General features: G+C 70.8%; 75 protein-coding genes and 4 pseudogenes (1 of these 79 only partly in view). 34 read left to right on the forward strand and 45 right to left on the reverse strand.

From position 1 onward, the window contains the following. The 5 genes and pseudogenes from M2271_RS27675 to M2271_RS27695 all read right to left on the reverse strand — a co-directional run. A protein-coding gene (locus M2271_RS27675; RefSeq protein ID WP_280890063.1) for a hydrogenase expression protein HypE crosses the window boundary here: on the reverse strand, positions 1-631 show its 5' portion. Its footprint begins 458 nt before the window's first position; the window shows 631 of its 1089 coding nt (coding positions 1-631); the start codon lies at positions 629-631; its stop codon lies beyond the left edge, outside the window. Between the two features lie 138 nt (positions 632-769). Continuing rightward, positions 770-2476, reverse strand: coding sequence for a hydrogenase maturation protein (locus M2271_RS27680; RefSeq protein ID WP_280890064.1), 1707 nt, complete (start codon positions 2474-2476; stop codon positions 770-772). Between the two features lie 194 nt (positions 2477-2670). Continuing rightward, positions 2671-2928, reverse strand: a complete 258-nt coding sequence (locus M2271_RS27685) for a hypothetical protein (RefSeq protein ID WP_280890065.1) — start codon at positions 2926-2928, stop codon at positions 2671-2673. Next, positions 2915-3229, reverse strand: coding sequence for a DUF6400 family protein (locus M2271_RS27690; protein WP_280890135.1), 315 nt, complete (start codon positions 3227-3229; stop codon positions 2915-2917). The genes M2271_RS27685 and M2271_RS27690 overlap by 14 nt, the downstream gene beginning before the upstream one ends. Before the next feature lie 57 nt (positions 3230-3286). Next, positions 3287-3436: pseudogene (locus tag M2271_RS27695) on the reverse strand (AbfB domain-containing protein); the annotation flags it as partial. Between the two features lie 113 nt (positions 3437-3549). Here M2271_RS27695 and M2271_RS27700 point away from each other — a divergent pair. The 11 genes from M2271_RS27700 to M2271_RS27750 all read left to right on the forward strand — a co-directional run bounded on the left by M2271_RS27700 (position 3550) and on the right by M2271_RS27750 (position 13447). Next, a complete protein-coding gene (locus M2271_RS27700; RefSeq protein WP_280890066.1) occupies positions 3550-4974 on the forward strand; it encodes an amidase in 1425 nt (474 codons plus the stop codon). Positions 4975-5000: 26 nt separating this feature from the next. Continuing rightward, positions 5001-5219 carry a hypothetical protein gene (locus M2271_RS27705; RefSeq protein ID WP_280890067.1) on the forward strand — a complete coding sequence of 73 codons (219 nt, stop codon included), beginning with the start codon at positions 5001-5003 and terminating at the stop codon, positions 5217-5219. A 161-nt stretch (positions 5220-5380) separates the two neighbouring features. Next, positions 5381-6865, forward strand: a complete 1485-nt coding sequence (locus M2271_RS27710) for a flotillin family protein (protein ID WP_280890068.1) — start codon at positions 5381-5383, stop codon at positions 6863-6865. A 140-nt stretch (positions 6866-7005) separates the two neighbouring features. Further along, on the forward strand, positions 7006-7452 hold the full coding sequence (locus tag M2271_RS27715; protein ID WP_280890069.1) for a type II toxin-antitoxin system PemK/MazF family toxin: 447 nt from the start codon (positions 7006-7008) through the stop codon (positions 7450-7452). A 242-nt stretch (positions 7453-7694) separates the two neighbouring features. Continuing rightward, on the forward strand, positions 7695-7946 hold the full coding sequence (locus M2271_RS27720; RefSeq protein ID WP_280890070.1) for a hypothetical protein: 252 nt from the start codon (positions 7695-7697) through the stop codon (positions 7944-7946). Positions 7947-8061: 115 nt separating this feature from the next. Next, the gene (gene egtA / locus M2271_RS27725; RefSeq protein WP_280890071.1) at positions 8062-9363 is read left to right on the forward strand and encodes an ergothioneine biosynthesis glutamate--cysteine ligase EgtA; all 1302 of its coding nucleotides are present in this window, start codon (positions 8062-8064) and stop codon (positions 9361-9363) included. Next, the gene (egtB, locus tag M2271_RS27730) at positions 9360-10775 is read left to right on the forward strand and encodes an ergothioneine biosynthesis protein EgtB (protein ID WP_280890072.1); all 1416 of its coding nucleotides are present in this window, start codon (positions 9360-9362) and stop codon (positions 10773-10775) included. The genes egtA and egtB overlap by 4 nt, the downstream gene beginning before the upstream one ends. Further along, complete coding sequence (gene egtC, locus M2271_RS27735; RefSeq protein ID WP_280890073.1) at positions 10775-11602, forward strand: ergothioneine biosynthesis protein EgtC; 828 nt, start codon at positions 10775-10777, stop codon at positions 11600-11602. Before egtB ends, egtC begins: the two co-directional genes overlap by 1 nt. Then, complete coding sequence (gene egtD / locus M2271_RS27740) at positions 11599-12561, forward strand: L-histidine N(alpha)-methyltransferase (protein WP_280890074.1); 963 nt, start codon at positions 11599-11601, stop codon at positions 12559-12561. The genes egtC and egtD overlap by 4 nt, the downstream gene beginning before the upstream one ends. A 123-nt stretch (positions 12562-12684) precedes the next feature. Next, positions 12685-12900 (forward strand): dodecin, encoded by a 216-nt coding sequence (locus M2271_RS27745; RefSeq protein ID WP_280890075.1) that lies wholly within the window; start codon positions 12685-12687, stop codon positions 12898-12900. Between the two features lie 139 nt (positions 12901-13039). Further along, complete coding sequence (locus tag M2271_RS27750) at positions 13040-13447, forward strand: (2Fe-2S) ferredoxin domain-containing protein (RefSeq protein ID WP_280890076.1); 408 nt, start codon at positions 13040-13042, stop codon at positions 13445-13447. A gap of 15 nt (positions 13448-13462) precedes the next feature. On the opposite strand, the gene M2271_RS27755 is transcribed toward M2271_RS27750, so the two are convergent. Next, entirely contained in the window at positions 13463-14161 is a 699-nt protein-coding gene (locus tag M2271_RS27755) for a nucleotidyltransferase domain-containing protein (protein ID WP_280890077.1), read from the reverse strand. A gap of 194 nt (positions 14162-14355) precedes the next feature. Here M2271_RS27755 and M2271_RS27760 point away from each other — a divergent pair, with 194 nt between their 5' ends. Further along, on the forward strand, positions 14356-15354 hold the full coding sequence (locus M2271_RS27760; RefSeq protein WP_280890078.1) for an LLM class flavin-dependent oxidoreductase: 999 nt from the start codon (positions 14356-14358) through the stop codon (positions 15352-15354). On the opposite strand, the pseudogene M2271_RS27765 reads toward M2271_RS27760, so the two are convergent. The 6 genes and pseudogenes from M2271_RS27765 to M2271_RS27790 form a co-directional block, all read right to left on the reverse strand. Then, positions 15341-15580 (reverse strand): annotated as a pseudogene (locus M2271_RS27765) (hypothetical protein); the annotation flags it as partial. The gene M2271_RS27760 and the pseudogene M2271_RS27765 sit on opposite strands and share 14 nt — an antisense overlap. A gap of 68 nt (positions 15581-15648) precedes the next feature. Beyond that, positions 15649-16458 carry a lysophospholipid acyltransferase family protein gene (locus M2271_RS27770; RefSeq protein ID WP_280890079.1) on the reverse strand — a complete coding sequence of 270 codons (810 nt, stop codon included), beginning with the start codon at positions 16456-16458 and terminating at the stop codon, positions 15649-15651. Beyond that, positions 16458-17228 (reverse strand): GNAT family N-acyltransferase, encoded by a 771-nt coding sequence (locus tag M2271_RS27775; protein ID WP_280890080.1) that lies wholly within the window; start codon positions 17226-17228, stop codon positions 16458-16460. Before M2271_RS27775 ends, M2271_RS27770 begins: the two co-directional genes overlap by 1 nt. 218 nt (positions 17229-17446) lie before the next feature. Next, the gene (locus tag M2271_RS27780) at positions 17447-18196 is read right to left on the reverse strand and encodes a succinate dehydrogenase/fumarate reductase iron-sulfur subunit (protein WP_280890081.1); all 750 of its coding nucleotides are present in this window, start codon (positions 18194-18196) and stop codon (positions 17447-17449) included. After that, the gene (locus M2271_RS27785; protein WP_280890082.1) at positions 18193-20151 is read right to left on the reverse strand and encodes a fumarate reductase/succinate dehydrogenase flavoprotein subunit; all 1959 of its coding nucleotides are present in this window, start codon (positions 20149-20151) and stop codon (positions 18193-18195) included. The genes M2271_RS27780 and M2271_RS27785 overlap by 4 nt, the downstream gene beginning before the upstream one ends. A 2-nt stretch (positions 20152-20153) precedes the next feature. Next, the gene (locus tag M2271_RS27790) at positions 20154-20861 is read right to left on the reverse strand and encodes a succinate dehydrogenase (protein ID WP_280890083.1); all 708 of its coding nucleotides are present in this window, start codon (positions 20859-20861) and stop codon (positions 20154-20156) included. A gap of 82 nt (positions 20862-20943) precedes the next feature. Here M2271_RS27790 and M2271_RS27795 point away from each other — a divergent pair, with 82 nt between their 5' ends. Continuing rightward, on the forward strand, positions 20944-21828 hold the full coding sequence (locus tag M2271_RS27795) for a LysR family transcriptional regulator (protein ID WP_280890085.1): 885 nt from the start codon (positions 20944-20946) through the stop codon (positions 21826-21828). Between the two features lie 117 nt (positions 21829-21945). Here M2271_RS27795 and M2271_RS27800 read toward each other — a convergent pair whose 3' ends face one another. The 3 genes from M2271_RS27800 to M2271_RS27810 form a co-directional block, all read right to left on the reverse strand. Then, positions 21946-24081, reverse strand: coding sequence for an EAL domain-containing protein (locus tag M2271_RS27800; RefSeq protein ID WP_280890086.1), 2136 nt, complete (start codon positions 24079-24081; stop codon positions 21946-21948). Continuing rightward, positions 24078-24890: an SAM-dependent methyltransferase gene (locus tag M2271_RS27805; RefSeq protein ID WP_280890087.1), complete on the reverse strand. Its 813-nt coding sequence runs from the start codon at positions 24888-24890 to the stop codon at positions 24078-24080. The genes M2271_RS27800 and M2271_RS27805 overlap by 4 nt, the downstream gene beginning before the upstream one ends. Positions 24891-25208: 318 nt before the next feature. After that, positions 25209-26189 carry an SCO0930 family lipoprotein gene (locus M2271_RS27810; RefSeq protein WP_280890088.1) on the reverse strand — a complete coding sequence of 327 codons (981 nt, stop codon included), beginning with the start codon at positions 26187-26189 and terminating at the stop codon, positions 25209-25211. A gap of 798 nt (positions 26190-26987) precedes the next feature. Here M2271_RS27810 and M2271_RS27815 point away from each other — a divergent pair. Both M2271_RS27815 and M2271_RS27820 read left to right on the forward strand, forming a co-directional pair. Continuing rightward, on the forward strand, positions 26988-27116 hold the full coding sequence (locus M2271_RS27815) for a hypothetical protein (protein WP_280890089.1): 129 nt from the start codon (positions 26988-26990) through the stop codon (positions 27114-27116). A 22-nt stretch (positions 27117-27138) separates the two neighbouring features. Next, positions 27139-27903, forward strand: coding sequence for a DUF4239 domain-containing protein (locus M2271_RS27820; RefSeq protein ID WP_280890090.1), 765 nt, complete (start codon positions 27139-27141; stop codon positions 27901-27903). Between the two features lie 125 nt (positions 27904-28028). On the opposite strand, the gene M2271_RS27825 is transcribed toward M2271_RS27820, so the two are convergent. After that, the gene (locus tag M2271_RS27825; protein WP_280890091.1) at positions 28029-28526 is read right to left on the reverse strand and encodes a hypothetical protein; all 498 of its coding nucleotides are present in this window, start codon (positions 28524-28526) and stop codon (positions 28029-28031) included. A 332-nt stretch (positions 28527-28858) separates the two neighbouring features. Here M2271_RS27825 and M2271_RS27830 point away from each other — a divergent pair, with 332 nt between their 5' ends. Further along, positions 28859-29530 carry a class F sortase gene (locus M2271_RS27830; RefSeq protein ID WP_280890092.1) on the forward strand — a complete coding sequence of 224 codons (672 nt, stop codon included), beginning with the start codon at positions 28859-28861 and terminating at the stop codon, positions 29528-29530. Between the two features lie 34 nt (positions 29531-29564). On the opposite strand, the gene M2271_RS27835 is transcribed toward M2271_RS27830, so the two are convergent. From M2271_RS27835 to M2271_RS27845, 3 genes are all read right to left on the reverse strand, one after another. Beyond that, positions 29565-30425: a polysaccharide deacetylase family protein gene (locus M2271_RS27835; protein WP_280890093.1), complete on the reverse strand. Its 861-nt coding sequence runs from the start codon at positions 30423-30425 to the stop codon at positions 29565-29567. Positions 30426-30515: 90 nt separating this feature from the next. Continuing rightward, positions 30516-30644: a hypothetical protein gene (locus tag M2271_RS27840; protein WP_280890094.1), complete on the reverse strand. Its 129-nt coding sequence runs from the start codon at positions 30642-30644 to the stop codon at positions 30516-30518. Further along, positions 30641-31057 carry a hypothetical protein gene (locus M2271_RS27845; RefSeq protein ID WP_280890095.1) on the reverse strand — a complete coding sequence of 139 codons (417 nt, stop codon included), beginning with the start codon at positions 31055-31057 and terminating at the stop codon, positions 30641-30643. Before M2271_RS27845 ends, M2271_RS27840 begins: the two co-directional genes overlap by 4 nt. A 99-nt stretch (positions 31058-31156) precedes the next feature. On the opposite strand from M2271_RS27845, the gene M2271_RS27850 reads away from it, so the two are divergent. After that, positions 31157-31618 carry a universal stress protein gene (locus M2271_RS27850; RefSeq protein ID WP_280890096.1) on the forward strand — a complete coding sequence of 154 codons (462 nt, stop codon included), beginning with the start codon at positions 31157-31159 and terminating at the stop codon, positions 31616-31618. Between the two features lie 82 nt (positions 31619-31700). Here the strand turns inward: M2271_RS27850 and M2271_RS27855 are convergent, their stop codons facing one another. Further along, positions 31701-32897: a CapA family protein gene (locus M2271_RS27855; RefSeq protein WP_280890097.1), complete on the reverse strand. Its 1197-nt coding sequence runs from the start codon at positions 32895-32897 to the stop codon at positions 31701-31703. A 211-nt stretch (positions 32898-33108) separates the two neighbouring features. Between M2271_RS27855 and M2271_RS27860 the strand changes: the two genes are divergently transcribed. The 3 genes from M2271_RS27860 (at position 33109) to M2271_RS27870 (ending at position 35116) form a co-directional block, all read left to right on the forward strand. Beyond that, on the forward strand, positions 33109-33654 hold the full coding sequence (locus tag M2271_RS27860) for a sigma-70 family RNA polymerase sigma factor (RefSeq protein WP_280890098.1): 546 nt from the start codon (positions 33109-33111) through the stop codon (positions 33652-33654). Between the two features lie 137 nt (positions 33655-33791). Beyond that, positions 33792-34304 carry a hypothetical protein gene (locus M2271_RS27865; RefSeq protein ID WP_280890099.1) on the forward strand — a complete coding sequence of 171 codons (513 nt, stop codon included), beginning with the start codon at positions 33792-33794 and terminating at the stop codon, positions 34302-34304. A 152-nt stretch (positions 34305-34456) separates the two neighbouring features. Beyond that, positions 34457-35116, forward strand: a complete 660-nt coding sequence (locus tag M2271_RS27870) for a zf-HC2 domain-containing protein (RefSeq protein WP_280890100.1) — start codon at positions 34457-34459, stop codon at positions 35114-35116. A gap of 20 nt (positions 35117-35136) precedes the next feature. Here M2271_RS27870 and M2271_RS27875 read toward each other — a convergent pair whose 3' ends face one another. Both M2271_RS27875 and M2271_RS27880 read right to left on the reverse strand, forming a co-directional pair. Next, positions 35137-36000 carry a DNA-formamidopyrimidine glycosylase family protein gene (locus tag M2271_RS27875; protein WP_280890101.1) on the reverse strand — a complete coding sequence of 288 codons (864 nt, stop codon included), beginning with the start codon at positions 35998-36000 and terminating at the stop codon, positions 35137-35139. 266 nt (positions 36001-36266) lie between these two features. After that, positions 36267-38339 (reverse strand): SpoIIE family protein phosphatase, encoded by a 2073-nt coding sequence (locus tag M2271_RS27880; protein WP_280890102.1) that lies wholly within the window; start codon positions 38337-38339, stop codon positions 36267-36269. A 212-nt stretch (positions 38340-38551) separates the two neighbouring features. Between M2271_RS27880 and M2271_RS27885 the strand changes: the two genes are divergently transcribed. Beyond that, complete coding sequence (locus M2271_RS27885) at positions 38552-39979, forward strand: lipase maturation factor family protein (protein ID WP_280890103.1); 1428 nt, start codon at positions 38552-38554, stop codon at positions 39977-39979. Here the strand turns inward: M2271_RS27885 and M2271_RS27890 are convergent. The 8 genes from M2271_RS27890 to M2271_RS27925 are packed head-to-tail and all read right to left on the reverse strand — an operon-like array spanning position 39967 to position 47916. Next, positions 39967-40791: an amidohydrolase family protein gene (locus tag M2271_RS27890; protein ID WP_280890104.1), complete on the reverse strand. Its 825-nt coding sequence runs from the start codon at positions 40789-40791 to the stop codon at positions 39967-39969. The two genes, M2271_RS27885 and M2271_RS27890, sit on opposite strands and share 13 nt — an antisense overlap. Beyond that, the gene (locus M2271_RS27895; protein ID WP_280890105.1) at positions 40788-41102 is read right to left on the reverse strand and encodes an L-rhamnose mutarotase; all 315 of its coding nucleotides are present in this window, start codon (positions 41100-41102) and stop codon (positions 40788-40790) included. Before M2271_RS27895 ends, M2271_RS27890 begins: the two co-directional genes overlap by 4 nt. Next, positions 41099-42085: an aldo/keto reductase gene (locus M2271_RS27900; protein WP_280890136.1), complete on the reverse strand. Its 987-nt coding sequence runs from the start codon at positions 42083-42085 to the stop codon at positions 41099-41101. Before M2271_RS27900 ends, M2271_RS27895 begins: the two co-directional genes overlap by 4 nt. Before the next feature lie 32 nt (positions 42086-42117). Further along, on the reverse strand, positions 42118-42873 hold the full coding sequence (locus M2271_RS27905) for an SDR family oxidoreductase (RefSeq protein ID WP_280890106.1): 756 nt from the start codon (positions 42871-42873) through the stop codon (positions 42118-42120). Next, positions 42870-44213 carry an L-fuconate dehydratase gene (locus M2271_RS27910; RefSeq protein WP_280890107.1) on the reverse strand — a complete coding sequence of 448 codons (1344 nt, stop codon included), beginning with the start codon at positions 44211-44213 and terminating at the stop codon, positions 42870-42872. The genes M2271_RS27905 and M2271_RS27910 overlap by 4 nt, the downstream gene beginning before the upstream one ends. Before the next feature lie 37 nt (positions 44214-44250). Beyond that, positions 44251-45276 carry an ABC transporter permease gene (locus M2271_RS27915; protein WP_280890108.1) on the reverse strand — a complete coding sequence of 342 codons (1026 nt, stop codon included), beginning with the start codon at positions 45274-45276 and terminating at the stop codon, positions 44251-44253. Beyond that, complete coding sequence (locus M2271_RS27920; RefSeq protein WP_280890109.1) at positions 45269-46831, reverse strand: sugar ABC transporter ATP-binding protein; 1563 nt, start codon at positions 46829-46831, stop codon at positions 45269-45271. The genes M2271_RS27915 and M2271_RS27920 overlap by 8 nt, the downstream gene beginning before the upstream one ends. An 8-nt stretch (positions 46832-46839) precedes the next feature. Further along, the gene (locus M2271_RS27925; protein WP_280890110.1) at positions 46840-47916 is read right to left on the reverse strand and encodes a sugar ABC transporter substrate-binding protein; all 1077 of its coding nucleotides are present in this window, start codon (positions 47914-47916) and stop codon (positions 46840-46842) included. A gap of 164 nt (positions 47917-48080) precedes the next feature. Between M2271_RS27925 and M2271_RS27930 the strand changes: the two genes are divergently transcribed. Then, positions 48081-48782, forward strand: a complete 702-nt coding sequence (locus tag M2271_RS27930; protein ID WP_280890111.1) for a FadR/GntR family transcriptional regulator — start codon at positions 48081-48083, stop codon at positions 48780-48782. A 169-nt stretch (positions 48783-48951) separates the two neighbouring features. Here the strand turns inward: M2271_RS27930 and M2271_RS27935 are convergent, their stop codons facing one another. After that, a complete protein-coding gene (locus tag M2271_RS27935; protein WP_280890112.1) occupies positions 48952-50487 on the reverse strand; it encodes an alpha-L-fucosidase in 1536 nt (511 codons plus the stop codon). A 12-nt stretch (positions 50488-50499) separates the two neighbouring features. Further along, positions 50500-52368 carry a family 20 glycosylhydrolase gene (locus tag M2271_RS27940; RefSeq protein ID WP_280890113.1) on the reverse strand — a complete coding sequence of 623 codons (1869 nt, stop codon included), beginning with the start codon at positions 52366-52368 and terminating at the stop codon, positions 50500-50502. Between the two features lie 199 nt (positions 52369-52567). On the opposite strand from M2271_RS27940, the pseudogene M2271_RS27945 reads away from it, so the two are divergent. Beyond that, positions 52568-53134 (forward strand): annotated as a pseudogene (locus M2271_RS27945) (amidase family protein); the annotation flags it as partial. A gap of 221 nt (positions 53135-53355) precedes the next feature. Here the strand turns inward: M2271_RS27945 and M2271_RS27950 are convergent. Next, positions 53356-53529 (reverse strand): hypothetical protein, encoded by a 174-nt coding sequence (locus M2271_RS27950; RefSeq protein ID WP_280890114.1) that lies wholly within the window; start codon positions 53527-53529, stop codon positions 53356-53358. A gap of 447 nt (positions 53530-53976) precedes the next feature. Here M2271_RS27950 and M2271_RS27955 point away from each other — a divergent pair, with 447 nt between their 5' ends. After that, a complete protein-coding gene (locus M2271_RS27955) occupies positions 53977-54426 on the forward strand; it encodes a hypothetical protein (protein WP_280890115.1) in 450 nt (149 codons plus the stop codon). A gap of 25 nt (positions 54427-54451) precedes the next feature. Continuing rightward, positions 54452-55255 (forward strand): SDR family oxidoreductase, encoded by an 804-nt coding sequence (locus M2271_RS27960; protein WP_280890116.1) that lies wholly within the window; start codon positions 54452-54454, stop codon positions 55253-55255. A gap of 44 nt (positions 55256-55299) precedes the next feature. Here M2271_RS27960 and M2271_RS27965 read toward each other — a convergent pair whose 3' ends face one another. The 7 genes from M2271_RS27965 to M2271_RS27995 form a co-directional block, all read right to left on the reverse strand. Then, on the reverse strand, positions 55300-55605 hold the full coding sequence (locus M2271_RS27965; RefSeq protein ID WP_280890117.1) for a hypothetical protein: 306 nt from the start codon (positions 55603-55605) through the stop codon (positions 55300-55302). Between the two features lie 88 nt (positions 55606-55693). Further along, entirely contained in the window at positions 55694-57169 is a 1476-nt protein-coding gene (locus tag M2271_RS27970) for an SDR family oxidoreductase (RefSeq protein WP_280890118.1), read from the reverse strand. A gap of 120 nt (positions 57170-57289) precedes the next feature. Continuing rightward, entirely contained in the window at positions 57290-58618 is a 1329-nt protein-coding gene (locus tag M2271_RS27975; RefSeq protein WP_280890119.1) for a wax ester/triacylglycerol synthase family O-acyltransferase, read from the reverse strand. 160 nt (positions 58619-58778) lie between these two features. Next, on the reverse strand, positions 58779-61382 hold the full coding sequence (locus tag M2271_RS27980) for a PA14 domain-containing protein (protein WP_280890120.1): 2604 nt from the start codon (positions 61380-61382) through the stop codon (positions 58779-58781). Positions 61383-61506: 124 nt separating this feature from the next. Beyond that, a complete protein-coding gene (gene glgC / locus M2271_RS27985) occupies positions 61507-62727 on the reverse strand; it encodes a glucose-1-phosphate adenylyltransferase (protein WP_280890121.1) in 1221 nt (406 codons plus the stop codon). A gap of 123 nt (positions 62728-62850) precedes the next feature. After that, the gene (gene glgA / locus M2271_RS27990) at positions 62851-64002 is read right to left on the reverse strand and encodes a glycogen synthase (protein WP_280890137.1); all 1152 of its coding nucleotides are present in this window, start codon (positions 64000-64002) and stop codon (positions 62851-62853) included. 38 nt (positions 64003-64040) lie between these two features. After that, entirely contained in the window at positions 64041-64805 is a 765-nt protein-coding gene (locus M2271_RS27995; protein ID WP_280890122.1) for a (2Fe-2S)-binding protein, read from the reverse strand. A 228-nt stretch (positions 64806-65033) separates the two neighbouring features. On the opposite strand from M2271_RS27995, the gene M2271_RS28000 reads away from it, so the two are divergent. Beyond that, positions 65034-66347, forward strand: coding sequence for a DMT family transporter (locus tag M2271_RS28000; protein WP_280890123.1), 1314 nt, complete (start codon positions 65034-65036; stop codon positions 66345-66347). Here M2271_RS28000 and M2271_RS28005 read toward each other — a convergent pair. Beyond that, positions 66337-67575: a transglycosylase family protein gene (locus tag M2271_RS28005; RefSeq protein ID WP_280890124.1), complete on the reverse strand. Its 1239-nt coding sequence runs from the start codon at positions 67573-67575 to the stop codon at positions 66337-66339. The two genes, M2271_RS28000 and M2271_RS28005, sit on opposite strands and share 11 nt — an antisense overlap. Before the next feature lie 308 nt (positions 67576-67883). Here M2271_RS28005 and gndA point away from each other — a divergent pair, with 308 nt between their 5' ends. After that, positions 67884-69323: an NADP-dependent phosphogluconate dehydrogenase gene (gene gndA / locus M2271_RS28010; RefSeq protein ID WP_280890125.1), complete on the forward strand. Its 1440-nt coding sequence runs from the start codon at positions 67884-67886 to the stop codon at positions 69321-69323. A gap of 634 nt (positions 69324-69957) precedes the next feature. Here gndA and M2271_RS28015 read toward each other — a convergent pair. From M2271_RS28015 to M2271_RS28030, 4 genes are all read right to left on the reverse strand, one after another. Further along, positions 69958-70602 (reverse strand): aspartate/glutamate racemase family protein, encoded by a 645-nt coding sequence (locus tag M2271_RS28015; protein WP_280890126.1) that lies wholly within the window; start codon positions 70600-70602, stop codon positions 69958-69960. Positions 70603-70618: 16 nt separating this feature from the next. Continuing rightward, a complete protein-coding gene (locus tag M2271_RS28020) occupies positions 70619-70963 on the reverse strand; it encodes a GNAT family N-acetyltransferase (RefSeq protein WP_280890127.1) in 345 nt (114 codons plus the stop codon). Positions 70964-70991: 28 nt separating this feature from the next. After that, positions 70992-71411 (reverse strand): aspartate 1-decarboxylase, encoded by a 420-nt coding sequence (gene panD / locus M2271_RS28025; RefSeq protein ID WP_280890128.1) that lies wholly within the window; start codon positions 71409-71411, stop codon positions 70992-70994. Positions 71412-71796: 385 nt separating this feature from the next. After that, positions 71797-76353: a hypothetical protein gene (locus M2271_RS28030; protein WP_280890129.1), complete on the reverse strand. Its 4557-nt coding sequence runs from the start codon at positions 76351-76353 to the stop codon at positions 71797-71799. Positions 76354-76790: 437 nt separating this feature from the next. On the opposite strand from M2271_RS28030, the gene M2271_RS28035 reads away from it, so the two are divergent. From M2271_RS28035 to M2271_RS28065, 7 genes and pseudogenes are all read left to right on the forward strand, one after another. Next, positions 76791-77444 carry a VWA domain-containing protein gene (locus M2271_RS28035; protein WP_280890138.1) on the forward strand — a complete coding sequence of 218 codons (654 nt, stop codon included), beginning with the start codon at positions 76791-76793 and terminating at the stop codon, positions 77442-77444. A gap of 34 nt (positions 77445-77478) precedes the next feature. Next, on the forward strand, positions 77479-78900 hold the full coding sequence (locus M2271_RS28040) for a protein kinase (protein ID WP_280890130.1): 1422 nt from the start codon (positions 77479-77481) through the stop codon (positions 78898-78900). A gap of 35 nt (positions 78901-78935) precedes the next feature. Beyond that, positions 78936-82310 (forward strand): AAA domain-containing protein, encoded by a 3375-nt coding sequence (locus tag M2271_RS28045; RefSeq protein ID WP_280890131.1) that lies wholly within the window; start codon positions 78936-78938, stop codon positions 82308-82310. Next, positions 82294-83742, forward strand: a complete 1449-nt coding sequence (locus M2271_RS28050) for a hypothetical protein (protein WP_280890132.1) — start codon at positions 82294-82296, stop codon at positions 83740-83742. The genes M2271_RS28045 and M2271_RS28050 overlap by 17 nt, the downstream gene beginning before the upstream one ends. Positions 83743-83860: 118 nt before the next feature. Beyond that, complete coding sequence (locus tag M2271_RS28055) at positions 83861-86113, forward strand: hypothetical protein (protein ID WP_280890133.1); 2253 nt, start codon at positions 83861-83863, stop codon at positions 86111-86113. Continuing rightward, positions 86110-88047 carry a DUF2357 domain-containing protein gene (locus M2271_RS28060; protein WP_280890134.1) on the forward strand — a complete coding sequence of 646 codons (1938 nt, stop codon included), beginning with the start codon at positions 86110-86112 and terminating at the stop codon, positions 88045-88047. Before M2271_RS28055 ends, M2271_RS28060 begins: the two co-directional genes overlap by 4 nt. A 178-nt stretch (positions 88048-88225) precedes the next feature. Then, a pseudogene (locus M2271_RS28065) lies at positions 88226-88461 on the forward strand (metallophosphoesterase); the annotation flags it as partial. Positions 88462-88574 lie beyond the last annotated feature (113 nt).

Raw genomic sequence — 88574 nt, forward strand, 5'->3', positions numbered from 1 at the left:
AGAGCAGATAGGTGAGCGTCTCGGAGAAGTTGTCGGGCTGGATCGGGCAGCCGGGGACGCACACGATGGGGATGCCGGCGTGGGACTTCCAGTCCCAGCCGAGGTAGTCCGGCACACCCATCGCGCCGGTCGGGTTGCCCGCCATGGCGTGGATGCCGCCGTAGGTGGCGCAGGTGCCGATGGCGACGACCGCCAGTGCCTTCGGGGCGAGCCGGTCGATCCACTCGCTGGTGGTGATCGGCTGGCCGGTCTCCGGGTTGTCGCCGAAGCCGCACCAGTAGCCCTCGGGTTTGATCGCCTCGTTGGGGATGGAGCCCTCGACGACCAGGACGAACGGGTCGATCTCGCCCCGCTCCCCCTTGAAGAACCACTCGATGAACGTGTCCGAGCCGCCGACCGGACCGCACTCGAAGTCGATGAGCGGCCAGTGGACGGCGATCTTCGGAAGACCCGGCAGCACGCCGAGCACGATCTCCTCGATGCTGGGCTGCATGGCCGCCGTCAACGCGACCGAGTCGCCGTCGCAGCTCAGCCCCGCGTTGATCCAGAGAATGTGGATCGTGGGTGTCTCGTCGGCGGGCGCGCCGCCTGCGTCCGCAGCGCCCACCGTGCCCGGCGTCGCCTCAGTCATGGGACCGCCTCCTGGGGAGGTAAGGGATGAAGGCCCACATTTCGGCCGTCAGCTTTCTTCGTATCAGCCGTCCGACCGTGACGAGACACCATCGGGGGCCGTTCCGGTGACATCCGTGGCGGAGGGGGTCGGGCCGGTTTACGCAAACGCGGCGGGACCGAGGTGTGGCGGGGTGCACGGTGGCCGTTCCTTGTGGACGAAGGAACGACGCAGAGGGTGATACGGGGCGTCCGGGTCGTCGAAGGTCCGGCGCATCCGGGCCAGCTCCTGCTCGCGGAAGCCGGCCAGCGGGGTCGCGCTCTCCAGCCGGTCCAGGGCCGTCTTCTTCGCGGCGATCCGTGACGCCGTCGCCGGAAGTGCCGCCAGCCGCGCCGCCAGGCCGCCGACCTCCGGCGCGTACTCGTCAGGACCGCAGTCGACCACCCGGTCGACGAGACCGAGGCGCAGTGCGCCCGCCGAGCTCACCGGGAGAGCCTCACGCATGAGCCGTTCGGCCGTCGCGGGACCCACCCTGCGCGGCAGGGTGTGCGTCCAGTACTCCGAGCCGTACAGGCCCATCAGACGGTAGTGCGGGTTCAGCACGGCGCCCGAGCGGCACCACACCTCGTCGGCCGCCAGGGCGAGCATCACCCCGCCCGCCGCGGCGTTGCCCGCGATCGCCGAGACCACCAGCCGGTCCGTCGTCGTCAGGACCGCCTCGACCAGGTCGTCGATGGCGTTGATGTTCGCCCAGGACTCGGCGGCGGGGTCGTCGGCTGCCTCGATGACGTTGAGGTGGATCCCGTTGGAGAAGAAGTCCCGTTCGCCGCCCAGCACCAGCACCGACGTGGGCCGCGCGCACGCCGCCCGGTAGGCGTCCAGCAGACGTCGGCACTGCTCCGTGCTCATGGCGCCGCCGGGGAAGGAGAACGAGAGGAAGCCCACGTTCCCGTCCTCCCGGTAGCGGATGTCCGTCCAGGTATGGTGCCCCACCTCGGGCAGCGGGGGCAGGGCGTGCTCGGGCAGCGGCGGCAGCCGGTCACCCAGGGCCCGCACGGCGGGCAGTTTGCACGTGGGCGGGTGCCCGGGCTCCCGCCGGGGCCGCAGCTCGGGGATCCACACGGCGCCGTCCGTGGTGGCCCGACAGACCGCCCCGGCGCGGGTGGCCAGCAGCTCGCCCGGGCGTCCGCGCAGGTCGCTCTCGGGATGACCGCCGTGCAGATACCACTCACCGCCGAGCAGTACGTCCCGCACCCCGGGCTGCGAGTCCGCCGCTCTCAGCTTGCGCAGGACGTCCGGTGTGGAGTCCTCGGCCCAGTCGATCCGCCGGACGCTCTGGTCGAGGTACGGACGAACGCGCAGGCGGGCGTCGGCCGTGGATACCGCGTCCTGCTTGCGCGGTACGTGGGTTCCGCCGGCGAAGCGCTCCACGGCGAGCAGGACGGCTTCGAGCGCGGCGTCGGCGATCTCGCCGCGGTACCACTCGCTCTTGGACAGCGGAGGGACCCGGCACGGTACGGAGGCCCACACGTCTCCGGCGTCCATCTCCTCGTCGGCCTGCAGCACGGTGACGCCCCACTGGTCGACGCCCTCGTGAATCGCCCAGTCCAGGGAGGACGGTCCGCGGTCGCCCACCGGCCCGGGATGAACGATGAGGCAGGTGTGCGCAGTCCACACCTCCGCGGGGATCGCCGTCTTCAGCAGCGGCGCCACGATGAGCTGCGGTGCGTGGCGCCGTACGACGTCCGGCAACGGGCTGCCGGGCAGGGCGAGTTCCACCGCGACGGTGTGGCCACGGTCGCGCAGCTCGGCGTGGACGCGCTGGGTGAGGCTGTTGAACGCGCTGGCCAGGATCAGGATGTGCACGGCTGCCTCCGGGCGGACGAACGGCAGGCAGGGGACGGCCGCCGACCGTGATCCTCCGTCAAGGGGGCGTGCGGCCCCCGACGACGGACGGTGAGGTCATCCGAAAGCGGGTGCCGATCCGCCGTCCGGCCTCACCGGCCATCGCCCGCGCCGGCACCTACGACCCGCTCACCGAGTCGGCGGTTCTGCGTGAATCACTGTCGTCGCAGGCCGCTGGTGACGCGCTCCCACGGGGAGCGGGTGGCACCGAAATGGGTCTCGTGACTCCAGATGTGAGCGCACGACCGGCACTGCAGGTGGAGCAGGCTGCCGATGTTGGAGAGCAGGTAGCACCAGTGCTCGGAGCAGGTGCGCCCCTGCTCGCAGGTGCCGCACCCGCGCCGGTCGTCGCAGTGGGGACAGGCCACCCAGGCGCGACGCCCGATGTCGGCCTGCGGGTCAAGCGGCAACATGGCCGCCCCCTTCCCGGGGCAGCACACCGGCCTCGACCAGTTCGTCGTACACGCGTTGCTGCTCCGCACTGAGGCCGGAATAGAGCAGCTCATACGCCGCTTCCTCGCCGCGCAGTACGGCGACGGGGTCCCAGTCGGAGGCGAGAGCGGCCAGGACGTGAGCGCGCCGGAGCAGTTCGTGCGAGCTCAGATCGACGGTCAGGGCGACCGAGTGGAGGGCGTCAGGGCGGTTCGCCGCAGGTCTGCTCGCTGCGGCCGACTCGTCCGGTTCGTCAGGAAGGGCACCGCTGTGGGGGGACATGCGACCGAACGTAGGGAAGCGTTCCGCGCCCCGGCAAGAGCAGGTGGGAGAAGTCACAAAGGAGACGGCGTTCGCGTCGGCGAGGCCGGCGACCAGGATGAAGGTGGACGCCCGCCTCTCCGCGGTGGTGCTGGAGCCGGTCACCACGGGGAGGTTGAGCAGCGAGGACCGCGCCTGCCAGCAGCGGGTGGGGAAGGTGGCCGAGCGCCTGTGGCGGCGGGCATCCGGGTCATCGAACCGCCGCTGCCGCCCGGGTCGTTCCGCCGCACCCCCGCGGACGTTACCGTTCGGTAGACAACGCGCTCCCGGAGGTGTCCCGCATGACGCTCGACCGTTCCTCAGGCCTGACGGAGTCCGCCCGTGCGCTGGCCGCCGGGGAGGTGACCGCCCGGGCGCTCGTGGAGGGGGCCCTGGCGCGGATCGAGGCCTCGCAGGAGTCCCTGAACGCCTTCCGGATCGTACGGACACAGGCGGCGCTCGCCGAGGCGGAGGCCGCGGACGAGGCGCTGGCCGCGGGGATCCGCAAGCCGCTGCTCGGGGTGCCGGTGGCCGTCAAGGACGACATGGACGTGGCGGGCGAGCCGACCGCGTTCGGCTGCCGGGGTGAGTTCCCGCCGGTCGCGGAGGACGGCGAGGCGGTGCGGCGCCTGCGGGCCGCCGGGGCCGTGATCGTCGGCAAGACCAACACCTGCGAGTTCGGGCAGTGGCCGTTCACCGAGGGGCCGGCGTTCGGCGCGACTCGCAATCCGTGGAGTTTCGAGCACACTCCCGGCGGTTCCTCGGGCGGTTCGGCCGCGGCCGTCGCCGCAGGGCTGGTGCCGGCCGCGCTGGGCTCGGACGGGGCCGGTTCGGTGCGGATCCCCGCCTCCTGGACCCACCTGATCGGCATCAAGCCGCAGCGCGGCCGCGTCTCCACCTGGCCGCGCGGCGAGTCCTTCCAGGGCATCACGGTCAACGGCACCCTCGCGCGTACGGTCGCCGACGCGGCCCTGCTGCTGGACGCGGCGAGCGGCAACCACGAGCGCGACCCGCACCAACCGCCGCCCGTCGACGCGTGCGAGGCCGTCGGCCGCGACCCCGGGCGACTGCGCATCGCCCTCTCCCTGAAGCCGCCGTTCACCGCCGTGCCGGCCCGACTCCAGCCGGAGGTACGGGCCCGGGTCGTCGAACTCGCGGAGAAACTCGGCGCGTTGGGGCACACGGTCGAGGAGGCCGATCCACCGTACGGTCAGATCGGATTGACGTTCGTCCCCCGCGCCACCGCCGGCATCGCCGAGCGCGTGCGCGAGGCACCCTTCCCCGCACTCCTCGACCGGCGCACCCGGGAGACCGCCCGGCTGGGCGGACTGCTCGGCGGGGCGCCGCTGCGGGCGGCCCGGCGCGCCGAGGCGGTGCTGCACCGTCGTATCGGACGGTTCTTCACGTCGTACGACGTGATCCTCGCGCCGACCACGGCCGCGCCCCCGCCGCACATCGGCGCCCTGCTGAACCTGCGCGGCCTGGCCACGGAGCGCGCGATCATCGCGGCCTGTCCCTACGCCTGGCCGTGGAACGTGCTGGGCTGGCCCGGCGTCAACGTGCCCGCCGGTTTCGTCTCGGGCGGTCTGCCGGTGGGCGCCCAGCTGCTCGGACCGGCGAACAGCGAGCCGCTGCTGCTCTCGCTCGCCGCGCAGTTGGAGGCGGAACTGCGCTGGCACGAGGCCTGGCCGCCGCAGCCGGTGGTCTCGGATTCCCCCGTCGCATGAGGGCCTTCGGCCCGTACCCTGTCGCCATGGACGACGCGTCGATGGTCGGGCTCATGGGACGGGTCACCGGGACGATCGGGCCCGGGCTGGTCGGTGAGGTGATCGTCCGGGTGCGCGGCGGCGCCGAGCACTTCCTCGCCTACCCGGCCTCCGCCACGGACCGCATCGAGCGGGGCACGGTGGTCATGGTGGTGGAGTATCTGCCGCCCCGGACGGTCTACGTCACGCCGGCGTACGACAGTTGAGCACCGCGGCGGACGACAGGTGAGCTTGCCGCGACGCAGGTGAGAGCCGTTCACGTCAAGGTTTCGACAAGGATCCGCCGACGTCTTCACCCCGGCCCCGCGCAGGCGCAGACTCCCTTCGTTCGGTGCCGAAAGGGCACCATCAAAAGGGGGCGTAGCCGATGATTGTCGGCGTCGTTGCGGGAGCGGCTGTTGTCGCCGTTCTCGTCGTGATCGGTCTGTTCAAGATGATGTGGCGGGTCGCCGAACCCAACGAGGCTCTGGTCATCTCCGGTTCCAAGCATCGGACGGAGGGTCTTGAGGAGGGCATGGGGTTCCGTATCGTCACCGGGCGCGGCACGCTGGTGCTGCCCGGGGTGCAGGCGGTGCGCAAGATGTCACTCGACCTGAACGAGACCGAACTGCACGTGGACTGCGTGACCCACCAGGGCATTCCGCTCAAGGTGCGGGGCGTGGTCATCTTCAAGGTGGGCGACGACTTCGTGTCGATCGCCAACGCGGCCCGTCGTTTCCTCGACCAGCAGAAGCTGATGTCGGAACGAGTGCACAACGTCTTCGCCGGTCATCTGCGGTCCATCGTGGGCGGGTTGACGGTCGAGGACATGATCCGCGACCGGGAGAAGCTCACCGGACAGACCCGGGCGGCCTGTGGCACGGAGATGGAGAAGCTGGGTCTGATCGTGGACTCGCTGCAGATCCACGAGATCGAGGACCCGACCGGGTACATCCAGAACCTGGCGATGCCACACGCGGCGGCCGTGCAGCGGGACGCGCGGATAGCTCAGGCGGAGGCGAACCGGCTCGCGACGGAGGCCGAGCAGCAGTCGTACGCCCGGATGGCCGAGGCGACCCGGGACAGCGAGATCCTCCAGGCCGGCTACCAGGCCGAGCGGGACAAGGCGGGCGCCAAGTCCCGCCAGGCGGGTCCGCTGGCGGACGCCGCCGCGCGCCAGGAGGTCGTCGTGCAGGAGACGCGGGTGGCGGAGCTGGAAGCCCACCGGCGTGAGCAGCAGCTTCAGGCCGATGTCCGAAAGCCCGCGGACGCGAAGGCGTACGAGAAGCGGACCCTGGCCGAGGGCGAGCGGGACGCACGGATCTCGGCGGCCCAGGCCAAGGCGAAGGAGACGGAGCTGGCGTCCGCCGCCGAGGCCACCCGGGTCAAGGCGGCCGCGGGTGCCGAGGCGGAGGCGACCAAGGCACGCGGTGCCGCGGCTGCCACGGCGACAAGGGCCACCGGTGAGGCCGAGGCGGCGGCGGCACAGGCCAGGGGGCTCGCGGAGGCCGAGGCCACCAAGGCGCAGGGGCTCGCCGAGGCGGAGGCCATCAAGGCGCGGGCCGCCGCGCTCGCCGAGAACCAGGAGGCGGTGGTCGCCCAGCAACTCGCCGAGAACTGGCCGGAGATCGTGAAGGCGGGCGCGTCCGCGTTCGGCAGCGTCGACAACATGGTGGTGCTCAACGGCGCCGACGGGATGGCGGACATGCTCGCCAAGGCGCTCACCATGGGCGGCACCGGGCTGGGTCTGGCACGTCAGCTGCTGTCGTCGATGAACCAGAACGGGCAGAACGCGAACGGGACGTCGTCGTCTCTGAACGGCTCCGTGCCGCCGCCCCCGCAGCGGGTACCGGTGGACACGGACAAGGGGTGAGGCGTTCCGGGGTGGTTCCGGCCGGGGGGTGAGGCGCACGGTTCCGGCCGGGGGTGAGGCGCACGGGCCCACCGGGAGTGAGGCGGTCCCGGCCGGGGGGCGGGGCGCTCGGGCCGGAGCGCAAGCTCTAACGTGACCCCGTGACTGCCTTCACCGAAGAGAACGTTCCCGGCCGGTCCGGCCCCTCCGCCACCACCGAGGCCGACCCCCGTGAGGTGGGCCGGGTGCGCACGGAGTACTCGCCCGCGCACGACGGGGACCCGGATCCCGGCGAGATCGTCTGGACCTGGGTCCCCTACGAGGAGAACGACGGCCGGGGCAAGGACCGCCCGGTGCTCGTCGTCGCCCGCGAGGCCGGCGGCACCTTCCTCGCCGTCCAGTTGTCGAGCAAGCGGCATGACGGCGACCGCGAGTGGGTGCCGATCGGCAGCGGGCCCTGGGACCGGACGGGGCGTGACTCCTGGGTCGACGTGGACCGCGTCCTGCGCCTGCACGAGGCCGGCATGCGCCGCGAGGCCTGCGCCCTGGACCGCATGCGGTTCAACCTGGTCCGGCACCGGCTGGGAGAACGTTACGGCTGGAGCTGACCGAGCGGGCCCCCGGTCCGGCCGCCGCTCCCGCCGCCCGATCGGGGGGGGGAGCGGAAACCGACGATTACGGGCCCATACCGACGGTTCAGCCACAGCCGACGGCATCGCCGGGACGTCCACCGGCCCCGGCCCGTACATCCGCGTACCGGCCCGGGCCGCCTCGACAGCTGCGGCGACGGCTGCGGCTGCGGCTGCGGCTGCGGCTGCGGCTGCGGCTGCGGCTGCGGCTGCGCGAACTCGTGCTCGGACGGCGCCCGACAGAAACCGGCCACCACGATCTGCTGCGTCTCGCGCGCGACGCCGCGCAGGCGCGCGGTCATGGCGCCACCCCCGTGCGCGCCATGACCGCCCGCCGCTCGGCCTCCCCCGTCGTGCTCAAGCCCGCATCCTGCGCGATTCTGGTCATGGGTGCAACGAGTTTTCCCGGCACCGGGACATGCGGAAAACTCCTCGAAGACACCTCGGAAACGGAGATCACCGGCCCCCTGTGACGACGATGTGCCCCCTTGTGCGGATCGGCGCGAGTGGTCTTGGGTGGGACGGTGGTACGGACCGCCGGCCAGGACCCTGGTCGGCAGCATGCTGGAATCTCAGGAGGATCCCGACATGTCCGATTCAAAGACTGACTGTACGGAACCCCGTATCGCGGTCACGGAACCCGAGGTGGAGGCCCTGGTCCGGGGCATCTGCTTCAAGACCGGACCGCCCCGGAAGCTCGGTGTCGAGGTGGAATGGATCGTCCACGAGCTGAGCACACCGCGGCTCCCCGTGACACCCGAACGGCTCGAAGCGGCGTACGCCGCACTGCGGAGCGTGCCCCTGAGGTCGCCGCTCACCATCGAGCCCGGCGGCCAGCTGGAACTGAGCTCGCCGCCCGCCGCCTCCCTGACGGAGTGCATCAGTACCGTCTCCGCCGACCTGGACGCCGTCCGCACGGTCCTGGCCGAGCACGGTCTCGGTCTCGTCGGCGTCGGCCAGGATCCCTGGCATCCGCCCCGCCGGTTCCTGCGGGAACCGCGCTACGACGCCATGGAGACCCACCTCGACCGCACCGGGCCCGCCGGCCGCGCCATGATGTGCACCTCGGCCTCCGTCCAGGTGTGCCTGGACGCCGGGCACGAGGAGCCGGGCCCGCTCGGCTTCGGGCGGCGCTGGTGGCTGGCGCACCACCTGGGCCCGGTCCTGGTGGCCGCGTTCGCCAACTCCCCGATGGCCGCATCCGAGCCCACCGGCTGGCTCTCCACCCGGCAGCTGCTGTGGATGGAGATAGGCGCCGGCCGCGCGGGCGCGCCCCCGCTGGACATGGACCCGCGCACCGCGTGGGCCCGGCACGTTCTGGACGCCCCGGTGATGTGCGTGCGGCGGGACGGCGGCCCGTGGGACGTGCCCGAGGGGCTGACGTTCCGGGAGTGGACCCGGTCGCGGGCGCCCAGGCCGCCGACCCAAGAGGATCTCGACTACCACCTCACCACGCTGTTCCCGCCCGTCCGACCGCGCGGGCATCTCGAACTGCGCATGATCGACGCGCAGCCCGGCGACGACGGGTGGATCGTGCCGCTCGCCGTCACGACGGCCCTCTTCGACGACCCGGAGGCCGCCGAGACCGCCTACCGGATCGTGAAGCCCCTGGCCGAACGGGGTCTGTCGCTGCCCGCACCGCACAATCCGCTGTGGCTCGACGCGGCCCGGCAGGGCCTGCGCGACCCCGAACTGCACGAGACGGCCGTCGCCTGCTTCGCGACGGCTTTGGAGGCCCTGCCCCGGCTGGGCGCCGCCGCCGAGGTGACGGACGCCGTCCGGGCGTACCAGGACCGCTATGTCGTCCCGGGCCGCTGCCCCGCCGACGATCTGCTCGACCACCTGCGCGCCACGGATGGTCGCGCTCACGGGAAGGACATCAGCACATGACCGACCCCGCCTTCGACACCGATCGCGGTGCCGGTCCCGGCACCGGCACCGGGCTCGGCACCGGGCTCGGTGTCGATACCAGTACCGGTACCGCCGATCCGACCCCGTCGCTCGACGCCGAGGCCTTCCGCGACCGGGCGCTGAACACCCTCGTCACCGCGCGGGAGCGCACCACGCTCCTCACCAGCTGCGTGGAGGAGCCCGACCTGACCGCCCAGCACTCCCCGCTCATGTCGCCGCTGGTGTGGGACCTCGCCCACATCGGCAACCAGGAGGAGCAGTGGCTGCTGCGGACCGTCGCCGGGCAGGAGGCGATACGGCCCGAGATCGACAGCATCTACGACGCCTTCGAGCACCCGCGCTCCGAACGGCCCTCCCTGCCCCTGCTGGCACCGCGTGAGGCCCGCTCGTACGCGGCGGACGTGCGGGGCCGGGTGCTGGACGTGCTGGAGCGGACCGCGTTCCACGGGACGCGGCTCACGGAGGCGGGTTTCGCCTTCGGGATGATCGCGCAGCACGAACAGCAGCACGACGAGACGATGCTGATCACCCATCAGCTCCGCACCGGCCCACCGGTCCTGACCACCCCCGATCCGGACCCGGTCCCGCTGTTCACCGGCCCGGTCGAAGTCCTCGTCCCGGGCGGGCCGTTCACCATGGGGACCTCCACCGAGCCGTGGGCGCTGGACAACGAACGCCCGGCGCACCGGCGCGAGGTGGCGCCCTTCCACATCGACACGACGCCGGTGACGAACGCCGCCTACCAGGCGTTCATCGAGGACGGCGGCTACGACGACGAGCGCTGGTGGGAACCCGCGGGCTGGGCCCACGTCCGACAGCACTCCCTCCACGCGCCGCTGTTCTGGCGCCGGGACGGCAAGCAGTGGCTGCGGCGCCGCTTCGGCGTCACCGAGGTCGTACCACCCGACGAGCCGGTGCTGCACGTGTGCTGGTACGAGGCCGACGCGTACGCCCGCTGGGCCGGGCGCCGGCTGCCCTCCGAGGCCGAGTGGGAGAAGGCGGCCCGGTACGACCCGGCCGGCGACCGTTCGACGCGCTATCCGTGGGGCGACGCGGACCCGGCGCCCGAGCACGCCAACCTGGGGCAGCGGCATCTGCGTCCGGCGCCCGCCGGTAGTTACCCGGAGGGCGAATCGCCGCTCGGGGTAAGGCAGTTGATCGGCGACGTGTGGGAGTGGACGGCGAGCGACTTCCTGCCGTACCCGGGATTCCGGACCTTCCCGTACAAGGAGTACTCGGAGGTCTTCTTCGGCCCCGGCCACAAGGTGCTGCGCGGCGGTTCGTTCGCCGTGGACGCGGTGGCCTGCCGGGGCACGTTCCGCAACTGGGACCTTCCGATCCGGCGGCAGATCTTCTCCGGGTTCCGTACGGCCCGCTCGGTGGCCGTCTGATGTGCCGTCACCTGGCCTGTCTGGGCCCGTCGGAGCCGCTCGGCCGGATCCTGGTCGAGCCGCCGCACAGTCTCTACCGGCAGTCGTGGGCACCGAGGCGGCAGCGGCACGGAACGGTCAACGCCGATGGTTTCGGGGTGGGTTGGTACGCGGACGGTGATCCGGTACCGGCCCGCTACCGCCGTGCCGGGCCCATCTGGGCGGACCAGTCCTTTGCCGACCTGGCCCGGGTCGTGCGCTCGGGCGCGGTGCTCGCCGCCGTACGGGACGCGACCCTGGCGGGAGCGGACGCGGAGGCCGCGGCGGCGCCGTTCGCCGCGGGCACGTGGCTGTTCAGCCACAACGGTGCGGTCGCCGGCTGGCCGGGCTCGCTGGCACCCCTGGTGGCGGGCCTGCCCGCCACCGACGTGCTGTCGCTGGAGGCGCGCAACGACTCGGCCCTCGTGTGGGCGCTGGTCCTGGCCCGGCTGCGGGGCGGCGACGAGGAGGGCCAGGCCCTCGCCGACACGGTCCTGGAGGTCGCCGCGGCAGCCCCCGCCTCCCGGCTCAACCTGCTGCTCACCAACGGCGAGACCATCTGCGCGACCGCCTGGGGCGACACCCTCTGGTACCTCTCGGAGCCCGGCCGCCGCACGGTCGTGGCCTCCGAGCCCTACGACGACGACCCGCACTGGCAGGAGGTCCCCGACCGCACCCTGCTCGCGGCGAGCCGCACGGACGTGCTGCTCACCCCGCTCAAGGATCCGAGCGACGCACTGGCACCCTCCCCCACGCCCGGTTCCGCTCACGCGGGGGCGCCCCCCGAACCCAAGGAGCCCAGCACGTGAGCCCGTTCCTCCTCACCCGCACCCTGCCCGAGGACGCCACGGACGCCGCCCTGCGCGCCGACGTCCTCCGGGGCCTGGCCCACACCCCCAGGACGCTGCCGCCGAAGTGGTTCTACGACGCCCACGGCAGCGACCTGTTCGAGCAGATCACCGAGTTGCCCGAGTACTATCCGACGCGCGCCGAGCGGGAGATCCTGATCGCCCGTTCCGGCGAGATCGCGGCGGCGACCGGCGCCCGCACCCTGATCGAACTGGGCTCCGGCTCCTCGGAGAAGACCCGCCATCCGATCGAGGCGCTCACCGGTCTGCACACGTACGTCCCCGTCGACGTCAGCGAGAGCGCGCTCACTCAGGCGGGTCACGCGCTCATCGCCGAGCGGCCGGGGCTGGAGGTGCACGCGCTGATCGCCGACTTCACCGCGCCCCTGACGCTGCCGGACACGCCCGGCCCACGACTGGTGGCCTTCCTCGGCGGCACGATCGGCAATCTGCTGCCGGCCGAACGGGCCGCGTTCCTGGCCTCCGTCCGTGCCCTGCTCTCCCCGGGTGACGCGCTGCTCCTCGGCACCGACCTGGTCAAGGACGAGAAGGTCCTGGTGAGGGCGTACGACGACGCTGCGGGGGTGACGGCCGCGTTCAACAAGAACGTCCTGACGGTCGTCAACCGCGAGCTGGGCGCCGACTTCGATCCCCGTGCCTTCGATCATGTGGCCGTGTGGGACGCGGAGAACGAGTGGATCGAGATGCGGCTGCGCTCCCGTACGGAGCAGATCGTGAAGATTCCCGCGCTGGACCTCACGGTCGACTTCGCGGCGGGCGAGGACATCCGCACCGAGGTGTCGGCCAAGTTCCGTAAGGAGGGCGTACGCGCCGAACTGTCTTCGGCGGGCCTCGACCTGGCCCGCTGGTGGACGGACGACGAGGGCCGTTTCGCGCTGTCGCTCAGCGTGGCGCGGTGAGAGCGGATGTCGGGCCGTCTCGCGCTCCGCCGCGGCTTGGGGCACGGTGGAGTGGCGCGCCCCAACACGCCCGGACGCGCCCGCCACAGGTGACCTTGCCGTCACCGCGTAGAGGAGCCCCGCATGTCGAACCACACGTACCGGGTCACGGAGATCGTCGGCACCTCGCCCGAGAGTGTCGACCAAGCCGTCCGCAACGGCGTCGCCCGTGCCTCCCAAACCCTCCGCAACCTGGACTGGTTCGAGATCACCCAGGTGCGGGGCCAGATCGAAGACGGACAGGTGGCGCACTGGCAGGTCGGCCTGAAGGTCGGCTTCCGGCTGGAGGAGTCGGACTGACCGGCAGTCGGACTGACCGACTGAACGGCTGACCGATTGACCGGCTCCGGGCGGGACGGGACGGATCTCGGGGGCCGGTTCTGCCGGAAAGGGCACCCCGGCACCATCCGGTGATCTCCACGGGCCGCATGCTTCTCCCATGTCTTCGACGCCCCGTACGCCCCTGACCGGCTCCGGATCCTGCACCGTCGCGGTGTGCCGGGGCTGCTGCTGCGGCAACGCCCGCAAGCAGCAGCCCGGCACCGACCCGGCCTGGCAGCTGGAGCTGCTGCGGGCCGGCGCGGCCGAGCACGGCTTCCAGGTCCGTACGACCGACTGCCTGGGCCCCTGCGACCAGGCCGACGTCATCGTGGTCCGCCCCTCGGCCGCCGGACGCCGGGCGGGTGGGCGGGCCGTGTGGATCGGGTTCGTGACGGACGACGACAGCACCGAGGAGGTCGTTCGGTGGGCGGCGGCGGGCGGACCCGGCATCGCCGAACCACCGCTCACGCTGGAGCTGCAGTTCATCCGGCCGCCCCGGGACGCGCGCGTGCGCTCCCGTCGCTGATCGGCCACGCAAGGGTCAGGTGAGCGCCTCCGCCGTGTAGAAGTGGCCGCGGACCCTGTACAGCCACGCTTCCACGGCCGCCTCGTCGGGCTCTTCGGGGAGGACCGTCCGCGTCTCGTCGAAGGCGGCCTCGTAGTGGCGGAGCACAGGCAGGGCGGCCTGTGGGTCGGCGGCGACGCGTTCGCCGAAGGCGCGGTACTCCTCGGGGTCCTCGACGCGGATCTCCAGTTGACCGGTGGCGTACAGCCCCAGGCCCTGGTGGCACAGCCGCTTCAGGTGCCGGGCGTGCTTCGCGGTGCGTTTGCGGGTGTCCGCGGAGAACGAGCCGTCGCCACGGTTCTCCAGCCGACGGAACTGCTGGGTGGCGTACCCGAGATAGGCGTCCCGGACGCGCTTCGCGCACAGGAACGAGGTACGGATGCCGATGAGTTCCTCGCCCAGCGGAGTGCGTGTCTCGTACAGATCGTCCGGGAGCCAGACCAACTCCATGGCGGTCGGGTTGCCGCCGAGGGCGAGCCGGCACCATTTCGCCGCCTCGTGCAGGGTGCGGTCCGGTGCCGTGGTGACGTGGGACTCCTTCGGGCCGCGCAGGCCGTGCAGGTCGGTGGTGGGCGCGGCGAACAGGCCGAGGCGGTCGATGTCGGAGCCGGTGTGGGCGAGGCCGTACGCGGTGGACCCGACGATGCCGGAGAGCAGGATGTTCTGGACGGTCACGGTCGGCCGCCTTCCTTGGGTGGGGCGAGGTGGACGCGCGGCCGCGCCGGGGACGTGCCCATTGTGCTGACCTGCCGGATCGGGGTCACCCGGTTTTCCGGAGCGTGGGAGGACGGTGGCCGATGGTCGGCGGGCGGCGGGCAGCGGGCGGCGGGCGGCGGGAATGCCACCGCTCGCTACGCGTTGAAGGGGAGGTGAGTTCCCTGATCGCCGACACCCGTTTCTCCGTACTCGACCGTTCCCGGACCCGCGAGGACCACTCGAACGCCGAGGCGCTGCGTGACACCGTGCGGCTGGCACGGGAGCTGGAGGGGCTCGGCTACCACCGGTTCTGGGTGTCCGAGCACCACGGTGTGCCCGGGGTCGCCGGTTCCGCGCCGACCGTACTGGCCGCCGCCGTGGCCTCCGCGACCGAACGGATCCGGGTCGGCACCGGTGGCGTGATGCTGCCCAACCATCAACCCCTGGTCGTGGCCGAGCAGTTCGGGGTCCTGGAGTCGCTCTTCCCGGGGCGGATCGACATGGGTCTGGGCCGTTCGGTCGGTTTCACGGACGGCGTGCGCAAGGCCCTCGGGCGCGACAAGGACGTCGCCGACGACTTCGCCGGCCAGCTCGACGAGCTGCTGGGCTGGTTCCGGGGCACCTCCCCGACCCGCGTGCACGCGCGCCCCGCCGAGGGCCTGACCGTGCCGCCGTTCGTCCTCGCGATGGGCGAGGGTGCCGCCATCGCCGCCCGGGCGGGCCTGCCGATGGTCATCGGCGACCTGCGCAACCGCGAGAAGATGCACCGCGGCATCGACCACTACCGCACCCACTTCCGGCCGTCCCCCTGGGCGCAGGAGCCCTACGTGGTCATCTCCGGGACGATCGCCGTCGCCGCCACACCGGAGCAGGCCCGGCGGCTGCTGGTCCCCGAGGCCTGGTCGATGGCGTACTCCCGCACCCACGGCACCTTCCCGCCCCTGCCGCCCGCCGAGCGCGTCGACTCGCTGACGATGTCCGAGAAGGAGCGCGGTTTCTACGAGTCCGGGCTCGCCGGTCACCTCGCCGGCACCGAGGATCAGGTCGCGCACCAGTTGGAGACGGTGCTGAAGGAGACGGGAGCCCAGGAGGTCCTGGTCACGACCAGCACGTACGACCGCGAGGCCCTGCTGGACTCCTACCGCCGGCTCGCCCGGATCACCTCCGGCTAGGGGCCACCTCCTGTACCTCTCTTGCGGAGTCGCGGTGTCGGGCGGTGGTGTCGTCGGGCCCGGCTGAAGGTCCACCGGTGGCGTGCACGACGGCCACGGCGGAGAGGGCGATCGCCAGGCCCACGGCGGTCTGCGCGGTGAACGGTTCGCCGAACATGACGGCGCCCCACACGGCCGTGACGGGACCCATCAGGAACATGAGCGTGTTGACCTTGGTAAGGCCGGTGCCGGTGCCGGTACCGGTACCGGCACCACCGCCACGGGCACCCCCACCGGCGGGAGTCGCACCACCGGTCAGGACACCAGGACCGCGTGGACCGGGACCCGCGCGGGCAGCGCGTCCCGCTCCGCGGCCCGGGCCAGCGCACGGCGGTCGGGGTGGCGGTCCGGTGCGATGGCGTCCCGTACCTCGGCCTCGGCCACCAGCCCCCGGGTCGACACCACCCGCCACACCGAGGCGAGCAGGGAGTCGTCGCCGACGAACGCGGGCGCGGTGCTGGCCGCTCCCCCGGCGAGCCGGTAGCGGATGCGTACCGGCTGCACCGGGACGCCGGCGTCCAGCGCGGCCTGGAACACGGCCCGGCGGAAGTGCCCCTGGGCCCGCCCGCACCAGGTGCTGCCCTCGGGGAACACCGCCACCGCGCGGCCGTCCCGCAGGACGTCCGTGATCCGGGTGACGGTGCCGGGCAGGGCGCGCAGCCGGTCCCGGTCGATGAACAGGACACCCCCGCGCGCGGCCACCGGGCCGGCCACCGGCCAGCGCCGTATCTCCGCCTTGGCCAGCATCCGGGCCGGGCGGACGGCGCCGAGCAGGGGGATGTCCAGCCAGGAGATGTGGTTGGCGACCAGGAGCAGGCCTCCGGTGGGCACGGCGGTGCCGGTGATCCGGACCTGGACCCCGGCGGCCCGGACGATCCACCCGGACCACCGCCTCACCAGCCCGGCGGGCATCCCCCCGCCGAGCGGCGACAGCACGACCCCGGCCAGTACGAGGACCGTGACCGCCGCCAGCCGCAGCACGGCCAGCGGTACGGACGCGGCGGACCCGGTCCGTTCCACGCACGCTCTCGGAGTGCAGGGCGCGCCGGGCAGCCAGACGCTCATCAGGCCGGGACGAGGGAGAGGAAGTGCCGCAGATAACGCGGGTTGACCTGGCGCATCGACAGCAGCACGTACAGGTCGGCGACCCCGAACTCCGGGTCGTGCGCGGGCTCCGCGCAGACCCAGGCACCGAGCCGCAGATAGCCGCGCAGCAGCGCGGGGAGTTCGGTGCGGGCCGGGACGGTCACGTCCTGCGGCACCCAGGGCAGCAGCGGACGTATCCGGAACTCCTCCGGGGCCAGGTGCTTCTCCCGCACCCGGTCCCAGGTGCCGGCCGCGAGGGCGCCGCCGTCGGCGAGCGGGATCGAGCAGCAGCCGGCGAGCCACTCGTGGCCGTTGTCGACCATGTAGCGGGCGATGCCGGCCCAGATGAGGCCGATGACCGCGCCGTCCCGGTGGTCAGGGTGGACGCAGGAGCGGCCGACCTCGACGAGGTCCGGGCGGATCGGGTCGAGCGGCGCGAGGTCGAACTCGCCCTCCGAGTACAGGCGTCCGGCGACCGCGGCCCGCTCCGGCGGCAGCAGCCGGTACGTGCCGACGACCTGGCCGGTCACCGTGTCGCGCACGAGCAGGTGGTCGCAGTAGGCGTCGAAGGGGTCGATGTCGAGGCCGGGCTGCGGGGAGTTCAGGAGGGCGCCCATCTCCCCGGCGAACACGTCGTGCCGCAGCCGCTGCGCGGCCCGTACGTCGGCCTCGTCGCGGGCCAGGGTGACGGTGTAGCGGACGGGCGCGGTCGACTGACGGGGACGGACGAGCGTGGAAACGCCGGTCATGGCTCTCTCCAGGGCACGGGCCAACTTGGGGACGGTGGCGGTACACCCTGTTTCTTCCGCCACCGGTTGGCGTGGACGTGACCTGAGCCAGGAGCGGGGATGTGGGGTTGTTGAATGCCAGGGGCGTCCCCGGACGGCGCGAGACGGGGCCGGGGATGAGCACCACTCCCGGCCCCGCCCGTCCGCACGCTCGGCGAACGTTCTCCACCAGCGGAGCGCTACCGCTTGCCCGCTTTGCGGGCGGCCCGCAGCCACTCCCTGTTCATCCCGGTGATGGACACCAGCGGAATCCCCTTGGGGCAGGCGGTCGCGCACTCCCCCGTCAGCGTGCACCCCCCGAACCCTTCGTCGTCCATCTGCGCCACCATGTCCAGCACCCGCGTCTCCCGTTCCGGCGCCCCCTGCGGCAGCACGTTGAGGTGATTCACCTTCGCCGAGGTGAACAACATCGCCGCCCCGTTGGGACACGCGGCCACACACGCCCCGCACCCGATGCACTCCGCGTGCTCGAAGGCGAAGTCGGCGTCCGGCTTGGGCACCGGCGTGGCGTGCGCCTCCGGCGCGGCCCCGGTGGGCGCGGTGATGTACCCGCCGGCCTGGATGATCCGGTCGAACGCGGACCGGTCCACCACCAGATCCTTGATCACCGGGAACGCGGACGCCCGCCACGGCTCGATGTCGATCGTGTCGCCGTCCTCGAAGGACCGCATGTGCAGCTGACAGGTCGTGGTGCGCTCGGGCCCGTGTGCGTCGCCGTTGATGACGAGCGAACACGCCCCGCAGATGCCCTCGCGGCAGTCGTGGTCGAAGGCCACCGGGTCCTCACCGCGCAGGATGAGTTCCTCGTTGAGGGTGTCGAGCATCTCCAGGAAGGACATGTCGGCGGAGATCCCGTCCACCTCGTACGTGGACATCGCGCCGTCGGAGTCGGCGTTCTGCTGCCGCCAGACGCGCAGGTTGAGCTTCATGCGTAGCTCCGCTGAGTGGGGTGGACGTACTCGAAGACCAGGTCTTCCTTGTGCAGGACGGGAGCCTCGCCGGTGCCGGTGAACTCCCAGGCGGCCGCGTACGCGAACGCGTCGTCATCGCGTGCGGCCTCACCGTCGGGTGTCCGGTACTCCTCCCGGAAGTGGCCGCCGCAGGACTCGGCGCGGTGCAGCGCGTCGAGGCACATCAGCTCGGCGAGCTCCAGGTAGTCGACGACCCGGTTGGCCTTCTCCAGGGACTGGTTGAACTCCTCGCCGGTGCCCGGGACCTTGACGCGCCGCCAGAACTCATCACGGATCTGCGGAATCCGCTCCAGCGCCTTGCGCAGCCCGCTGTCGGTGCGGGCCATCCCGCAGAACTCCCACATGAGTTCGCCGACCTCGCGGTGGAAGGAGTCGGGGGTGCGGTCGCCGTCGACGGCCAGCAGCAGGTTCAGCCGGTCCTCGGTCTCCGCCACCATCTCCCGGACGACGGGGTGTTCGGCGGTGACGGTCCCGTGGTGCGGGTTGCGGGCAAGGTAGTCGTTGATGGTCGCCGGCAGCACGAAGTAGCCGTCGGCCAGGCCCTGCATCAGCGCGGAGGCGCCGAGCCGGTTCGCCCCGTGGTCGGAGAAGTTCGCCTCGCCGATCGCGAACAGGCCGGGGATGGTGGTCTGGAGGTCGTAGTCGACCCACAGGCCGCCCATCGTGTAGTGCACGGCCGGGTAGATACGCATCGGCACCTCGTACGGATCCTCGTCGGTGATCCGCTGGTACATGTCGAAGAGGTTGCCGTACTTCGCCTCGACGGTCTTGCGGCCCAACCGGCCGATCGCGTCCGCGAAGTCCAGGTATACACCCTGCCCGCCGGGCCCGACGCCCCGTCCCTCGTCGCAGACGTTCTTCGCGGCGCGGGAGGCGATGTCCCGCGGGACCAGGTTGCCGAAGGACGGGTAGACGCGCTCCAGGTAGTAGTCGCGCTCGTCCTCGGGGATCTTGTTCGGCGGCCGGTCGTCGCCCTTGGCCTTCGGCACCCAGATCCGTCCGTCGTTGCGCAGCGACTCGCTCATCAGCGTCAGCTTGGACTGGTGGTCGCCGGTGCGCGGAATGCAGGTGGGGTGGATCTGGGTGAAGCACGGGTTGGCGAAGTGGGCGCCGCGCCGGTGTGCCCGCCAGATCGCGGTGGCGTTGGAGTTCATCGCGTTCGTCGACAGGTGGAAGACGTTGCCGTAACCGCCGCTCGCCAGGACGACGGCGTCCGCGAAGTAGCTGTCGATGCGACCGGTGACGAGATCCCGCGCCACGATCCCACGCGCCTTCCCGTCGATGACGATCAGGTCGAGCATCTCGGTCCGCGGGTGCATCTCGATGTTCCCGGCCGCGATCTGCCGGGACAGCGCCTGGTAGGCGCCCAGCAGCAACTGCTGGCCCGTCTGGCCGCGGGCGTAGAAGGTCCGGGAGACCTGGACACCGCCGAAGGAACGGGTGTCGAGCAGACCGCCGTACTCACGCGCGAAGGGCACGCCCTGCGCCACGCACTGGTCGATGATCTCGACCGAGATCTGCGCCAGCCGGTGCACATTGGACTCCCGCGCCCGGAAGTCGCCGCCCTTGACGGTGTCGTAGAACAGCCGGTGGATCGAGTCGCCGTCGTTGCGGTAGTTCTTCGCCGCGTTGATGCCGCCCTGTGCGGCGATCGAGTGGGCGCGGCGCGGGGAGTCCTGATAGCAGAACTGGACGACGTGGTAACCCTGTTCGGCGAGCGTGGCGCCGGCCGCGCCGCCCGCGAGGCCCGTACCGACGACGATCACGGTGTGCTTGCGCCGGTTGGCCGGGTTGACCAGCCTGGCCTCGAAACGGCGCTGGTCCCAGCGCTCGTTGACGGGCCCGGTCGGGGCCTTGGTGTCGACGACCGGCTCACCGGTCGCGTAATCCGTGTATTCGGCGGGAGAGTTCATGGTCAGCTCACCACTCCGGTCAGGACGCCCACGGGGACGGCGACGAAGCCGGCCGTGAGCAACAGCGCGAGGACGTCGGCGACGGTCTTCAGGGCGCGGTCGCGGGCGCGGCTGCCGACGCCGAGGGTCTGGGCGGCGCTCCAGAAGCCGTGCCGGATGTGCAGGCCGAGGGCGAGCATCGCGACGATGTAGATGACGTTGCCGTACCAGGTGGAGAAGGTGTCCACGACGTTCTGGTACGGGTGACCCTCCTGGAAGCCGCCGGAGTGCACGGTGCCGGTCGTCAGGTCGAGCACGTGCCAGACGATGAACAGGCCGAGGATGATCCCGCCCCAGCGCATGGTGCGCGTCGCGTAAGTGGCCCGCGGCTTCTTGTGGACGTACGTGCTCGGGCGCGCCCTGATGTCGCGGCGGCTGAGCTGGTAGGCGGAGGTGGCGTGGGCGATCACGGCTGCGACCAGCACGATCCGGACCAGCCACAGCGTCCACTCGTAGTGCATGAACGGTTCGCCGACGGTGCGCAGCCAGTGGGCGTAGTGGTTGAACTCGCCCGCCCCGAAGAAGATCTTCAGGTTGCCGATCATGTGGACGACCAGGTACAGCAGCATGATCAGGCCGCTGACCGCCATCACGGTCTTCTTGCCGACGGTGGAGTCCCACACGGTGCGTGCGAAGGACGGCCGTCGGTCCGTCCGGGTTGCCAGAGCCATGTCGCTGACGCTACGGGCGTACGGGTGATCGGTCCAAGACATGGTCCAGCTTGATTCCATAGCCTGGGACTATCGTGAGCGTATGCAGTTCCAACAGCTCCAGTACTTCGTAGCGGTCGCCGAGACCCGGCACTTCACCCGGGCCGCCGAGCTGGTCCATGTGGCCCAGCCGTCCCTGTCCCAGCAGATCAGGGCGCTGGAGCGGGAGCTGGGCGCGGACCTGTTCCTGCGCGCCCGCGGCAACATCACGCTCACCGACGCCGGCGAGGCGCTGCTGCCGCTGGCCCGGCGGATCCTCGCCGACGCGGACACGGCCCGGTACGAGGTGCAGGAACTGGTGCAGCTGCGCGGCGGCCGGGTCCGGCTGGGCGCGACGCCGAGCCTGTGCACGGGCCTGCTGCCGGACGTGCTGCGCGCCTTCCACGACCGCTATCCCGGCATCCGGCTGCTGATCGAGGAGGGCGGCTCGCACGACCTCGTACGGGAACTCGCGCGCGGCGCCCTGGACCTGGCCCTCGTCGTCCTCCCGCTGCCGACGCCCGCCCCGGCGCTGACCACGGTGGAGCTGTTGCGCGAGGACCTCGTCGTGGTCTCCTGCCCGAACTCCCCGAAGCCCGGCCGGGGCCGGCGCACCGTCCGGATCGCCGATCTGGAGGGCGAGCGCCTGGTGATGTTCCGGCACGGCTACGACCTGCGGGAGCTGACCGTGGCCGCGTGCCGCGCGGAGGGCTTCGAGCCGGACTTCGCGGTGGAGGGCGGGGAGATGGACGCGGTGCTGGGCTTCGTACGGGCGGGCCTGGGCATGGCCGTCGTACCCCGGATGGTGGCAGCCCGGTCCGGGCGCGGGCTGCGGGTGACCCCGCTCACCCGACCCGGCCTGCACCGTACGATCGCCCTCGCGCACCGCAGCGACGTGGCCCCGCCGAGAGCCGCGCGGGAACTGCAGCGGATGCTGCTGGAACGATGAACGCGGCTCAGCCGCGGAGAGCCACCGGCTTGAGCACTTCCCCGGTACGAGCGCCCGGCCCCACCCGCGACCAGTACGAGCGCCCGGCTCAACCCGCGACCGGTACGAGCGCCCGGCTCAGCCCGTCGCGTCCACCAGCGCCAGCTCGTGCAGCCGCTCCGGCGGACCCGGGCGGGCGTAGTACCAGCCCTGGGCGGTGTCGCAGCCCAGTATCCGCAGTTGCTCGGCCTGTGCGCCGGTCTCCACGCCCTCCACCGTCACCGCCAGGTTCAGGCTGTGGGCCAGGGAAACGATCCCCTCGACGATCTTGAGGTCGACGGGGTCGGCCGGGAACTGCTGCATGCTCTGGGTGAAGGAACGGTCCAGCTTGAGGACGCTCACCGGCAGCCGGCGCAGGTTGGCCAGGTTCGAGTAGCCCGTGCCGAAGTCGTCCAGGGCGATGTCGATGCCCATCTCGGCGAGGCGCCGCAGCGGCTTCAGCAGGTCGTCGTCCGCGCCGATCAGCGCCGACTCGGTCACCTCCAGGCAGAGCGCTTCGGGTGCGACGCCGGCGCGCTCCAGGATGTCGACGGTGTCCTGGACCAGGCCGGGGTGGGTGAGTTGGCAGGGCGAGAGGTTGACGTTGACGCGCAGCGGCCCGGCCCCGTCGCACCGCTCCTGCCAGGCACGGGCCTGACGCACCGACTGCTCCAGGACCCAGCGGCCCAGCGGAACGATCAACCCGGTGTGCTCGGCGAGCGGGATGAACCGGTCCGGGCCGAGGACGCCGTGCTGCGGATGCAGCCAGCGCACCAGGGCCTCGGCCCCGCGCACGGTGCCGTCGCCGAGGTGGACCAGCGGCTGGTACTCGATGAAGAACTCGTTCCGGTCCAGGGCCGCCGGCAGGGCCGTGGTCAGCCCGTGCCGGGTGATGGCGCGGGCGTCGGCCTCCGGATCGGCGAGCTCGAAGCGGTTGCCGCCCGCCGACTTGGCCCGGTACATGGTGATGTCGGCGCTGCGCAGTACCTCCGCCGGGCTGCGTTCGCCCGCCGGGCCCTCGACGACGCCGATGCTGCCGCGCACGGTCAGCTCCCGGCCGTCGATGCTGACGGGAGCGAGCAGCGCGTTCATGATCCGCGCGGCGAGTTCGTCGACCTCGCGCTGGGTTTCGGGGCCGGTGGTCAGCGCGACGAACTCGTCGCCGCCGAGCCGGGCGACCATCTCGCCGGGCGCGGTCGCGCAGGACTGCAGCCGGTCGGCGATCTCGACGAGCAGCCGGTCGCCGGCCGCGTGGCCGAGGCTGTCGTTGATGGTCTTGAAGCCGTCCAGGTCGAGGTAGCACAGCCCGAACCGCTGGTCCTCCCCGGCGGCCAGCGCCTTCTCCAGGCGTTCGAAGAAGAAGGTGCGGTTGGGCAGGCCGGTGAGCGCGTCGTGGGTGGCCTCGTAGCGCAGCCGGAGGTTGAGCAGCCGACGCTCGGTGGTGTCCTCCATGAGGGCCAGCTGGTACTGCGGGTTGCCGTCGGCGTCGCGCAGCAGGGAGACCGTCAGATTGGTCCACAGGACCGTTCCGTCGGGGCGGTAGAACGCCTTCTCCACGTGGTAGTGCTCGCGCTCGCCACTGACGAGTTCTTCGTAGAGCCGCCAGGTCTGGGGCGCGTCGTCGGGATGGGTCCACTCCCGGACCCGGCGGCCGCGCAATGCCTGGTCGGAGAGGCCGAACATGCGTAGTAGGGCGCTGTTGACCTGGAGGACGTTGCCCTCGAGGTCGGCGATGCCGATGCCTATGGCGGCACCCTCGAAGACCGCGCGGAAGCGGGCCTCGCTCGCGTGCAGCGCCTGCGCCACCACACCCTGCGCCCGCAGGGCCGCCTGGGCGATGGCCTCCTGCTCAGCGAGGGTACGCTCGCGCAGCGCCCGCGCGAAGCCGGCGGCCATGGCGTGCTGGATCCGTGCCGCCCGCGCTCGCAGATCCTCCTGGACACCGCCCTCGCCGCAGTACAGCACCAGGTAGGCGTCGACACAGTCCAGGGTGCGGGCCAGCGCGTCCGGGTCGGTGCAGTGCGCGGCGACCAGGGCGGCGCCCACCGCCTTCGACTCGTCCGCGTCGAAGATCCTGGCCCGCAGGGCCTCACTCAACCGCCGTGCCAGCGGCAGCAGTTGCTTCTCGAATTCGGGCCGGGTCGCGGACGTCGACGTCACCGGGAACACGGCCCGGCTCCAGATCGTCGCGAACCGCCGCAGTCTGTCCTCCGGCCCGTGCGGTTCCGTGCTCACGCCGTACGCCCCACGCCGGCGAAACCGGAGAAGGCATAGGGATCCTCGTCCTCCGGTGCGGTGTCCGGCCGCCAGTTCGGCATCGGCACCAGTCCGGGTTCCACCATGTCGTACCCCTCGAAGAACCGCGCGATCTCGTCGCGCGAACGCATGATCAGCGGGTGGCGAATGTCCTTGTACACGTCCACCGCACCCTCGGCCCGCTGGGGCGGCAGTGGGATTCCCTCGTACGAGGCGTGCGTGAGCAGCAGCAGGCTGCCGGGCGCGAGCGCGTCGCGCAACTCGGCCAGCGCTGAGTACGGGTCGTCCGCGTCGTCCACGAAGTGCAGTATGGCAACGAGAAGCAGGGCCACCGGCCGGTTCAGATCGATCAGGCCCTGTACCGCGGGACTGGAGAGTATCTCCCGGGGCTTGCGGAGATCGGCCGGGACGACGCCCGCGTCCGCGTTGCCGACGAGCACCGCCTCGCTGTGCGCGACCGCCACCGGGTCATGGTCCACGTACACCACGCGGGCGCCGGGACGGGCCGACTGGGCCACCTCGTGGACGTTGCCGAAGGTCGGGATGCCGGAGCCGATGTCGAGGAACTGGGTGATGCCCTCGTCGACGGCGAAGCGCACCGCGCGGCGCATGAACGCCCGGTTCGCCTGCGCGATCCTCGGAAGTCCCGGCAGGAACTCCATGGCCCGGCGGGCCGCTTCCCGGTCGACCTCGAAGTTGTGCGATCCGCCCAGGTAGTGGTCGTAGATGCGCGAAACGCTCGGCACCGAGATGTCGATGCTCCGTGGGGCCCAGGCGGGACGCTCCATCTATCTCTCCAGGCGTAGGCGATCCGGTGTTCGAGCAGAGGCTACTGATCGCCTGCCAAAGGAGCGAGCAGAAACGGAAATTGACCGTCCGTTCCCGGTCACTGCCTGCGGCACGTGCCCAAGTGATTCCCCCGCACACCGCCCGCGAAGCCTCTCCGCCGGCGCCACGGGAAAACGCTACGAAAAGTACCCGCGGCATTCCGGAGCGTTTCGGAACCGGAGGCGACTCGCGGGGAGTTGCGGTGAACGACGGCAAACCGGTCCGCCCCCTCCGTGCGGCGCGGAGGGGGCGGGACCGGTGGATCGGATGCGCCGTCGTTACTTCGCGGGCGCTCCGATCGGCTTTCCGTCGGGTGCCGCGGCGTACCATGTGCCGCCGACGCCCTGGCCGTTGGTCTCGCCCGGAGCCTTGTCACCCGAGAAGGTGTAGATCGGCCAGCAGTTGATGGTCTGCTGCTCGACGCCGTCAGGCCGGGTGAACTTCATGTAGCCCTTCTTCTGGATCCCCTTGGTGTCGTTGATGTCGACGGGGGCCACGGCCGGCCACTTCTCCAGGCAGGCGCCGGTGCAGGCGGAGATCGGGTCGGGCCAGGCGGTGTCCTTCAGGAACCGGTAGACCGTGTGGCCGTTCTTGTCCACGACGACTTCGCCCAGCTTGGGATCGTTACGGGTGGAAAGTCCGGCCTCGGCAGCCAGGTCGGCCTTCTTCGCCTTCTTGCCGTCCGGAGCGAGCGCGAACCACTTGCCGCCCACGCCCTGACCGGCGACGTCCCCGGCCTTGGTGTCCTTCGCGTAACGGTAGGCCGGCCAGCCGCCGATGGTCAGCTGCTTGGTGCCGTCCGTGCGGGTCACCTCGCCGAGCTTCGACTTGTCGATGTCCGCGCTCGCCGTGGCGTCGTCCGCCGGTACCGGCGGCCAGGTCGTGGCGCAGTCGCCGTCACAGTTCGACTTGGGTGGCTCGGCGGTGTCCGCGTCGAAGCGGTAGAGGGTGAGGCCGGCTCCGTCGGTGAGGACGCTGCCGAGTTCCGCGTTGGTGGACACGGACAGCTGGCCCGCGCCCGATGTCTGGGTCGCGGGGCTCTGAGCGGCAGGCGCGCCCACGCCTGAGCCGGTTCCGGCTCCGGTGTCGGTTCCGGCGCTGACGCCGGCACCGGGACTGCCGTAGCCACCCGCCGCGGCCGTCGCGCCCACGTTCTGACTGCCGGTGGACGGGGCGGTTTCCTGGCCGCACGCCGTCGTCAGCACCAGCACAGCCGCGGCGCTTGCCACGAGTGAGGCGCTCCGCCAGGAGGTCTTCATCGTCAACTCCCTATAAATTCTTAGGGTGTTGCAGCGCCCTTCTGCGCCGCCGCACGACCATGAATACGCAGGGGGGACCCGGTCGTGTTCAACCGCCGCAGATATTTCTTTCCGGAACCTGTGACACCGGACCCGAAACCGGTGGCACCGCACCCGAAACCGTTGGCGCCCGCGTTCGCTCTTTCGGGGCAATCCGTCCCCGCTCGGGCGTGTGGCGGCGCGCCAGGCCCCATGATCTCCGTCGTGCAACGACCCCGACCGACCCAATCCGCCCCCGCCATACGGGTGTTTGCCCTCTTGACGCTCACCTGGATGTTCGTGGGCGTGCCGGCCGGCGTGGCCCAGGCCGACGCCTGCGCGTATGTCTCGACGGGGCCCGGCGGCACCCAGGTGGTGGCGATCGCCGGCAGCCTCACCTGTCCGACGCCCCCGCCCTGCCCGCCACCCCCACCGCCACCGCGCCCCACCCCGACCCCCACCCCAACTCCCACACCGCCCCCGCCCCCGCCCCCGCCCCCGCCGAAGCCGACGTTCCCTCCGGATCCCACCCCGCCGCCCAAACCGACCCCGGCACCCAAGCCGCCGCCCAAACCGACCCCGGCGCCCAAGCCGCCGCCCAAACCGACCCCGGCACCCGAGCCGCCGCCCGCACCGGCCCCGGCGCCCCCGCGGCCGCGGCCGACCCCGCCGCCCGCCGCTCCGGCGCCGGCTCCTCCTCCACCCCCGTCCCCCACCAAGACTCCGTCGGCGAAGCCCATCCCGCGGCCCTCCGTCACCCCGCGGCCCTCGGTCACCCCGGTGACGTATCCGCGGTACAAGGCGCTGACCCGCAAACGGCAGCCCCACGGTGCCACGTCACCCGTCACCTACGTCCTGCTCATCACCGTGCCCGCGGTGGTCGCCGTCGCCGCGCTGCGGCCGCGCTAGCACCCGATCCTGGAGGCATCCCTTGCCGGAATGGCTTGTTCTCACCCTCGCGATGCTGGCCGCCTGTGTCGTGGTGGTCATCATCACCCTCGTACGGCACCGCAGGGCGCCCGAGGACGAGGACCCCAACGAGACGCCGGACGTCATCGAGTACATGACGATGTGGATCGGTGTCGTGTACGCCATCGTCCTGGGCCTTGCCATCGCGGGTGTCTGGGAGGCCCGCAGCAGCGCCCAGGACCATGTGCAGGCGGAGGCCCAGGCGCTGCACGAGATCTCGGAGCGGGTCCGGGTCTATCCGGCCGACGCCCGCGATCGCATCCGGGGCGATGTCAACGCTTATGTCGGACACGTCGTCCACACCGAGTGGCAGCACATGGCGGACAACGGCGAGGTCACCGAGCGGGGCACCGAACTCCTCGACCGGGTGCGTGCGGACGTCACCGACTACGAGCCGAAGACGGACTTCGAGGCCCAGGCCTACCAGCCGTTGCTCGACCAGATGGCCGCCGCCGACCAAGCACGCAACAGCCGGGCGGATTCGGCCTCGCCCACCATGCCGGGCGTGGTGTGGTTCGGACTGCTGGGCGGAGCCGTCGTCACCATCGGAATGGTCTTCGCGCTGCAGATCCGGCGTACGCCCCGGGAACTGATCCTCGCCGGGCTGTTCTCCGCGCTGATCGCGTTCCTGCTCTTCCTGATCTGGGACTTCGACGCGCCCTACAGCCGAGGCATCACCGCGTCGGTGGACCCGTTCCTGAGTCTCTTCCCGGGCATCAAGGGCTGACGCCCCTCACCACTGATCCGCGCCGTCGCCCCCGATCCCTGAAAGGGACCGGGGGCGACGGCGCGGTGCACGTGCGGTGCGCACCTCCGCCCGGAAGGGCGTCGGCGTCTTGGCAAGGGCGGAGGTCAGATCCGCCGCTCGGTACGGCGGCGCATCCAGAACACCCCGCCGCCGATAAGGGCCGCGGCCACCAGACCGCCGCCGATCGCCATGTCGGTCGGGGTCGCCCCGGTGGAGCTGCTGCCGCCCACACCGCCCTGGACACCGCCGATGACGGTGAAGGCGGCCGGGTTGGTCAGGGTCTGGCCGGAGCAGTTGACGGTGATGCTGTGCGAACCCGTACGCGCGTCTCGGTTGACCGTCGCGGTGCCCCTCGAGGTCCCGTTGGTCCCGGGGACCGGCGTCAGGGTCGTGTTCGGGAACGCCTCCGAGGTCATGTGGCCGCCCGCCGGGCAATCGTCGACCGTGACCGTCAACTGACCGCCGCGGGCAATGACGCTGGGCAGGGCGACGATGTTGCTCGGCCGAACGTTCATGCCGTCCCGCGCGACGGCTGTGGGGGCGGCGAGCCCGAGAACGGCGACGGCGGCACCGGCGGCCGCCAGGGCACGAGTAGTACGCATGTGATCCTCCGCGGAAGGCGCCCCGGGAACGGTCCCCGGTGGATCGGCGAGAGAACGCCTCCCGCAAAAACCCTCAGATGCCTTGCGCGGGCCCGCATTTCGGGAATGGTCCGTCCTGGTGAGAGGACACGCCGAGGGAACGACGCGCAATCGGATATCACCGCAGGTCACGGGCCGTCAGAAAATTCCTGTGCGCGGCAACTCGGATGGCGCACCACAAGGGGCGCGGGCCACCCGTTCGCGTCCGCCCCGTCGCCGGTTCCCCGCCCGCGACTTAGCGTTCTCGTATGCGCGCATGACGTGGCGACGGCCGTGTCGAGAGGGGAAGTCGAATGTTTGCGTCCGGACTGGCCGGCTGGGCCGAAGAGGAGGAACGGCCGAGGAGGCGCGCTCCTTGGGGCGTAATAGCGCTGGTTCTGCTGACCGGCCTCGCGCTCATGCGCAACGGCTCGGGGGAATTCGACGTCGGCCCCCCGCAGCCGGCCTCGGCTGCCGCCGCCGAGAGCCGGGCCACGCCCGGCACCTTCCTCGGCGCAGCCGACCCGCTGCCGTACGCCCTGCCCGACCGGGTGCGGATCCCGTCGATCCGGGTCGACGCGCCGGTCATGCCCATCGGCCTGGACGCGGACGGCTGGGTCGCCGCACCGCCGCCGGAGGACCCGAACCTGGCCGGCTGGTTCACCGGAGCGGTTTCCCCGGGCGAGAAGGGCACAGCCGTCGTCGTCGGGCACGTCGACAACCACCAGGGTCCCGCCGTGTTCTACGGACTCGGGGCGCTGCAGAAGGGAAGCCGCGTCGAGATCACGCGCAAGGACGGTAAGACGGCCGTGTTCGAGATCTACGGAGTCGAGGTCTTCGCGAAGAACACCTTCCCCGGCGACCGCGTCTACGCCTCCAAGGGCTCCCCCGAACTCCGGGTCATCACCTGCGGAGGCGGTTTCTCCCAGCAGAACGGTTACGACGGCAACGTCGTCGCCTTCGCCCGCCTGGTCGAGGTCCGCTGAGCGTTCCCCGACCGGGCGGGCCCGGCGCCGACGGTCATGCGGGGTGCCGTCGCGGGACGGTCATGTGGTAGCCGCAGTCCAGCAGGTGCGGCAGATAGTCGCGCAGCGCCCGGACACTCTGGGTGCGGTCGCCCCCGGCGTCGTGCGAGAGCACCACGACACCGGGGGCGGCGCCGTGCTCCACCCGGCCGGCGATGGTGCGGGCGCCGGGGGTGGTCCAGTCGAGGGTGTCGACCGTCCAGGCCAGCGGTTCCATGCCGAGTTCGGCGCCGATCTGGAAGGCGGCCCGGTTCCAGGCCCCGTAGGGCGCGCGGAACCACTGGGGGCGTTCGCCGCAGGCCTCCTCGATGACGTCGCTGGTGCTTTCCATCTCCCAGCGGATCCGGCGGCGGCTGAGGCCGGTCAGCAGCGGGTGGGACCAGGTGTGGTTACCGACGACATGGCCCTCGTCGGCCATCCGGGCCGGCAGGTCCTGGTGGCGAGCCGCCATCTCCCCGCACACGAAGAACATCGCCCGTACGTCGTACTCGGCGAGGGTGTCCAGGATGTACGGCGTGTAGCGGGGGTCGGGCCCGTCGTCGAAGGTCAGCACCATGGTGCTGCCGCGCCCGGAGATGCGCAGGAACGGTTCGCGTCGCACGAGGGTCGGCCCGGGCTCGGTCCGGGGCGGGCCGTATCCGGTCAGGGGCTGAAGGCGGTTGGCGGAGGGCTTGAGCGTGGCGCGCGCCGGGGAACCGGCGGCGGGGAGCACGGGCCGGACCGGTTCACCGCCGGAGCCCAGCGACAGCAGGCCTGCGGTGCCGGCCGCACCGCAGGCCGCGGCGCCCGCGAGCAGGGCCCCGCGCCGCGTGAACATCGTCGACGACAGCCGGGTGAGCAACTGATCCTTCGTCATGACTCATGAGTCGCCCATGGCGGGCCCGACGCACCACAGCGACACTGGGGCGGATGCACGAAAACACCCGTTCGGCCCAGTCCGGGAAGGTCAGCGGTGGCGTACCGGAGGGAACGGCAGCGTCTCACCGATCGTCAGGCCGTTGAGGAAGATGACCAGTCGGTCGACGCCGAGGCCGCCGGGGTGCCGGGGTGCCGAAGACGATGCCGTCGAAGTCACATGCCGCATGACCCGGCCCACGACAGTGACCCCTTCCCCCTGCGGATGTGGGCGAGTTGGTCATGGGTACGGGCGGGGACGCCCACCGGGTGGGGATCGGTGCCGTCGGCGCGCAGCCGGTCCAGGGTGCGGTGCCGGGTGCGGACCTGTTGGGGCAGGTCCGCACCCGGTGGGCCGGCTCCGGCCTCGTCCCCTCCGTCGAGGCCGAGCGCCGAGAGCGGCGGCAGGCCTCCCGTGGTGGCCTGCCGGTGCCCGCCCTTCGGGTGCCCCCTTTCCCCGGGTTTTGCGCAACGGCGGTTGCCACCAGTGGGAGAAGAACACCAGTGGGAGAAGAAGAGGGAAGAAGAGGAACAGCCGCCGCCAGAGCCTGGGGACGGGCCCGCGCACGGCGCGGCCTCCACGGTGGTACTCACGTTCCGACTGCAGGAACACCTCGGCCCCCAACACCTCGGCCCCGCCCTTCGAGCCGCCCGGAGGAGGGCGGACCTGCGGTTTCCGATAGCCTCGCTGCCGTGACGGAACAGCATGCGCACCAGTTCGAGCGGGGCACGGACGGTCCCAAGGTCATCATGGTCGGCGTGGACGGATCCGACTCCTCGTTCCGCGCGGCGGCCTACGCCGGTGGCCTGGCCCGGCGCCAGCACGCCCTGCTCGCCGTCGTGTACGTACAGCCGATGCTGGCCGGGGGCGCGGCCCTCGGAGCGCCGGTCGCGGAGACCACCGACGAGATCGCCGAGGACCTCGTGTCGCAGATCCGGGACGCGGCCGAGCGGACCCGGGGGATATTCGACGTGCGCTGGGAGTTCCACACCTTCCGTGGCGACCCCTACAACAGCCTGGTGAAGGCGGCGGACGAACTCAAGGCGGACGCGGTGGTCGTGGGCGCCTCGGAGCAGGCCGGCCACCGGATCGTCGGCTCGGTGGCGGTACGGCTGGTGAAGGCGGGGCGGTGGCCGGTGACGGTGGTGCCGTAGCCGCGATCGACGCGAACGGCATCGCCCGGACCGGCCCGCGCTGAAGCCCTTCGACGACGTGGACGTGAACGGAACCGACCCGCTACCGCCCCATGGTGAGCCCGTCCTTCGCCGCGTCCCGGCTCAGTACCACCTCCCGGATGCGGTCGCGCACGGCGCGCACGTCGGCGCCCGCGGCGAGCGCCTCGTTGAGGTTCACCACCCGCCCCGCGTCGACGTCGAACCACTGCGGCACGAACTCCGCCTTCGTCACCCGCCAGCGCTCCCCCGCCCGCAGGGGCGGGGCGAACGTGAATCGGCCGAGGGTGGACTCGTTGCCGCGCGGATCCTGCACGCCCTGGTGGTTGAACATCTCGCCGGCGATCTGATCGCCCATTCCATAGATCACCCAGGTGCCGTTGACCTTCTCGTAGGCCTGCGGGACATGGGCGTGGGTGCCGAGGATCAGGTCGATGGCGGGGCGGTCGCCGGTGCGGGCGCCGGTGCGGGCGCCGGTGCGGGCGCCGGTGCGGGCGCCGGTGCGGGCGCCGGTGAGATCGCGCGCCAGGGCCAGTTGCTGCTCGTCGGGGGTGTCCTGCCATTCGGTGCCCCAGTGCAGCGACACGACCACGACGTCGGCGCCGGCCTTTCGGGCCGCCCGGGCGTCCGCCAGGATCCGGTTCTCGTCCATCAGGTTGACGGCCCAGGGCTGCCCCGGCGGGAGCGGGAAGCCGTTCGTGTCGTAGGTGTAGGCGAGATGGGCGACCCGCGCCGAGCCCGCGCGCAGCACGGTGACCGTGCGGGCCTCGCCCTCGGTGCGGGCCGAGCCGGCGTGTTGTACGCCCGCTCGGTCGAGGGCGTCCAGGGTGCGGCGGATGCCGTCGGCGCCGTCGTCGAGGCTGTGGTTGGAGGCGGTGGAGCAGCCGTCGTAGCCGGTGGCGGCGAGGGCGCGGGCCACTTCGGGCGGGGACTTGAAGAGGGGGTAGCCGGTGTAGTCGCCGTTCGCGCCGTAGACGGTCTCCATGTGACACAGCGCCAGGTCGGCGCGGGAGACGACCGGTTCGATGCCGGAGAGCATCGGGCGGAAGTCGTAGCCGGTGCCGCCCCCGTCGTAGCGGGCCCGGTCGATGATGGAGCTGTGCGGAAGGACGTCGCCGGAGGCGACGAGCGTGAAGCTGCGGGAACCGGTCGCGGACGGGGCGGGATGCCCCGGCGTTTCGTGCTTGTGGGCCTGGCAGGCGGCGCCCGCGGCGAGAACGGCCGTGAGGGCCAGGGCCACCTGTCGACTGCGTGCAATCATCAGCTCACCCCTTGTGGTCATATTTACCCACCAATAGGTACGAAGCTGCACGCGCCCGCAAACAATCCGGCCCTCGCCGTTAGCCCGTCCGGAGCGTCCCGGCGGCGGAAGGGACCGTTCATCGAACCGTTCGCCGACGCGATCGACCGTCCGCCGCAGACCTGTGCGCCCGCCCTGTCCAGAAACGGTCCCCCTGTTGTGACATACGGCCATGACGGCCGGAACCACTCTCACGAACGGGACCACCGCCGAGCACGAGCTCGCCGCACTGCAGCGCGAGCACGGCCGGCCCCTCTTCGCGCTGTTGCTCCGGCTCTGCGACGGCGACCGGCAGCGCGCCGAGGACCTGGTCCAGGAGACCCTCGTCCGCGCCTGGCAGCATCCCGAGGCGCTGCGCGCCGACGACTTCGAGTCCGTACGGCCGTGGCTGCTGACCGTGGGCAGGCGGCTCGCCATAGACGCGCGGCGGGCCCGGCAGGCGCGGCCGGCGGAGGTCGGCGACGCGGTCCTGGAGAACGCGCGGGTGTGCGCGGACCACGCCGAGCGGGCGGCCGCCACGCTCGACGTACGGGAAGCTGTGAAGACACTCACTCCGGAGCACCGTGAAGTCCTGGTGCTGGTGTACTTCCAGGGGGCGAGTGTGGCGGAGGCCGCGGACATCCTCCGGATCCCGCCCGGTACCGTGAAGTCCCGCGCGTACTACGCACTGCGCGCCCTGCGCCGGGTCCTTCCGGGATACGCGGCCGACCTGCGGTGAAACCGATCACTGAGTAAAACCTCCGCAAAGCGCCTTGCCGCTGACCCCGGTTGAGTAATCGGCTGTCCTCATCCGTGTTCCGGGCTGAGGACCCGGTGACGGGCGACGCGCACGCAACCGGAGGAAGGCAGGAAGGGATGCTGCACAGAGGTCACGAGAGCACGGGCGGCGGCGGTGGGGAACTGACCGTCCCCATGGCCTGGATGTACGCCGAGTACATCGCCGATGAGCTGCTGCGGGCAGGCGATCTGATGCCCCCGACGTCGTTCGAGTTCCGCGCCGGACGGGACGCGCTGGCGCTGACCATCTTCCTGTCCGACACCGACGGTGAGCTGTCCGGCATCCAGGTCGTCTCCCAGCTGGAGCACTGGCTGTCGCTGACGGCGTACGACCAGCCGTGGCAGAACTGGGTGTGCGAGCGGATGGCCGCGTTCACCGCCGAGGCGGCCCCGGCCTGCACCCCGGGGCCCGACCTGGAGCTGGCACGGGCGGCCTGGCGCTGGCTGGAGGAGACCGAGCTGCTCGCGCCCGATCTGAACGCGGTGCCGGGCGGTGGTCCGGTGGTCGGCGAGGACGACGGGCCCAAGGTATGGACGCCCGCCTGGCAGCTCGGGTTGCCTCTGGGGCATCTCGCCATCCATCTTTTTTAGATTCGTTCGACTTGGACCAATCCTCGGCTCGGGCCGCTCCGAATCCCTTGGTTACGATTCCGTATGTGCCTTGAGTGATACGGCTGGTTGGTGCGTACCGATGGGGGCAAGGAGCAACCCCCCACCCGCACCCAAAGGCACGAGGATTCGGCATGAGGTCCCTGGAGAAGCATGGCGACGTCGGCGCTTACGCGCTCGGCGTGCTGGACGAGGCGGAGGCCTTCCGCTTCGAGGACCACCTCATGGAGTGCCCCCGCTGCGCTGCACAGGTGACCGAGTTCGGGCCCGTGACCCGTCAGATGTTGCTGTACCGGCGAGCCACGCCGCGGGCCGTGCATCCCATGGCGCAGCCGGGCCCCCGGATGCTGGAGGGCCTGCTCGGCGAGGTCGCGGCACGGCACCGGGCACGGCGTCGGCGGCTGCTGTTCGTGGTGGCCGCGGCGGTGGTGTTCGCGGTGGCCGGGCCCGGCATCGCGGTGCTGGCCCAGGGCGCCGACCAGGCGCCCAAGGACGTACGGGTGACCGCGACCGACGAGCGGTCGGGTGTGTGGGCGCAGATCACCACCGAGGACGAGGCCTGGGGCAGTGATGTCGAGATCACGGTCAAGGACGGCGCCGGCCCCCGCACCTGCCGTCTGATCGCCGTCGGCGTGGACGGCAGCGAGGAGACCGTCACCACCTGGAACGTGTCCCGGCACGATGCCCGGCCGAACACCATGCACGGCGGCTCGACCCTGCACTCCGACCAGATCGACCACTACGAGGTGCGCACCAGCGCCGGGGAGCGCCTGGTGACGCTCAAGTCCCCCTGACCTCCCCAACTGGTCCAGGGCTACTTCAGCAGCCGGGACAACCTGCGGTCGGCAAGGAATGTGCCGCCGGTCTGGCAGGTCGGGCAGTACTGGAGCGAGGAGTCGCTGAAGGAGACCTCGCGGATGGTGTCGCCGCACACCGGGCAGGGCTCGCCAGTGCGGCCGTGGACGCGCAGACCGCTCTTCTTCTCGGACTTCAGGCGGCCGGCCGCCACCCCGCGGGAACGCTCGATCGCCTCGGTGAGAGTGGTGCGCAGGGCCTCGTAGAGCCTCGTGGTCTCCTCCGAGGTGAGCGAGGAGGTCGGTTTGAAGGGGGACATCTTCGCCGCGTGCAGGATCTCGTCGCTGTACGCGTTGCCGACTCCGGCGATCAGGCTCTGGTCGCGCAGCGCGCCCTTGAGCTGGCGCCGCTCCCCCTTCAGCAGGGCGGTGAGGCGGGCCTCGTCGAAGTCGTCGGCGAGCGGGTCCGGACCGAGGCGGGCGATGCCCGGGACCTCCCTCGGGTCCAGGACGACATACACCGCGAGGCGTTTCTGGGTGCCCGCCTCGGTCAGGTCGAAGCCGGCACCGGTCTCCAGGGCGACGCGCAGGGCGAGGGGGCCCTTGCCGGGGCGGGGCGCGCCGTCGGGGAGCGTGTCCTTCCAGTGCAGCCAGCCCGCACGGGCGAGGTGGGTGACGAGGTGCGGGCCGCCGTCGGTGACGAGGTCGAGAAACTTGCCGTGCCGGTGCACGGCGGTGACCTCGTGGCCCTCCACTGCGGTGAGGGGAGGGTCGTACGTCTTCAGGACGCTGATCGCGACGGGCAGCACCCGGACGATCTCATGGCCGACCAGGTGCTCGGTGAGGAAGTCCTTGAGCGCTTCGACCTCGGGGAGTTCCGGCATACGTCCAGAGTGCCACCGGAGGCCGGAGTGCTCACCTCAGACGCAACCCCGCTTGCTCACGGGCGACCTGCGGACGGTTCACCAGGCAACCCGCATGTCGGGGCTCGACTTGCCGAACGGTTCGTATCACGTCGGTAGACCCCCGTCGCTCTGTTGCCGCCACCGGGCGAGGCTCGGTCCGGTCCGGCTGATCGGAGAACTGGCGTGCCTTCAGCTGGACGTTGTGCGGCCTCAGAGCCGGCGCGTCGGCGGTGTCACGAGCTCTCTCAGCTCCGCTCCGGTACGACGAACTCGCTCCACACGCACTTGCCGACGCCGCGCGCCTCCACGCCCCACACGTCGGCGAGCAGGTCGACGAGGAGCAGGCCCCGCCCGGAGACTCCCGACTCGCCCGCCTCGCGGCGGCGGGGCAGGGCGCTGGAGGAGTCCTCGACCTCGACGCGTACCCGGTGGTCGCTGCCGGTGAGGGCCCTGAGGGTGACGATCGCGGAGCCCTCGGTGTGGATCAGGGCGTTGGTGATCAGCTCGTCGGCGACCAGCTCGACCTCGTCGGCGAGGTCACCGGCACCCCACGCGTCGACCGCGGCGCGGATCATGTGCCGGGCCTCGGTGAGGGCCTCGGGGTCGCCGGGTGCCACGTGCTGCTGGAGGCGGCCGCCGGGCTGCGGGGTGTCCATGCCCCGCCGGCGCAGCAGAAGCAGGGCCACGTCGTCGTCGCCGCCCCGGTCCTCCGCCACGTCGATGAGCCGGTCGGCGAGGGCGCACACGTCGTCGGGGCCGGTGGTGATCATGGCCATGAGGGTGCGCATGCCGTCGTCGAGGTCGGCGCCGGGCCGTTCGATCAGGCCGTCGGTGCACAGCAGCAGGGTGTGGCCGAGGTCGAGTTCGATGGTGGTGACGGGATATTCGAGGCGCCCGAACTCGGCGGACAGGCCGAGCGGCAGGCCGCCTTCGACGGACACCCGTCGGCAGTCGCCGTCGGGCTGCCGGATCAGCGGGTCGATATGGCCGGCCCGGACCACCTGGACCACTCCGGTGGACAGGTCGGCCTCGGCGTACAGGCAGGTCGCGAAGCGGTCGGTGTCGAGTTCGTGGAGGAAGACGGAGGCGCGGGCCATCACGGTGGCCGGGGTGTGTCCCTCGGCGGCGTAGGCCCTGAGGACGATCCGCAGCTGGCCCATGACGGCGGCGGCGTGGGTGTCGTGGCCCTGGACGTCGCCGATGACGGCCCCGACGCGGCCGCCCGGCAGCGGGATCAGGTCGTACCAGTCGCCGCCGATGTCCCGGCCGAGGGAGGCGGAGCGGTAGCGGACGGCTACGTCGGCGCCGGGGACGCTGGGGATGGTGCGCGGCAGCATGGCCTGTTGGAGACCGGTGGCGAGGTCCTTGTCCTGCTCGTAGAGCATGGCCCGCATGAGGCTCTGCGCGATGCTGCTGCCGAGGGCGATCAGGACGTTGCGGTCCTCGGGCGAGAAGCCGCGCCGGTCGCTGTAGAGCAGGCCCACCGCGCCGATCGGACGGGCCTCGGCGATGAGCGGCAGATAGGCGGCCGCGGTGATGTCCAGGCCGGTGATGTGCGGCCACAGCAGCGGGTAGCGCTCGGCGAACTCCTCCGGCGACTCGATGAAGCGGGGGCTGAGGGTGCGGACGACCTCGCACATCGGGTACGGCTCGTCGATCCGGCTGACGCGTGCGCCGGGCGCGAAGCCCGCCGGGCCCTCGGCGATCAGACGGATCCGGCCGGCCTCCACCAGCCCCATGACCAGGCCGGCGGCACCGAGGTGAGTGAGGCCGTGGGTGTCCTTGAGGACGTCGATGACGTCGTCGACCGTGCGGGCGTGGGCGAGGGCGGCCGTGGTGAGCTGCACGACGTTGGTCTGGCGGCGCCGGGCTGCGTCCTGGGCGGCCCGCTCCTGGCGCATGTTGAGTTCGTCGAGTTCCTGGGTGGCGTCGCGGATGATGCCGATGATGCGGCGCGGGCGGCCCGTCTCGTCGCGCCGGATATAGCCCTGGGTGTGGGTCCAGCGCAGGGAGCCGTCGCGGCGGCGCAGCCGGAAGTAGGTGCCGTAGTTCTCGCTGCCGTCCTTGATGGCCTGCGCGACCAGGGCGTCGAGCCGGTGGCCCTCCGCGCGCGGGAACCGGCTCGCCAGGGACGCGGGGTTGCCGTCGTACTCGTCGGGGTGCAGGTCGAAGACCTCTTGGGCCTGGGCGTCCATATGGACCAGACCGGTGTCCAGGTCCCAGTCGAAGCTGCCCATACGGTTGAGCGCCAGGATCGGATCCGGGTGGGCGGGCCAGTCGTCCGGGAGTGACAGGGCGCTCGCTCCCCGATCAACCATGGGGCCACCATGCCAGGGATTTTCGCAATCTTCGACCGGACTGACAGGGTTTGTGGGCCTGTATCCCGGCTGTCCCGGCTGTCCCGGCCCTCCCGGCTCGTGGTCCACTTCACTCCTTCGGGTTACGTAAGCGGAAGGGAGGTACGCGGAGAGTCACGCAGGTGTCGGCGCAAACGTGTTCGGCGCGAGAACGGAGACAGGAGCGCGCGGCCGTGGACTGGTTCACCGCACCCGAGTACTGGACGAGCCGGCTGGTCTTCCAGCGGGCTCTGGCGGGCGTGTATCTCGTGGCGTTCCTGACGGCGGCCCTGCAGTTCCGGGCGCTGATGGGCGAGCGCGGCATGCTGCCGGTGCCCCGGTTCGTCGAGCAGGTGCCGTTCCGGCGGGCCCCGAGCCTCTTCCACCTGCACTACTCGGACCGCTTCTTCGCGGCCTGCGCGTGGGCGGGCTGCGCGGTGTCGGCGGCGCTGCTCGCGGGCCTCGACTCCCGGCTTCCCCTGTGGGCCGCGATGCTGCTGTGGTTCCTGCCGTGGATGCTGTACCTGTCGATCGTGAACGTCGGCCAGACCTGGTACGCCTTCGGCTGGGAGTCCCTGCTCCTGGAGGTCGGGTTCCTCGCCGTCCTGCTCGGCAACGACGAGGTGGCGCCGCCGGTCCTGGTGCTGTTCCTGCTGCGCTGGATCCTGTTCCGGGTCGAGTTCGGCGCCGGACTGATCAAGATGCGTGGCGACGAGTGCTGGCGCAAGCTCACCTGTCTCGACCATCACCACGAGACGCAGCCGATGCCGGGCCCGCTGAGCTGGTTCTTCCACCACCTGCCCAGACCCGTACACCGGGTGGAGGTGGCCGCCAACCACGTCACCCAGCTCGCCGTGCCTGTCCTGTTGTTCACCCCGCAGCCGATCGCCACGGCGGCGGCCTCGCTGATGCTGCTGACCCAGTTGTGGCTGGTGCTGTCGGGCAACTTCTCCTGGCTGAACTGGATCACCATCGTGCTGGCCCTGTCGGCGGTCAGGTTCCCGAGCGATCCGCCGTCGCCGGGTCCTGGTCCGGCGCCCCTCTGGTACGAGGTGGTGGTTCTCGCGGTCGGCGTCCTGCTCGTCGGCCTGAGTTGTCAGCCGGTCCGCAACATGATCTCCCGCCGCCAGATCATGAACCGCTCCTTCGATCCCCTCCATCTGGTCAACAGCTACGGGGCGTTCGGCAGCGTCAGCCGGATCCGCTACGAGGTGGTCGTCGAGGGCACGGCCGACGACGCTCCGCGCGAGGACTCCGACTGGCGGGAGTACGAGTTCAAGGGCAAGCCCAGCGATCCCCGGCGCTGGCCGCGCCAGTTCGCCCCGTACCATCTGCGGCTCGACTGGATGATGTGGTTCGCCGCGCTGTCGCCCGCGTACGCCGGGACCTGGTTCGGCGCCCTGGTGGAGCGGCTGCTGGAGAACGACCGCGACACCCTGAAACTGCTGCGCCGCTCCCCCTTCCCCGCAGACGCCCCGCCCCGCTTCGTCCGCGCCCGCCTCTTCCGCTACCGCTACACGACCTGGCGCGAGCTGCGGGAGACGGGGGCGTGCTGGGAGCGGACGTATGTGCGCGAGTACCTCCCGCCGACGCGGCTGACGGGGGTGGCTCAGAGGTCGTAGACGCGGGCCGCGGTGGTCTCGAAGATCCGGGTGCGGTCGCCGGGGTCAGTCAACTGGCGTGCCGCGTCCAGTACTTCACCGTACGTCGCCGCGAGCGTGCACACGGGCCAGTCCGAGCCGAACATCAGCCGGTCCGGGCCGAAGGCGTCCAGCACCACCTCGGCGTACGGGCGCAGGTCGTCGACGGTCCAGGAGCCGGGGTCCGCCTCGGTGACCATGCCGGAGAGCTTGCAGACGGTGTTGGGGAGGGCGGCGAGGGTACGGACGGCCGTGGCCCACGGTTCTCGCTCGCCGGAGGCGATGGGTGGTTTGCCCAGGTGGTCCAGGACGAAGATGAGGCCCGCGTGGTCCGCCGCCGCCCTGGCGCACGCCGGGAGCTGGTGGGGCAGCACGACCAGGTCGTGGACCAGCCCCGCGTCGGCCACGGCGGCGAGGCCGCGCCGTACGTCCGGGCGCAGCAGCCACTCCGGTTCCGGCTCGCCCTGGACCTGGTGGCGGATGCCCTTGAGGTACTGGCCGCCGGGGAGTTCCCGCAGGCGGGCCAGTTCGTCGGCGACGTCGGGGCGGGTGAGGTCGGTCCAGCCGACGACGCCCGCGATCAGGTCGTGCCGGGCCGCGAGGGCGAGGAACTCCGGGGTCTCCTCGGGCACGGTGATCGTCTGGACCAGGACGGTGCGGTCGACTCCGGCCGCGCGGGCCTCGGGTGCGAGGTCCGCCACCGTGAAGTCGCGCCGGATCGGGCTGCCCTCGGCGATCCAGTCCTGGTCCCGTACGGACAGGTCCCACACGTGGTGGTGCGCGTCCACGGTCACGGCAGCTCCCATACGACGGGCAGGCCGGCGTCCGATCCCTCGCTGGAGTAGTCGTGCGCCACGTCCAGCAGCTCGGCCATGCGGGCCTGCCAGGCCACGTTGACGGGGAGCTTCTCCAGCTCGGCGAGGAGACGGCCGTAGTCCTCGCACTCCAGGAGGTGGAAGAGGTCGGTTCCGCTGCGCCAGATCGTCCAGGAGGTGGCCCCGGCGGCGCGGATCGCGTCGGTGAGCTCGACCGGGACTTCGCGGTGGGCGGCCTCGTACTCGGCGACCCGGTCGGCGCGGACCGTGGTGTGCAGGGCGACTCTCATGACGGTTCCTCGGTGGGGACTGGGGCGTCGGCGGGAAGCAGGCCGGTGTCGCGCAGCTCCTGCCAGAAGGCGGTGGGGACGGGGGCCGCGAACTGGTCTGCGCAGTCGTGGACCTCGGCCGCCGAACGGACGCCGACGAGAACGCTCGCGACCGCCTCAGGAGCGGCGCAGAAGGCCAGCGCTGCGGCGCGCAGCGTGGTGCCGTGCCGGTCGGCGACGGACTTCAGACGCAGGGCGCGCTCCAGCAACGCGTCCGGCGCCTGGGCGTAGTTGTACGTCGCTCCGGGCCTGGGATCCGCCAGGAGACCGGAGTTGAAGGCGCCGCCGACGACGACGGACGTCCCGCGCTCCTCGGCCGCCGGGAGCAGTGCGGTGAGCGCGTCCTGGTCGAGCAGCGTGTAGCGGCCGGCGCACAGCACCACGTCGACGTCCGTGTCGCGGACGAAGCGGGTGAGCATCCCGGCCTGGTTCATGCCCGCGCCGATCGCGCCGACCACGCCCTGTGAGCGGAGCTCCTCCAGCGCGGGATAGCCCTCATGGAAGGCCTGGTCGGCGTGGTCGTCGGGATCGTGGAGATAGACGACGTCGACCCGGTCGAGGCCGAGGCGTTCGAGGCTTGCCTCCAGGCTGCGTCGTACGCCGTCGGCGCTGAAGTCCCAGACGCGGCGGTGGGTGGCGGGGACCGCGAAGCCGTTCGCCAGGTCGTCACCCCCGTCCCGCGTCGGCTCCAGGCGGCGGCCCACCTTCGTCGAGACCGTGTACTCGGCGCGGGGGTACTCCCGCAGGGCCGCTCCCAGGCGGCGTTCGGACAGGCCGAGGCCGTAGTGCGGGGCGGTGTCGAAGTAACGGACGCCCCGCCGCCAGGCGGCGGTCACGGCCTCGTGCGCCTGTTCGTCGCTGACCTCGCTGAAGAGGTTGCCGATCGCGGCCGCGCCGAAGGCCAGGGCGCCGACCTGGACGCCGCTGCGGCCCAGCGCGCTCACCGGCCCCGGCGTGCTCACCGGCTCCGGCGTGCTCACTGTCCCGCCGGACGCAGTCGCAGGCCCTGCATGCCGCCGTCCACGGCGAGTGACGTGCCGGTCGTGGCACCGGACAGCGGGCTCGCCAGGTAGGCGATCGCGCCCGCCACCTCGTCGGCGCTGACCAGCCGGCCGGTGGGCTGGCGGGCCTCCAGAGCGGCGCGTTCGGCGGCCGGGTCGGGCGCCTTGGACAGCAGGCGGCCGACCCAGGGGGTGTCCGCCGTGCCGGGGTTGACGCAGTTGACGCGGACGCCCTCGCGGACGTGGTCGGCGGCCATCGCGAGGGTGAGGGAGTACACGGCGCCCTTGGTCGCGCTGTAGAGGGCGCGCTGCGGGAGACCGGCCGTGGCCGCGATGGAGGAGGTGTTGACGATCGCCGCGTGCGCGGATTTCCGCAGGTGGGGAAGGGCGGCGCGGGCCACCCGGACCATGCCGACGACGTTGACGTCCAGGACGCGGTGCCACTCGTCCTCGCCGTTGTCCTCGACGGTGCCCTGGGCTCCGATGCCCGCGTTGTTGACCAGGACGTCGATCCCGCCCAGGTCGGCCGCGGCGGCCGCGACGGCCGCCCGGACCGAGGTGTCGTCGCTGACGTCCGCCTGGTAGGCGAGCAGCGGCTTCTCGACCGACGACGGGTCCAGGTCGAGGACGGCGACCTGGGCGCCGCGCGCGGCGAGGAGCTCGGCGGTCGCCCGGCCGATACCGGAGGCGCCGCCGGTCACCAGGGCCTTCAGACCCTCGAAGTCGCTCATGCCGCCTGTCCCTTCGTGTGCTCGGCGAGGTCGGCGGCCCAGAAGGCACCGTCGGGGTAGGTGTACCGCGCGATCGACTCGGGCCGCATGGCGGCCGAGAAGCCCGGCGTGGTGGGTGCCGTGTAGTGACCCTCTCGGATCACCACCGGGTCGAGGAAATGGTCGTGCAGATGGTCGACGTACTCGATGACCCGGTCCTCGGTGGTGCCGGAGAGGGCCACGTAGTCGAACATCGACAGGTGCTGGACGAGTTCGCACAGGCCCACGCCGCCCGCGTGCGGGCAGACCGGGACGCCGAACTTGGCCGCCAGCAGCAGGATCGCGAGGTTCTCGTTGACTCCGGCGACCCGCGCCGCGTCGATCTGGACGATGTCGACGGCGCCGGCCTGGAGGAGCTGCTTGAAGATCACCCTGTTCTGCACGTGCTCGCCGGTGGCGACCTTCACCGGGGCCACGGCCCGGCGGACGGCCGCGTGGCCGAGGATGTCGTCGGGGCTGGTGGGCTCCTCGACCCAGTACACGTCGAACTCGGCGAGGGCCTTGGTCCAGCGGATCGCCTCGTCCACGTCCCAGCGCTGGTTGGCGTCGATCGCCATGCGGATGTCGGGGCCGACGACCTGGCGGGCGACACGGCAGCGCCGTACGTCGTCGTCGAGGTCCGCGCCGACCTTCAGCTTGATCTGCCGGAAGCCGTCGGCGACGGCCTCGGCGGCGAGGCGGCTGAGCTTCTCGTCGTCGTAGCCGAGCCAGCCCGGGGAGGTGGTGTAGGCGGGGAAGCCTCTGTCGAGCAGAGTCGTGGTGCGGTCGGCCGCGCCGTCCCTGCCCTTGCGCAGCAGCTCCAGCGCTTCCTCGGGGGTGAGGACGTCGGTGAGGTAGCGGAAGTCGATCTGGCCGACCAGCCACTCCGGGTCGGCCTCGGCGAGCAGCCGCCACAGCGGCAGTCCGGCGCGCTTGGCCGCCAGGTCCCACACGGCGTTGACGACCGCACCGATCGCCATGTGCATCACGCCCTTCTCGGGCCCGAGCCAGCGCAGCTGACTGTCCCCGATCAGGTCCCGGAAGAGGGACCCCGGGTCGGCGCACACCTCGTCGACGGACCGCCCGACCACGTGGTGACGCAGGGCGTGGATCGCGGCGACCTGCACCTCGTTGCCCCGCCCGATGGTGAACGTGAAGCCGTGCCCCTGCGGCCCGTCGGCCGCGTCGGTACGCAGCACGACGTACGCCGCCGAGTAGTCGGGGTCCGGGTTCATCGCGTCGGAGCCGTCCAGCTCACGCGAGGTGGGGAAACGGATGTCGTAGGTGTCGACCGCTGTGATGCGGACGGGCGTCGGGGACACAGGAGGCCTTTCGGTCGGTGGCGGGGACGGGACGGGGTCAATCCTGGGCACGGCCGGTGGTGACGCGGGCGATCATGAGGGCGACCAGGATGATGCCGCCGTAGATCGCCTGGATCCAGAAGGACGGCACCTGGGCGAGCGTGAGCAGGTTCTGGACGACACCGAGGAGGAGTACGCCGGTCAGGGCGCCGAACATGGTGCCCTTGCCGCCGTCGAGGCTGATGCCGCCGATCACCGCCGCCGCGAACACGGTGAAGATCATGTTCTGGCCTTGGTTGGCGCTGATCGCACCGACGTAACCGGTCTGGAGCAGCCCGCCCACCGAGGCGAGGACACCGGCGACGACGAACACACCGAGCATCACCCGGTCGACCCGGATACCGGCCGCGCGGGCGGCGTCCGCGTTGCCGCCGATGGCGTACAACGCGCGTCCGACACGGTGGTACTTCAGCACGAACCCGGCGATCGCGAAGGAGGCCGCGGCGAGCCACACCGACATCGGGATGTTGAGGAAGGTGGTGGTGGCCAGCGAGTAGAAGCTGTCGGGCATCCCGAACAGCGTCTTGCCCTTGGTGGCGCCGACCAGCAGTCCGCGCAGGACGATCAGCATCGCGAGCGTCACGATGAACGCGTTCAGTTTGAACTTGACGACCAGGATCCCGTTGAAGCCGCCGATCACCGCGCCGACGACAAGGATCGCCAGCAGCGAGAGCGCGGCCGGGAACTCGCTGCCCCAGCCGGACTGGGCGGCGGGCAGCACGAGGAGCGCTCCGAGGGCGGGTGCGATGCCGACCACCGACTCCAGGGACAGGTCGAACTTGCCGGTGATGAGAACCAGGGACTCGGCCAGCACCACCATCGCGAGGGCGGCGGAGGCCCCGAGGATCGAGATCAGGTTGCGTTCGGTGAGGAACGAGTCGTTGACCACCGCCCCGAGCACCAGCAGCAGCAACAGGGCGGGGACGAGGGCGAGTTCGCGGGCCCGCCGCAAGAGTACGGTCCTGGCCGAGTTCGAGGCCGGGACACTGACCGGCGTGACGGGCGGAGCCTTCGTCTCAGTCACCCCGGCTTCCCCCTGTCCGGCCGGGGGTCCGGGGGTCGTCCCCCGGGGAGACGCTGTAGCCATGGTCCACTCCTTCTATGGAGGCGATCAGCTCGTGGTCGCGCCAGCCCGCCAGGTGCTCGGCGACGACACGGCCGTGGAAAAGGACGAGGACGCGGTCGCAGCGCCTGAGGTCGTCGATCTCGTCGGAGACGACCAGCACGGCGGTGCCGTCCTCGCGGGCGCTGTCCACGCGGGCCAGCAGGGACTCCTTGGACTTCACGTCCACGCCCGCGGTGGGGTTGATCAGGACCAGCAGCCGCGGGTCGGAGGCGAGCGCGCGGGCCATGACGACCTTCTGCGCGTTGCCGCCGGACAGGTCGGACACGGGCTGGTCGGGGCCCTCGGCGTGGATGTCGAGTCGTTCGATCAGCTCGGTGGCGAAGCCGCGCCGGCGGTCCGTGCCGACGAAGCCGAAGCGGCCGAGCCGGTCCAGAACGCTCAGGGTGGCGTTGTCACCGATGGTCATGCCGACGACGAGCCCCTGGACGTGCCGGTCCCGGGGCACACAGCCGACACCGGCCTTCAGCGCGGCCGGGACATCGCCGAACCGGAGCTGCGTCCCGTCCAGTCGGGCCGTGCCGCTGTGCGGGGTGTGCAGACCGGTGAGCGTCTCGGCGAGCTCGATCTTGCCGCTCGCGCTGGATCCGGCGAGGCCGACGACCTCGCCGCGGCGGACGGTGAGGTCGACGTTCTCGTACGCGTCCGAGGTGAGCCCGCGGGCCTCCAGGAGGACCGGGGCGGACTCGTCGACCACCCTTTCCTGGACGGACTGTTCGGTGAGCGTCGCGATGCTCTCCCCCGCCATGGCCTCCACCAGGGCGGTCCTCGGCAGGTCGGCGACCGGGGCCGTGGTGATCCAGCGGGCGTCCCGCAGCACGGTCACGGTCTGACAGACCTCGTACACCTCCTGGAGGTGGTGCGAGATGAACAGGAAGGTGACACCGGAGTCCTGGAGGGCCCGCATCCGGGCGAAGAGCCGCTCGATCTCCCGGTTGTCGAGCTGGGCGGTCGGCTCGTCGAGGACGATGAAGCGGGCGCCGAAGCTCAACGCCCGGGCGATCTCCACCATTTGACGGTCCTCGACCTTGAGGTCGGCGGTACGGGCCTCCGGGTCGACGTGCACGTCCCAGGCGTCGAGCGTCTCGGCCGCCTGGGCCTTGAGCCGGCGCCAGCTGATGAAACCGCGCTGGAGCGGCTGCCGGTTGATGAACAGGTTCTCGGCGACCGTCAGCTCCGGGACCACCGTGGGCTTCTGGTAGACACAGGCGACCTTGCGGCGCCAGGCGTCCCGGTCGGTCAGCGGGGGCGCGGGCTCGCCGTCGAAACGGACGGTGCCCTCGTCCGGCGCCTGAAGGCCGGTGAGGATGGTGACGAGGGTGGACTTGCCGGCGCCGTTGCGGCCGACGAGGGCGTGGGACTCCCCGGGCAGGACGGTGAGGCGGCCGTCGGCCAGGGCGGTGGTGGGACCGTAGCGCTTGACGACGCCCGACGCCTCCACGAGGGGGGTGGTCACGGCCGTACTCATTTGACCGTGTTCCCCCACAGCTTGGGGTCGTCGACGTTGTCCTTGGTGACCAGCGGCGCGGGCAACTGGTCCTCGAGGATCCCGCTCGGCAGCTTGACGATGGTCGAGTCGTGGTCCGTCGGCCCCGGCTTGAACGTCTTCCCCTGCATCGCGGCCTTGATGTAGTACATGCCGTACTTGGCGTAGGCGTCGGCGGGCTGCGAGACCGTCGCGTCGATCTCGCCCTTGCGGATGGCGTCGAACTCCTGCGGGATGCCGTCGTTCGAGATGATCGTGATGTGGCCCGACTGGCCGGGCTTCTTCAGCATTCCCTTCGACTTGAGGGTCTGCAGCGTCGGCGCGAGGTAGACACCGCCGGCCTGCATGTAGATGCCCTTGGTGTCGGGGTTGGCGTTGAGGAGAGTGTCCAGCTTCGAGGCGGCCGTGTCCGACTCCCACTTGGCCGGGATCTCCAGCACCTTCAGCTTCGGGAAGTTCTTCTTCACGCAGGAGCGGAAGGCCTCGGAGCGCTCCCGGCCGTTGACCGAGGCGAGGTCGCCCATGATCTGCACGACCTTGCCGGAGGAGACCTTTTCGCCGAGGTACTGGCAGGCCTTCTCCCCGTACGCGACGTTGTTGGCCCTGACGACCATGGCGACCTTGCCCTTTTCGGGCGCCACGTCCACCGCGACCACGGGCACACCCTTGCGGTCGGCCTGGTCCAGGCCGGCCTCGATGGCGGCGCTGTCCAGCGGCGCGACGACCAGGCCCTTGACGCCCTGGTTGAGCTCGTTGTTGATGTCGGTGATCTGCTGGGACGGGTCGCTGTTGGAGTTGACCGTCTTCAGCGCGTCCACGCCTTCGGACTTCGCCATCTTGGGCACGTAGTCGTTGTACGACTGCCAGAAGGGCGAGGTCAGCAGGGGCAGGATCACCCCGACCTTGCCCTTGCCGTCACCTCCCGCGCTGGAGGCGCCGCCACCGGCGTCCTTGGTGCTGCCGCACGCGGCGAGCACGATCGAGGCGCCGACGGCCGTGGCCACCGTGCCGACACTTCGAAACATGTTCCGCTTTCCCACTGTTCTGCCGGGCATCTGGTGGCTCCTCGTCGAGCGTCTTTCGAGCAGATGACCGCATACTTATCAGACCACTCGGCCGGAGTAACACCCCTCGACGGCATATTTTCGCGAGTTGGGACCATAGTGGTATGACCACTCGCGTGGTTAGACTTCGGCGCACCGGGTGAGTGGAGGACGGCGTGGACGAGACAGCCCCCCAGAAGGGCACCGTGACGCAGCGCGCCATCGAGCAGATCAAGGCGATGATCGGCGAGGGCCGGCTGGAGCCGGGAATGCGGCTGCCGACCGAACGTGATCTGGCGGTCCAGCTCGGTATCTCCCGCAGCTCGATGCGGGAGGCGATCCGCGCGCTCACGGTGCTGGGCGTACTGGAGGCCCGGCACGGCTCGGGCATCTACGTGACCCAGCTGGAGGCCGGTGACCTCCTGGAGACCTTCGGCGTGGTCGCCGACCTCTCGCGCGGCCCGCGCCTGGTGGAGCTGCTGGAGGTGCGCCGCATCCTGGAGTCGACGGCGACCGCGCTGGCCGCGGCCAGGATCACGGAGGAGCAGCTCGCCGAGGTCGAGAAGCACCTGACGGCGATGAACGACACCGACGATCCGGAGATCATCCTCTCCCACGACCTCGCCTTCCACCGCGAGATCGCCACGGCCGCCGGCAACGAGACCATGGCCGCGATCCTGGACGGCCTGTCCTCCCGCACCTTCCGCGCCCGCGTCTGGCGCGGCTACCAGGAGGAGGGCGCCTTCGCCCGCACCCGCCGCGAACACGCCGCCATCCACCGCGCCCTGGTCGCCCACGACCCGGAGGCGGCCCGGGCGGCGGCTGCCGCGCATGTGGGGGAAGTGGAGGAGTGGCTGCGGGCACAGATCGGCGACTGAGCGTGCTGCCGGACAGGATCGGGGATCCGGCCCGACGGCAGGGCGCGAGGCCGGCCGGGAGGGACCGAGGGCCCGGGAGTTCGGCCGGGAGGGACCGAGGGCCCGCCGGGACCGGGAGTCCGGCCCGGCGAGACCCGAAGGCCCAGCCCCGCACGACCGCTGTGGTCCCTCAGACCCGCGACCGGTACAGCCCGAACTCCGCGATCCGTACGGTGTCCCGGGCCCCCGTCACCCGCACCCGCCACCGCCGTGCCCGCACGGGAGCGGCCAGCAGCAGGATCCGGCTCGCGCCGATCGTGCCCGCACCGGTCACCCCGGTCCACGCGCCGCCGACCAGAGCCTCGACCACGAAGCGCTCCACCTGCTGCCCGTCCCGCACGTCCTCCGCCAGCCGGATCCGGTCCACCTCCCGCTCCGTGCCGAGGTCGACGGTGACCCGGCCCGGCGCGGCGGTGGTGCGGGCGCCGCGCGCCAGGTCGACCGGCAGCTCCCGGTCCACCCGCTCACGGAACTCCCGTAGCCGGGCCACGTCGGCGGCGGGCAGCAACCCGTCCGTGTCCGGCGGGACGTTGAGCAGCAGCACGGAGTTGCGGCCCACGGAACGGAAGTAGATGTCCGTCAACTGCTCGACGGACTTGGGCTGTTGGTCGGCGTGGTAGAACCAGCCGTCCCGGATGGACACATCGCACTCGGCCGGCCACCACTGCAGATGGTCGGCCACCGGCCGCGCCGCCACGAGCGCGTCCCTGCTGCCCATGTCGGCGGCGTCGTAGGACAGGGCGTAGTCGGTACGGCCGTAGTCCTTCTCCTGGACCGGTACGACACTCCACTCGTCCTCGCGGGCCAGCCCGCCCTCGTTGCCCACCCAGCGCACGTCGGGGCCGGACACGGCGACGGCGGCGTCGGGGGCGAGCGAGCGGACGAGGGTGTACCAGCTGTCCCAGTCGTACTTCTCCACCTTGTCCGACGGGATGCGGCCCTGGGCTCCGTCGAACCACACCTCGTCGATGGGGCCGTACTCGGTGAGGACCTCGTAGAGCTGGTTGAGCATGTGGGCGCCGTAGTCGGTGGCCGGGAGGGTGTACGACCGCTGCGGTGCGCGGTCGTCGCCCTCGACGAGGGTGGGGATGGTGCGCGTTGTGCGGGCGCTGCCGTTGGCGTACACGCCGTGCAGGTACTGGTTCTCGTCGGCCGGCGAGATGTAGACGCCGACCTTGATGCCGTACCGCCGCATGGAGTCGGCGAAGGAGCGCAGGACGTCACCCCGGCCCTCGCGCCAACTGCTCGACGCCACGGTGTGGCCGGTGTAGCGGGAGGGATGGAGGACGAAGCCGTCGTGGTGCTTGACGGTGAGGATGGCGAGGGTGAAGCCGCCGTCGCGCAGGGCTCTGGCCCACTGGTCGGTGTCGAGGCCGGTCGGCTGGAAGACGTCCGGGTCCTCGTCCCCGGTGCCCCATTCGAGACCGGTGAAGGTGTTCACGCCGAAGTGCAGGAACGCGGTCCGTTCCAGTCGCTGCCAGGCGATCTGCCGTGCGGTGGGCCGGACGTGGGAAGCCTTGCGGACCAGGTCGGCCTCGGTGTCGTCCGGGGAGACGGGGATGCGGTAGCGGGGGTCGGCCGGAGCCGCGGACGCCGGCGGGGCCGGGAGTCCGGTCACGGCGAGCGCGGTGGCGGCGGTGACGAAGAGGCGTCGGGAGACGGTCATGGGGAAGGCTCCTCAGGTCAGATGCCAGACGGCGGGCGGGCGTTGGTCCGGCGGGTACTGGACGAGCCGGTTGCCGTCCGGGCTCACCGTCATCCGCGTGATGGCGTTGACCAGCCGGTAGCCGCCCGCGGCGGGCTCCAACTCCCAGCGCTGCAAGGTGTTCGTGGCGTCACAGGTCTGCGGAGCCACCTCGGCCCCCGGCTGGAGCGGCACGTTGAGCGTGAGCTTCCCGCCGCGCACCTCCAGACAGCCGCCGGCGGTCCGCAGCGTCACGTAACCGTCCGCCGTCCGCCGCACCTCGACGTCGAGGGTCCGGCCGTTCGTCGTGAGGGTGTACGCCCCGTCGGCCACCGGAACCCGGGTCAGGTCCCGCCATCCCGGTGCGTGCCCCACGGCCGTGCCGCGTGCGGTGAACCCGTCGTAGGTGGCGTCGGGGTGCGGGTCGCCCCAGGTGGCCTGGGAGACGTGCCGCAGGGCGGGCCACAGGGTGCCGGCGACCTCGTTCTCGGTCTCGCCGCGGCCGTTGTCGGGCCAGAGGCTGATCTTCGCGCCGGTGATGCCCTCGGAGGTGGCCAGCTTCTCGCCCTCGAAGCTGCGCGGGTCCCAGCTCTGCTCGTACAGGCCCTTGGTGTCACTGTGGAAGCCGCCGCGGACCAGGTACAGCGCGTAGGCCGCGTTCATCAACGGGTAGCCCTGTGCGATGAGTCGGCTGGGTTTGGTCGCCACGTTCAGCCAGTGCTCGACCGTCGTGCCGGCGGTGACCGGCACGGTGTTGGCGCCGGTGAGCCCGTCGTTCCAGATGCGCAGCTTCTTGCCCTTGGCGGCCGTGTAGGCCTGGACGCGGTTGACGAAGTCGATGAAGGCGTCCTGCGGGGTGGCGTCCGGGCCGTACTTCTCCCGCGCGTACCGCAGGATGTGCGGGTACTTGGCGAAGTCGGAGCCGAGCATGTACTCGTCGGCTCCCATGTGCCAGGAGGTGGACCGGAAGACCTGCGCGTACTCGTCGATCAGACCGGTGTAGTAGTCGAAGGCGGCCGGCTGGGTGATGTCGAGGCGCGAGGGCTGCTTGGCGCCGTCGGCGTCGGTCAGCTGGAGGTCCGGCCGGTTCTCGATCCACGGGTCCATGTGTCCCGGGGAGTTGATCTCCGGGATGATCTCCACGTGGTAGCGCTCGCCGAGGGCGACCAGAGCGCGGATCTCGTCCTTGGTGTAGTAGCCCCAGGTGTTGGCCTCGGGGTGGGCGTCGCTCTTCACCTTCAGTTCGAGGAGCAGCTGGTTGAGCTTGTTGTACGCCATCTCGCGGACCAGGTTCTCCAGCCAGGGCCGGGAGATGTGGACGTAGCAGGCGCAGACGCCGACCCCGCGTTCCTTGTACCGCGGGACGTCCACGGTGCGTCCGGCGGGGATCCGGTCGCCCTGGGCGAGGAGCTGGAGGAGGGTCCGGGTGCCGTAGAAGGCGCCGGTCTCGGTCGCGCCGGTCACCGACAGACGCCCTGCGGCGTGGAGTTCGTAGCCCTCGGTGCCGAGGGAGGCCCTGGAGGCCTCGACGTCGATGACGATGTCACCGGCGCGGGCACCGCCGGGCACCACCGGTGGCCTGCCGTGGCCCGCTGCCCGGAGATCGTCGGCGAGCGTGTCGGCGACCCGGCGTTCGGCCGGGCCGCCCGCCACGAGACGAGCGCCGGCCCGGAAGACGTAACTGCCGGACGCGGGCGTCCAGTCGCTCAGGGCGGGCACGGTGACCGGCGGGCTCTGCTCCCGCACCGGCGAACTCTGCTCCTGCCCCGGCGGGCTCTGCTCCTGCCGCGCGATCGCCGGCGCCGGTGCCAGAAACAGCGTCAGCACCGCCATGACGCCGACCAGTTTCAGCCGTTTCCTCATGAGCGACTCCCCATTCATCGGAGGCCTGATCATTGGCTTGGCCTATCGGCCTGTCAATGGGTTCCGCTGGCACAGGAGTTGCGCCATTGATCGGATGACCTGCCAGGTCAGCCCACCGGGTCGGCTGTCGGACCGCGAAAAGTCCAAGAAGACCGGTCCGAATGTCCAAGCGTGAGCGCTCTCGACGCGGCGGCCACCGCCGTATACGACGGCTGCCCGGGAGGCGGCCGGAGTGCTCATGAAGGCCGGCCACCAGGTGCGCCGGGCCGATCCGTCGTATCCGCTGTCGCTGAGCTTCACCTCGCTCGCCCACTGGACAGCCGGCACGGCGGTGGACGCTCAGGGGCTCGACCGGCGGCGGCTGACCCGGCGCACCCGGGTCCACGCGGCCGTCGGACGCCGCTTCGTGGACTCCGTACGCACCGGCGAGGGCCGTCAGGCGCTGCGCCGATGCCTGGACCCCTTCTTCGAGGAGTACGACGTGCTGCTCACCCCGGCACTCGCCCGCCGTTCCCCCAGGTCCGCGCCCTGGCACGAGCGGGGCTGGCTGCGCAATGTGCTCGCCAACACGAACTACTCACCTCTGACGCCGCCGTGGAACCTCACCGGCTGGCCCGCGATGGCGGTCCCGTTCGGCACCCTGCCCTCCGGCGCCCCCTGCGCCGTACAGCTCGTGGGGCGTCCGGGAGCGGAGGCCGGCCTGCTGGAGGTGGCCGCGCAGTTGGAGGAGCGGCGCCCTTGGAAGCGGACGGCACCTCTGGACTGACGCCCTCCCGCAGGGGCCACAAGGCTTACCGACCGGCAGGACTGCAGGGCTGCACCGATAACCGGGGGCCTCGGCGGCGGCCATGGGGACAGGCGGAGGCGACGATCCGGGGCCAGAAAAGCCAGATCCGCGGCCAGTCGTCGGCCGCGGCTCCTCTGGTCGGCATGGGCGTGGGTTTCGCACGCCCATGCGTTCGGCGATCGCGACGGGTTGCCCCGGCGTCAGTCCACGCTGGGCAGGATGTGGTCCTCGGCGAGGTCCTCCTCGTAGCCCGCTAGGCGGATCGGGGCGGACCGGGCCCACACGTCGAGGCTGCCGAGCTCTCCGGCCCTGCGGCCCGCACGTTCCGTGCGTTCCTTGGGGCGTTGTTCGCGATTCGTCTTCTCCGGTGTCACCGCGCACTCCTTATGTGTCGGTCACCCTCGGGGCGCACCTGGCCAGTCTGCGACCTGGTTCCCGGCGCCCGCTCGGGTCTGGTGGGAACAGTTCGGACGCGGTGGCGCCGGTGTACTCGTACGAGAGCAGGCCGTGGTGAACGGGCGTGTCCCATGACGGACCGTGGGTGTGGGTGGGACCCCGTACTGCTGTCCGTCCGGTACAGACTAACCAGATGAGCGGCATGCCGCTCGATAGGGCTGAAAACAATCGGTAACTTTCGGGAGTCAACCGGTGCACAGCAGGGAATACTCTGCCCCGCTTTGTAAGCCGGCGCATGTTTGGCTGTCGCCCGATCGGCCTAACCCGCGAACAGACGACGCAGTTCAGATCCCGTTGGCCGAATCGCAAGCCGGCCATGATCTGCTGGCGCCCCGGCAAGGCTCGTCCGGCGGGAGGACTGGCGCATGGAGCTGCGCAGTGTCGAAGAGCTGATGGATCTGCTGTACGCATGCCGGGGCGCGTTCGACGCGCCCGGCCTCAGAAGTGGTCGCGTCGACCTGCACCAGCACGCGCTGCGGACGGCCGCGCTGCTGCGCCGGTCCCGCCCCGCCGACAAGGAACTCCAGGTGGCGGGGCTGGTGCACGCGATCGGCCTGCTGCTGCGACCCGGTGAGCGGGCGGCCCACGCGGACTGCGCCGCCGACGCCGTCCGTTCCCTGCTCGGCGAGCGGGTCGCCGGCCTGGTCCGCGGCCACGCACCCGCCACCGGCCTCGCCGACGACGACCTGCTGCGCCTGCGCCAGGCCGTCGAGGAGGCCCTGATCGCCGGGTTCGACGGCGGGGTGCTGGAGGACTGGCGCACGGTGCTGGAACTACTGGCGGCACGGAACTCCCGCCTCGGGGCTGTCGACTGACGGTCCGTCATGAGACGGTACGGCGATGACACCGTCGTACGGACTACAGGGCAGAGCCGCCTTGGTCACCGGGGCCACGCGCGGGATCGGGCGGGCCGTCGCCGGGCAGTTGGCGGCGGCCGGGGCACTGGTGTGCGTGACCGGGCGGAACGCCGACGACGTGCGGCGGACCGCCGGAGAGCTGGGCGGTATCGGTGTCGCGGGCAGCGTCGCCGATCCGGACCACCTGCGGGAGGTCACGGAGTCGGTTCTGCGTGCGTTCGGACGGCTCGACGTGGTGGTCACCAACGCGGCGACCAACCAGCCGTACGGGCCACTCATGGACGCCGATCCGGGTGCCTGGCGGGAGGCGTTCGCCGTCAATGTCGAAGCTCCGCTGCGGCTGGTGCAGTGCGCCTGGCGGGCCTGGATGCGGGAGCACGGCGGGGCGGTGGTCACCATCTGCACGGAGGGCGCCACGCATGTCGGCCCCAACGTCGGCGCGTACAACACCAGCAAGGCGGCTCTCCTGCACCTGACGCGGCAACTCGCGGGCGAACTCGCGCCGAGGGTCCGGGTCAACTCCGTCTCGCCCGGACTCGTCCGCACCGAGATGGCGCGGTTCGTGTGGGAGCGGGGCGAGGAGGAACTGGCCGCCGGGCTGCCGCTCGGGCGGATCGGGAAGCCGGAGGACGTGGCGCGGGCCGTGGTCTGGCTGGCCTCGGACGCGGCGGAGTGGGTGACCGGGGCCGACCTGCTCGTCGACGGCGGGACGCGGGTCCGGACGGCGTACTCGAGCGGGTACGCCGTCCACGATCGCCTGCGGTCATCCGCACCACCGCACGCCTGACGATCATCCGCACCACCGCACGCCTGACGGGACGCTCCGCTCCCTCACGGGAACAACGCGATCCCCACGAGGACCAGCAGGACGATGCCTGCCACGAAAGCCACCGTGGCCCAGGGCCCGCGGTGCCTCAGCGAGGTCGCGGGCCCGCCGCCACGGGGCCGGTCCTCCGGCAGCACGGGGCGGGCCGGGCGGTCGCTCGCGTAGAACTGCTCATCGGTCGGATAGTGGTTACGCGGATCATCGAAGGCCCGGGGATCGATACTGTCGGGCGGATCGATACCGGCCTGCGGATCGATACCGGCCCGCGGATCGGTGCTGTCGCTCGGATCGGTGCTGTGTGCAATGGCCATGGCAACTCCCGACGCAGTACTCGCGTTCCCCGGGTTCCCCGCTCGCGCCGAGGCATGCGTCGCGGGCAGCGGGCCATCGCTTCCCGGGTCACCACTTCCCGGGGGCGTAGTCCTTCAGAAAGACCCCGTACAGGTCCTCGCCCGCCTCACCGCGCACGACAGGGTCGTAGACACGGGCCGCGCCGTCGACCAGGTCGAGCGGGGCGTGGAAGCCGGCCTCGGCGAGGCGGAGCTTGTCGGGGTGCGGGCGTTCGTCGGTGATCCAGCCGGTGTCGACGGCCGTCATGAGGATGCCGTCCTGCTCGAACATCTCCTGGGCACTGGTGCGCGTGAGCATGTTCAGAGCGGCCTTGGCCATGTTGGTGTGCGGGTGGCCGGCGCCCTTGTAGCCGCGGGCGAAGACGCCCTCCATGGCGGAGACGTTCACGATGTACGTACGGTTCGCGGCCGAGGACGCCATCGACGGACGCAGACGGCTGATCAGGATGAAGGGGGCCGTGGAGTTGCAGAGCTGGACCTCCAGCAGCTCGATGGGCGTCACCTCGTCCACCGTCTGGATCCAGCTGTTGGTGTCGTGCAGGTCGGGGACCAGACCGCCCGCGTCGATCGCCGTACCGGCCGCGATCCGCTCCAGGGAGGCCGAGCCGGAGATCAGGGCGAGGTCGGTGACGTCCTGGGCGGTCAGCGCGCCGCCCCCGGCCACCGGCAGCGCGGCGACGGCGCCGGAGCCGAAGGTGCCGATCACCTCGGAGGCGGGCAGTTCACCGGCGGGCATCGGGGCGGACTCGGCGGCGAGCAGTTCGCTGTAGGCCTGCGGGGAGCGCCGTACGGTCTGGGCCGCGTTGTTGATCAGGATGTCCAGCGGGCCCTCGGCCGCGACCGACTCGGCGAGGGCGACCACCTGGGCCGGGTCGCGCAGGTCGATGCCGACGATCTTCAGGCGGTGGATCCAGTCGGCGCTGTCGGGCTGGGCCTTGAAGCGGCGGATCGCGTCGTTCGGGAAGCGGGTCGTGATCGTGGTGTGGGCACCGTCACGCAGCAGCCTCAGCGCGATGTACATGCCGATCTTGGCGCGGCCTCCGGTGAGCAGCGCGCGCTTGCCGGTGAGGTCGGTGCGGGCGTCGCGGCGGGCCCGGTTCTCGGCTGCGCAGTTCTGGCAGAGCTGGTGGTAGAAGTAGTCGACCTCGACGTAGCGGGACTTGCAGATGTAGCAGGAGCGCGGGCGCTGGAGCACCCCCGCGATCTGTCCCTCGCTGGTGGCCGACGACGGGAGGGTGCCTTCCGTCTCGTCGTCGATGCGCCGGGCGGAGCCGGTTGCCGTGGACTCCGTGACCGTCCGGTCGTGCGCGGTCTTCGCGGCCCGGCGCTCCTGGCGGCGGCGCTGCTTGACCGTGCGGAAGACGCCGGCGGTGGCCCGGCGCACGGCGATCGCGTCGGGGTGGTCGAGGTCCAGTGTGTCGAGTTCCTCGAGCACGCTCAGGCAGACGGCCAGCCGCTCCGGGTCGATGCCGGGCCCGTACACCACCTCGTCCGTGGTCGCCGAACCGTTGTCTGTCACCGTCATGGCCGCTGCCGTTCCCTGGGTCTTCCACGCGGCGCTTTGACCGCATCCGCTTTCGAACGGCGAATTTTACGGCAGTGCCGGGCCACACCGCCAAACCCGAGCCGATCACGCAGGCGGTGATCACGGCTCGCAGGCGGTGATCAGCGTCTCCACCTCCTCGGTCAGGGCCCGGGCCAGCCGGTCGAGGTCCGGTACGGCGTGCGCGTCGGCGACGAGGCCGTAGTGGACCTGTCCGCGGTACGTCGAGACGGCGACGGCGAGGGACTGGCCCCGGGCCAGCGGTGCGAAGGGGTAGACCGCGGTGAGCGGGTTGCCGCCGAGCTTCAGACCGATGCCCGGCAGGGGCACGCTGGTGACCAGGATGTCGAACCAGAGCCGGGCCGCCTGGCTCACGAACGGTCCGCCGAGCCGGTGGCCGAGGGGCGGGACGTGGTCCGCGAGCAGGGCGACGGCGCCGGCGCCCCGGTTGGGCCCGGCGTTCTTGTTCCGGTCCATGGCCGTACGGACCGTGGCGAGACGGCCGAGCGGGTCCGGGTCAGCGACAGGCAGCCGCATGAGGTAGCCGGAGAGCCGGTTGCCCTGCGGGTGGGCGGTGCGCGAGCGGCGTCTGGAGACCGGGATCAGAGCGCGGGGCGCGACGCCCTCGCTGCCGTCGCCGCGTTCGTCGAGCCAGCGGCGCAGGGCACCCGCGACGACCGCGATCAGGACGTCGTTGACGGTGCCGCCGACGGCCTTGCGGACCCGGTGCACGTCGTCGAGGTCGAGGACGACACCGGCGGTGCGGCGGGTGCCGGTGGACGGGGCGGTGAGGGCGGTGGAGGTACGCACGTCCAGGGTGGAGCGGGCGACGGAGGCTCCGATGTCGAGCGCGCGCCCCACGTCCGACCAGGCGCCACGCACCCGTCCCGGCAGCCTGCGGACGTCCGGCAGGAGGCCGCGTGGCGGCTCCACCGGGCGGGGGCGCGGCGCGGGCATGTCCATCGGGTCCAGCACGGCGGCGGCGAGCGTCAGCGCCCGCAGCCCGTCGGCCAGGGCGTGGTGGAACTTGAACAGCACGGCGAACGACACGCCGTCCTCCCCCGGCAGCACATGCGCCTCCCACGGCGGCCGGCCCCGCTGCAGTGGGCGCTGCATGAGGCGGCCCGCCTCGGCCTGGAAGTCCGTGGCGGGGGCGTGCAGGGTGACATGGTCGAGCGGGTCGAAGTCGGGGGCGGGCTCACGGGCCGCGCCGCCGAAGGCCGCCGGGAAGCCCAGGGGCCACACGTCACGGATCCGCATCCGCAGTCCGGGCACCGCGGCGGCCCGGGCGGCAAGCAGGTCGGCCGCGTGGGCGCCCGCGGTGGGCGAGGGTGCCGAGAAGACACCCAGCGCGCCCAGGTGCATGGGGTGCTCGGCGGATTCCATGTTCCAGAACGCCAGGTCGAGGGGTGCGAGCAGGTCAGGAGTCAATGGTGCGCCTCGCGTCTGGGAAGGTCGGGCCAGCAGTCAACCGCCAATAGGCGATTACGGTCAAGTGCTATCAAGCTACGCATAGTTAACAGCAGATTAAGTCCCGCCTCTTGGTGAGAGGCGGGACTCATACGCCATCTGAGGTCACACCAGCGATCGCTCAGGCCGTCGGGCAGCCCGCCGGCGTCGCGCGTGACGCGTCCCGGATCAGCGCCTGGTGTGCGGCCTTGACCCGCCGTACGTCGGGCTTCAGGACCTCGCGGTCGTAGGTCAGCAGCCCGTTCAGCTCCCCCTCCACGTCCGAGATCTGGGTGTAGACGGCGGCGTTGCCGCCCCGGCAGGCCAGAGCGCGCACCTCGTCGAGCTTGGCCAGATAGTCGTCGGTGTAGGTCGCCGGGTCCACGTCGACGTACGACTGCTGGACCGACCAGGCGTGTCCGGGGACCGCCAGTCCGAGTCCGCCGTACTCACCGCTGACCAGGGCGCGTCTGCCGTCCGGGCGGGGCGGCAGGGCGGGGCTGGGATAGCCGTGCTCGTCCATGATGTCGCCGGCGTTGCCGTCGGCGCCGAGGTTGAGGCCCGACTGGTTGTTGACCAGTCGGGTCGGGTCCCATGCCTTGGCCTGCTCGGCGACCCGTCCGATGTCGTACTGGCCCCAGCCCTCGTTGAAGGTGACCCACATGACCACCGACGGGCTGCTGCTGTGCTCGTCGATCATCTCCTTCATCTCCCGCTCGTACTCGGCGCGGGCGGCGGCGCTCGGATTCACCCCCGCGGTCATCGCGGGCATGTCCTGCCACACCATGAGGCCCAACCGGTCGGCCCAGTAGAACCAGCGGTCGGGTTCGACCTTGATGTGCTTGCGCACGGAGTTGAAGCCGAGTTGCTTGTGCACCTTCAGGTCGTAGGCGAGGGCGTCGTCGGTCGGCGCGGTGTGCAGACCGTCGGGCCAGAAGCCCTGGTCGAGGGTGGCCATCATGAAGACCGGCGCGCCGTTGAGGACCGTGCGCGGCGTGCCATTCACCTGTTCGACGGCGAGGGAGCGCATCCCGAAGTAGCTTCCGACGCGGTCCGCGCCGACGGTCACCTTCAGGCCGTAGAGGAACGGGTCGTCCGGCGACCACAGGCGCGGGTTCTCGATGGCCAGGGTCAGCGGCCCGCCGGTGCGGCCGCGCGCCGTGGCGACCTTGCGCTTCCCGTCGTACGCCGTCGCGGTGATCGGGACGCCCGCCCGGACCCCCCGCGCCTCGACGGTGAGCCGCTTGCCGGGGACGTCGGGGGTCAGCTTGAGGGAGTCGACGTGGTCGCGTGCGACCGGTTCCATCCACACCGTCTGCCAGATGCCCGAGCTCGGCGTGTACCAGATGCCGCTCGGGTCCAGGCGTTGCTTGCCCAGGGGCGGGTTCTCCCCGTTCGCCGCGTCCGTCGGGTCGTATACACCGACGATCAGCTCCTGGGTGCGGCCGGGCTTCAGCGCGTCCGTGATGTCGGCGCCGAACTTGTCGTAGCCGCCCTCGTGCGCGGCGACCTTGGTGCCGTTGACGTACACCTCGGACCGCCAGTCGACCGCGCCGAAGTTGAGCCGTAGGCGCTGTGCGGAGCCGATGCGCCAGTCTGCGGGGACCGTGAAGGTGCGCCGGTACCACATGCGGTCCTCATGCCGCTCGATGCCGGAAAGCTGGGACTCGACCGGATAGGGGACGAGGATGCGCTCGGACAGGGTCCTGCCGACGGGCGGCTGCTCGCCCTCCTGTGCCGCGGCGAACTGCCAGCGGCCGTTGAGGTTGCGCCAGGCGTCTCGGGTCAGCTGCGGGCGCGGGTATTCGGGGAGGGCGTTGTCCGGGCCGACCTCGTCGGCCCAGCGGGTACGCAGTTCGTACGTGGAGTGGTTGGAACCGCTGCTCCAGAACGCCCCGACACCGTCTCCCGCGGCGTCGGTGAGGCCGCCTTCTCCGTCGTAGCGCAGGTCGGCGGTGCCGCGCGCGGTGCCGGTCTTGTTGCCGACGACGGGTTCGTCCAGGGCGACGAGGAGGGTCCTCGGGTCGGCGGGGTCCGGCCTGACTGCTCCGAGCGGCCAGGTGGCGCCGCCGATCACCGCCTTGAGGTGGTCGGTCAGACCGGCCGGGGGCGGGGCGATGCTCTGGGCGAAGTCGAGTTTCAGGGTGCGGCCGTCGCCGAGGACCGTGGTCGCGATCGGCCCGTCGTAGTCGAACCCGGCGGGAAGCCGGAACGCCGACTGCGGGACGGCCTCCTTGCTGCCGCCGGGCTCGGTCCAGCGCAGGTGCAGGTTGGAGCCGCCGTAGTGCTCGAAGTACTCGACCTTGATGTCGTAGGCCGTGCCGGCGGTCAGGTCGATCGGCTGGGCGTTCTGTTCGCGGTCCCAGTCGTCGACCCAGTGGTCGATGAGCAGCCGCCCGTCGACCCACAGCCGGAAGCCGTTGTCGCCGATGACCGAGAAGGTGTGGGCGCCGGTCTTCTCCGGCACGATCCGGCCGGTCCAGCGGACGCTGACGTCGTCCGCACGGCCGGTGGCGGCGGCCAGCCGCGGCTCCAGGGTGTCGAAGTCGAGGACGGGATCGAAGGTGGTGGCCTTGAGCTCGTGGAAGTCGAAGGCGCCGGGAGCGGACTGGGTGTAGTACTCGCCCTTCAGGCCCTGGGCCTCGACGGGGTCGTCGGCCAGGGCGGGAACCGCGGTCAGGCCGGCGAGGCCCAGGAGCACGGCGAGGAGTAAGGAGAGTCGGTTTCTGAGTCGGGTGAGGTGCACGCAACCCCCATAACAACGTTGTCAGGACCGGAGTTGGCATGACAACACGGAATCCCACCGCACGTCCAGGGACATGACAACAGCCCCGGTGGACACGCGGCCACCAAGGCTGTCGAACCGTCCCCTACGGGACCAGCTGTCCCTTCCCGAGCGCGATGACCCCGCCCTTGGACACCGTGTACAGCTCCGCGTCCCGCTCCGGGTTGACGCCGATCGTCGCGCCCGGCGGCACCTCGACGTTCTTGTCGAGCACGGCGCCGCGCACCACCGCACCCCGCCCGATGTGCACGTTGTCGTGCAGCACCGAGCCCTGCACGACCGCGCCCGGGTCCACCACGACACCCGGCGAGAGCACCGACCGGCTCACCTGCCCCCGGATCAGGCAGCCCGCGCTGATGATCGACTCGCTGGCGATGCCGCCCGAGTTGAAGCGGGCCGGGGAGAGCTGGCCCGAGTGGGTGTAGATGGGCCATTGCCGGTTGTAGAGGTTGAACGCGGGACGCTCGGCGATCAGGTCCATGTGGGCGTCGTAGTACGCGTCCAGGCTGCCGACATCCCGCCAGTAGCCCTGGTCGCGGGTGGTCTCGCCGGGGACGTGGTTGTCGCTGAAGTCGTACAGCTGGGCCTCGCCGCGGTCGGTGAGCTGGGGCAGGATCGAACCCCCCATGTCGTGCACGGAGCGCGCGTCCTCGGCGTCCCGCTGGAGCGCCTCGATGAGGGCCTTGGTGGTGAAGACGTAGTTGCCCATCGAGGCGAACACGCACTCCGGGTCGTCGGGCAGCCCAGGCGGGTCGGCGGGCTTCTCCAGGAACCGCTCGACCGTCAGGCCGTCCGAGCCGGGGCTGATCACGCCGAACGACGACGACTCGTCGCGCGGGACGCGGATCCCGGCCACCGTCACGCCCGCGCCGCTCTCGATGTGCTGGTTGACCATCTGGCGCGGGTCCATGCGGTAGACGTGGTCGGCACCGAAGACAGCCACGTACTCGGGGCGCTCGTCGTAGATCAGGTTCAGGGACTGCAGGATCGCGTCCGCGCTGCCCAGGTACCAGCGCGGGCCGAGGCGCTGCTGGGCCGGGACCGGGGTGATGTAGTTGCCGAGCAGGCTGGACATCCGCCAGGTGGTGGTGATGTGCCGGTCCAGCGAGTGGGACTTGTACTGCGTGAGCACGCAGATGCGCAGAATGTCCCCATTGACGAGGTTGGACAGGACGAAATCGACGAGGCGGTACGTGCCGCCGAAGGTGACCGCGGGTTTCGCGCGGTCCGCGGTCAAGGGCATCAGACGCTTGCCCTCTCCGCCCGCGAGCACGATTCCGAGCACCGAAGGACCACCACGACGCATGGCCGCTCCCCTCACCCTGGTTGACCCATGCCTGCCCCTGAGCAGGTGGTACTAAGCCTGTCCGAAGATCACCACGCCGTAGCGATCGTGTTTCTCCACCCGTGTGTCGCCGGGATGACATCTCTACGTCTGTTTGAGGATCTCCTCGTAGAGACGGACCGTGCGCCGGGCCACCGCGTCCCAGCCGAACTCGCCCACCGCCCGCTCCCGCCCTGCCTCGCCCATCCGCCGCGCGGCCTCCGGATCACCGAGGACCGAGTCCAGCGCCCGCGCGAGTCCCGCCTCGAAGTCGTCGTCCACCGAGACGAGTACCCCCGTCCTGCCGTCGTCCACGACCTCGGGAATGCCGCCGATCCGTGAGGCCACGACGGGAGTCCCGCAGGCCATCGCCTCCAGGTTGACGATCCCGAGGGGTTCGTACACCGAGGGGCAGACGAACACGGCCGCGTGGGTCAGGAGCTGGATCACCTCGGGGCGCGGCAGCATCTGCGGGATCCAGTGCACATCCTCGCGGACCCGGCTGAGTTCCTGGAAGAGGTCGCGGAACTCCTGGTCGATCTCCGGGGTGTCGGGGGCGCCGGCACACAGCACCACCTGCGCCGCCGGGTCGATGTGCCGGACCGCGCGCAGCAGATGGGGCACGCCCTTCTGGCGGGTGATGCGGCCGACGAACAGGACGAAAGGACGGTCCGGGTCCAGGCCGATGCGGCGCAGGACGTCGGTGCCGTGGTCGGGCCGGTAGAGGGTGGTGTCGATGCCGTTGTGCACGATGTGGACCTTGGCCGGATCCAGCGTCGGGTAGCAGCCGAGAATGTCCTCCCGCATGGCGCCGGAGACGGCGATCACCGCGTCGGCGGACTCGATCGCGGTGCGCTCCGCCCAGCCGGACAGGGCGTATCCGCCGCCGAGTTGCTCGGCCTTCCAGGGGCGCAGGGGCTCCAGCGAGTGCGCGGTCATCACGTGCGGGATGCCGTACAGCAGCTTGCCGAGGTGGCCGGCGAGGTTGGCGTACCAGGTGTGGGAGTGGACCAGTTCACGGCCTTCGAGACCGGCGGCCATGGCGAGGTCCACCGAGAAGGTGCGCAGCGCGTCGTTGGCGCTGTCCAGCGCCGCCCAGGGGCGGTGGCGGATCACGCCCTCCGCCCGGCCCTCGCCCCAGCAGTGCACATCCAGATCGACCAGGGATCTCAGCTCTCGGGCGAGGAACTCGACATGGACGCCCGCGCCGCCGTACACGTCCGGCGGGTACTCCCGGGTCAGCAGGCCCACTCGCACCCGGAACCCCCTGTCTCGACGGCTGATTGTCTTCATGGTCACCCAGATGTGGCGTGTGGGGAAGAGCGCGGGGCTCGTGGGAAACAACAGTCACCGCAGACACCTCCGCCCGGGACCCGGTAGTAGAGGCAGCAGCTCCGGCGCCGGAAGGCGGTGCCGGTGAGGGTGCCGGTGCCGGCGAGAAGGGGGTGGGCGAGCAGTTCGGCCGCGCTGTCCCGGGCCCGGGCGCCGACGTCACGGCGGCCGTGGGCCCGCGCCCAGGCGTCCAGTTGGCGCGCGGCGCCGACCAGCGCGGAGGCCGCGTTGCCCCACAGCAGGCCCTCGGCGACGCGGTAGCGCGCGTGCAGGGTGTCGGTCAGCGGCTGGAGGTGGCCCTGCAGGACGACGTCCGCGAGGGTCTCCGGGTCCGCGGGCAGGGGGTGTACGGCGGACAGCCACAGGTCGTCGGGGGCGCTGCCGTCGGGGTCCCAGTGCAGCAGCCCCGGATCGAGGTCGGGGATGCGGTCGTAGAAGGCGGCGCAGCCCAGGGCCACCGACCAGAGGCGGGCGGCGAGTCCCTGCTGGGCCACCGAGGCGGCGATCCGCGTTTCGGGAGCGCGGAGAACGTCCGCGACCTTTTCCACCCGGAAAGTCATAGAATACCGGTACGGATCCGAGGCCTTGTTCTCGAAGTTCCCGAAGTTCTCGAAGTTCTCGTACGCCTGCGCGAGGGTCGGCAGCGGCGGAAGCGGTGGTGCACTCGTGCGCAGGGCGAAGAAGCCGCCGAGCGGCCGGAGCGCGGTGAGATCAGGGTCGAGGTCCACGGAGAGCAGTAGTACCAAGCCCCCTAGGGGGCGCGACCAGGAGGTGTCCGGAGCCGGTCACCCACCTTGGGGATGATGGAGTCCGATTCGTACTCCATCGGCAGTAGGACCCATTGCCTGCTCAGGGACGACGACGGGAAGAAATTTTCGCGGCATCGTGTTCCTCATGGAAGCCGACCGTTCGTCGCACCGGGCGACCCGCCCCGGTCTCACGCAGAGGAGCAGTAGATGAGTGCCCTCGCGGTGTCCGTGCTGTTGTCGCTCGTCTCCGCCGTCGCCTACGCGGCCGGAGCGATCGTGCAGGAGCAGGTCGCGATGTCCTCCCCCGACGGACAGTACGCGCCGCTGCGCCGGCCGGGCTGGTGGGCGGCGGTCGCTCTGAACGGCACCGGCGGACTGCTGCACGTGGTGGCGCTCGCCTTCGGTCCGCTGAGTCTGGTCCAGCCGCTCGGCGCGCTGACCATCGTGTTCGCCCTCCCGATGGCGGCCCTGTTCGTGGGCCGCAAGGCCGGAGCGACCGCCTGGCGTGGCGCGATCATGGCGACGGTGGGTCTGGCCGGTCTGCTCTCCCTGGTCGGCACTTCCGACGCGCAGTCGCTCGACACCGCCCAGCGGGTGTTCGTGGCCGTGGTCACCGCGGGTGCGGTGATCGCGCTGATGGTCGCGGGCCGGGCCGCGCACCGGCACCCGGCGGTGCGCAGCATGCTGCTCGCCACCGCGTCCGGCATAGCCTTCGGAATGTCCTCCGTGTTCACGAAGACGGTCGCCGTCGACTGGACCGGCGGGGTCTCCGTGGCCGACATCCCGTCCCTGGCCGTGATCGGTGTGCTGGCCACGGCCGGCATGCTGCTGTCGCAGGCCTCCTACCGCGGCGCGGGCCTCGCGGCCCCGCTGGCCATGCTGACCGTCGTGAACCCGGTGGTCGCGGCCGCGGTCGGCATCACGATGTTCGAGGAAACCTTCCGCCACGGCACCATGGGCACCGTGCTCGCCCTGGGCTGCGGTGTGGTCGCGGCGGGTGGTCTGATCCTGCTGACCACGGAGCGGATCGCGCGCACCCACGCCGAGGAGACGGCGGCGTCCTCGCTGCCGGGGCCCGCCACCGCCGAGTCGGTCCCCGCGGGGGAACTGGTCGAGGAGTTGGCCGAGGAACTGCTGGCGCGGCTGCCCGAGCAGCAGATCGCCGTACTTCGGGAGAGCGTTCTCGTTCCGTCGCTGACCGCGGCCCCGGAGGACGTGCTCGTCCCGGCACCGACTGCGGCCCCGGAGGACGTGGTTCTCGCCCGGACCGCCGCGGACGTGGTTCTCGCCCGGACCGCCGCTGCACAGGACGTGGTCCTCGCGCCGGCGGCGGCCGCGGAGAGCGTGACCGCCCCTGACGGCGTGATCATCCCGGCCTCCACCGCCCAGGACGGCGATCATGAGACGCCGGAGCCGTCGTCGCACCCCGAAGCCGCCCTGAACCTCTACGGGCCCTTCTACGGCGGCCCGTACGTCCCGCTGCCGGTCCTGCACCGGCGCCGAACGCGCGTCACATCCTGACGCCGCCGGCCCTCAGATAGGCCACCGGGTCGACGTCCGTTCCGAAGCCGGGCCCCGTCCGCACCTCGAAGTGCAGATGTGGGCCCGAGCTGTTGCCGGTGGACCCCGAGCGGCCGAGGCGTTGACCGCCGGCCACTGTCTGGCCGCTCCGCACGGAGATCGCCGACAGGTGGGCGTACTGGGTGTAGCGGCCGTCGGAGTGCCGGATCACCACCTGGTAGCCGAAGGAGCCCTCCCACCCGGCGCTGACGACCTCGCCCGCCCCGACCGCCTTCACGGACGTGCCGGTGGGCACGGGAAAGTCGACGCCGGTGTGGTAGCCCTTCGACCAGGAGGAGCCGGCCTTGCGGTACGGCGTGCCCGTGGCCGCGCCGACCGGCGCGAACAGGGAACCGCTCTTGGCGGCCTTCTTCTCGGTGTCGTGGGTCTCGGGGCGCGCCTTGGGGCGGGTCTCCGGACGCGTCTTGGGGTGGGTCCTGGGACGGGTCTCGGTCGAGTTCCGCTCGGTGGTCGCGCGGCTGGGACGGGTCATCGTGGTGGCGCCGTCCTGGCCCCGGGTCCTCAACTGCTGCCCGGGGATGATCAGGTCGGGGTCCGACCCGATGGTCTTCCGGTTGGCGGTGTAGAGGCCCTGCCAGCCGCCCCGCACGCGCTGGGCATCGGCGATCGCGCTGAGCGAGTCGCCGCGGACCACCGTGTACACCTCGGCCGTCCCGGCCCGGGACTGGGGCGTGGTCTGCGGCCGCACGTCCCCTACGGAGGTGCCGCCGCCCGGCTTCCTCCCGGTCGCGGTCACGGGGCTGGTGTCCGCGCCGCCGGCGGGACGGATGTCCGGGGTGTCCCCGCCCGGGGTCAGTCCGGCGCGTACGGAGCAGGTCGGCCAGGCGCCCGGTCCCTGTCCGTCCAGCACCTTCTCCGCCACGGCGATCTGCTGGTCCTTGGTGGCCAGATCCGCTCGGGGCGCGTACCGCGTGCCGCCGTACGCCTCCCACGTGGACCGGGTGAACTGCAGCCCGCCGTAGTAGCCGTTGCCGGTGTTGACGTTCCAGTCGTTGGTCGACTCGCACGCGGCGACCTTGTTCCAGGTGTCCACGTCGGCGGCCTGGGCCGCGCCGGCGCCGGCGCCGATGAGCGGGATGGCCATACCGGCGCCGCCCACCGTGACGGTGAGCGAGGCGCGGTTGATCCTGTTCGGCTGATACCGGCGGTGCCGACCGCGTACGGCCATCAAAATCCCCCTCGACATGCGTCAGAAGGGGCAAAAGTAAGCGCTGCGAACAGGCCATGACAAGAGGGCAATCGGCCGCGCTTCCGTCGAAGCGATCAGGAACAAACACCAGTTGAGAACGGCTGAGGAAAGTGGGCCTCTCGTGCGTATCTGCCTGCGGAACGCCGAGCGGCCCGGCCGTCCCATCGGCGTACCAGCACGTCACGACGGTCAGTGGGACGATACTGGCGGGCACGACCGGCACCCCCGATGACCGGCATCCCCCGACGACCGGAATCCGCCACCGGATTCCCTTAGGAGCCAACCGCATGAGCACAACAGCCCAGATCGGCGTCACCGGACTCGCGGTCATGGGTCGCAACCTGGCCCGCAACTTCGCCCGCAACGGTTACACGGTCGCGGTGCACAACCGGACGGCGTCGCGTATGCACGCCCTGGTGGAGGAGTTCGGCAGCGAGGGCGACTTCGTCGCAGCCGAGACCGCCAAGGAGTTCGTGGCCGCGCTGGAACGGCCGCGCCGGCTGGTCGTCATGGTGAAGGCCGGCGACCCGACCGACGCGGTGATCCAGGAGTTCGCCCCGCTGCTGGAGCCCGGCGACATGATCATCGACGGCGGCAACGCGCACTTCGCGGACACCCGGCGCCGGGAACGCGAACTGCGCGAGCAGGGCATCCACTTCGTCGGCATGGGCGTCTCCGGCGGTGAGGAGGGCGCGCTGCTCGGCCCGAGCATCATGCCGGGCGGTCCCGTCGAGTCGTACGACTCCCTCGGCCCGATGCTGGAGAAGATCTCCGCGAAGGCGGCCGACGGGTCGCCGTGTGTGACGCACGTCGGTTCCGACGGCGCCGGGCACTTCGTGAAGATGGTGCACAACGGCATCGAGTACGCCGACATGCAGCTCATCGGTGAGGCGTACCAGCTGCTGCGCGATGTCGCCGGGTACGAGCCCGCGCAGATCGCGGAGATCTTCCGCACCTGGAACACCGGCCGCCTGGACTCCTACCTGATCGAGATCACGGCCGAGGTGCTGTCCCATGTGGACGCGGCGACCGGCAAGCCGTTCGTGGACGTGGTGGTGGACCAGGCCGAACAGAAGGGCACCGGCCGCTGGACCGTCCAGATCGCCCTCGACCTGGGCGTCCCGGTCTCCGGTATCGCAGAGGCGGTCTTCGCCCGTTCCCTGTCCGGGCACGCGCCGCTGCGCGAGGCCTCGCGCGGGCTGGCGGGCCCGAAGGCGTCGGCGCTGAGCGAGGCCGAGGCGGGCGCCTTCGCCGACCGGGTGGAGCAGGCGCTGTACGCGTCGAAGATCGTGTCGTACACCCAGGGCTTCCACGAGATCGCCGGGGGCAGCGAGGAGTACGACTGGAACATCGACCTGGGTGCCGTCTCGGCGATCTGGCGCGGCGGCTGCATCATCCGCGCTGCCTTCCTGGACCGTATCCGCGCGGCCTACGACACCCGCGCCGATCTGCCCAGCCTGCTCTCCGACGAGACGTTCGCCCGGGAGATCGCGGGCGCCCAGGACGACTGGCGCGAGGTCATCGTCGCGGCGACCCGGCAGGGCGTCCCGACGCCGGGCTTCGCGGCGGCTCTCGCCTATTACGACGCCCTGCGCGCGGAGCGGCTGCCTGCGGCGCTGACGCAGGGACAGCGGGACTTCTTCGGTGCGCACACCTACCGGCGGGTGGACCAGGACGGGTCGTTCCACACGCTGTGGGGCGGGGACCGGTCTGAGGTTTCGGCCTGACGACCACCTGGGTCAGCGGCAGCTGGGTCGGGTGGTTCCGGCGCGCGGGCGGGGCGGGGCGGTGAGTGGCGGCTGTTTGCGCCCACGCGGAGGAGCCGCACACTGATACGGCCCCGGGCTCCTGGCCCCTGGCCCCTGGCCCCAAGGGAGTCGCGGTGGGCGGCGTTGGTTCGTCGCCCACCGCCCTGGCGTTCAGGTGAGCGGTGGTCCCGGCTCCGGGGTCGGGACCGGCTCCGGGCCCGGAGGGACCGGGGACGGGGAAGGGTCGGGGGTGGGGGTAGGAGCAGGGCTCGGGTCCGGAGCCGGGGGCGTGGGCGGTACGGGGTCGGGGGTGGGGCGCGGGTCCGGGGGCTGGGGATCCGGGCCCGGGATGGGTCCCGGTCCGGGGCCCGGGGTGGGTCCGGGGTGGACAGGATCGGGGGCGGGTCCGGGGTGGACGGGGTCCTGGTACGGGTTCGTCATGGCGTCCTCCGGCCAGTCGGTCCCAGTCGGTCGACATGGGCTCTGGACTACTGCCCCGCGTACCCGACGGCGGCGCCACCACTCACTCCCCCGCGTGAAGCACCTGGCCCGGGTGGCCCGCCCGGCGTACGTGAGCCTCCGCTGCCCCGACCCGCCGCACGGCTCCCAGGGCTCACACTCCCGCGCCCACCGCTGCCGCCGCCCCCGCCGCCAGTCCCGGGCGGGGGCTGGACAGGACGGGGATCGCGGTGGTCGTCAGATGCTGGGCCGCGGTCATGGACGCCTGGGCGAGGACGATCGCGTCGGCGTCGGTCACCGCGTCGGCCGCGGCGGACACCAGGCGCAGATGGCCCTGCGTGTCGCCCGTCTCGAAGCGCTCCCAGGCATCCTGGACGAGACGGGTGCGTACGACGACAGGGCGGCCGGCGCGGCGGGCCTCCTCCTCGATCAGGGCGATGGTCGGGCCGAACGTGCTCTCGACGGTGGCGAGGACGACGACCCGCGGGCCGAGGGCCACCGCGGCGGACGCCATCGGGCGGTCCACCCGCAGCACCGGCACGTCGATCCGGGAGGCGGCCGCCTCCGCGACCGCGCCGATGGTCGAGCAGGTGCACAGCACGGCCCGTGCGCCGAGGGCGGCCGCCCTCTTCAGCGCGGCGCGCACATCACCCGCGACCGCTTCCGAGCCCTCGACGCGGGCCCGGCTCAGCAGTTCCCGGTCGACGAGGTGCCGCAGTTCCAGACCCGGGTGGTCCGCGTCGCGCAGGGCGTCGAAGACCGGCACGTGCAGGGGCGAGGTGTGCAGGAGGGCGAGCATCAGCAGGTCCGCGGGATCAGAAGCGGCCGGGGTGCGCCGCCAGCCATGCCTTCGCCGCGCGCTGCAGGGCGGGGTCGGCGGCCGGTGCCTCGTCGGGGTGGCGTTCGGCCCACTTGACGACGTACGGGCACAGCGGGGCGACGACGACACCCTCCCGCTGCGCGATGCCGTACAGCTCACGCGCCAGGGAGCCCGCGATGCCCTTTCCCTCGTGGGCCGGCTCGACGATCGTGTGGACGGGGACGAGCGCGGTCGCCGGGGACTCGAGGACGAAGTACTCGATGCGGCCGACGACTTCGCCGCCGCCGATCGCCTCGAGCCGGCCCGCCGCCCGGTCGTCGCGGATCTCGATGTCGCTCATGGGCACGCTCCTGGTCCGGAAATCGGGGTCAGGCCACGACGGCCTGCGGGCTGCGCTGCTGATCCGAGCCCGGCACCGGCTCCGACGGGTCGGCCCCCAGGGCCACGACCCGGTTGTCGCGGTCCACGTGCACGACTCGGGGTGTGTGGTCCCGTATCTCGGCGTCGGTCATCTGAGCGTAACTGATGATGATCACCAGATCTCCGGGACGGACGAGATGGGCGGCGGCCCCGTTGATCCCCACTACCCCGGAACCGCGCTCGCCCTCGATGACATACGTCTCCAGCCGGGACCCGTTGGTGATGTCGACGATGTGCACGAGCTCACCCGGCAGCAGATCGGCGGCGTCGAGCAGGTCCGCGTCGATGGTCACCGATCCCACGTAGTGCAGGTCGGCCTGGGTGACGGTGGCGCGGTGGATCTTGGACTTGAACAGAGTACGCAGCACTTTGGACTCCTAGAAGACGGCTCCCCGCCAGCTTTCTGCAGGTCAGGGGCGTCCCTCACTGTACATCGGCATGCCTTCGACTCGGAGACCTCCAGGAAAATCGTGCGTTGCTGTGACCAGGCTTCCCGCCTGCGCATTTCTGCACCAGCCAGGCTGCCGCGAAGCCACCGACCAGGCGCACGCGCGAGGAACCGTACGGGACTGATGCTGAGTGGATGCTGACTTACCTGACGTCTCATCAGGCATGTTGAGAGTCGGCGGCATTTGGCCTGGTAAGCGGTAACTGAGCACCGACGCCCTCGGCCTGGTCCCGACTTGCGCCAGGTCCTCCCGCTCGGCTGCCTCGAGTTCGTAACGGGCGAGGGCTGTGCCCCCGGGAGGAAAGTCAAGAAGGCTCCGGCTCCTCCCTTGCGCCGAATTCGACGATGAGACTTCCGGACTGTTTGATCCCGGCGAGCATGACGTTTCCGTTCGGGCGGATGCGCAGTTGGTGCAGCGGATCGGGAACGAGACGCAGGACAGGATTGGAGTCTACCGCGAGTCCTGATACCACTACGAGGAAGAACTCGGCTCCCGAGACCGCTCGTTCGCATTCCTTAGCGGTGAGGGTCACCGTGTCCTGCTCGGGTCCATAGGTCGTCTTCAACTCATAGAACCGATCGAGCGCGTCCACGGCATCGGCGCCCACGCCGTGCTGGTGCCGTAGATCGCGCAGCCACTCCGGTTCCTGCTCCGTGCCCAGAACCATGCGCAGGAGGTCCAGAGCCACTTTCTCCTGGCGGTCGATGTTGGGGGCAGGGGGAACCAGACGTGGTGCGGGCACGGTCGGTGCGTAGGCAGGCGGGGTGAGGCGGGCTCTGACGGATGCACCTCCGCCAGCCGCGGGCACACCACCAGCGGATGGCAACGCCTGGGTGGTCCGGCGAATGCCGGTGATGCGGAGGGCTGCCGGATCGACGAATTCTCGCGGTGCCGAGACCGGGACGGCCGGGGCCAGGCGGCCAGAGACCGAGGGCAGGGGTGTCGACGCGGGCGACCTGCCACCTGCCTTGTTCTGAGCCGTCTTGACTTCTGTCTCCAGCGCAGCAAGGCGTTGGGCACGCTTGGCATCAGTCGCCGCCTGGTCCTGCGCGACCCGCTCCTCGGCCAGCTCGAGCCGCACCGCCTCTCTTCCGCGCTCCGCCTCGTCGTAGGCGGCCGCCCAGGAGTGGGCGACCTGCCGCCGGTCCTCGGTGAAGCGAGTGGCGATGGCCCGGCCTGCCTCAGACGGTCGCCTCAACAACTCCCGGTCCACCGTCCATAGTGTGCGAGAGTCCCGGTCGAGGGCGGTACGCACCGGCCCCCGCACCGGTTCCCCACCGGGGAGGGTGACCAGACACTCCAGCGACGAGGTGATCCGCACCTCGACCTCGGCCAAGTCCTCCCACGGGCAGTCGAGGGATCCCGCGACGGCGACGGCGTTGCGCTGCAGGTCCTCGCGGAGCAGATCCAGCGCGTGACGCACGAGGTCGGTTGCTTCCTTGTCGACGGGCGCGTCCTCCGCGGGGCGGAAAGTAATGTCCGCCGCTCCCAGCTCGGTCACCCGCAGGCATCTGAGGAGCGCCGTAAACTGTTCGAGTTCCCCGCCCGGCAGCCACACCGAGATCCGCGAGCCCAGCGCCTCGGTCAACGTTGCGTCGGCCGCGTAGACCGGGCGCTTACTGGTCCATCCCCGGCTCGTGCGCAACGGCAGTCTCCCCACGAGAGAGGCGGTCATTCTCTCTGGGTGTTCGCGGGCCGTTCGGGCAAGCATCTGCAGGGTCTGGAGCATCACGGTCTCGGCTTCGGCGTCGACCGGCGCCCGCGCGCCTCGCTCCTCCCTCGCCTCGCGGGCCACCTCCCTGACGACCCGTACTGCGTCCTCCACACCGGCCTGCGGAACCGCGAGGGTCTCCCAGAGGGCGTCACTGCCCTTGAACGACGGCGCGAAGGCGGCCCACCGGCCGAAGACCGGGAGGCCGCGGAAGCAGTCGCTCGGCCGGCGCCAGCCCAGTGACGTGAGAATCAGTCCGCGGCCCTGCCCGAAGGCACGCACGACAGTGGCGGTCACCTGTGCGGCGTCCTTGCCCCGGTGTGCGGTCAGTCGCTCGGCGAGCGCCCGGTAGAGGAGCTGCGCCGCCGGATGGTCGGGGGCTTCGGTTTCCCGGGCGCGCAGTCGGCGCAGCGCCTCCAGGAGGTCGGCGACACCCGGCTCGCCGGTGACGCCAAGAGCGACCAGCACCTCTCCTCGTCTGCCGACCGCCTGCTGGAGGTCGGGGTGCAGGAATCCGGCACTGTCCGCACCGAAGACGGCGACGGTACTGGTCGTGCGCTCGCGCAGGCCGCGGGGAGCCGCCGGTGCGCCGTCCTGGTTGTCCAGCCACGCCGTGGTCTTCAACTGCCACAGCCAGAAGCCGTCCGTCTCCCCGCAGGGGTTCCATGTGTGGTAGTCCCGGACAGCGCGGACCTTGTGGTGCTCGGACAAGGCGCCCCAGTTGCGTCCCAGCACCCGCAGCAGCGCGGAGGCCCGTCGGCGTCGTACTGGCCCGTCTTTCTCGGCGGCGATGTCATGGACGACGGCCATCAGGTCAGGGCTGTCGCAGTCCTCCAGGGTGTAGGTGGCCGATTTGTTCCGTAGGTCCTGCGACCTCTCCGCAGGGCCGCCCAGGACCTGGGCCGGCAGACCCTCGCTCGGGGACGAAGCGGTGAACCGGTGCTCGATCCCGGGGTGCGGCCGCAGCCGCGGTCCCTTTTCGGCACCGAGCAGGTGGAAGAACGCTCGGGCGCCCAGGCCCGTCCCCGCCCCGGGCAGGACCTGGGCATAGCGGGGCCGCAGCCACGTCAGGCCGGTGGCGGTACCTGCGGCCGTCTCGAAGCTGTCCTCCCGGTCCACACTGTCCAACCCGGCCGGCAGGTAGGCATCCGCTGGTCTGACCTGTACGTCCTCCCTACGACCGCCGGGCCCGAACCGGCGGCCGTGCAGCAGGACGGCGCGGCCCACGTCCTTGCCCAGCCGCTGGCGCTCCTTCGCGGGGACGCGCAGAAACCCCTCGCGCAGCGCTACCAGTTGGTCGTCGTCCAGGACCAGAGGCGCGATGTCCTTTCGGGCGCCACGGGCGGCGAGCTGGCGGATGGCGGGCACCGGATCCGCGCCCGTGACGAAGACCTGCTGTTCGCTCAGCCATGCACGGACTCGGGCCGCTTCCCCGGTCTCGGCGACGAAGGTCGGGTGCAGCACGTGGCTGAGCCCGAGCACCTTCGCAAGCCCCTGCGCCTTGTCAGTGAAGAACTCCGCGGCTCCGAACCAAGGCACCTGGTGCCGTGCTCCGGAGAGGTCCACCAGCCACTTGTGCCATCGAAGCTTCTGGGTCTCGCCCTCGGCGATAGCTACGGAAGCGAGTGCGACCGTCGCCTCCGGGCTTCGGGACGCATCTCCGAGGAGCGCGTCCACAGCCATCGGGACGGTGACGGTCCCGGGCGCGGCACCGTCGTGTTCGGCCCAGTCCTCGAGCACCTCCTGCCATCGCCCCTCCATATCCCGCGCCGCCGGAGGTAATACGGCCGTGCGGCCGGCCACCTGCGCGATCTCTGCCTCCGAGAGCGCTGGCAGAAGCACCTCGTCACCAACGGCGAGGTCGGCGATTTCGAGGTCACCGTGGAGCGGCGTCCGCAGGCGCAGTTCGTACGACACCCTCGCGCGCGCAAGGGTCAGGAACCGCTGCTCCAGGTCGCGTACAGGTCCCTTGGGCGACCGGACGTTGTGCGGCAAGGGCAGGCACCGCCAGGCCGCGGTCGGGTCCAGCCGAAGCTGTCGCACCATGACGGCGGCCCAGAGGTCGGCCAACAAGGGAAGCAGCGCCTGGTTCCACGGGGTGTCGTTGAGATGCTGACGGCTCGGGTTCGGATCGAACTGGGCGCCGACCCGGAGCGGAAGTCCCAGCTCGGTCACGGGCAGTCCGACATGCACCTGCCCGGCAGCCTCGTCGCCCGCGCCCTCGTGCAGCGGGATCGCGACGGCAAGGCCGGTCGATTCACCCGCGGCCTTCCGAATCCGCGGCACGTCCGGCGGGCTCGGCACGGTGGCACGGCTAACCTGCCAGGTCATGCCGCCAGATGACCGGGCCGTGCGCACGTCGATCACGGTGTCCCGGCCGCCGATGACGGCCTCGTAGGTGTCGGGTTCGCCCCACTCCAAGGCGAGGCGGCTGTGTACGTCGCCGCCCTCCCGTTGATGCTCGACCGTGCGCACGTGGTCGAGGAAGAGCAACGCCTCGTCACCCCATGCGGCAAGCCAGTCGTCGACATCCTGCCCCCGCACATCGGCGGGGGTGGCGAGCGGGATGCGCAGGACCGTCCAACCGTCGTCGGCGAACCAGGAGGGGACCGGGAAGGGGTCGGCGAGGGACACGTCGGGGTCCCCGATCCGGACGCGGTAGAAGCCGCAGAAGATCTCCAGGACCGGGGACAGCCGCCGGAGGGTCATGAGCCCGATGCCGAACCGACCGGTGGCGTCGGGGTCGTCGTCCTTGCTCGTCAGCGACGGCATGGCTAGCGCCATCACATCGGTCAGCCGTACCGGACGCCCGTCGTGCGCTACCAGCAGCTCCGTGTCACGTACGAAAATCCTGACCTGGTTCGCCCCGAGGTCGTCGGCGTTCTGCACGATCTCGGACAGCCCCTGCAGTGGGTCGGTCGAAAGGTCCCCGCCGTTGTCTCGCTGCCGACGCAGCCCATACCGCATCTGTCCGGGCAGCTCCACGAACAGACGCCCGAGCCGCTCTACGGCCGCACATGTCGCTTCGGGCCCAACCGGTTCCACCGCCTCCGCCCCGCCCGCCAGCCCCTCCCGGTTCATGAGTTCCTCGGCCGCCCAAATCGCCTGCTCCACCTCGGCCGCCGTCGACCCGCCTCGCTCAGCGGTCACCCCCGCCCCCTTGCTGTGGGATCCACGGTTACCGATCGTAGATCGTCGAGGAGGAGGAAGGGGCGGAAACGGTGGTCGGCGTGACCCCGTCGATTCCCGCGTCCGACCGCTTCGTTGTGTCTGCCATACCAGTCCGTTCGCACAGGTACGAGGATCATGGTTCCGCCTCAAGCTGCCCCGGGCTCGTCGTACTGAAGGCGGCAGCGCAGCGTGCCGCCTACTGGGACGGCCGCTATCCCTTGGCCGTGGACTTTCGACACTCCTCCGCCACGACGACCACATCCCCTGCTGTCACGGACTGCACGCAAGATGCAACACGTAGTACCTTTGTCTGCCTCAGCGTCAGGAATGACCTTGCCGCAACTAGGCGTATCGGCTTGCAGCCCCTAGTGCGGTGAGAGCGATGGGGGGACATCGTGGGTGCCGCGCCGCGTTTCATGGCCGCGAAGGCACGTCCGTTACCAGTACTCATACTGGCGGACGTGAGTGGGAGCATGGGGGAACCCCAAGAGAAGATCGATGTGCTCAACGAGTGCATCCGTCGCATGCTCGACGATTTCGCCACGGCCGACATCGGGCGAGGCACCATCCACGTCGGAGTGATCGCCTTCAGCCGCGATCGGGCTGAACTGCATCAGAACATGGTGCCCGCGGCCGATGCGTCCTGGACCGACATGGAGGCCCGAGGTGGCACCCCGCTCGGTGCCGCCCTCGAGCTCGCCGACGCGGTACTGCGTGACGAAGCAGCCGTCCCCACCAGGTCCTTCTCTCCCACGCTCGTTCTCGTGTCCGACGGCATGCCCACCGACGAGTGGGAAGAGGCCCTTGACCGGTTGCTCGAATCCCCCAAGGGTTCCAGAGCCAACCGGCTGGCGGTCGCCATCGGTCCCGACATGACCGAGCAGGCAAAAGCCGTACTGCGCCGTTTCGTCAGCGACGAGGCCAACGGGGTTTTCGAGGCACAGGACGTCGGACGCATCCAGCAGTACTTCCGCTGGGTCACGGTCACCGTCACCCAGCAGGCTCGAAGTACTCGTCCGGACCGGGCGCCGGTACTGAGCCCCGACGACTTGTCCGACTTCGGCGCCTGAACCGGCGGGACGCGGCGAGAGGAAAGGCACCCCCGTGGCATCGCGCTGGGATCTCGGCGGCCTGCTGCGGCCCGTCGAGGACGAGTACCACCAACTGTGGTCACTGTCCCACTCGATCGGAGCCGGCGGCCAGGGCGAGGTATGGCTGGCCCGAGGCGGACGAACCGCCGTCAAAATGATCACTGCTCCGACTCAGGAAGCAGCAGAGGCTGTACACGTTCGGCTGCGCCGCATCCAGCGCCTTCCGTTGGACGGTGTCCCGCTGGCCGGCGTGCTCGCCCTGCTCGCCCCGCCGAAGCTCGGTTATGTCATGGAACTGGCCGACGAGATGGTTCCGTTGGACACCTTGTGCGTCCCCGACGAGGAGGACCTGGCAGCCTGGTATGTGCGCACCGGGGGTCTGGAACGCCGACTGCGGCTGCTGGCCAAACTTGCGGACGCCGTCGCCCGGCTCCACGCCCGTGCCATCGTGTACCAGGACCTGTCCCCCTCCAACGTGCTGATTTCCGCCGCTGTCGAGCAACAGGAAGTCCGTCTCATCGACGTGGACAACCTCGGTCTGGCCTCGACCGTCGGATCCGCGCCGGTACACACCCCCGGATACGGGGCGCCTGAAATCGTGTCGGGTCGCAGCGGAGCCACCACACTGGCCGACGCACACGCACTCGGCGTGCTGATCTTCGAGACCCTCACGGCAAGTCACCCGTTCCGGGGCGACGAGGTGCTGGACTCCGACCCCGCCTACCAAGAGGAGTACGCAGACCGGTTCCGCCTGCCATGGATCGACCACCCCACCGACCGCACCAATGAGTGCACTCTGGGCATCACACCACGGCAGGAACTCCTGTCCGGTCAACTGTGGGACCTGGCCTCACAGTGCTTCGTGGACGCCGTGGCCAATCCCATCCTCCGGCCGTCGGCTGCCCGGTGGGCCGCGGCACTGCACTCCGCTGCGGGACAGACCGTCGAGTGCCCGGAGTGTGGATGGACCTACCGTGCCTCCGCACCCTCCTGCCTCGCCTGCCGGAGGCCCCGCGACCGTGTCTGGGTGCTGCGCCACGGACTGACCGGTCCGGTGGGTACCGAGCCGCAGGACCGATCGGGGAGCACTGACGACACCCCTGGTGTCCAGCTCTCGGAGGTTCCTCTGCCCGACTTCACCGCACTGCGTCCCGGCGGCGAGACGACTCTGACCGCCCGGCACACCTCACCCGCCCCGGATCGACCTGACGCGGTAGTCGCGCGGCTGCGGCTTCACAGCCAGGACGCCACCGTGCTGAACCTCTCCCGTGACAACCTCTGGCTGGACCGTCAAGACGGACGGCCATGGCGGGAGATCGGTCAGGGAAGCCAGGCAACCGTGCCTGTCGACGGCCGTGGCTGGACGATTCACTTCGGGAGACAGGGTGCGATCCACCGCTGGGTACGTCTGATGGCTGTGGAGGCGAGCAGGTGAGCGTTCGCCCCAGGGGGCCGGTCATGCCCGCCCGTATGCCAGGAGAGCCAGTCTTCGTGTCCTTCCTCTGGCGCCGAGTGCCGCAGGAGTTCGTCGACCGGATCATTCCCGATGGCAGCGAGGTCCGCTTCTACCGTCGCCCCACAGGCCAACTCGACCTGGTCACCGACTTCGCCACGTTCGGGGTCAAGCCGGCGAGTCCCGAGGACGAACGGAGGCTCGACGAAGTCGAGGCAGCCGGTAGCAGTTGTGTGACGGTCACTGCGCATCCAGCCCGGCCGAAGCCGCCTGCGCCCGCCGCACCGCCCCGGCGCCGCACCGGTAGTCCGCATCCGCCCGCGTCGCCGGCTGGCGAACCCTTCACCTTGCGCGTGCACATCTATGCCCCCGCCGTAGGACTCGCTGTGCCGCTCAGCACCGGCCTGCTGCTCGACGTCGACGACGCCGTTGTGGAGGACGCCACCAAGTACGCGGACCGCGCGGACACCGCCAACGTCGGGGCCGTCATGGAGTTCATGAGGCGAGAGCTCTTCCTGGAACCCCGCCCCGGGGCGCCGGCCGACGCCAGGCGCATGGTGGTCTCAGCCGGACCAGCTGGTGGCTTTGCGGTCGGCTTCCGGGTGCACGGACCAGGGCTCATGGCCGACGTCGAGAAAAACAGCGCCGGCTACCGCATTGTGCGCCTGCTCAGCTCGGTCCACGATCAGCGCGGCGCCGGCCAGAAGGCACTGGCCGTCGGGTCGATCGACTTCCGCGACATGACCGCCAGACAGCGAGACCGGGAGAGAATACAGCGGGGCCTCGACCTGGTGGCCAACCAGAACGGTTACCTGGCCATGTGGGACAGGTACCAAGAGCTGGAGGCCCGCCACATCAGAGGCCGGATTCGCGATTTCGGGATCATCCGCTACACCAAGGTCAAGGTCGAGTCCGATGGCCGCTGCGTGTTCACGGTGGACCTCGACCGGGCACTGCCGCGGACGCGAGCGGCCCTGGAGAACACGACAGCTACCGAACGCGTAGAGATCGAGGCAGCAACAGACGTTCCGGCCTCCGTGACAGACTCCGCGATGACCGACCGGGAGTGGCTGGTCGCTTCCCGGGCGCAGAAGGTACGTGCCTGGATCGGCGAACCGCTCGGGTATGACAGCGTCACCGAGACCCTGAGACTCGCCGCGACCCTCAACGACCAGAAGGACCCGCCGCCCCAAGGCTGGCTCTACCTGGCACACCGCGGCGATCAGCGCCGTCTCGACCGGCGCGAGCAAGCCATGCAGAAGCTGCGCACCGACGGGACACACATTCCCGCGCTACCGACGCTGCTGGAGGGGGGTTCCTGGCCTCAGCCGGCACGACGCCGGATCACGAAGATCTCTCCTTCCGCGCTCAGCTGCTTCGCTCCCCACGGCCCGACGCCGGCCCAGCGGGAGGCAGTGCTCACCGCGCTCAACACCCCCGATGTCGCGATCATCCAAGGACCGCCTGGCACGGGCAAAACGCAGGTGATCGCCGCTCTGGTCAATCAACTGGGTGATCTCGCCCAGGGCGGAGAGGTGGCCGGCAGCACCCTGTTGACGAGTTTCCAGCACGCGGCGGTGGACCATCTGGTCACGCGAGGCTGGGTCTTCGGGCTGCCGCCGCTCAAGGTGGACTCCCGCGGCCGGGGCAGCAAGGTCGCGCTGGACACCTGGCGCATCGACGCTGCCCGCGCCGCCGACCTGCGGCTACGTGAGCGCCCGGTGGGAGAGCATCTCGCTGCTCGGCGAGCAGCCGCCGAACTGGCCGCCACCTACAGGGCGGCACCCGTACCGCCCGAGTTCCTGCCCCAATTCCTCGACCAAGTACTCACCCAGCTCGGAGACATATCCGACCCCTCACTGGTCGGCGAGCTCCGCAGCCTCAGAGACGGAGCCGAGAGGAATCGCACTCGGGCCGCCGCCATGGCCGACCCCGACCTGCGCTCGGACCTCCTCCCCTACATCCGGTCGCTGCGCTGCACGGTGACCGGGTTCGAGGACGACGGGCCCCGCACGGCTCGAGCACTGCTGACACGGCTCGACCTCACAGACTCTCCGCTCTTCGACGGCATCTCCTACCAGGAGTCGCTGCGTACAGCGGCCAGAACCGCTTCACCAGAGCGGGAACTCCTTGGCTCTCTCGCCACGTTGCGCGACACCCTGCTCGACCGTCTCACCGCACGCGTTCGGCTGCCAGAAGTCACCGTGGCCAATCCCGCGATCGCCGACCTCCTCGACCGGTTCGCAGCACAACTCGCGGAAGCGGTGACCCGGTCACCCGACGCCATAGCCGCGGCACTGCTCGATTACCGGGACGACCTGCGCAGCGATCCGGAAGGCGTCGACGACACCCTCCGCGCCTACACCGTCTCGCTGGCCTCGACCTGCCAACAGGCCGTATCCAAGGCCATGGTCGATCTCGGCCGTCAAGACGGGGGCTTCGAGTCGGTCGTCGTCGACGAGGCTGCCCGGGCCAACCCGCTGGATCTCCTCATCCCCCTCGCTCAGGCCCGCCGTCGGATCGTGCTGGTCGGCGATCACGCCCAGCTCCCCCACATGCTGGAACCCGACGTGGAGCGCGAGCTGGGCTCGCTCGGCGAGGACGTCCGCGACCGGCTACAGGAAAGCCTCTTCCAGCGATTGGCACGGCAGTGGGAGCACGGTTCGTCCGACGGACATCGCCGGTTCGTCCGTCTCGACACCCAGTTCCGCATGCACCCGGTGCTCGGCAGCTTCGTCAGCGACAACTTCTACCAGGGGAAACTGCGCAACGGCCGCGAAGCGCCCGACTTCACCCACGGAATCGACCGCTACGGTGAGGTCCCCGCGGTGTGGCTTCCCGTGCCCCTGTCCGCGGGCGGCGAAACGCAACGGGGAGCGAGCCGCACGCGGCACGCTGAAGCCGCTGTCATCGCGGCGGAGATCGCCGCGCTGATCGAGCGGCATCCGAACATGACGTTCGGCGTCATCTCGTTCTACGCCGCGCAGGTCACCGAGGTGTGGAAGGAACTGAAGAAGGCCGGGCTCGCCGAGTTCACCGATGCGGGCGGATGGCGCCCCGTGCCCCGGCTGTGCCGTGACGAGGACGGCGCACCGCTCGACCGGTTACGAGTCGGCACCGTAGACGCCTTCCAAGGCATGGAATTCTCCGTCACCTATCTGTCCACCGTGCGCAGCTGCGCACCGGCCGCGCGAACCGATGTCAAGCGCGCCTACGGACACCTCACCGTCGCCAACCGACTGTGCGTGGCGATGAGCCGTCAGCAGCGGCTGCTCGCCGTCGTGGGTGACGACGACATGTTCGGGCCTGGCAGTCCCCAGGTGATCGCGCCCCTGGCCGCGTTCCTGGAGCTGTGTCGGAAGGGGGCGGACGGCCGTGTCGTTCGACCGTGAGACGCCCGTCTTCCAGCTGGCCTTTCCGCCCCGGAAGCGGTATCGGCCCGTTCTGCTGCCCGTGTGGGTTCACCAGGTGACGGCGCCGACCGGCTACTCCCGCACACTGGACGTCTTCCAGACCGTGGTGCTGCGTTTGTGCGCCGCCGGAGTGCGAGACGTTGGCGACCTGTCCCGGCTCATCGGCCTGGACACCGCCCTGAGCCGCACGGTGATCGCCCGGCTTGTGGAGGGGCGGCTGATGGAACCCGGGCTGAAGCTGACCGAGGCGGGGCGGCGTACCGTGGCCGAGGGAGAGGTGGCGGAGACGGACCCCCAGCTCGTCCGGATGTTCCAGGATCCGGCCACCGGGGTGCTGCTGCCTCGTATTTTGGTCGCCGATCCGGTACGAGCCGATGTGCGGGAGCATCGCGGCCGCTGGGTCACCATTCAGTTCGGCACCGCCGGTGCCTCCAGAGAGGTTGGCGCGCTGACGCTTCGGGCCGGCGGTTCCTCGTTGCGCCCGTCGGAGCGAGATGTGCTGGAAGCCTGCAAAAGCCACGACCTGGCTGCTCGTGGGCTTCGTGGTGGTTCCCGCGGTACGCCCGACGGCGTGGTGGCGGCTCGGCGGATCGGCTTCCATGGCACGGCGATCGCCGCCTACGTGGTGTGTTACGTCGTTGAGGACGACGATGGGTCCGGGCGTATGTGGACCGTCGAGGATCCGTTCGCGGTGGGTGACGGGCGCTACGTGGCGGATCTCCTGGTGGCCCGCGCCGAAAGCGACGAGCCTTTGGGCCGGCTGATCGACGGTTTGCTCGGCGGGAGCCGCCGCGACCGGACTGCCACCGCGCGCAGGGTCGACCAGGAGCTCGCCGAGGAGGCCCGCGCCGACGTCGTACGCATGCTCGGCGAGGAGATCCGGGACCACCCTGAGGTGCTGGCTCACCTCGCAGACATCGAGTTGGCGCTTCTCAAGGACACTGCGCGGGAACGCGAGAACGCCGCACGCAATGCGATCCGTGTCTTCGAGTGCATACTTCCCGGGCTCAACGACCGCTTCCCCGCCTGGCTGCCGCCCTCCAGGGAGCCAGGGGTACGGGAGCGCGCATTCGTCCTGACCGCCCAGCGCCTGGGCGCCGCCTCTGTGCCGCCGGAGATGCGCAGATACTGCAAAGCACCGGCCAGCGGGCTGGCCGGAGACATCATCAAGGCGGTCTGGGCGGCCGGAGAGAATCCGCAACATCCGTTCGTCACGTTCATCCGGCGACGCCCCACACTCCTAGAGGATCTCGACCGGTCACGAATACTGCGCAACAACGCGACCCACGGACCGACCGGTGCCCCGGCCCCGGACGAGCTTGAGCACATCCGGACCCTCGCGTACGAAGCAGCCCGCCACTTGCTCGGTCTGAGTGGTGGCCGATCCACGGACAGCGAGAAGGTGAACTGACGCCATGGGGAAGAGGCAGACGCGATCGCGTCAGAAAGGTAAGGGAGTGGTGTGGCCGGGCCAGCAGGCTGCCGCTTCCCAGCGCAGCGAGACCACCCGTGTGCGTCAGCCAGCTCCTGTGGCGCCCAGCACCACTTCGGGGAACAACGAAACCGTCGCGCTGCTGACGGAAATACAGCAGGTGGCGAGCGAGGCGCAGGTGGTCCTGGCGGCGGGTGACAAGACCGTCGACACGCACTCCGGCCTGGAACACGCGTGGCAGCTCTACCGCGCTCTCGCCAAGCGCCAGGAAGACGCGGCGAACGCCCTAACGGTACAGGCAGAGCGGCTTCAGGCAGAGCGGGAGGAGCTCGCTGCCGCGGCTGCCCGCCAGGCAGAGGACGCGGCTTCGGTGCAGGACGAACGCGCCGCCCTGGCCACGCGCACGGAGCTCCTCGACCGCAGGGAGCGTGATCTTTCCGACCGTGAGCGATCGGCGGAAGCGCAATTCGCCGAACGTCGTCTGGCAGCCGGCCGTGAGCTGGAGAGCTGGCTGGCGGAGCAGCGGCAGACGGCCGTGGACGCCCTCGACAGCGAACGCCGGGCCCGGCATGCGAGGTGGACCGAGGAGCAGAGTCGCCTGGCCGAGGCGCAGACGGTCCTGGACCAGAGGGAAAGCGAACTGACCCAGCGCGAGAGGGACCTGCGTTCCGCGCAGCTCCGGCTGGAGGACGAACGCGAGGACATCGTCCACCTCAAAGCCGCGCTCAAGGAACAACAGGCCAGCCGGGCGGAACGGTTCGAGGGCGAGCTGACGAGCCGCACCGGCCAGCTGGTCCAGCAACTGGAGGAGTACCGGCAGAAGGCGGCTGCCCTGGCCGAGGGCAACGAGCGCCTGGGCGCTCGGCTCAACGAGTACGAAAGCGCTCTGGCGTCCCTGGGCGGCATGACCTTGGAGCAGGTCGTCGAGCGACTTACCGAACTCCGCGCCGAGAACGCCCGCCTGCTGGAGGAGAGCGCCACGGCGCCACGGGCGGACGCGCGCATGCTCGAGCAACTGCGGCAGCAAGTCACGCAACTCATCGCCGACAACGAGGAACTGGTGCGGGAGCGCGGAGAACTGGAGTCCGCTCTGCAACGTGACCGTATCGCGGTCAACGAGCGCCAGAACTACCTGGAGATCAACAACTGGTTGAGTGCCGCCAACGGCCAACTGCAACAGCTCCTCAACGAGGAAGCAGCCAAACTCAACGCCACAGCCCAGGCCGGCAAGGACGGTCACGTGTTCCCGGCCTGCGCACGCATGGACCGGGAGTTCGGCACACCCGTGCCTTCCGATGCGCCCATGCCGGGCATGCCCGATCTGGTGCGCCAGATGCAGGCGGTCATCCGGCAGAAGGCCGGCCTTTCCTATCGCCTATCGGACCTGCGCCTAGTTCTGGCGGGCATGGCGATGAGCCGTCTCCATCTGTTCCAGGGCATCAGCGGCATCGGCAAGACCGGCCTGGCCCGGGCGCTGGCCGGCGCCTTCGGCAGTGACACCAGTGTCGCCGTGGTTCCCGTCCAGGCCGGCTGGCGCGATCCGCAGGACCTCATGGGTTACTACAACAGCTTCGACCGGGTCTTCTATGAATCGGAGTTCACCAAAGCCCTGTACCGCGCTCAGTGCCCCGCCTTCAAGGACAGGCCCTTCTTCATCGTCCTGGACGAGATGAACCTCTCCCATCCCGAACAGTACTTCAGCGGAGTGCTGTCGGCCCTCGCCATCAAGGACCGACCCAGACTGACGCTGACCACAGCACCGGTCGGAAACCCCGCCGACCTGATCATCGACGGAACGCACCTCGCCATTCCGGAAAACGTCTGGTTCATCGGGACGGCCAACCATGACGAAACGACCGTCGGCTTCGCCGACAAGACCTACGACCGGGCCTTCGTCCTGGAACTGCCCTGGCAGCACCCGGAGCTGCCGGTGACGCCGTGCGCACCGGCGCAGCCCCTCGGACTCGGACGTATCAGCCAGGCTTTCGGCGAGGCGCAGGCCACCTACGGCACACAGGCCGACGGCATCATCGATTTTCTCGACACCCTCTGGCGCAGGCGCTTCGCGGATGAGCTGCGCATCGGCTGGGGCAACCGGCTCGAGCTACAGATCAAGGAGTTCACACCAGTCGTGGTCGCCGCCGGAGGCAGCCCGGGGGAAGCGCTGGACCACCTGCTGGCCACACGCATCCTGCGCTCCGTCCGGGGGCGATACGACATCCATGCTGACACCCTCGACACACTGCGCACCGACCTTGTCGAAAGCCTGACACACTTCGACAGCGCTCACGAGCCGACGGCAACACAACGACTGCTGGACGACGAAATCCGCTCGCGCGGTCGGCGATGAGCCGGGAAGCGGCCGAGCCGGAACTCGGCTCTCTCCTCGTCCGCCATCTCCTTGCGGTGTCTGCCCGTCTCGCCGAGGAGGCCGCTACGCTCGACGACTGGCTGGCCATGCCGCCGATCATCCTCGACGTCACCGATGAGACGGAAGCCTTGACGGTGGAGGACGTCTTCGAGCGGGAGTCCGGTGCGTTGCGCACGGTATGCCACCGCCCGTACACGCGCCTGCGTACGGTGGAGGAAGTCCTGCCGACGTCCCAGGTGCGCTCGATCGCCGCAGGCGCGACGGCACGTCTGGCCGCCCACCCCGAGGACTGGGCCTCGCATACGCTCGCCGGTGTCCGGCCCAGCCGTCTGCTGGCCCGGCGCAGTGAGGAAAACGCCGACATCTACGAGAACCGGGTCGCGATCGCCGTCCTCAACGTGATGCGGTCGCATCTGCAGAAGCGCATCGCCAAGCTCAGGGACCTGAGCAGGATGGTGGACGATGTGCACGGCCTGCTCATGCCCTCGCAGGAAACTTCTTGGCGGGCCCGACGAGACCTAGCCAAACTGTTCAGGAACATCGAGGAATCCGGTCGACATCAGGCAGCCGCGGAGGTACGCCGACGGGCACTGGAATCCTCCCTCATGACAGTGGAGTTGATGCTGGGCTCGCCGCTGGCACGCGCGGTCGACCACCGCTCCGCACCGCCGCGCGAACTGCATCCGACGAACCTGCTGAGCAGTGATCCGCACTACCGCAGGGTGGCTCTGCTCTGGCAAGCCTGTACCGCGATCGAGACCCCGCGTCTCGGAGAAGCCGAAACGACCCGTCGGCGACAGGAGGTCCTCGGCGCCTTCGAGCGTTTCACCGGCCTCCTTCTGCTGCTCGCCTGCAAGCTGCTCCAGGCCGTCCCGGAAGCCGGCCAGCCGGTCCCTTCCCCCGGCTGCTCCACCCGTTTCCGCATGCGAGGCGAACTGCTGACGGTCACCTGGTCCCGGACGGGCGACTTCGTCCTTCACTGGCGCACGCGGCAGGTGCTCCGCGTCGTACCGATCGCGACCGACCTGTGCACGGCTCCCGACGCCTCCTCGGTCGCTGCGGCGATCACGGAGTCCCGCCGTGACCGGCCGAGCGCCGTGTGCGACAACGACCTGATCGTCTATCCAGGGCTGCTTCAAGCACGGCAGGACGCTGAGCCTGACGTCGTCCGGGCCTCCTATCGGATCGGTCGCCGCGACGGCGACGCGCCCGAGCGGCATGTCGACGTCGCTCCTCTGTCCCCTCTGGACATTTTCAGCGTCAGCCGCCTGCTGCGGGCCGTCCAATGGGCGACACTGGGTGCCGACGCGCGCGACTACCCCCACACCGTGCCCGTGCCCGCAGGCAATCGCTCCGCTCTGGCGGGCTGCGGCTGGCTCGAACCCCGGCACGACGGTGTCGCGGTCGTACGCGCCCCGAGCCAGACCGAGTTGGAGCGCCTCCCCGCTCGACTGAAACAGACCCTCAGGCGGCACGGCAGTGGCCGGGCAACCGAGCACGAGACCCGGGGATTGCGTGCCCTGTGTGCGGCGTTGGAAGAGGCGGCCGCCAAGACCGAACTGCTCGAAGTGTGCCCGGTGTGCGCCAAGACCGGACCTCAGCGCCAGACGGTCTTCGAGCCCCGTGAGGACGGCCTGTTCGCAGCGTCCTGCACCTCGTGCCGTACCAGGTGGGAGCTCCGTCGCTGCCTGGCCTGTGACGACACCTTCCCGTTGCTCAATCCGGACGGCCTTGCCGCTACCGGTGCCCCCGAACCCGACCTCGATCGCCGTGCCGGTGGGGTTCTCCTGGCGGTTCCGTGCTGGTCTGCGGAGCGCACCGGCCAGTCCGTCTGTCCCGCCTGCGGCACCTGCGGTGAGGCGGGACGAGTCACTTCCTGCCCGCGCGGCTGTTCGGCCCAGCCACCGCTCTGAACCGGGAAGGTGCGTCTATCCCTCGAACGGGCCGTGGCCCGGAATGCCTCGGCGCAGCACAGGCAGAACAGGATCGTCGCGGCGTCCGCTGGGCATGTGGTGTCACGTCAGTTCGGTAGAGTGGCCTCACCCTCCGCGCAGAAGCGCCCTCGGGACGGTTGCAGGCAAAGCACTCGCGCTGGACGGCCCCTGCGTCGTCCTCATCACCGACACCTACTACGGCCCACTCGACCGAGCCCGCTGGTCGGCACGGCTATGCGAGACCGTGAACGCTCTGGAAGCCGACCTGGTCTGCCACACTGGCGACATCGCGGACGGCACGGCCGCACGTCGCCGCGCGCAGGCCGCCCCGCTCGTACCGTGCGCGCGACCCGGGCTCGTGTAAACGTCACCGGCAACCACGAGTACTACAGCCGAGGCACAGGGCTGAGTTGTCGACGGTCAGGCAATTCCCCACGATCTGCATGATCAGCGTCATGTAATTCCCCACCCCTGCGATCACGACTCCCCATGGGGACAGCGAATCC

Source organism: Streptomyces sp. LBL, from assembly GCF_029893585.1.
Lineage (GTDB): Bacteria > Actinomycetota > Actinomycetes > Streptomycetales > Streptomycetaceae > Streptomyces.

Bases quoted from the DNA above. Each gene is read 5' to 3' on its own strand.
- M2271_RS27685 (WP_280890065.1), bottom strand. From the start codon at position 2,928: ATGTTGCCGCTTGACCCGCAGGCCGACATCGGGCGTCGCGCCTGGGTG.
- M2271_RS27690 (WP_280890135.1), bottom strand. From the start codon at position 3,229: ATGTCCCCCCACAGCGGTGCCCTTCCTGACGAACCGGACGAGTCGGCC.
- M2271_RS27700 (WP_280890066.1), top strand. From the start codon at position 3,550: ATGACGCTCGACCGTTCCTCAGGCCTGACGGAGTCCGCCCGTGCGCTG.
- M2271_RS27705 (WP_280890067.1), top strand. From the start codon at position 5,001: ATGGACGACGCGTCGATGGTCGGGCTCATGGGACGGGTCACCGGGACG.
- M2271_RS27710 (WP_280890068.1), top strand. From the start codon at position 5,381: ATGATTGTCGGCGTCGTTGCGGGAGCGGCTGTTGTCGCCGTTCTCGTC.
- egtA (WP_280890071.1), top strand. From the start codon at position 8,062: ATGTCCGATTCAAAGACTGACTGTACGGAACCCCGTATCGCGGTCACG.
- egtB (WP_280890072.1), top strand. From the start codon at position 9,360: ATGACCGACCCCGCCTTCGACACCGATCGCGGTGCCGGTCCCGGCACC.
- egtC (WP_280890073.1), top strand. From the start codon at position 10,775: ATGTGCCGTCACCTGGCCTGTCTGGGCCCGTCGGAGCCGCTCGGCCGG.
- M2271_RS27745 (WP_280890075.1), top strand. From the start codon at position 12,685: ATGTCGAACCACACGTACCGGGTCACGGAGATCGTCGGCACCTCGCCC.
- M2271_RS27750 (WP_280890076.1), top strand. From the start codon at position 13,040: ATGTCTTCGACGCCCCGTACGCCCCTGACCGGCTCCGGATCCTGCACC.
- M2271_RS27770 (WP_280890079.1), bottom strand. From the start codon at position 16,458: ATGAGCGTCTGGCTGCCCGGCGCGCCCTGCACTCCGAGAGCGTGCGTG.
- M2271_RS27775 (WP_280890080.1), bottom strand. From the start codon at position 17,228: ATGACCGGCGTTTCCACGCTCGTCCGTCCCCGTCAGTCGACCGCGCCC.
- M2271_RS27780 (WP_280890081.1), bottom strand. From the start codon at position 18,196: ATGAAGCTCAACCTGCGCGTCTGGCGGCAGCAGAACGCCGACTCCGAC.
- M2271_RS27785 (WP_280890082.1), bottom strand. From the start codon at position 20,151: ATGAACTCTCCCGCCGAATACACGGATTACGCGACCGGTGAGCCGGTC.
- M2271_RS27790 (WP_280890083.1), bottom strand. From the start codon at position 20,861: ATGGCTCTGGCAACCCGGACGGACCGACGGCCGTCCTTCGCACGCACC.
- M2271_RS27795 (WP_280890085.1), top strand. From the start codon at position 20,944: ATGCAGTTCCAACAGCTCCAGTACTTCGTAGCGGTCGCCGAGACCCGG.
- M2271_RS27805 (WP_280890087.1), bottom strand. From the start codon at position 24,890: ATGGAGCGTCCCGCCTGGGCCCCACGGAGCATCGACATCTCGGTGCCG.
- M2271_RS27810 (WP_280890088.1), bottom strand. From the start codon at position 26,189: ATGAAGACCTCCTGGCGGAGCGCCTCACTCGTGGCAAGCGCCGCGGCT.
- M2271_RS27825 (WP_280890091.1), bottom strand. From the start codon at position 28,526: ATGCGTACTACTCGTGCCCTGGCGGCCGCCGGTGCCGCCGTCGCCGTT.
- M2271_RS27830 (WP_280890092.1), top strand. From the start codon at position 28,859: ATGTTTGCGTCCGGACTGGCCGGCTGGGCCGAAGAGGAGGAACGGCCG.
- M2271_RS27835 (WP_280890093.1), bottom strand. From the start codon at position 30,425: ATGACGAAGGATCAGTTGCTCACCCGGCTGTCGTCGACGATGTTCACG.
- M2271_RS27855 (WP_280890097.1), bottom strand. From the start codon at position 32,897: ATGATTGCACGCAGTCGACAGGTGGCCCTGGCCCTCACGGCCGTTCTC.
- M2271_RS27860 (WP_280890098.1), top strand. From the start codon at position 33,109: ATGACGGCCGGAACCACTCTCACGAACGGGACCACCGCCGAGCACGAG.
- M2271_RS27865 (WP_280890099.1), top strand. From the start codon at position 33,792: ATGCTGCACAGAGGTCACGAGAGCACGGGCGGCGGCGGTGGGGAACTG.
- M2271_RS27870 (WP_280890100.1), top strand. From the start codon at position 34,457: ATGAGGTCCCTGGAGAAGCATGGCGACGTCGGCGCTTACGCGCTCGGC.
- M2271_RS27875 (WP_280890101.1), bottom strand. From the start codon at position 36,000: ATGCCGGAACTCCCCGAGGTCGAAGCGCTCAAGGACTTCCTCACCGAG.
- M2271_RS27880 (WP_280890102.1), bottom strand. From the start codon at position 38,339: ATGGTTGATCGGGGAGCGAGCGCCCTGTCACTCCCGGACGACTGGCCC.
- M2271_RS27895 (WP_280890105.1), bottom strand. From the start codon at position 41,102: ATGAGAGTCGCCCTGCACACCACGGTCCGCGCCGACCGGGTCGCCGAG.
- M2271_RS27905 (WP_280890106.1), bottom strand. From the start codon at position 42,873: ATGAGCGACTTCGAGGGTCTGAAGGCCCTGGTGACCGGCGGCGCCTCC.
- M2271_RS27925 (WP_280890110.1), bottom strand. From the start codon at position 47,916: ATGCCCGGCAGAACAGTGGGAAAGCGGAACATGTTTCGAAGTGTCGGC.
- M2271_RS27935 (WP_280890112.1), bottom strand. From the start codon at position 50,487: ATGACCGTCTCCCGACGCCTCTTCGTCACCGCCGCCACCGCGCTCGCC.
- M2271_RS27940 (WP_280890113.1), bottom strand. From the start codon at position 52,368: ATGAGGAAACGGCTGAAACTGGTCGGCGTCATGGCGGTGCTGACGCTG.
- M2271_RS27955 (WP_280890115.1), top strand. From the start codon at position 53,977: ATGGAGCTGCGCAGTGTCGAAGAGCTGATGGATCTGCTGTACGCATGC.
- M2271_RS27960 (WP_280890116.1), top strand. From the start codon at position 54,452: ATGACACCGTCGTACGGACTACAGGGCAGAGCCGCCTTGGTCACCGGG.
- M2271_RS27965 (WP_280890117.1), bottom strand. From the start codon at position 55,605: ATGGCCATTGCACACAGCACCGATCCGAGCGACAGCACCGATCCGCGG.
- M2271_RS27970 (WP_280890118.1), bottom strand. From the start codon at position 57,169: ATGACGGTGACAGACAACGGTTCGGCGACCACGGACGAGGTGGTGTAC.
- glgC (WP_280890121.1), bottom strand. From the start codon at position 62,727: ATGCGTCGTGGTGGTCCTTCGGTGCTCGGAATCGTGCTCGCGGGCGGA.
- M2271_RS28000 (WP_280890123.1), top strand. From the start codon at position 65,034: ATGAGTGCCCTCGCGGTGTCCGTGCTGTTGTCGCTCGTCTCCGCCGTC.
- M2271_RS28005 (WP_280890124.1), bottom strand. From the start codon at position 67,575: ATGGCCGTACGCGGTCGGCACCGCCGGTATCAGCCGAACAGGATCAAC.
- gndA (WP_280890125.1), top strand. From the start codon at position 67,884: ATGAGCACAACAGCCCAGATCGGCGTCACCGGACTCGCGGTCATGGGT.
- M2271_RS28015 (WP_280890126.1), bottom strand. From the start codon at position 70,602: ATGCTCGCCCTCCTGCACACCTCGCCCCTGCACGTGCCGGTCTTCGAC.
- M2271_RS28020 (WP_280890127.1), bottom strand. From the start codon at position 70,963: ATGAGCGACATCGAGATCCGCGACGACCGGGCGGCGGGCCGGCTCGAG.
- M2271_RS28035 (WP_280890138.1), top strand. From the start codon at position 76,791: ATGGCCGCGAAGGCACGTCCGTTACCAGTACTCATACTGGCGGACGTG.
- M2271_RS28045 (WP_280890131.1), top strand. From the start codon at position 78,936: ATGCCAGGAGAGCCAGTCTTCGTGTCCTTCCTCTGGCGCCGAGTGCCG.
- M2271_RS28060 (WP_280890134.1), top strand. From the start codon at position 86,110: ATGAGCCGGGAAGCGGCCGAGCCGGAACTCGGCTCTCTCCTCGTCCGC.